The sequence below is a fragment of the Acidovorax sp. 106 genome, from assembly GCF_003663825.1.
Lineage (GTDB): Bacteria > Pseudomonadota > Gammaproteobacteria > Burkholderiales > Burkholderiaceae_C > Acidovorax.
Genome location: NZ_RCCC01000001.1, coordinates 442,501 through 557,843, shown reverse-complemented (window position 1 = coordinate 557,843; position 115,343 = coordinate 442,501). Strand labels below are relative to the sequence as shown.

At 63.6% G+C, this 115,343-nt stretch carries 94 protein-coding genes (1 of these 94 running past the window's edge); 59 read left to right on the top strand and 35 right to left on the bottom strand.

All coding sequences use genetic code 11. The annotated features are described in order from the left end of the window. A protein-coding gene (locus C8C98_RS02435; protein ID WP_158600126.1) for a methyl-accepting chemotaxis protein crosses the window boundary here: on the top strand, positions 1-281 show its 3' end. Its footprint begins 1,285 nt before the window's first position; the window shows 281 of its 1,566 coding nt (coding positions 1,286-1,566); its start codon lies off the left edge, out of view; its stop codon occupies positions 279-281. A 77-nt stretch (positions 282-358) separates the two neighbouring features. On the opposite strand, the gene C8C98_RS02430 is transcribed toward C8C98_RS02435, so the two are convergent. Then, a complete protein-coding gene (locus C8C98_RS02430) occupies positions 359-817 on the bottom strand; it encodes a RidA family protein (RefSeq protein WP_121452986.1) in 459 nt (152 codons plus the stop codon). Positions 818-982: 165 nt separating this feature from the next. Here C8C98_RS02430 and C8C98_RS02425 point away from each other — a divergent pair, with 165 nt between their 5' ends. From C8C98_RS02425 to C8C98_RS02415, 3 genes are all read left to right on the top strand, one after another. Beyond that, a complete protein-coding gene (locus tag C8C98_RS02425; RefSeq protein ID WP_121452985.1) occupies positions 983-3,697 on the top strand; it encodes a DNA internalization-related competence protein ComEC/Rec2 in 2,715 nt (904 codons plus the stop codon). A gap of 143 nt (positions 3,698-3,840) precedes the next feature. After that, positions 3,841-5,304 carry a circularly permuted type 2 ATP-grasp protein gene (locus C8C98_RS02420; RefSeq protein ID WP_121455971.1) on the top strand — a complete coding sequence of 488 codons (1,464 nt, stop codon included), beginning with the start codon at positions 3,841-3,843 and terminating at the stop codon, positions 5,302-5,304. Then, the gene (locus C8C98_RS02415; protein WP_121452984.1) at positions 5,298-6,257 is read left to right on the top strand and encodes an alpha-E domain-containing protein; all 960 of its coding nucleotides are present in this window, start codon (positions 5,298-5,300) and stop codon (positions 6,255-6,257) included. Before C8C98_RS02420 ends, C8C98_RS02415 begins: the two co-directional genes overlap by 7 nt. Before the next feature lie 25 nt (positions 6,258-6,282). Here C8C98_RS02415 and C8C98_RS02410 read toward each other — a convergent pair whose 3' ends face one another. Both C8C98_RS02410 and C8C98_RS02405 read right to left on the bottom strand, forming a co-directional pair. Then, entirely contained in the window at positions 6,283-6,636 is a 354-nt protein-coding gene (locus C8C98_RS02410) for a VF530 family DNA-binding protein (RefSeq protein WP_121452983.1), read from the bottom strand. A gap of 55 nt (positions 6,637-6,691) precedes the next feature. Next, positions 6,692-7,621, bottom strand: coding sequence for a LysR family transcriptional regulator (locus C8C98_RS02405; RefSeq protein ID WP_121452982.1), 930 nt, complete (start codon positions 7,619-7,621; stop codon positions 6,692-6,694). 199 nt (positions 7,622-7,820) lie between these two features. On the opposite strand from C8C98_RS02405, the gene C8C98_RS02400 reads away from it, so the two are divergent. The 9 genes from C8C98_RS02400 (at position 7,821) to C8C98_RS02360 (ending at position 22,399) form a co-directional block, all read left to right on the top strand. After that, positions 7,821-8,693, top strand: a complete 873-nt coding sequence (locus C8C98_RS02400; RefSeq protein ID WP_121452981.1) for an alpha/beta hydrolase — start codon at positions 7,821-7,823, stop codon at positions 8,691-8,693. A 309-nt stretch (positions 8,694-9,002) separates the two neighbouring features. Next, positions 9,003-10,265, top strand: a complete 1,263-nt coding sequence (locus C8C98_RS02395; protein WP_121455970.1) for an efflux RND transporter periplasmic adaptor subunit — start codon at positions 9,003-9,005, stop codon at positions 10,263-10,265. A gap of 45 nt (positions 10,266-10,310) precedes the next feature. Then, positions 10,311-13,562 carry an efflux RND transporter permease subunit gene (locus tag C8C98_RS02390; RefSeq protein ID WP_121452980.1) on the top strand — a complete coding sequence of 1,084 codons (3,252 nt, stop codon included), beginning with the start codon at positions 10,311-10,313 and terminating at the stop codon, positions 13,560-13,562. A gap of 103 nt (positions 13,563-13,665) precedes the next feature. Next, positions 13,666-15,159, top strand: coding sequence for an efflux transporter outer membrane subunit (locus C8C98_RS02385; protein WP_121452979.1), 1,494 nt, complete (start codon positions 13,666-13,668; stop codon positions 15,157-15,159). A gap of 235 nt (positions 15,160-15,394) precedes the next feature. Beyond that, entirely contained in the window at positions 15,395-16,831 is a 1,437-nt protein-coding gene (locus tag C8C98_RS02380) for an NAD-dependent succinate-semialdehyde dehydrogenase (RefSeq protein ID WP_121452978.1), read from the top strand. 380 nt (positions 16,832-17,211) lie between these two features. Further along, positions 17,212-18,009: a DUF2971 domain-containing protein gene (locus C8C98_RS02375; RefSeq protein WP_121452977.1), complete on the top strand. Its 798-nt coding sequence runs from the start codon at positions 17,212-17,214 to the stop codon at positions 18,007-18,009. A 395-nt stretch (positions 18,010-18,404) separates the two neighbouring features. Next, entirely contained in the window at positions 18,405-19,199 is a 795-nt protein-coding gene (locus C8C98_RS02370) for a hypothetical protein (RefSeq protein WP_121452976.1), read from the top strand. Positions 19,200-19,506: 307 nt separating this feature from the next. Beyond that, positions 19,507-20,550 carry a helix-turn-helix transcriptional regulator gene (locus tag C8C98_RS02365; RefSeq protein ID WP_121452975.1) on the top strand — a complete coding sequence of 348 codons (1,044 nt, stop codon included), beginning with the start codon at positions 19,507-19,509 and terminating at the stop codon, positions 20,548-20,550. A 220-nt stretch (positions 20,551-20,770) separates the two neighbouring features. Next, entirely contained in the window at positions 20,771-22,399 is a 1,629-nt protein-coding gene (locus C8C98_RS02360) for a tannase/feruloyl esterase family alpha/beta hydrolase (protein ID WP_233574427.1), read from the top strand. A 38-nt stretch (positions 22,400-22,437) separates the two neighbouring features. On the opposite strand, the gene C8C98_RS02355 is transcribed toward C8C98_RS02360, so the two are convergent. Next, on the bottom strand, positions 22,438-22,881 hold the full coding sequence (locus tag C8C98_RS02355) for a hypothetical protein (RefSeq protein WP_121452973.1): 444 nt from the start codon (positions 22,879-22,881) through the stop codon (positions 22,438-22,440). A 107-nt stretch (positions 22,882-22,988) separates the two neighbouring features. On the opposite strand from C8C98_RS02355, the gene C8C98_RS02350 reads away from it, so the two are divergent. Further along, a complete protein-coding gene (locus C8C98_RS02350) occupies positions 22,989-23,897 on the top strand; it encodes a LysR substrate-binding domain-containing protein (RefSeq protein ID WP_121452972.1) in 909 nt (302 codons plus the stop codon). A 3-nt stretch (positions 23,898-23,900) separates the two neighbouring features. Here the strand turns inward: C8C98_RS02350 and C8C98_RS02345 are convergent, their stop codons facing one another. Next, the gene (locus C8C98_RS02345; protein ID WP_121452971.1) at positions 23,901-24,305 is read right to left on the bottom strand and encodes a TerB family tellurite resistance protein; all 405 of its coding nucleotides are present in this window, start codon (positions 24,303-24,305) and stop codon (positions 23,901-23,903) included. A gap of 44 nt (positions 24,306-24,349) precedes the next feature. Next, positions 24,350-24,571, bottom strand: a complete 222-nt coding sequence (locus C8C98_RS02340; RefSeq protein WP_121452970.1) for a hypothetical protein — start codon at positions 24,569-24,571, stop codon at positions 24,350-24,352. 219 nt (positions 24,572-24,790) lie between these two features. Between C8C98_RS02340 and C8C98_RS02335 the strand changes: the two genes are divergently transcribed. Beyond that, positions 24,791-25,132 carry an HPF/RaiA family ribosome-associated protein gene (locus C8C98_RS02335; protein WP_121452969.1) on the top strand — a complete coding sequence of 114 codons (342 nt, stop codon included), beginning with the start codon at positions 24,791-24,793 and terminating at the stop codon, positions 25,130-25,132. Positions 25,133-25,235: 103 nt separating this feature from the next. Here the strand turns inward: C8C98_RS02335 and C8C98_RS02330 are convergent, their stop codons facing one another. The 14 genes from C8C98_RS02330 to bfr all read right to left on the bottom strand — a co-directional run bounded on the left by C8C98_RS02330 (position 25,236) and on the right by bfr (position 44,308). After that, entirely contained in the window at positions 25,236-27,407 is a 2,172-nt protein-coding gene (locus C8C98_RS02330) for a TonB-dependent siderophore receptor (RefSeq protein WP_121452968.1), read from the bottom strand. Positions 27,408-27,595: 188 nt separating this feature from the next. Next, a complete protein-coding gene (locus tag C8C98_RS02325; protein WP_121452967.1) occupies positions 27,596-29,791 on the bottom strand; it encodes a TonB-dependent siderophore receptor in 2,196 nt (731 codons plus the stop codon). Between the two features lie 144 nt (positions 29,792-29,935). Continuing rightward, a complete protein-coding gene (locus C8C98_RS02320) occupies positions 29,936-30,685 on the bottom strand; it encodes a DUF4198 domain-containing protein (RefSeq protein ID WP_121452966.1) in 750 nt (249 codons plus the stop codon). A 213-nt stretch (positions 30,686-30,898) separates the two neighbouring features. Next, positions 30,899-33,136, bottom strand: a complete 2,238-nt coding sequence (locus tag C8C98_RS02315; RefSeq protein WP_370450304.1) for a TonB-dependent receptor — start codon at positions 33,134-33,136, stop codon at positions 30,899-30,901. Between the two features lie 80 nt (positions 33,137-33,216). Next, positions 33,217-33,423, bottom strand: coding sequence for a hypothetical protein (locus tag C8C98_RS02310; RefSeq protein WP_121452965.1), 207 nt, complete (start codon positions 33,421-33,423; stop codon positions 33,217-33,219). Next, positions 33,420-34,595, bottom strand: coding sequence for a PepSY domain-containing protein (locus C8C98_RS02305; protein WP_121452964.1), 1,176 nt, complete (start codon positions 34,593-34,595; stop codon positions 33,420-33,422). The genes C8C98_RS02310 and C8C98_RS02305 overlap by 4 nt, the downstream gene beginning before the upstream one ends. Before the next feature lie 774 nt (positions 34,596-35,369). Next, positions 35,370-35,693 (bottom strand): barstar family protein, encoded by a 324-nt coding sequence (locus tag C8C98_RS02295; protein WP_121452962.1) that lies wholly within the window; start codon positions 35,691-35,693, stop codon positions 35,370-35,372. 30 nt (positions 35,694-35,723) lie between these two features. Further along, positions 35,724-36,110, bottom strand: coding sequence for a DUF4375 domain-containing protein (locus tag C8C98_RS02290; RefSeq protein WP_121452961.1), 387 nt, complete (start codon positions 36,108-36,110; stop codon positions 35,724-35,726). Between the two features lie 402 nt (positions 36,111-36,512). Then, a complete protein-coding gene (locus tag C8C98_RS02280) occupies positions 36,513-38,633 on the bottom strand; it encodes a TonB-dependent siderophore receptor (protein ID WP_121452960.1) in 2,121 nt (706 codons plus the stop codon). A 136-nt stretch (positions 38,634-38,769) separates the two neighbouring features. Next, complete coding sequence (locus C8C98_RS02275) at positions 38,770-40,959, bottom strand: TonB-dependent siderophore receptor (protein ID WP_233574426.1); 2,190 nt, start codon at positions 40,957-40,959, stop codon at positions 38,770-38,772. A gap of 124 nt (positions 40,960-41,083) precedes the next feature. Next, on the bottom strand, positions 41,084-41,416 hold the full coding sequence (locus C8C98_RS02270; protein ID WP_121452958.1) for a DUF3325 domain-containing protein: 333 nt from the start codon (positions 41,414-41,416) through the stop codon (positions 41,084-41,086). A 4-nt stretch (positions 41,417-41,420) separates the two neighbouring features. Beyond that, positions 41,421-43,193, bottom strand: a complete 1,773-nt coding sequence (locus C8C98_RS02265) for a PepSY-associated TM helix domain-containing protein (RefSeq protein WP_121455968.1) — start codon at positions 43,191-43,193, stop codon at positions 41,421-41,423. Between the two features lie 5 nt (positions 43,194-43,198). Beyond that, positions 43,199-43,507, bottom strand: a complete 309-nt coding sequence (locus C8C98_RS02260; protein WP_121452957.1) for a DUF3649 domain-containing protein — start codon at positions 43,505-43,507, stop codon at positions 43,199-43,201. A 324-nt stretch (positions 43,508-43,831) separates the two neighbouring features. Further along, complete coding sequence (bfr, locus tag C8C98_RS02255; protein ID WP_099656295.1) at positions 43,832-44,308, bottom strand: bacterioferritin; 477 nt, start codon at positions 44,306-44,308, stop codon at positions 43,832-43,834. A gap of 263 nt (positions 44,309-44,571) precedes the next feature. Here bfr and ahpC point away from each other — a divergent pair, with 263 nt between their 5' ends. Both ahpC and ahpF read left to right on the top strand, forming a co-directional pair. Further along, positions 44,572-45,147, top strand: coding sequence for an alkyl hydroperoxide reductase subunit C (gene ahpC, locus C8C98_RS02250; RefSeq protein ID WP_121452956.1), 576 nt, complete (start codon positions 44,572-44,574; stop codon positions 45,145-45,147). A 183-nt stretch (positions 45,148-45,330) separates the two neighbouring features. Further along, positions 45,331-46,899 carry an alkyl hydroperoxide reductase subunit F gene (gene ahpF, locus C8C98_RS02245; RefSeq protein ID WP_121452955.1) on the top strand — a complete coding sequence of 523 codons (1,569 nt, stop codon included), beginning with the start codon at positions 45,331-45,333 and terminating at the stop codon, positions 46,897-46,899. Positions 46,900-47,025: 126 nt separating this feature from the next. Here ahpF and C8C98_RS02240 read toward each other — a convergent pair whose 3' ends face one another. After that, on the bottom strand, positions 47,026-48,513 hold the full coding sequence (locus C8C98_RS02240; protein ID WP_121452954.1) for an alpha/beta hydrolase-fold protein: 1,488 nt from the start codon (positions 48,511-48,513) through the stop codon (positions 47,026-47,028). Beyond that, the gene (locus C8C98_RS02235) at positions 48,500-50,539 is read right to left on the bottom strand and encodes a TonB-dependent receptor domain-containing protein (protein ID WP_233574425.1); all 2,040 of its coding nucleotides are present in this window, start codon (positions 50,537-50,539) and stop codon (positions 48,500-48,502) included. Before C8C98_RS02235 ends, C8C98_RS02240 begins: the two co-directional genes overlap by 14 nt. A 74-nt stretch (positions 50,540-50,613) precedes the next feature. On the opposite strand from C8C98_RS02235, the gene C8C98_RS02230 reads away from it, so the two are divergent. From C8C98_RS02230 to C8C98_RS02200, 7 genes are all read left to right on the top strand, one after another. Next, complete coding sequence (locus C8C98_RS02230; RefSeq protein WP_121452952.1) at positions 50,614-51,642, top strand: AraC family transcriptional regulator; 1,029 nt, start codon at positions 50,614-50,616, stop codon at positions 51,640-51,642. A gap of 150 nt (positions 51,643-51,792) precedes the next feature. After that, on the top strand, positions 51,793-54,039 hold the full coding sequence (locus C8C98_RS02225; RefSeq protein ID WP_121452951.1) for a TonB-dependent hemoglobin/transferrin/lactoferrin family receptor: 2,247 nt from the start codon (positions 51,793-51,795) through the stop codon (positions 54,037-54,039). A gap of 45 nt (positions 54,040-54,084) precedes the next feature. Continuing rightward, entirely contained in the window at positions 54,085-54,429 is a 345-nt protein-coding gene (locus C8C98_RS02220) for a hypothetical protein (protein ID WP_121452950.1), read from the top strand. Further along, a complete protein-coding gene (locus C8C98_RS02215) occupies positions 54,426-55,553 on the top strand; it encodes a hemin-degrading factor (RefSeq protein WP_121452949.1) in 1,128 nt (375 codons plus the stop codon). Before C8C98_RS02220 ends, C8C98_RS02215 begins: the two co-directional genes overlap by 4 nt. 8 nt (positions 55,554-55,561) lie before the next feature. Beyond that, on the top strand, positions 55,562-56,467 hold the full coding sequence (locus C8C98_RS02210; protein ID WP_233574424.1) for a hemin ABC transporter substrate-binding protein: 906 nt from the start codon (positions 55,562-55,564) through the stop codon (positions 56,465-56,467). A gap of 21 nt (positions 56,468-56,488) precedes the next feature. Next, positions 56,489-57,616 carry an iron ABC transporter permease gene (locus tag C8C98_RS02205; protein ID WP_121452947.1) on the top strand — a complete coding sequence of 376 codons (1,128 nt, stop codon included), beginning with the start codon at positions 56,489-56,491 and terminating at the stop codon, positions 57,614-57,616. 17 nt (positions 57,617-57,633) lie between these two features. Continuing rightward, entirely contained in the window at positions 57,634-58,470 is an 837-nt protein-coding gene (locus tag C8C98_RS02200) for a heme ABC transporter ATP-binding protein (RefSeq protein WP_121452946.1), read from the top strand. Positions 58,471-58,690: 220 nt separating this feature from the next. Here C8C98_RS02200 and C8C98_RS02195 read toward each other — a convergent pair whose 3' ends face one another. Next, positions 58,691-59,623: a hypothetical protein gene (locus tag C8C98_RS02195; RefSeq protein WP_121452945.1), complete on the bottom strand. Its 933-nt coding sequence runs from the start codon at positions 59,621-59,623 to the stop codon at positions 58,691-58,693. 145 nt (positions 59,624-59,768) lie between these two features. Further along, positions 59,769-60,590 (bottom strand): pyruvate, water dikinase regulatory protein, encoded by an 822-nt coding sequence (locus C8C98_RS02190; protein WP_121452944.1) that lies wholly within the window; start codon positions 60,588-60,590, stop codon positions 59,769-59,771. A gap of 281 nt (positions 60,591-60,871) precedes the next feature. Here C8C98_RS02190 and ppsA point away from each other — a divergent pair, with 281 nt between their 5' ends. The 4 genes from ppsA to C8C98_RS02170 all read left to right on the top strand — a co-directional run bounded on the left by ppsA (position 60,872) and on the right by C8C98_RS02170 (position 66,477). Beyond that, positions 60,872-63,262, top strand: a complete 2,391-nt coding sequence (ppsA, locus tag C8C98_RS02185) for a phosphoenolpyruvate synthase (RefSeq protein WP_121452943.1) — start codon at positions 60,872-60,874, stop codon at positions 63,260-63,262. A 69-nt stretch (positions 63,263-63,331) separates the two neighbouring features. Continuing rightward, positions 63,332-63,727 carry a DUF4212 domain-containing protein gene (locus tag C8C98_RS02180; protein ID WP_121452942.1) on the top strand — a complete coding sequence of 132 codons (396 nt, stop codon included), beginning with the start codon at positions 63,332-63,334 and terminating at the stop codon, positions 63,725-63,727. A 22-nt stretch (positions 63,728-63,749) separates the two neighbouring features. Further along, positions 63,750-65,813 (top strand): VC_2705 family sodium/solute symporter, encoded by a 2,064-nt coding sequence (locus C8C98_RS02175; RefSeq protein ID WP_121452941.1) that lies wholly within the window; start codon positions 63,750-63,752, stop codon positions 65,811-65,813. Positions 65,814-65,988: 175 nt separating this feature from the next. Then, positions 65,989-66,477: a hypothetical protein gene (locus C8C98_RS02170; RefSeq protein WP_121452940.1), complete on the top strand. Its 489-nt coding sequence runs from the start codon at positions 65,989-65,991 to the stop codon at positions 66,475-66,477. A gap of 100 nt (positions 66,478-66,577) precedes the next feature. Here C8C98_RS02170 and C8C98_RS02165 read toward each other — a convergent pair whose 3' ends face one another. The 3 genes from C8C98_RS02165 to C8C98_RS02155 form a co-directional block, all read right to left on the bottom strand. Continuing rightward, complete coding sequence (locus tag C8C98_RS02165; protein ID WP_099741760.1) at positions 66,578-66,934, bottom strand: FKBP-type peptidyl-prolyl cis-trans isomerase; 357 nt, start codon at positions 66,932-66,934, stop codon at positions 66,578-66,580. 113 nt (positions 66,935-67,047) lie between these two features. Further along, on the bottom strand, positions 67,048-67,359 hold the full coding sequence (locus C8C98_RS02160; protein ID WP_099656283.1) for a helix-turn-helix domain-containing protein: 312 nt from the start codon (positions 67,357-67,359) through the stop codon (positions 67,048-67,050). 281 nt (positions 67,360-67,640) lie between these two features. Next, positions 67,641-68,552, bottom strand: coding sequence for a LysR family transcriptional regulator (locus C8C98_RS02155; protein WP_121452939.1), 912 nt, complete (start codon positions 68,550-68,552; stop codon positions 67,641-67,643). 120 nt (positions 68,553-68,672) lie between these two features. Between C8C98_RS02155 and C8C98_RS02150 the strand changes: the two genes are divergently transcribed. The 3 genes from C8C98_RS02150 to C8C98_RS02140 all read left to right on the top strand — a co-directional run bounded on the left by C8C98_RS02150 (position 68,673) and on the right by C8C98_RS02140 (position 72,041). Beyond that, positions 68,673-69,644 (top strand): hydroxymethylglutaryl-CoA lyase, encoded by a 972-nt coding sequence (locus C8C98_RS02150; protein ID WP_233574423.1) that lies wholly within the window; start codon positions 68,673-68,675, stop codon positions 69,642-69,644. Positions 69,645-69,662: 18 nt separating this feature from the next. After that, entirely contained in the window at positions 69,663-70,898 is a 1,236-nt protein-coding gene (locus C8C98_RS02145; protein WP_121452937.1) for a CaiB/BaiF CoA-transferase family protein, read from the top strand. A gap of 111 nt (positions 70,899-71,009) precedes the next feature. After that, positions 71,010-72,041, top strand: a complete 1,032-nt coding sequence (locus tag C8C98_RS02140) for a tripartite tricarboxylate transporter substrate binding protein (RefSeq protein ID WP_121455967.1) — start codon at positions 71,010-71,012, stop codon at positions 72,039-72,041. Between the two features lie 263 nt (positions 72,042-72,304). Here the strand turns inward: C8C98_RS02140 and C8C98_RS02135 are convergent, their stop codons facing one another. Then, entirely contained in the window at positions 72,305-73,879 is a 1,575-nt protein-coding gene (locus C8C98_RS02135) for a methyl-accepting chemotaxis protein (RefSeq protein WP_121452936.1), read from the bottom strand. A 277-nt stretch (positions 73,880-74,156) separates the two neighbouring features. Beyond that, complete coding sequence (locus C8C98_RS02130; protein WP_370450300.1) at positions 74,157-75,167, bottom strand: Bug family tripartite tricarboxylate transporter substrate binding protein; 1,011 nt, start codon at positions 75,165-75,167, stop codon at positions 74,157-74,159. A 418-nt stretch (positions 75,168-75,585) separates the two neighbouring features. Here C8C98_RS02130 and C8C98_RS02125 point away from each other — a divergent pair, with 418 nt between their 5' ends. The 5 genes from C8C98_RS02125 to C8C98_RS02105 are packed head-to-tail and all read left to right on the top strand — an operon-like array spanning position 75,586 to position 80,260. Then, on the top strand, positions 75,586-76,218 hold the full coding sequence (locus tag C8C98_RS02125) for a PepSY-associated TM helix domain-containing protein (RefSeq protein WP_121452934.1): 633 nt from the start codon (positions 75,586-75,588) through the stop codon (positions 76,216-76,218). Between the two features lie 24 nt (positions 76,219-76,242). Continuing rightward, positions 76,243-76,779, top strand: a complete 537-nt coding sequence (locus C8C98_RS02120) for a DUF2271 domain-containing protein (protein ID WP_121452933.1) — start codon at positions 76,243-76,245, stop codon at positions 76,777-76,779. A gap of 57 nt (positions 76,780-76,836) precedes the next feature. Continuing rightward, complete coding sequence (locus C8C98_RS02115) at positions 76,837-77,661, top strand: DUF4198 domain-containing protein (protein ID WP_121452932.1); 825 nt, start codon at positions 76,837-76,839, stop codon at positions 77,659-77,661. A 50-nt stretch (positions 77,662-77,711) separates the two neighbouring features. Next, the gene (locus C8C98_RS02110) at positions 77,712-78,842 is read left to right on the top strand and encodes an FAD:protein FMN transferase (RefSeq protein ID WP_121455966.1); all 1,131 of its coding nucleotides are present in this window, start codon (positions 77,712-77,714) and stop codon (positions 78,840-78,842) included. 17 nt (positions 78,843-78,859) lie between these two features. After that, positions 78,860-80,260, top strand: a complete 1,401-nt coding sequence (locus C8C98_RS02105) for a sulfite reductase subunit alpha (protein WP_233574422.1) — start codon at positions 78,860-78,862, stop codon at positions 80,258-80,260. A gap of 220 nt (positions 80,261-80,480) precedes the next feature. Here the strand turns inward: C8C98_RS02105 and rpoD are convergent, their stop codons facing one another. After that, the gene (rpoD, locus tag C8C98_RS02100) at positions 80,481-82,835 is read right to left on the bottom strand and encodes an RNA polymerase sigma factor RpoD (RefSeq protein ID WP_121452931.1); all 2,355 of its coding nucleotides are present in this window, start codon (positions 82,833-82,835) and stop codon (positions 80,481-80,483) included. A gap of 403 nt (positions 82,836-83,238) precedes the next feature. Continuing rightward, on the bottom strand, positions 83,239-85,284 hold the full coding sequence (gene dnaG, locus C8C98_RS02095) for a DNA primase (protein WP_121455964.1): 2,046 nt from the start codon (positions 85,282-85,284) through the stop codon (positions 83,239-83,241). Between the two features lie 133 nt (positions 85,285-85,417). On the opposite strand from dnaG, the gene C8C98_RS02090 reads away from it, so the two are divergent. Further along, the gene (locus C8C98_RS02090) at positions 85,418-87,064 is read left to right on the top strand and encodes an acyl-CoA synthetase (RefSeq protein WP_121455963.1); all 1,647 of its coding nucleotides are present in this window, start codon (positions 85,418-85,420) and stop codon (positions 87,062-87,064) included. 10 nt (positions 87,065-87,074) lie between these two features. Here the strand turns inward: C8C98_RS02090 and C8C98_RS02085 are convergent, their stop codons facing one another. From C8C98_RS02085 to C8C98_RS02070, 4 genes are all read right to left on the bottom strand, one after another. Continuing rightward, on the bottom strand, positions 87,075-87,617 hold the full coding sequence (locus tag C8C98_RS02085; RefSeq protein WP_233574420.1) for a DUF5329 domain-containing protein: 543 nt from the start codon (positions 87,615-87,617) through the stop codon (positions 87,075-87,077). 229 nt (positions 87,618-87,846) lie between these two features. Continuing rightward, positions 87,847-89,433 (bottom strand): alkaline phosphatase, encoded by a 1,587-nt coding sequence (locus C8C98_RS02080; protein ID WP_121452929.1) that lies wholly within the window; start codon positions 89,431-89,433, stop codon positions 87,847-87,849. 187 nt (positions 89,434-89,620) lie between these two features. Beyond that, complete coding sequence (locus C8C98_RS02075; protein ID WP_121452928.1) at positions 89,621-91,150, bottom strand: diguanylate cyclase; 1,530 nt, start codon at positions 91,148-91,150, stop codon at positions 89,621-89,623. Positions 91,151-91,285: 135 nt separating this feature from the next. Continuing rightward, complete coding sequence (locus tag C8C98_RS02070) at positions 91,286-92,263, bottom strand: NADPH:quinone oxidoreductase family protein (protein WP_121452927.1); 978 nt, start codon at positions 92,261-92,263, stop codon at positions 91,286-91,288. Positions 92,264-92,506: 243 nt separating this feature from the next. Between C8C98_RS02070 and surE the strand changes: the two genes are divergently transcribed. The 22 genes from surE (at position 92,507) to C8C98_RS01960 (ending at position 115,014) form a co-directional block, all read left to right on the top strand. Next, complete coding sequence (gene surE / locus C8C98_RS02065) at positions 92,507-93,310, top strand: 5'/3'-nucleotidase SurE (protein WP_121455962.1); 804 nt, start codon at positions 92,507-92,509, stop codon at positions 93,308-93,310. Then, positions 93,310-94,086, top strand: coding sequence for a protein-L-isoaspartate(D-aspartate) O-methyltransferase (locus tag C8C98_RS02060; protein WP_121452926.1), 777 nt, complete (start codon positions 93,310-93,312; stop codon positions 94,084-94,086). The genes surE and C8C98_RS02060 overlap by 1 nt, the downstream gene beginning before the upstream one ends. 12 nt (positions 94,087-94,098) lie before the next feature. After that, positions 94,099-95,037 (top strand): peptidoglycan DD-metalloendopeptidase family protein, encoded by a 939-nt coding sequence (locus C8C98_RS02055; protein ID WP_121452925.1) that lies wholly within the window; start codon positions 94,099-94,101, stop codon positions 95,035-95,037. A gap of 191 nt (positions 95,038-95,228) precedes the next feature. Further along, on the top strand, positions 95,229-96,143 hold the full coding sequence (locus C8C98_RS02050; RefSeq protein ID WP_121455961.1) for an RluA family pseudouridine synthase: 915 nt from the start codon (positions 95,229-95,231) through the stop codon (positions 96,141-96,143). Between the two features lie 148 nt (positions 96,144-96,291). Further along, complete coding sequence (gene scpB, locus C8C98_RS02045; RefSeq protein WP_121452924.1) at positions 96,292-97,032, top strand: SMC-Scp complex subunit ScpB; 741 nt, start codon at positions 96,292-96,294, stop codon at positions 97,030-97,032. Then, entirely contained in the window at positions 97,025-98,446 is a 1,422-nt protein-coding gene (locus C8C98_RS02040) for a pseudouridine synthase (protein ID WP_121452923.1), read from the top strand. The genes scpB and C8C98_RS02040 overlap by 8 nt, the downstream gene beginning before the upstream one ends. A 78-nt stretch (positions 98,447-98,524) precedes the next feature. Next, the gene (gene ndk / locus C8C98_RS02035) at positions 98,525-98,950 is read left to right on the top strand and encodes a nucleoside-diphosphate kinase (RefSeq protein ID WP_099656266.1); all 426 of its coding nucleotides are present in this window, start codon (positions 98,525-98,527) and stop codon (positions 98,948-98,950) included. A gap of 87 nt (positions 98,951-99,037) precedes the next feature. Next, complete coding sequence (rlmN, locus tag C8C98_RS02030; RefSeq protein WP_121455960.1) at positions 99,038-100,159, top strand: 23S rRNA (adenine(2503)-C(2))-methyltransferase RlmN; 1,122 nt, start codon at positions 99,038-99,040, stop codon at positions 100,157-100,159. A gap of 26 nt (positions 100,160-100,185) precedes the next feature. Then, positions 100,186-101,019 (top strand): type IV pilus biogenesis/stability protein PilW, encoded by an 834-nt coding sequence (gene pilW, locus C8C98_RS02025; protein ID WP_099741745.1) that lies wholly within the window; start codon positions 100,186-100,188, stop codon positions 101,017-101,019. Next, positions 101,012-101,923 (top strand): RodZ domain-containing protein, encoded by a 912-nt coding sequence (locus C8C98_RS02020; protein WP_121452922.1) that lies wholly within the window; start codon positions 101,012-101,014, stop codon positions 101,921-101,923. The genes pilW and C8C98_RS02020 overlap by 8 nt, the downstream gene beginning before the upstream one ends. After that, complete coding sequence (gene ispG / locus C8C98_RS02015) at positions 101,923-103,200, top strand: flavodoxin-dependent (E)-4-hydroxy-3-methylbut-2-enyl-diphosphate synthase (protein ID WP_121452921.1); 1,278 nt, start codon at positions 101,923-101,925, stop codon at positions 103,198-103,200. The genes C8C98_RS02020 and ispG overlap by 1 nt, the downstream gene beginning before the upstream one ends. Before the next feature lie 127 nt (positions 103,201-103,327). After that, positions 103,328-104,599 carry a histidine--tRNA ligase gene (gene hisS, locus C8C98_RS02010; protein ID WP_233574640.1) on the top strand — a complete coding sequence of 424 codons (1,272 nt, stop codon included), beginning with the start codon at positions 103,328-103,330 and terminating at the stop codon, positions 104,597-104,599. A 17-nt stretch (positions 104,600-104,616) separates the two neighbouring features. Then, positions 104,617-105,303 carry a tetratricopeptide repeat protein gene (locus C8C98_RS02005; RefSeq protein WP_121452919.1) on the top strand — a complete coding sequence of 229 codons (687 nt, stop codon included), beginning with the start codon at positions 104,617-104,619 and terminating at the stop codon, positions 105,301-105,303. A gap of 92 nt (positions 105,304-105,395) precedes the next feature. After that, positions 105,396-106,469, top strand: a complete 1,074-nt coding sequence (gene bamB, locus C8C98_RS02000) for an outer membrane protein assembly factor BamB (RefSeq protein ID WP_233574639.1) — start codon at positions 105,396-105,398, stop codon at positions 106,467-106,469. A 16-nt stretch (positions 106,470-106,485) separates the two neighbouring features. Continuing rightward, positions 106,486-107,832, top strand: a complete 1,347-nt coding sequence (der, locus tag C8C98_RS01995) for a ribosome biogenesis GTPase Der (protein WP_121452917.1) — start codon at positions 106,486-106,488, stop codon at positions 107,830-107,832. A 156-nt stretch (positions 107,833-107,988) separates the two neighbouring features. After that, entirely contained in the window at positions 107,989-108,240 is a 252-nt protein-coding gene (gene hfq / locus C8C98_RS01990; protein ID WP_121455959.1) for an RNA chaperone Hfq, read from the top strand. 76 nt (positions 108,241-108,316) lie between these two features. After that, positions 108,317-109,477, top strand: a complete 1,161-nt coding sequence (gene hflX, locus C8C98_RS01985) for a GTPase HflX (RefSeq protein WP_121452916.1) — start codon at positions 108,317-108,319, stop codon at positions 109,475-109,477. 53 nt (positions 109,478-109,530) lie between these two features. Beyond that, entirely contained in the window at positions 109,531-110,865 is a 1,335-nt protein-coding gene (hflK, locus tag C8C98_RS01980) for an FtsH protease activity modulator HflK (protein ID WP_121455958.1), read from the top strand. A gap of 9 nt (positions 110,866-110,874) precedes the next feature. Further along, on the top strand, positions 110,875-111,780 hold the full coding sequence (gene hflC / locus C8C98_RS01975) for a protease modulator HflC (RefSeq protein ID WP_121452915.1): 906 nt from the start codon (positions 110,875-110,877) through the stop codon (positions 111,778-111,780). Positions 111,781-111,920: 140 nt separating this feature from the next. Beyond that, positions 111,921-113,069 carry an ATP phosphoribosyltransferase regulatory subunit gene (locus C8C98_RS01970; RefSeq protein ID WP_121452914.1) on the top strand — a complete coding sequence of 383 codons (1,149 nt, stop codon included), beginning with the start codon at positions 111,921-111,923 and terminating at the stop codon, positions 113,067-113,069. Positions 113,070-113,096: 27 nt separating this feature from the next. After that, positions 113,097-114,473 carry an adenylosuccinate synthase gene (locus C8C98_RS01965; protein ID WP_121452913.1) on the top strand — a complete coding sequence of 459 codons (1,377 nt, stop codon included), beginning with the start codon at positions 113,097-113,099 and terminating at the stop codon, positions 114,471-114,473. A 16-nt stretch (positions 114,474-114,489) separates the two neighbouring features. Further along, on the top strand, positions 114,490-115,014 hold the full coding sequence (locus C8C98_RS01960) for a phosphoribosyltransferase (protein ID WP_099658737.1): 525 nt from the start codon (positions 114,490-114,492) through the stop codon (positions 115,012-115,014). Positions 115,015-115,343 lie beyond the last annotated feature (329 nt).

The following is a 115,343-nucleotide window of genomic DNA, read 5'->3' as shown; positions in this document are numbered from 1 at the left end:
GTGTGTCTGCTGGCGTGCAAGAGGTGCGCCAGACGGGCGATGCCACCGTGTCCATTCGGGAGTCGGTGGAACATGTGGCCCAGCTGATTGAGGGGATTTCTCGCGACTCTCAAAGCCAGTTCGAGCTGATCACCCAGGTGAACCGCGATGCGCTGGAGTTGGAGAGTTCGGTGCAGCAAAACGCCAGCCTGTCAGAGCAATCGGCTGCTGCCGCGCAGTCGCTCAACGATCAAGCGGCCAGACTGACCCACTTGGTGGAGCGCTTCAAGCTCCAAGGCTAATTTGCACGGGGCTGGCCTCAGCGCCTGACCCCCATGCTGCCGCGCGCTTCTTTCAGGGAAGGGGCGGCCTCTTTGGCTCAGGCCAGCTCAGCAATCAGTTCGATCTCGACACAGGCCCCCAGTGGAATCTGGGCCACGCCAAAGGCGCTGCGGGCGTGCAAGCCCTTGTCGCCAAACACCTGGCCCAGCAGTTCGCTGGCGCCGTTGGTCACCAAGTGCTGCTCGGTGAAATCGCCGGTCGAGTTGACCAGGCTCATCACCTTGACGATGCGCTGAATGCGGTTGAGGTCGCCGCCGGTGGCTGCGTGCAGTGTGCCCATCAGGTCAATCGCCACGGCGCGGGCGGCCAGCTTGCCTTCTTCGGTGGTGATGTTCTTGCCAAACTGCGCGGCCCAGGGCTTGCCGTCCTTGCGGGCGATGTGGCCGGAGAGGAACACCAAGTTGCCCGTTTGCACATAAGGCACGTAGGCGGCGGCGGGGGCCGACACGGGGGGCAGGGTGATGTTGAGTTCGCTCAGTTTGTCGTAAACGCTCATGGTGGACTTCCTTGGTTGATGTGCGCCATCGGCGCGGGAAAACGGTGCGAGAAATAGAGGCCCGGTGCTGGCAATGCCTGCACCGGGCAGCGGCGCCAAGTGTTACACAGCCGGGGCTGTGCACAGTGCGCGCGGGGCTGCTGCAAGGCGCATTAGCATCAGCCCATGTTTGCCATAAGCCCTTCTAATGTCCCGCCGCTGCTGCCCCGTGAGGTGGGCGAGGGCGACGCCGCCGCCACGGGGCAAGGAGCGCACGACGGGCATGGAGGACATGAGGGCCACGATGATTCGCGCCAACCTTGGCGCTTGCCTGCGGTGCTTCTGGGCGTGGTGGTGGGTTCGGCTCTGCAACTGTGGCAACCCATGCTCTGGCCGGTGGCGGTGTATGGCTGGACTTTGTGTGTGACCTTGGGCGTGGGCGCTGCGGTGGTGTGGCGCAAATCGCTGCGCAGGCGCTGGCGTGGCGGGGCTTTGCGCCCAGGGGCGGCACGGGCGCCTAGGTGGCTGGCGGGGTGGTGGGTGGCCGCCCTGGCTTGGGGGCTGGTGGCTGCCTTTGCCCTGTGTGGCTTGCGGGCCAGCTTGTTTGCCGCCCAGGGACTGCCTGCGGCCTTGGAAGGGCAGGACGTGCGTATCACCGCCTTGGTGGCTGCCATGCCCCAGCGCAGCGAGGCAGGTGTGCGCCTGCGGCTGGAAGTGGAGTCGGCCGAATGGGCGGAGGTGCCTGGGATGCCTGGCAAGGTCCGTCCATCCGATGGGCAGGGCGCCGCGCCGCAGGTGCCACGTTTGATCGATGTGTCCTGGTACGGCGGCGCGCTGCGTGACGCGCAGGGCCTGGCCGATTTGCAGCGACAGCCCCCCGAGTTGCGTGCGGGCGAGCGCTGGCGCATGACGGTGCGGCTAAAGGCGCCCCACGGCCTGCGCAACCCGCACGGTTTTGACTACGAGCTGTGGCTGTGGGAGCAGGGCGTGCAGGCCACAGGCTACGTCCGCGCTGGCCCCAAAGACCTGCCCCCCGAGCGGCTGGCCAGCACCTGGCGCCACCCGGTGGAGCAGTGGCGCCAGTCGGTGCGCGACGCCATCTTGCAGCGCCTGGCAGGCAGCCCCGTGGGGGACGAGGATGCCCCGAGTGCGCTGGGTGCGCCTGCGGCATCGCGTGTGTCTGGCGTGGTGGCCGCGCTGGTCACTGGCGACCAGCGGGCCATTGACCGTGCCGATTGGGACATCTTCCGTGCCACGGGCGTGGCCCATTTGATGAGCATCTCTGGGCTGCACATCACCTTGTTTGCCTGGCTGGCGGCGGCCTTGGTGGGCGGGCTGTGGCGGCGTTCGCGGCGCCTGTGCCTGGCCGTGCCTGCCCCCACGGCGGCCCTGGTGTGCGGCGTGGCATTGGCGGCTGGCTACGCCTTGTTCAGTGGCTGGGGTGTGCCCGCGCAGCGCACGGTGACCATGTTGGCCGTAGTGGCAGCCCTGCAGCTCAGTGGCCGCCGCTGGCCCTGGCCGCAGGTGTGGCTGCTGGCCTGCGCTGCCGTGGTGCTGACCGACCCCTGGGCGCTGTGGCAGGCCGGTTTTTGGCTGAGTTTTGTCGCGGTGGGGGTGTTGTTTGCTACTGATTTTGTAGCTTCTAGCGCTTATCCTAAAAGCGCTAGAGGCCATTTTTATGCATTATTGCGAGAGCAGTGGGTGGTGACGCTGGCGCTCACGCCGCTGAGCCTGCTGCTGTTTGGCCAGGTGTCGGTGGTGGGGTTTGCGGCCAATTTGCTGGCCATACCGTGGGTCACGCTGGTGGTCACGCCCCTGGCGCTGGCCGGGGTGGTGTGGGCGCCGCTGTGGACGTTGGCGGCGTGGGCTTTGCAGCCCCTGGCGGCGGGGCTGCAGTGGCTGGCCAGTTGGCCCTGGGCCGTGGTGTTCTTGCCTGCTGCGCCGCTATGGGCTGGCGCTTTGGCTTTGCTGGGCGGCTGTTTGTTGGCCATGCGCCTGCCCTGGCAGTTGCGTCTGTGGGCGCTGCCTTTGTTGGTGCCGCTGCTGTGCTGGCAAGCCCCCCGGCCTGCGCCGGGCCAGTTTGAACTGCTGGCGCCCGACATTGGTCAGGGCAACGCGGTGCTGGTGCGCACGGCCACGCACACCTTGCTGTACGACGCAGGCCCGCGCTTCAGCCGCGAGAGCGATGCGGGCCACCGCGTGCTGGTGCCACTGCTGCGGGCATTGGGCGAGCGGGTGGACGTGCTCATGCTCAGCCACCGCGATGCTGACCACACCGGGGGCGCGGCGGCCGTGCTGGCCCAGCAGCCCGCAGCGGCTTTGACAGGCTCCATCGAAGCCGAGCATGTGCTGCAGGCCCTGCGCCCGGCCACCCCTTGTGTGGCCGGGCAGCGCTGGGAGTGGGATGGCGTGGCGTTGGAGGTGTTGCACCCCACGGGCGCCGAGCTGGAGCACCGCGATCATCGTGACCGCCTCGATCGCCCTGTTCGCCCCAACACCATGAGCTGTGTGCTGCGGGTGGCCAGTGCTGCAGGCATGCCTGGCGCGCAGGCCGTGGCCTTGCTTGTGGGCGACATCGAAGCCCCGCAAGAGCAAGCGCTGCTGGCCCGCGCAGCGCCCTTGAAGGCCGATGTGCTGCTGGTGCCGCACCACGGCAGCAAAACCTCGTCCAGCGGTGCGTTTCTGGACGCCGTCCAGCCTCGCACTGCTTTGGTGCAGTCTGGCTACCGCAACCGCTTTGGCCACCCGGCGCCCGAGGTGCTGCAGCGCTATGTCCAGCGCAATGTGCCGGTGGTGGAGTCGGCCCGCTGCGGGGCGGCGAGCTGGTCGTCTGCGCAGCCTCAGGCCGTGGCCTGCGAGCGCGACACCGGGCGTCGGTACTGGCAGCACGTTGTGCCCTGAGGACAGGTTCTGAGAGACCGCCCAAGGGATTTGGCGCGCAACCGCGCCCGGGCTCGATCCTCGTCAGGGTTTGTGCTGGTTTTGGGGTGTTTGGCCCGGAGGCAGGCGCACAACTTGCTATCCTGGCTGCAGGAGGCCAGTTCATGCAGAAATTTGACGAGATGTACGCCACGCTTCCTTATGCAGGCAGCGATGTGCGCGAACACTACAAGCGCTATGCGCAGTGGTTGTCCCAACAGCCCCCTGACGTGATGCAGGCCCGCCGGGCCGAAGCCGAAATGATCTTCCGGCGCGTGGGCATCACCTTCGCCGTCTATGGCGCCAAGGACGAGGGCGGCGCGGGCAACGAACGGCTCATCCCGTTCGACCTTATCCCCCGCATCATTCCTGCGCACGAATGGAGCAGCATGCAGCAGGGCCTGGTGCAGCGGGTCACGGCGCTCAACCGCTTCATCTATGACGTCTACCACGGGCAAGACATCATCCGCGCAGGCATCGTGCCTGCCGACCTGATCCTCAACAACGCTCAATACCGCCCCGAAATGGCCGGCGTGCAGGTGCCGCAGAACATCTACGCGCATATTGCAGGCATCGACATCGTGCGTGCGCCTGATGCCCAGGGCAAGGGCGAGTACTACGTGCTCGAAGACAACCTGCGCGTGCCCAGCGGCGTGAGCTACATGCTCGAAAACCGCAAGATGATGATGCGGTTGTTCCCCGAGCTGTTCAGCCAGCACAAGGTAGCACCGGTGGCGCACTACCCCGACATGCTGCTGGACACCCTGCGCGCCAGCGCCCCCGCCACGGCGGACGACCCCACCGTAGTGGTGCTCACGCCGGGCATGCACAACAGCGCGTACTTTGAGCACGCCTTCCTGGCCCAGCAAATGGGCGTGGAGCTGGTCGAAGGGCAAGACCTGGTGGTGCGCGACAAGTTCGTCTACATGCGCACTACGCGCGGCCTGCAGCGGGTGGACGTGATTTACCGCCGTGTGGACGACGACTTCCTTGACCCTCAGGTCTTCCGGCCCAAATCCACCCTGGGCTGCTACGGCCTGATGGAGGCCTACCGCGCAGGCAACGTGGCCATCTGCAACGCTGTGGGCACCGGCGTCGCCGACGACAAATCGGTCTACCCCTACGTGCCTGAGATGATTCGCTTCTACCTGGGCCAGGAACCCATCCTGAAGAACGTGCCCACCTGGATGTGCCGCAAGCAGGACGACCTGCAGTACGTGCTGGCCCACCTCAAAGACCTGGTGGTCAAGGAGGTGCATGGCGCGGGTGGCTACGGCATGCTCATCGGCCCCGCAGCCACGCAGGCCGAGATCGAAGCCTTTCGCGGCGCCCTGCTGGCCAACCCGGCGGGCTACATCGCGCAGCCCACGCTCAGCCTGTCGAGCTGCCCTACCTATGTGGACAGCGGCATTGCCCCCCGCCACATCGACCTGCGCCCCTTCGTGCTCAGCGGGCGCGAAGTGCAGATGGTGGCCGGTGGCCTCACGCGCGTGGCCTTGCAAGAGGGCTCGCTGGTTGTCAACTCATCACAGGGCGGCGGCACCAAAGACACCTGGGTGCTGGGAAATGGAGGGACTGAAACATGCTGAGCCGCACCGCTGACCATTTGTTCTGGATGTCTCGCTACACCGAGCGGGCGGAGAATACGGCCCGCATGCTCAATGTGAGCTACGAGACCTCTCTGTTGCCCCAGGCCGCCGAGGCCGCGCAAGAAGGCTGGGAGGGCTTGCTGTCCATCAGCGAACTCATTCCTGCCTACACCACCAAGCATGGCGAGGTGACGCCCGAGCGTGTGCTGGAGTTCATGGTGCGCGATGGCAACAACCCATCGTCCATCGTGTCGTGCCTGCGCGCAGCGCGCGAAAACGCGCGGGCCGTGCGCGGTGCCTTGACCACCGAGGTCTGGGAAACCATCAACCAGACTTGGCTGGAGTTGCACCGCCAGCTGGAAGGCAATGCTTTTGAGCGCGACCCGGGGCAGTTTTTTGAATGGGTCAAATACCGCTCGCATCTCTCGCGCGGCGTGACGCTGGGCACCATGCTGCAAGACGAGGCGTTTCACTTTCTGCGCATGGGTACGTTCCTGGAGCGGGCCGACAACACGGCGCGTTTGCTGGATGTGAAATTCCATGCCGTGCAGAACGACTTCTTTGGCCGCGCCAGCGAGCGCAACCAGGAAAACGACTTCTACCACTGGAGCGCCATCTTGCGCAGCGTCTCGGCGTTTGAGGTGTACCGCAAGGTGTACCGCGACGTGATCACGCCCGGGCGGGTGGCTGACTTGCTGATCTTGCGGCGCGACATGCCTCGCTCGCTGCACGCCAGCCTGCACGAAGTGGTGGAGAACCTGAGCGTGCTCGCCAACGACCACTCGTCAGAAACCCAGCGCCGCGCAGGCCGTCTGCTGGCCGATCTGCAATATGGGCGCATCGACGAGATCCTGTCGCAAGGCCTGCATGCCTTCCTGACCCAGTTCCTGGACAAGGTGAACGAGTTGGGCGCGGGGATCAGCCGCGACTTTTTGGTGGCGGTCAGCGACTGAGGCTGACCACTGCGCCAGGCGCGGTTTACCCGTTGCGCCGTTGCTGGCGCAGCATGAAAAGGTAGAGGCTCTCTACCTTTTCGCGCGCCCACGGGGTCTTGCGCAAAAACTTCAGGCTGGAGCTGACGCTGGGGTCGCTTTGAAAGCAGCGCACCGGCACCAGTTGGCCCAGCTCTGCCCAACCATAGTGTTCCGACAGTGCCACCACGATGGCTTCCAGCGTAACGCCGTGCAAGGGGTTGCGCGCCTGCTTGGCGGGTGGTGCAGGGGCAGCCACAGTGGGCTCTGGTGTGGTGGGGGTGGCGGCCACGGGGCTGGTGTCGGCTGGCGCGTCAGTGCTTTGGGGCTGCGGTCCTTGGGGCGCTTGGGGTGTGTTCATAGGCCCCGAGCATAAAGCGCCTGGATGCTGCGGGCGCAGGCCTTTGAACAGGTTCTTACGCCGAAGGCGACTCGGTGCGCTGCATGTAAGGCTCGCGCTGAAACAGCTCTGCCGCCCAGTCCACAAAGGCGCGCACCTTGGCGCTGAGGTGCCGGTTGGGTGGGTACACCACATAGACCGGCAGCAGGGGCTGGGTCCACTCAGGCAGCAGCTGCACCAGCGCACCGCTTTGCAAATGCCTTTGCGCCTGAAAGCTGGTGATTTGCGCGATGCCCAGGCCTTGCACCGCTGCAGACACATAGGCATTGGCTTCGTTCACGCTGACCTGGTAAGGCCCGTGGATGTCGATGGACTCGGCGCCCTTGCGGAACTCCAGCGGGTAGTGCCGCCCGGACTGGGGCGAGAAATACAGCAGACTGGAGTGTTTTTCTTCGACTTCCAGGGGGTGCGCGGGCGTGCCTTTGCGCGCCAGGTAGTCGGGCGACGCTACGGTGAGGAACTCCAGGTTGCCGATGCGCCGCGCCACCAGGGACTGGTCGCTCAGTGCCCCGCCGCGAATGACGCAGTCCACGTTGTCACCAATCAGGTCCACCGTGCGGTCGCTCACGCCCAGGTCCAGCTGGATGTCGGGGTAGCGGGCCTGGAACTCGGCCAGGTGCGGAATGATGAGCAGCTGCGCCACCGAGGTGCCCACGTCCACCCGCAACCGCCCCAGTGGGTTGGCGCGGGCGTTGGTCATGCTGGCTTCGATGTCGTCCAGGTCGGCCAGCAGGCGCACCGTGCGCTCGTAGTAAGCGGCGCCGTCGGCCGTCACGGTCACGCGGCGGGTGGTGCGGTTGAGTAGCTTCACGCGCAGCCGCTCCTCCAGCGCCTGCACATGCTTGGTGACGGTGGCTTTGGGCAGCGACAAAGAGTCGGCTGCCCGCGTGAATGTGCCTGCTTCTACGACACGGGTGAATATGCGCATGGCCTGAATTTGGTCCATGGCCCCTCCTCGAAACGGGTTGATCAGCCCCCACAGAACTTTGTTCTGCGGGGGCTGAAGAATTCTCACACGCAACCCATGGCTTCATTGTTGAGCTTTTGGAAACACTGCGGTGGTGTTTGCCGGGTTTATCAGGTGCTGCTGTGTCGGTACATTTCAACCATCCCAAGATTTAGGGTCCCCTTTTCGGGGCCATGCCATGCAACCCGACGCCCCCCGTCCCGCCCCGCAGTCCAAGCCAGCCGCCGCACCCAAGGTGCAGCCAGCCGCAGCGCGTTGTGTCGATAGCGCCATCGAACTGGCTGCAGGCCAAAGCGTGGCGGTGCGCATGTACGGCCGCAAGAAGACGGGCCAGACCTCGCCAGTGGTGGTGCACTTCCATGGCGGCGCCTTTGTGTCGGGTGACCTGGACAACGGCTGCACCGTGGGTGGCCTGCTGGAAGGCGCTGGCGCCGTGGTGGTGTCGGTGGCGTATCCACTCACACCGTTTCCGCAGCCCGTGGACACCGGCTACGAGGTACTCAAGTGGGTGCACCGCAACCGCACCAAGCTGGGCGGACAGGGCGCGCTGGTGTACCTGGCGGGCGAAGAGGCTGGCGGCAACCTGGCTGCCGCTGTGGCCCTGATGGCGCGTGACCAATCCCACCCCCCGCTGGCTGGGCAGATTTTGCTGTCGCCCATGCTCGACCCCTGTGTGGGCACAGCCTCGCAGCGGCAGGTGACTGGGGACGCGGTGGACTGCAAGTGGGTGGAGGGCTGGCGCAACTTCCTGCGCTGCCCACGCGATGCCGAGCACCCCTACGCGGTACCGGCCTCTGCGCACCGCTTGGCAGGCTTGCCCCCCACGCTGATTTTGGTGGGTGACACCGACCCCATGCACGACGAGGCTCTGGCCTATGCAGCCCGGCTGCGCGCCGCTGGCTTGATGGTGACGCAGCATGTGTTTGCCAAGGCCGAGAAATGGCCTGAGCCTTTGCTGGAGACTGGCCCGCACGAATGTCCTTGCGCCGGTGCGGCGCAAGAGGAGTTTCGGCGGTTTTTTGACGCCACCCGATGTCAGGCACCGTCCTGACACTGATCGCACCGATGACCTTGACCCCCTGACCGGCAAGTGATTGCCGCTGCGCCAGCCCCCTTGCAGGGCTGGCTGGGCGCAGCTTTGCCCTTGGATTTCGCAACCCATTTTGAATCTGGCCTGAAGTGCCGGAGGGATCTGCTTTGCCTGGATTTTGTGCTTTGCGACGCGCTCTTGTTGGGGCGTTTGAGACAGCCCCCAGTGGCGCTGAGAACCTTTTGAGCCCTGCGGGCCCGCCACCAGCGGCATGCCCGGCAGACCTGGACAGACCTGATGAACCGAATCAATGACACGGAGGAAAACACCATGAACAACGCACTTCTCTCTTCGCCCCGCCGCCGCTGGTGGGCCACGGCAGGCGCCCTTGCGGCGGCTGTGGCTGTGGGGGGCACGGCCCTGGGCCTGCAAGACTCGCACGCTGAATCGCCCACGGCAGGGGCCGCCCCGCAGGGCGTGCCCGTGTCGGTGGCCGCTGTGCTGCAAAAAGACATCGCCCTGTGGGACGAGTTCTCGGGCCGCCTGGAGGCCGTGCAGCGCGTAGAGGTGCGCCCCCGCGTTGCGGGTGCGCTGCAGGCCGTGCACTTCAAGGAGGGGGCCCTCGTCAAGCAGGGCGACCTGCTGGTGACGGTGGACCCCGCCCCCTACGCCGCCGAGATGGACCGCGCCGAAGCCCAGGTGGCCGCCGCGCAGGCCCGCGTTTCGTACACCCGCAGTGAGCTGGACCGCTCCACCCGTCTGCTGCAAGAAAGCGCCATCGCCCAGCGCGAGCACGACGAACGCCAGAACGCCCACCGCGAGGCCGATGCCAACCTGCGCGCTGCGCAGGCCGCATTGCAAACCGCACGCCTGAACCTGTCGTACACCCAGGTGCGCGCGCCGGTGGCGGGCCGCGTGGGCCGCATCGAAGTCACTGTGGGCAACCTGGTGTCCGCCGGTGCGGGCGCGCCGGTGCTGACATCGCTCGTCTCTGTCAGCCCCATCTACGCGAGCTTTGACACCGACGAGCAGATCGTGGTGAAGGCCCTGCAAGACCTGGGCAGCGGCTCCAAGGGGCAAAGTGCGCGCCAGTTGCTGGAGCGCATCCCCGTGCAAATGGGCACGGGCACCAGCACCAGTGGCGGCACGCCGCACGCCGGCCACCTGCAGCTGATTGACAACCAGGTGGACGCCAAGAGCGGCACCGTGCGCGTGCGTGCGGTGTTTGACAACGCCGACGGCGCACTCATCCCCGGCCAGTTTGCACGCATCCGCATGGGCCAGGCGCGCAACACCCAGGCTGTGCTCATCAATGAGCGTGCCGTGGGCACCGATCAGAGCAAGAAGTTTGTGATGGTGGTGGCCGAAGGCAACAAGGCCGAGTACCGCGAGGTGACGCTGGGTGCCCCGGTGGACGGCCTGCGCGTGGTCACCTCGGGCCTGAAGGCGGGCGAGACCATTGTGGTCAACGGCCTGCAGCGCGTGCGCCCTGGTGCTGTGCTGGCACCGCAAGCCGTGCCCATGTCGGCCAAAGCAGAGGTGCCCGGTGAGCGCAAGCAAGCCCAAGGCGCCACCAAATCGCCCGCTGTGTGAACGTTGTGAGCGCAGCGAGTGATTTGAGCTATCAGGAATATTTGTATGAACCTGTCCCGTTTTTTCATTGACCGCCCCATCTTTGCCGGGGTGCTGTCGGTGCTCATCTTTCTGGCGGGCCTGATCGCATTGCGCGGTCTGCCCATCTCTGAGTACCCCGAGGTCGCGCCGCCGTCTGTGGTGGTGCGCGCCCAGTACCCAGGTGCCAACCCCAAGGTGATCGCCGAGACCGTGGCCACGCCGCTGGAGGAATCCATCAACGGCGTGGAAGGCATGCTCTACATGGGCAGCCAGGCCACCACCGATGGCACGATGACGCTGACGGTGACCTTCAAGCTGGGCACCGACCCCGACAAGGCCCAGCAGCTGGTGCAAAACCGCGTCTCGCAGGCAGAGCCACGCTTGCCTGAAGAAGTGCGCCGCTTGGGTGTCACCACCGTCAAGAGCGCGCCGGACCTGACCATGGTGGTGCACCTGGTCTCGCCCAACAACCGCTACGACATCGACTACCTGCGCAACTACGCCGTGCTCAACGTGAAGGACCGGCTCGCCCGCATTGGCGGCGTGGGCCAGGTGCAGATCTTTGGCGGCGGCGACTACTCCATGCGCGTGTGGCTCGACCCCCAAAAGGTCGCGCAGCGCGGCCTCTCGGCCAGCGATGTGGTGTCTGCCATCCGTGGGCAGAACGTGCAGGCGGCTGCTGGTGTGGTGGGCGCATCGCCCGGCCTGCCAGGCGTGGACCTGCAACTGTCCATCAATGCCCAGGGCCGTTTGACGACCGAGGAAGAGTTTGGCGACATCATCGTCAAGACCAGCGCCGACGGCGCGGTGACACGCCTGCGCGACATCGCCCGCCTGGAGCTGGGCGCTGCCGACTATTCGCTGCGCTCGCTGCTCAACAACGACCCTGCCGTGGGCATGGGCGTGTTCCAGGCCCCGGGCTCCAACGCTCTCGACATCTCGGCCAATGTGCGCAAGACCATGGACGAGATCCAGAAGAACATGCCCGAAGGTGTGGAGTACCGCATTGCGTACGACCCCACACAGTTCGTGCGTGCGTCGATCAAATCCGTCATCCAAACGCTGATCGAAGCCATCGCGCTGGTGGTGATCGTGGTGATCCTGTTCCTGCAGACCTGGCGTGCCTCCATCATCCCGCTGCTGGCGGTGCCGGTGTCGGTGGTGGGCACGTTTGCGGTGCTGCACTTGCTGGGCTTCTCCATCAATGCTTTGAGCCTGTTCGGCCTGGTGCTGGCCATCGGCATCGTGGTGGACGACGCCATCGTGGTGGTCGAGAACGTGGAGCGCAACATCGAAGAAGGCCTGACCCCGCGCGAGGCCACCTACCGCGCCATGCGCGAAGTCTCTGGCCCCATCATCGCCATCGCACTGGTGCTGGTGGCGGTGTTCGTGCCACTGGCCTTTATCAGCGGGCTCACGGGCCAGTTCTACCGCCAGTTTGCGGTCACCATTGCCATCTCTACGGTGATCTCTGCCATCAACTCGTTGACCTTGTCACCCGCGCTGAGCGCGCTGCTGCTCAAGGGCCACCACGAACCCAAGGATGCATTGACGCGCGGCATGGACAAAGTGCTGGGCCGCTTCTTCGCTGCCTTCAACCGCGTGTTCCAGCGCGGCTCGGATGCCTATAGCGGTGGCGTCAAGCGCGTCATTGGCCGCAAGGCGCTGATGCTGGTCATTTACCTGGCCTTGGTGGGCGCTACCTGGGGCCTGTTCAAGGTCGTGCCTGGCGGCTTTGTGCCTGCGCAAGACAAGCAGTACCTGGTGGGCTTTGCCCAGCTGCCCGATGGCGCTACGCTGGACCGCACCGAAGATGTGATCCGCCGCATGGGCGAAATCGTCAAGACCAACCCCAATGTGGAAGACGCCATCGCCTTCCCGGGCCTGTCGATCAACGGCTTCACCAACAGCTCCAACTCTGGCATCGTGTTCGTCACGCTCAAGCCCTTTGCCGAGCGCACCCGTGCTGACCAAAGCGGCGGTGCCGTGGCTATGCAGCTGAACCAGGCGTTTGGCAGCATCCAGGAAGCGTTCATCGCCATGTTCCCACCGCCACCCGTGGCGGGCCTGGGCACCACCGGCGGCTTCAAGCTGCAGATCGAAGACCGTGCCTCGCTGGGCTACGAAGCCATGGACGGCGCCGTGAAAGCCTTCATGGCCAAGGCCTACCAGACGCCCGAGCTGGCTGGGCTGTTCACCAGCTGGCAGGTCAACGTGCCGCAGCTGTACGCCAACATCGACCGCACCAAGGCGCGCCAGCTCGGCGTGCCCGTGACGGACATCTTCGACACCCTGCAGATCTACCTGGGCAGCCTGTACGCCAACGACTTCAACCAGTTTGGCCGCACCTACAGCGTACGCGTGCAGGCCGATGCGGCCTACCGTGCGCGGGCTGAAGATGTGGCGGCGCTCAAGGTGCGCTCCAGCACAGGCGAGATGGTGCCTCTGTCTGCGCTGATGAAGATTGAGCCCAGCTTTGGCCCTGAACGTGCCATGCGCTACAACGGCTACCTGGCCGCCGATGTGAACGGTGGCCCTGCTCCCGGCTTCTCGTCGGGCCAGGCCCAGGCCGCTATCGAGCGCATTGCGGCAGAGACACTGCCTCAGGGCATCACGTTTGAATGGACCGAGCTGACCTACCAGGAAATCCTGGCGGGCAACTCTGCCGTGTTGGTGTTCCCGCTGGCCATCTTGCTGGTGTTCCTGGTGCTGGCTGCGCAGTACGAGAGCCTCACGCTGCCCATTGCCATCATCTTGATCGTGCCCATGGGCCTGCTGGCGGCGATGACGGGCGTGTGGCTCACCAAGGGCGACAACAACGTGTTCACGCAGATCGGGCTCATCGTGCTGGTGGGGCTATCGGCCAAGAACGCGATCCTGATCGTGGAGTTTGCGCGCGAGCTGGAGTTTGCGGGCCGCAGCCCGGTGCAGGCCGCCATTGAGGCCAGTCGCCTGCGTCTGCGCCCCATTCTGATGACCTCGCTGGCGTTCGTGATGGGCGTGCTGCCCCTGGTGCTGTCCACCGGTGCGGGCGCAGAAATGCGCAGCGCCATGGGCGTGGCCGTGTTCGCCGGGATGATTGGGGTGACGGCCTTTGGCCTGTTCCTCACGCCCGTGTTCTACGTGCTGCTGCGCAAGCTGGCAGGCAACCGCCCGCTGGTGGAGCATGGCGCGCATGTGGCGCCCATCTCCCATGCTCCGCACGCAACGCCGAGTGCGGGCAGTGCCGCACACCCTGTGCTGGCTGCTCCCCGCCATCCCCATGAAGGTGCCTGAACGCCTTTGAGCCATTGAGCAATTTGCAATGGGCCCAGGCCCTGCGCCTAAAGCCGCCCACAGCCCAGGAAGACCGGGGCTGTGGCCCGGCAGGAGATTCAACATGACAGACAACGCAAATCACCCCGGGGCCGTGCCGTCCCCGGCCGCCCGCAGGCGCAGCCTGCTGGCTCCCTTGGCTGCAGCGCTGGTGCTGGCTGGCTGTATGACGCAGCCCGTGGTGCCCGGGCCGCACGCCGGTGTGCCTGTGCCCGACGCCTTTAGCGCCGGTAGCCAGCAAGCCGCTGTGCCGCCCGCGCCTTGGACGGTGGCGCCCCCCGCTGAAGCGCAGCCGCGCGGCGAGTGGTGGCTGGGGTTCCAAGACCCTGCACTGGCTGAATTGGTACAGCGCGCAGGCAGCGCCAACACCAGCATCCAGCAAGCCGCCGCGCGCTTGGCCGAGGCCCGCTCGCTGCTGCGCTCGGCCGACGCTGCGCGCTCGGTGCAGGTGGGCGCATCGGCCGGTGTCACCCGCCAGGCCGGTGCCGCCACCACGGGCAGTGCCACCCCCGCCACGCTGGGCACGGCCGGGCTCAATGTGTCGTATGAGCTGGACCTGTTTGGCAAGCTGTCGCAAACCAGCGATGCCGCGCGGCTGGACGCTGATGCCCGCGCTGCACTGCTGCAAAGCACGCGCCTGATGGTGCAGGCCGACGTGGCGCAAACCTATTTGCAACTGCGCTCAGCACAGACCGAGCTGCAACTCGTCCATGAGAGCCTGGCCGCGTACCAGGACACCCTGCGCCTGACGCAGCGCCGCCAGCAGGCCGGTGATGTGGCCGAGCTGGATGTGGCCCGTGTGCAGACCGAAGTGGCCGCCACCGAGTCCGAAGCCCTGGCCCTGCAGCGCCAGCAAGCGCTGCTGACCAACGCGCTGGCCGTACTGGTGGGCGATGTGCCGGGCAGCTTTGCGTTGCCCACAGCTGCAGCCGAGGCAACCCTGCCCGTCATCCCCCCTGGCGTGCCCGGCACCGTATTGGCCCGCAGGCCCGATGTGTCGGCTGCGCAGACTGCCGTGATGGCCGCGCAGGCCCGCGTGGGCGTGGCGCAAACGGCCTGGTTCCCGGCCATTACGCTCACGGGCAATGCGGGCCATGCATCGCCCGAGCTGGGCGACCTCTTCAAGTGGTCGGCCCGCGCCTGGGGCGTGAGCGCCTTGCTCTCGCTGCCCTTGTGGGACGGCGGCCAGCGCGACGCGCAAGTGCAGGGCGCCAACGCCCGGCTGGAGCAGGCCCTGGCCAGCCACCGCGAGCAGGTGCTCACCGCCTTCCGCGAGGTGGAAGACCAATTGGCTTCGCTGCGCTGGCTTGCTGGCCAGGCCGAGGCACAAGGCCGCGCAGTGACGGCCGCCCGCCGCGCCACGCAGCTGTCCGACACGCGCTACCTCAACGGCTTGGTCAGCCAACTGGAACTGCTCGACGCCCGCCGCAGCGAGCTGCGCAACCGCCGCCAGGCCCTGCAGGTGCGCACCGCGCAGTACACGGCCACCGTGGGGCTCATCCGCGCCCTGGGTGGCGACTGGGGCGACGCCGCCCCGCGTGTGGCAGCGGCTCCCTGACCTGCAGGCGAGGGCGCAGCGCGACGGCGGGCATGGACAGGGCGCGAAGGGCAGGGAGCAGTACCCCCACCTTCGCCTCGGGTTGTCATACAACCACGGCGGCGCCGCTGGCGCTGCGCCTATAGTGTGGGGCGCGCTTGGGCCCCAACGCCTTGTTGGGGTTGCAAGCCAATTCACCAGGGTGCCCGGCCCGGGGCTGGCCACCGTCTTTTGTTCCATCCACAGGAGTTTTTGCATGAGCTACCCCCACACCCGTCTTTTCATTGCAGGCACATGGCAGGACGCTGCGGACGGCAAGACCATTGCCGTGCACAACCCCGCCACCGGCAAAGAAATCGGCCGGGTGGCCCACGCGGGCAAGGCCGACCTGGACCGTGCCCTGGAAGCCGCCCAAAAGGGCTTTGAAGCCTGGCGCGACATCCCCGCTGTAGACCGCGCCAAGACCATGCGCCGCGCTGCTGCGTTGATTCGCGAACGCGCCGAATCAATAGCCGCCATCATGGTGCAAGAGCAGGGCAAGCCCCTGGCCGAGGCCAAGGTCGAAACCATGTCGGCCGCAGAAATCATCGAATGGTTTGCCGACGAATCCCAGCGCGTGTACGGCCGCATCGTGCCCTCGCGCAACCTCAAGGCCCAGCAACTGGTCATCAAAGACCCCGTGGGCCCCGTCGCCGCCTTCACGCCCTGGAACTTCCCCATCAACCAAGTGGTGCGCAAGCTCGCTGCAGCCCTGGCCGCAGGCTGCTCCATCCTCGTCAAGGCGCCTGAAGAAACCCCCGCCAGCCCCGCTGAGCTGATCCGCGCCTTTGCCGATGCAGGCGTGCCCGCTGGCACCGTGGGCCTGGTCTATGGCGACCCGGCAGAAATCTCCAACTACCTCATCCCACACCCGGTCATCCGCAAGGTCACCTTCACCGGCTCGACCCCCGTGGGCAAGCAACTGGCGGCCCTGGCTGGCAAGCACATGAAGCGCGTGACGATGGAGCTGGGTGGCCACGCCCCCGTCATCGTGGCCGAGGACGCCGACGTCGAGCTGGCCATCCGCGCCGCAGGCGGCGCCAAGTTCCGCAACGCGGGGCAGGTGTGCATCTCGCCCACCCGCTTTTTGGTGCACGAAAGCATCCGTGGTGAATTTGTGGCCGCACTGGCCCGCCACGCGCAGGGCTTGAAGGTGGGCGACGGCCTGGCCGAAGGCACACAGATGGGCCCCCTGGCCAACCCCCGCCGTATCACCGCAATGGCCGACCTGCTGGCCGACGCCGTGCAGCACGGCGCCCAGGTGGCCGCAGGCGGCCAGCGCATTGGGTCGGAAGGCAACTTCTTCCAGCCCACCGTGCTGAACGACGTACCCCTGTCGGCCCGCATCTTCAACGAAGAGCCCTTCGGCCCCGTGGCTGCCGTGCGTGGCTTTGAAAAGATCGAAGACGCCATTGCCGAAGCCAACCGCCTGCCGTTTGGCCTGGCCGGTTACGCCTTCACCACCTCGCTGAAAAACGCCCACCTGCTGGCCCAGCGCCTGGAAGTGGGCATGCTCTGGATCAACCAGGCGGCGGCCCCTGCGGCTGAGCTGCCGTTTGGTGGCCTGAAGGATTCGGGCTACGGATCGGAAGGTGGCCCTGAGGCGATTGAGGCGCACATGAATACGCGTCTCGTGTCGATCATGAACGCTTGATGTCCTGACACGGCAGGCGCTGGTGGGTGGTGCGCGCAAGGCGCGCTGCCCACGGTGCGCTGCCCACGGTGCTTGAGGTCTACATGGATTTCTTTGTTGATGGGGCTAGGGATACAGCGGCCCGTCGTCTTCATCAGAATGGTCAGATGCTATGGGCCATCCGCTGTCATTTTGAGCGAAGCTGTCAAAGGCAGACCCGGGCTCAACGTTGGTATTACAGTTTATGGCGAACCCCAGCCAGGCGTGTCGCTGATGTAGTCGGCAAAGGCTTGGCGGTGTGCGTTGCAAAAACCTTAGCCGCCGGACGACCGGAGTACGTCAGAGAATCGTAAGGGTCTCGCGTCTACGCAAATGCCCGGCGATCCCAACAGAAGGCGACCATGAGCGAGCAAGACGAAGCCCCAGCTAAGTTCTACAAATACCGATCAATGGCCAATGCCGAGGTCATCAAGTGGGTCGAGCGGATCGTCTTGCACAACGAACTGTACTTCGCTGCGGCAAAGACATTCAATGACCCGTTCGACCTCCGCCCGATCTTCTCGCTTGATGCGCCAAAGACCACGCAGATCAAAGAGTTTGAGCGCCTGTCCAGAAAGTTCGAACCAGGCCTGAATCGCGAACAGCGGCGCACCCAGGCCAAGGAGGTCGTCAAGAATTCGCTGGGCCGGAAGACCATCAAGACAACTGAGGAGGGCATCCAGCGCGAGCAAGCACGCTTGATTACAGAGGATGTCGGTGTGTACTGCGTGTCCGCTACGTGCGATGACATCCTGATGTGGTCGCACTACGGCGACTATCACAGAGGTATCTGCTTGGAGTTTGACGGCCACACCAAGCTGATGGCGCACGCGCAAAAGGTGCAGTATTCGCAGAAGCGCATACCGATCAAGACATACTCAGACGGCACCGAGGCGTCTATGACAAAGGCGCTTCTTACCAAGTCGCTGCAGTGGGCGTACGAGGATGAGTGGCGTCTAATCAACTACATAAAAGGACCTGGGACTGTGGAGTTCAGGCCAGAGAACCTGACGGGCATCTTGCTGGGCGCACTCGTCTCACCGGACACAGTGATGAAGATCAAGGAGTGGGTAGCGGCAAGGTCGCACCCGCTGGATATATACCAAGCCTCACTGAGCAAGACCGACTACGCCTTGAGCATCAAGAAGCGCGAGATTTGAGGCAGGATCGCAAACAGGGTGCGCTGGTGTACTTCGGGCACGCAATAGCTGACCTAGGTCGCCCCGACGGCACCTCAACAGCCTTCAACTCGTGTTGCTGGCGATGTTGCCCTTCAGTCCTGCTACCGCAAACCAATGCTTCCACATCTGCGCAGGTCGCAGGTGCTCACCCGGGTACCACGCTTGCCATGCACGAACAGCGTGCTGACTTCATCTGAAATCAGTCAGGAGGTCATACAGCCGTCATGCACTAGCCGGGGCTTCTGACCGAGTGTTCGCAACCGTTGCGCAGCGGCTCTTTAAGTTGGCAACGCCGAAAACCGCAGTGGGCCCTAAGCTGCCATGGTTCCCGCACCCACCGCGTTAGCTTCCAACGTTGTTCACAACACGCTGCCATGACCCTGCCACGTCTGCTCGCCCCCTTCCTGGCCCTCGCCTGCACCTTGCCCGCCTTCGCAGGCATGGAAAAAGAAAGCCACAGCACCCGTAGCGGCCTCTTCTTTGCGATGCTGACGCCCGATGTGGAGCGGGTGCTGGCATCGTTCGACAGCCAGGTACCGCTGCAGCAACTGGCGCAGCACTGCAACACAGGCAAGGCCGTGTTTGCGTTGCAGGCGGGGGCCAAGTACCAGTGCAAGGCCGAGGTGTTCAAGAACGCTTCAGGCGCGGAGCAGTGGGAGTCTGTGGGGGTGACGGTGCAAGGCCCTGCACGCCAGAGTGATCGCCAGAGTGACCGCCGGGAGTACGGCCTTTTTTCACTCACGCCACCGGCCACGCCCCGTTGGGATGTGCGCAAGATCGAGCCTGAGCACCGCGCTGGGCTGCAAGCCTATCTGCAATCCGACACGCGCCGTTTTGGCTGGCTGCAGCCCCAGTTGCGGTGGGAGTCGGCCCTGTCTGTTCGCCCGCCCCAAGCGGCGGCGGATGCGCGCACCACGTTGGTGGTGCCGGGCAAGGTGGTGCGTGATACCAATGCGTTCTACGAAGCCCAACGGCACCATGTGTTTGTGCGCAAGCAGGACGCTTACGTCTACATGGGCGAGGTACCGGGCGCGCCTGCGAGCTATGTCGATATTGACGGCAATGACCTGCCCGGGCTGGTGGTGAGTGAGGGCTGTGACGGCTGGTGCATCAGCCTGTGGGGCCTGACGGGTGGACTGCGGCAGGTGGGGACGTTTGGCGGGCACTAAGAACCTGGGGCGGGGCCAGATGGCTCCTTGTGGCATTGCCAATGATGGGGCAGCTTCGGCCCTGAAGCGCCTGTACGGGCGGAGGCTGTCCGCTTGGAGTCCAACTGCTTTATAGTGATTTGCTACATTTTTGATAGCTGCTAGCGCTTATTGAATAAGCGCTAGAGCCTGATTTGATCTGAAATATGCACTGCGCAGGCGGCGTTTGCACTCCAATCGGCCTCGCGTGTGCGGCAGGGCATGTACGGGTACGCAGCCCCTGGGTGTTTGGGTACATTGGTTATGAAAAATAACCAGGAGACGCCCCATGCCCCCCACCGTTGGCAGCGCACCCCGCCCACAGCGTTGGATGCACGCGCCGCCCCTGCCACCCTTGCAAGCCCTCAGCGCCAGCCTGCTGGATTTGACGGCACTGGCCCATCACACCCCGCCGCAGCAGATGCTGCACGACGCGCTGCACCTGTTGCAGCGGCTGGTGCCGTTTGATTCAGCATGGTGGGGCGAAGTGTCTGCAGGCAGTGCACACGCTGCGCCGCGCAACTGGTTGCATGGCAGCATTGGCCTGAGCCAGCGGTTTGCCCAAGAGTGGAACGCGCTGGCGGCGGGCGACGAGTTTGCGCGCATGTCCATGGAGCGCCTGGGTGAGGTCATTTGCGAGAACGGCCCGGATGCGCCCGGCGCCATTCCCCCGGAGCTGGAAGCCTTCTGCCGCCGCCATGGCCTGTGCCACTGCATGGCCATCACGGTGGAACTGCCGGGCAGCGGGATGATGTTCTTCGTCTCTGTCTACCGTCCACCGCAAGGCCCGCCGTTCTCGGGGCTGGAGGCTGAGTTATTTGGCGAGTTTGTTGCCCACCTGCTGTGCCACTGGCGCCATGCGTTGCAGCGCCTGCAGGCGCTGCCATCGGCCCACCCGTGGGATGGCCATGCGCTGGCCGAGCCAGATGGCAATTTGCTTTATGTGGGTTTGCGCCTGGGGCAGGCGCTGCACCATGCCCACCCGCAGTGGTCCGGCCCCGCGCTGCCTGCCGCCTTGCATGCGGGGCTGTGCAAGCTGCCGGGCACCATGGCGTTGGGCAAGAGCACCCGCCTGCGGTTTGAGGCCTGTGGCCCGTTGGTCCTCATCAGCTTGGTGGTGCGCCAGCCGGGCAGTGCGCAGCCACCGTCGCAGTCGCCTTTGGCTCCGCGTGAGCTGGGTGCGGCCACGCTGTATGCGCACGGGCATTCGTACAAAGACATTGCGCTGGCACTGGGCTTGTCACCCGCCACCGTGCGCACCTATCTGCGCAGTGCCTACGGCCTGCTGGGCGTGCGCAACAAGGTCGAGCTGGTGAGCGCACTGCGCAAATAGGGCCCCTTCCCCCTTCGCTGCACAGGCTGAAGGGGCTCAGAACGCGCGCTCAGGACTTTCCCTTCCCCTCTGCATTTGCAGAGGCTTATTTGTGCCCCTGGCCTCCTATCGTGGTGCCCGGAGCCATTGCAAGGGCAGGCACGCGAGCGCAACAGCCCATCTGCATCGCACGCCGCCAGCAAGGCTCCTAAAACCATCACGACATATGGAGACTTTGCACATGAATTCCCCCACCTTTCACGCGTCTGCGTTGCGCTCGCAGGGCAGGGCCTTGCTGGCCCGCAACGCCGCGGGCACAGCGCTGGCTGTTGTGGCCGCGCTGGCCTTGAGCGCCTGCGGCGGCAGCGACGGCACGCCATCGCCGTCTTCCCGCCCTCTGGCCGAGGCCTGCCCCACCTACCGCCCGGCTGCATTGCCCGGCGGTGCCAAGGTCACGGCGACCGAGGTCCGTAAATCCAACGGCAGCCTGCCAGACGTGTGCATCGTGCGTGGCGAAATCGTCTCGTCGGCCGATTCCACCATCCACTGGGCGGTGGAGCTGCCCAGCGGCAGCCTGTGGAATGGCAAAACGCTCACCATTGGGGGCGGCGGGTTCGATGGCTTCATCCCCACGGACGATGTGTTCTACCAACAGCTCGTGGGCCCATCGGCCAACCCTTACGTCAAGATCAGCTCGGACTCGGGGCATGGGCCAGCAGGCTTCTCATGGGGCTCTAGCGACGCAGCGCTGCGCAACCATGCGTTTGAGGCCAACCATCTGGTGCTGGAAGTGGGCACTGCGATGGCGACCGACTTCTACGGAAAACGGCCTGTGCGCCGCTACCACATGGGGCATTCCAACGGTGGCCGATCGGCCCTGGCCGCTACCCAGCGCTACCCCAAGGATTACGACGGTGTGATCGCCATGGAGCCCGCCATCAGCCAGCAGGCGCACCAGGTCAACCTGGGGCCTACGGTGCTCAAGCACATCTTCTCCAAACCCGAGAACTGGCTGAGCGCTGAGAAGATTGCCCTGTATGCCAAGGCTGAGACGGCAGCCTGTGATGCACTCGATGGCCTCAAGGACGGCATCATTGGCAACGTGCAGGCCTGCAACTATGTGCCCACCGACTTGCTGTGTACCGGTGCTGACAACGACACCTGCCTGACGGCAGGGCAGATCGAATCCATCCGCTTGATCTATGCCAACCACGACACGCCCGTCACGCTGTCGCGCGGCGCACGAGGCTACCCCCGTTATGGGCGGGGTGGTGCCTCCACGTCAGACTGGAAGGACTACATGTTCGGCAACAGCTTTGCTGCGCGGGATTCGTTCAACTTCATGGCAGCGCAAGAGGCCGCGCGCCTGGTGGAGGGCAACCCCAAGCTCAGCCTGCTCGACCATGACCCGACCCGCTTCCCATCGCAGTACCTGCGGCTGGCCGAGATGATCGATTCGACCAACCCCGATATCTCTGCCTTCGCGGACAACGGCGGCAAGCTGCTCATCTGGTACGGCCTGGCCGATGCTTGCGTGTCGGTGTACCGCACAGCCGACTATTTTGAGTCGATGAAGCAACAGGTGGGCGCCACCAAGGCGCGGGGCTTTGCCCGCATGCTGACCTCGCCATCCGTGGGGCACAACCTGGATGGTGCAGGCACCGACCCGCTCTCCATCGACCTGCTGACGGCGCTGGACAACTGGGTGGAAAAGCAGACCGCGCCCGACAAGCTCGTGGCATCCAAGTTTGCTGCAGGTAGCAAAACACCGTTGCTGCAGCGCCCTGTGTGCGAGTTCCCGCAGTTCCCGCGCTACAACGGAACGGGCGACCAGGCCAAGGCAGAGAGCTTTAGCTGCTCTGCCACCTGACGGGACGGCGGCTGAGCCTGCTTGGCTTGCAGGTAGGCTCAGCCTTTGGCCAGTCTGCGCTGCGCAGCCTGTGCGTTGAGCACAGATGCGGTGGTGTTGCGCTGCAGCAGCCTGATCAGCACATGGAGACCCACCGCCAGTGCGATCAGAACCACCGCCCCCAGTCCCCAAATGCCCCAGGCCAGTACCGTGACAGCGCCCGCCAGGGCTGGCACGCTTTCCAGCACCGTCTGCAGCATGGGGCCGGCAGATGTGATCCAACCCTCCAGAGATCGCAACAGCTCCGGCGGTACCCAGCCCTGCAGCCATGCGGGCAAGAGAATCGCTTGGACGGACGCCGCACCTGCTGCCCCTGCCGCACCCGCAGCCAGGGCCCCGGCACTGGACATGGCCCACACCGTGAAGGCATGCACGCCCCAGCACAGCAGCGACCAGAGGGCCAACAGTGACAACGATATAAACCAGCTGATGGCATAGAACATGGGATCACTCCTTTTCAAATACAGACGGGCAGTATGGAGATGGGTGCGAAAAATAGACACCAGTCTGGCTCGAACCTAGTATTCGGCTTTTACGAACCGGAGCATGCATGCTCAACTACCGCCACCTGTACTACTTCTGGATGGTTGCCAAAGAGGGCGGCTTTGCCCGTGCGGCCGACCGGCTGGAAATGGCCGTGCAGACCATCAGTGCCCAGGTGCGTGATCTGGAGAAGTCCCTCGGGCACCAGTTGCTCAAGCCCTCGGGCCGTGGGGTGGTGCTGACCGAGGCAGGGCAGGCAGCCTACGTGCGGGCCGAGGAAATTTTTCAGCTGGGTGAGTGCATCACCGACGAGGTGCGCGAGGCGGCCAGTAGCCCCGTGGTTCGGCTGTCCGTGGGGTTGTCGGACGGCATCTCCAAGCTGGCGGCGCATGCGCTGCTGGAGCCCATTCTCGCCATACCCAACTTGCGGCTGGTGTGCCACGAGGGAGAGTTTGACGAGTTGCTGTCTGAGCTGGCGCTGCACCAGCTCGATGTGGTGCTGGCGGGGCAGGCCGCACCGCGCAACCCCAATCAGCGCCTGTCCAGCGAGCGCATCGCGCGCACTGCTGTGCAGTGGTATGGCCCGTCGTCCTTGGTCAAGAAATCTGCGCGAGACCGGTTCCCGCAATCGCTGCAGGACATCCCGGTGCTTTTGCCCACCGTGCATTCGCCTCTGCGCTCCACGCTTGATGCCTGGTTCCATGACCTGGGCCTGCGGCCCCGCGTGGTGGGGGAGTTTGAAGACAGCGCCTTGCTGGCGGTGTTTGCAGCGCGGGGGCTGGGCGTGTTTCCTGTGAGCCAGCTCGGCGCACAAGACGTTGGCCTGGTGCGGGGCCTGCGCCTGCTGGGCGACAGTGCTGATATCCATGAAGAGGTGCACGCCATATGGTCGCGCCGTGGGCAGCACCACCCCTTGGTGCGCCAACTGTTAGACGCCGCCCATGCAATCCCCAGCGGCCAGCATGGCGCTAAGTAAGCGCTAGCCCTGCGCCGCCACTTCTTCCAGATGCCACTGCTGCAGCGCGGCGCCCATCACCCACGCCTCGGCGGGGGCTACGTGGCGGTCTGCCGTGGCGGCGGCATCGGCAAAGTACAGCACCTTGTGGCGCAGTGGGGCATCGGTCACTTCGGCCAGCAGTGCGGCCAGTGCGGTGTCGTCGATGCTATCGGTGAGCAGGCGCCGGTCGCGCATGCCCATCAGCAAGTCCTCGCACAGGGTGTGCAGCACCTGGGCAAAGTCGCCTGGCGGCAGCCCCAGTTCGCGCTCAATGTCGCGTCCGTACAGCGCATCCATCTCAGCGCGGCTGACGTGGCCGTCGGCAATTAGCAGAAGCGCCACGATGCGGGCGGCTGCCTGGGGACTGTTGTGGGGGTAGCTGCGCATGGGGTCCTCCTAGCAAAGTGTGAAGTGGTGGGGCGATGCCGTGGTCAGTCGGCGTAGGGGCGAAAGCGCTGGCGTTGGCGCGGCGCCGGGCGGTGTGGGGCGTTCCTCTCGTCGCTGATGCGCACAGGCACCAGGGCAGGCCGCTGTGCGCGGCTGCTGCGCTGCGACCACTGCCACAGCCATTGCATGGCCTGGTGCATGACTGTTTCGCGCAAAGCCTGTAGCCGCTGCACAAGTGTGGGACGCAGGGTTCGGTAGGTCTTCATGGGGCATCTCCAAGGTGGTGGACACAGCCTTGAATGTGTGGCCTAGCGCCCATGCAACCAAGCAGCTTTTCTATGCGGCGTGCTGCGGTTTTACCGAAGTGAGCGCTGCAATCCGCTTTGTGTCAGGCCAGGTTTTTTGGATGCTACGTTCTGAAAATTCCTGCTGTAACGCGGGCCTGTGCGGGGCTAAGGTGGGGGCTCCAACCAAGGAGAACGCTGATGCAGATACTTTTCAAGTCCCGTCATCCTGAAGCCGCTTTGATGCGAGAAACCGTGGAGCGCCGTGTACGGTTTGCACTGCGGCGTTTGAATGCCCTGGTGCCCCGGGCGGATGTGCAACTGGTCGATGTGAACGGCCCACGCGGCGGGCTGGACAAACGCTGCCAGATTGCCTTGCGCACCGATGGCGCGGGCGAGGTGGTGGTGTCGTCCGTGGCCGGGGATTGGCGCACCGCGCTGGACGAAGCCCTGGACCGGGCGGTGCGGCATGTGCTCAAGGCGTGGCGCCGTGCAGCGCCAGTGCGTCGGCCACGCACCCGGCCTGTGGCTCTGGAGGGGTGAGCCTGGCTGGGGCTGCGGCAGGTGTTGCACTGTGCAGCGCCCCTTTACCAAGGCCGCAGCCCCCAGCGGATTCAGCGGTGCTTGATACGTGGTTTGATGTGCCTCAGAAGCGGTACGTCGACGTCAGCGTGTACGTCCGCGCCTGCCCATAGAAGCAGTCCCCGCGCGCCAGGCACTGGGTGATTTGCACCTTGTCCGTCAGATTCACCACGTTGAATGCCACGCGCCAGTCGCCTGCGTCGTAGCCCAGCATGGCGTCTGCGATGGTGGCTGCTGGTGTGCCAATCGCATAGCTGCCGCTACTGCTCGACTGCGATCCGGTGTAGCGCACGCCTGCCCCCACCGTCCAGCCGCCACGGCCTTCGGCGGCAAAGCGGTGGCTCAGCCAGGCCGATGCGGTGTGTTTTGGCACGCTCTCCAGCCGCTGGCCCTGATCTCCGTCGTTGCTGCGCGAGATGCGGGCGTCGGTGTACGCGTAGCCCAGACTCACGTCCCAATGACGGGCCAGGCTGGCTTTCACTTCGGCCTCCAGGCCGCGCACCTTGGCTTCGCCCACTTGCAGGCTGTTCATGGGGTTGGCGGGGTCGGTGGTTTTGCGGTTGGTCTCGCGCAGTTGGTATGCGGCTGCGTAGGCGCTGATGCCCTGGCCTGGGGGTTGCCATTTCACGCCCGCCTCCCACTGCTTGCCGCGCGTGGGTTTGTAGGGCTTGCCGTAAAAGTCAACGCCGCCCAGCGGAAGGAACGACTCTGCATAACTCACGTACGGCGCCCAGCCGTTACCCAGCTGGTAGGTGGCACCCGCGCGTTTGCTCCAGGCCTTGTCTTCGGACGCTGCCTCGGGGCTGCCGTCGGTGGCAGAGCGGGCCTTGTCGTGGCGCAGTCCCAGCGTGAAGGTCCAGGCGTTCCAGCGGATCTGGTCTTGGGCATAGAAACCCAGCTGGCGCTCGCTCACACCGGGATGCTGTGTCAGGTCTGCGGCAGTGGGCGGGGTGAAGTTGCCATAGACGGGGTTGTAGAGGTCCAGGTCCGCAGCGTCTGTCTGGTACCAGTCCGACACGCCCGAGCGCACGCGTTGTACGTCCATGCCCATCAGGAGGTTGTGCTCTGTGCTGCCCCACTGCTGCTTGCCTTGCAACTGGGTGTCTACCAGCAGCATGCGCACGTTGCCCAAATGCCAGTTGGCATCGCGCTGGACGGTACGGTTGTCTGCCGTGAACACGGGGCGCGGCGAAAAGCTGGTCCAAAGTGTCCTGTAGTCCACATCGCTGACCGTGCGGCGCAGGTTCTGGCGCAGCGTCCAGGCGTCGCTCAGTTGGTGGCTGAACTGGTAGCCAATGGCGTCGCTGCTGGCGTTGTAGGCATCCCAGCCTGGTTCGCCATTGAAGCGGGACGTCGGAATCTGGCCGTAGGTGTTGGGCAGCACCGTGCCTTGCCATGGAAAGAAGCCGATGAGCGAACCGCTCTTGTCGCGCTGGTGGGTGGCTTGCAACGTGAGCGATGTGGCGGCGTTGGGCTTCCAGGTCAGCGACGGGGCAATCACCACCCGGTCGTCCTTGACATAGTCCACCTGGGTGTCGCTGTCGCGCCCCACCGCCACCAGGCGATAGAGCCACTCACCATCCTTGTCGATGGCTCCTGTCAGGTCGGCCGCGATTTGCTTGCGGCTGTGGCTGCCCAGTTCGATTTGCACCTCGCGTTGCGTTTCAGCCAGAGGTTTTTTGGTGGTCAGCGCTAGCACGCCGCCCACGGTGCCCTTGCCGTACAGCACAGACGATGGCCCGCGCAGCACCTCGACCCGCTCCAGCGTGTAGGGGTCGGGGCGGGTGTCGTTCCAGTAGCCGGTCTGGCGCAGCAGCCCGTCCAGGTATTGCGACAGGTCGTTGCCCCGTGCCGAGAACGTGTCCTGGCGGCTGTCGAAATAGTTGGACACGACCCCGGTGGTGTATGCCGTGGCCTGGCGCAGCGTTTGCGCGCCTTGCGCCTCCATCTCGTCGCGCGTGATCACGCTGATGGCCTGCGGGGTTTCGAGCAGTGGTGTGTCGGTCTTGGTGGCACTCAAGGCGCGCGTGGCCACAAAGCCGGTGACGGGGCCGGTGGCGGTTTCGCCGCTTTCGGGTGTGGCGTTGACGGTGACGGAGGGCAGGGCTTTGTCAGCGGCAGGAGCTGGTGTGCTTTGCGTCTGAGCATGCGCCTGGGCAGTGCAGGCGCACAGCAGCGCCAAGGTGGCTTGCGCCACGGCAGTCAAAGTGGGCCGATGGGTGGTGAATGTGGTCATGGCTTTTTACATGGGTAGAACGTTGAGCAACCGTTGGCGAAAGACGGGAGTGATCGACCGACGGTGCATCGGTCTGGGGATACCGCGTGGTGGCTGATCTGGCTTGACGGAGGGTGTCAGGCTCTGCTGGCGGCCCCAGTGCCAGGGCGATCTCGCCTTGGCATTGGGGAGCGGTGCTTGTTTGCGCTTCAGAACCGATAGGTCGAAGTCAGCGTGTACGTGCGCGCCTGCCCATAGAAGCAGTCACCGCGTGCCAGGCACTGGGTGATTTGCACCTTGTCCGCCAGGTTCACCACATTGAAGGCCACACGCCAGTCGCCAGCGTCGTAAGCAACCATGGCGTCTGCAATGGTGGCTGCCGGGGTACTGACGGCGGTGGTGCCGCTCCACTGCGAGCCGGTGTAGCGCACGCCTGCGCCCACCGTCCAGCCACCGCGACCTTCGGCGGCAAAGCGGTGGCTCAGCCAGGCCGAAGCGGTGTGTTTGGGCACACTGGCCACGGGTTGGCCCTGGTCGCCTGCGTTGCTGCGGCCGATTTTGGCGTCGGTGTAGGCGTAGGCCAGGGTGAAGTCCCACTGGCGTGCCAGGCTGGCCTGCACTTCGGTTTCAAACCCGTTGACCTTCACCTCGCCAATCTGCAGGCTGTTGAGCGGGTTGCTGGGGTCGGTGGTCTTGCGGTTTTTCTCGCGCAGGGTGTACACGGCGGCAAAGGCGCTGATGCCCTGGCCCGGCGGCTGCCACTTCACGCCAGCCTCCCACTGCTCGCCGCGTTGGGGCTTGTAGGCCGTGCCGTACACGTCAACGCCGCCCAGGGGTTGGAAGGATTCGGAGTAGCCCGCATAGGGTGCCCAGCCGCCATCCATCTGGTAGGTAACGCCCGCGCGCTTGGTCCACACCTTGTCGTCCACAGCTGCCGCTGGGCGGCCTTCGGTGTCGGTCTGGGCGCTGTCGTGGCGCAGGCCCAGCGTGGCCGTCCAGCGGCCCCATTGGATCTGGTCTTGCGCGTAAAAGCCCAGCTGCTTTTGAACCACATTGGGTTGATGCCCCAGCTGCGATGCTGTGGGCGGTGTGAAGTTGCCGTACACGGGGTTGTAGACGTCGATGGCGGGGGCTACCGAGCGCCAGGACTGTTGCCCAGTGTGGTTGCGCTGGATGTCGATGCCGGTGAGCAGGTTGTGCTCGGTGCTGCCTGCCTTGAGCTTGCCTTCCAACTGCGTGTCGATCAGCAGCATGCGGCCGGTATTGAACTGCCAGACCGCATCGCGCACCAGGGTGCGACCATCGCTGTTGAAGACGGGACGTGCGGGGCGGCCAGTGGCCGCGTTGGCGGTGAAGCTGGTGTAGATGGTGCGGTAGTCCACTTCGCTCACGGTGCGACGCAGGTTCTGGCGCAGGGTCCAGTCGCTGTTGAACTGGTGGCTGAAGAGGTAGCCCCAGGAGTTGTTGGTGGTGTCGTAAGCGTCCCAGCCCGGTTCGCTGATAAAGGTGTTGGTGGGGATCTGCCCATAGCGGTTGGGCAGTTGCGTACCTTGCCAGGGGAAGAAACCGATCAGCGAGCCACTCTTGTCCTTTTGGTGCAAGCCTTGCAGCGTGAGCGAGGTGGCGGCGTTGGGCTTCCAGGTGAGTGAGGGCATCAGCACCACGCGGTCATCGTCCACATGGTTGACCTGGCTGCCACTGTCGCGGCCGATGGCCACCAGACGGTAGAGCCACTGGCCCTCCTGGTCCAGCGCGCCCGTGAGGTCGGTAGCGATCTGCTTGCGGCTGTAGTTGCCCAGCTGCACTTGCACTTCGCGCAATGGCTCGGCCTGGGGCCGCTTGCTGCTGAGGTTGAGCACCCCGCCCACGCTGCCCTGCCCATACAACACCGAGGTGGGGCCGCGCAAAAACTCCACCCGCTCCAGCGTGTAGGGATCGGGCCGGCTGGTGTTGTAGGTGCCGTAGACGCGCAGCAGCCCGTCCTGGTACTGCGTCACGTCGCTGCCCCGTGCCTTGAAGCTGTCCACCCGGCTATCAAAGTAATTCGACACTGCCCCGGCGGTGTACGCGGTGGCTTGGCGCAAGGTCTGCACGCCCTGGGCTTCCATCTGGTCGCGTGTGATCACGCTGATGGCCTGCGGGGTCTCCAGCAAGGGCGTGTCGGTTTTGGTGGCGCTCAATGCGCGCTTGGCCACAAAGCCGGTGACGGGGCTGGTGGCGGTTTCGCCACCGTCGGGTGCGGCGTTGACGGTGACGGAGGGCAGTGCTTTGTCGGTGGCAATGGCCGATGCGGGGGCAGCCGTGGAGGTTTGTGCTTGTGCGGCACAGGCGCACAGCAGCAAGAAGGTAGCGTGCGCCACGGCCGTGCGTGCAGGCCGCCGTGCGAGATGGGCTGTGTGGTTCATTGGGACTTACATCGGTGTGTAGAGGGATGGGGTGGAGGCTGTATTGCTATTTAATTCATAGCTGCCAGCGCATGTTTTGCTTGCGCCACAGCCATTTTTGATGAATGGGCTGGCCGTGGCAGGTGGTTGCGCCAGCGCCAGCCTTCAGTGCGCGTGCGCCGCAGGCAGCGCGGGCGATGCCATGCCTTCGGCTTGTACAAAGCTCAGCGTGATGAGGTGGCTCACTTCGCCCCACTTCTGGCCTTGGGCCTCGCCAGGGGTTTTGTCGCTGTGCTTGACTTCGGCCACGTACTGGCCCTTCCAGGGCAGGGCGAAGGTGACGGTGCCGTCGTCACCGCTGGTGGCTTCACGCGCCCAGCCTGATGGAGACACCAGCTCGACCTTGGCCTTGGGCAGCGGGGCGCCGTTGAACACGACCTTCAGTTGGCCGGGCTTGCCGGTGGGCACCAGGTCCAGCGCGGCGGTGGGGGCCACGGGCTGGGCCAGGCTGGCCACCCAGCGGGCGGTGGGCTTCCACAGCAGCGGGGGCAGGTTGGCCTTGGTGCGGTCGATCACGGGGTAGGCGGCGTCGGCAAACAGGGTTTCTGCATTGGCTGCGGCGGTGTAGGTAAAGGCTTCTTTGGTGAGCTGGCCTTCCACGCGCTGCTTGGCACCGGCTACCGATTGCTCTAGCACAGGCACGCCCTTGAACTTGTCGAGCAGGCCGGGCGAGGTTTCGCGCACGTTGTCGTTGTATTCACCAAAGTGCAGCTTGGCCTGGCCGCCAGTGTTCTCCAGCCACACCTGGTGGGCCTGCGCAGCCAGGCCGGTGGTGGTCAGCAGGGCGGCGGCCAGCAGGGTACGGGTCAGGCCTGGGGTGCGGGTGTTCAGACGTTGGTTCAAACGGTGGTTCATGGCAGTCAGCTCCTTGCGGTTGGTTAAAACGGGTTTGCAGAAATCACAGGGCGAGCACATCCAGCCCCACGAGGTGGGGATTTAGATGCTCATGTTTTGATAGCTGCCTGCGCTAGTAAATCAAGCGTGGGTGGCTGTTTTGGCTTGAATTGGCACGCGCACCCGGTGCCGGTACCGGTGTGCGCTGCTGCTGCCCGCCACGGGCGGGGGTGTTCAGAAGTCCACGCTGGCGCTCAGGCTCAGGCTGCGCGGTGCGCTCACCGTCAGGTAGCCCGATCCGGGGTAGCCGCCCACCGAGGCCCAGTAGCTCTTGTCGGTCACGTTGTCGATGCGCAGGCGCAGGGTGACGAGCTTGCCCTGCACTTCGGTGAGGTAGCGCACGCCCAGGTCCAGTCGGTTCCAGCCGCCTACCTTCAGCGTGTTGGTGGCGTTGGCGTAGCTCGATCCGGTGTGCACCAGGCGGCCGTCCACAGCCAGGCCGCGCACGCCGGGCACATCCCATTCAGCGCCGATGTTGGCCTGCACTTCGGGCACGCCAATCACGCGCTTGCCATCGGTGGTGGCCGAGCCGGTGGTCTGCTGCTTGGCGTCCAGCCAGGTCAGGCCGCCCAGCAGGCGCAGGCCCTTGGTGGCTTCGCCCTGTACGGCCAGCTCCAGGCCCTGGTGGCGGTCTTTACCGTAGGTGCCGAACACATTGCTGGTGTTCAAAAAGGCGCGAGGCTTGTCGGTGCTGAAGAAGGCCAGGCTGCCCGCCACGCGGCCCGCGTCGTACTTCACGCCCACTTCCTTTTGCTTGGCGACGTAGGGCCTGAGCATCTCGCCCCGGTTGGCGGCGGTGCTGGGCGCGGTTTGGCCTTGGCTCAGCCCTTCCACGTAGTTGGCGTACAGCGACACGCTTTTGTCGAGCTTGTACACGGCAGCCAGCAAGGGGCTGGTGCGGCTTTGCTCGTAGCGGCTGGTCAGCGCGGCCGTGCCGTAGGCATAGTTACCGATGTCGATTTTCTGATGGCGCACGCCTGCGGTCAGCAGCAGGCGTTTGTCCAACAGCGTGAGCGTGTCGCCCACGGCAACGCTGGTCAGGCGCGTGGTGCCGGTGCGCAGTGGGTTGGCCAGGTTGCCGCCGTACAGCGTGCCCGCGCTGAAGGCGGGCAGGTTGGTGGACACGGGGCCATACAGGTTGGTGGCCTGGGTGTTGCCCCAGTCCATGGCGTAGGCGTTCTTCTTTTCAAAGTCGTACACCGATGCGGTGGCGACCCATTCGTGCCCCGCGCTGCCGGTGAGCAGCTTGCCGCGCACGCCCAGCTCGCCGGTGTTGACGCTGTCTTTGCGCGTGTTGTCAAAGCGGTAGGTGGTGGCAGCGCCCGTGGTGCCGTTGTTGACGGTGATGTTGGCCAGCGAGTTGGCCTCGTCGCTGCGGCGTGCGCCAGCAGCGGCCCATGCGGTCATGTCTGGGCTGATGTCCCATTCACCACGGAAGGTGCCGAAGGTGTCGCGCTCGTTCGAGTAGCTCCAGGGCTGGGCGTGGTTGCCCTGGTTGTCGGGCACGGCGGGCACGCTGGTCACATTGGCACCCAGCGTCACGTTGGTGCGGGTGCGCTTGAGCTTGTGGTCTTGCCAGCCTATGTCGCCCGACAGGCGCACATCGCGGCTGCGCCAGTCCAGGCCCACGGCCAGCAGGCCCAGCTTGGCGTCTTCGTCGTTGATGGCGGTGCCGCCGCTGTGCGTGGCTGCATTCAGGCGCACGCCGGTGCTGCCATCCGGCCCAAAGCGGCGGGCAATGTCTGCCGCCAGCTGGGTGCTGCCGCCGCTGCCCACGCCAAAGCTCACACGGTTCAACGGTTCGTTGGGCGCGCGTTTGGGCAGCAGGTTGATGCTGCCGCCAATGCCGCCCCCTGCGGGGCTGGCACCGTTCAAAAAGGCCGATGCGCCGCGCAGCACTTCCACCCGCTCGAACAGTTCGGTGGCGATGTACTGGCGGGGCAGCAGGCTGTACAGGCCATTGAAGGCGGTGTTGTCCGAGTCGAGCAGGAAGCCGCGGATGAAATAGGTTTCCTGGAAGTTGCCAAAGCCGCGCGCCACGCGCACGGTGGGGTCGTTTTGCAGCACGTCTCCCACACTGCGGGCATGGCGATCCAGGATCAATTCGTTGGTGTAGCTGATGGCGGAGAACGGCGTGTCCATCGCATCGCGCGTGCCCAGAATGCCCGCACGCGCACCGCGTGCCACCTGGCCGCCGGGGTAGGCGGGCGAGAGGCCTTGGGCCGATGCGTCGGCACTGGCGTTGACGGTGATGGTGGGCAGGCTCTTGTTGCCCTGGGCACTCGTCCCTGCAGGGGTTGCCGCTGATGTGTCTGACGCTCCTTGAGCGTGGGCAACGGGCCACGCCAGCATGCAAGTCAGGGCGGTGGCAAGTGCCACGGGGCGGATCAGGTGACGGTGTTGGCTGTGCATGAAAAGTTGGCTTAGGTCAGGGGTGGAGAAATCAAGGCAGGAGAGCAGAGACGTACGGGCGGTACCGTGGGTACAGGGCTTCAGCGCGGGTCGTCCTGCGGAGATCGGGCGTGCTTGCGGGGCCAGGCGTGCCAGCCCATCACCAGCGTGGGCAGGCCCAGTGCCCACCAGGCCCACCAGTCGCCCCAGGTGTCCGACACCAGTGCGCTGGCAAGGCCTGTGGCGGTGAGCACGGCCAGGGCGATGGGCCAGCCCCATAGGGCCCAGAAGGGTGATAGCGTCTTCATGCGGAGGCTCCTTGCGCCGAGGCTGCAGGCGTGTTGGACGAGCCCGGCTGGGCGGCGTTGCTGCCCGCCGTAGCGGGGGCCTTGCGGCGCAGCCACAGGTACAGGCCACTGCCCAGCACCACAATGGTGGCAATGTCCAGCAGGGCCCACAGCACCTTCATGGGCATGCCGCCGTAATCGCCAAAGTGCAGGGGTTGCGAGACCAGCAGGGCCGTGAGGTACCACGGCAGTTGCGGCGCGGCGGTGACCTGGGCTGTGCGTGCATCCACCAGCACCGGCTGCAGCAGGCGCGAAGTCAGCGGCGTGTTGCCCCGCAGCAAGAAGGTGTTGTGGTGCGGGCTGGATAACGTGGTGCCCGGGAATGCAATGAACGAGAGCTTCATGCCCGGTGCATGTGCCAGGGCGGCGTCCAGCGCGGGCTGCAGCGCGCTGCGCTCGGCGGCAGGCACCGTGGGCTGGCCCGCATAGGGTGCCAGCAGGGCCGAGAGCTTGTCGTACTGCCAGTACTTGATCATCAGGTCGGCCCAGGTGTTGATCATGCCGGTGCCACCCACCACCAGCGCCCACACCACGGTGACGATGCCCAGCAGGTTGTGCAGGTCCAGCCACTTCAGCCGGGGCGACTTGGTGCGCCGCACCTCACCAAACGCCAGCTTGCGCATGAAGGGGGCATACAGCACCACGCCGGTGACGATGGCCACCAGCAGCAGCAAACCCATCAGCCCCAGGAACAGCTTGCCCGCCAGCCCGGCAAACAGGTCTACATGCAGGCGGGACATCACATACATGAATCCCTGGTCCACCGGTCGCCGCGCCAGGACCTGCGCGGTGCGGCCATCCACGGCGATGGATTTGAAGTCTTCGGTGGGGGCGGGCGTGGGCGTGAGGGTGACGAACCACAGGGCATCGTCTTCATCCGACTGCGAGGCGAACTGCACCACCCGATCGGGGTACTCGGCCCGCGCGGCAGCCAGCACCTGGTCGAGGCTGGCGCGCGGGGTGCCGGCAGGCATGGGGGGCGCTTCCACCTCAGTGCCCAGCAGGTGGCCGATCTCATGGTGAAAGATGAGCGGCAGCCCGGTAATGCACAGCAGCAGCATGAAAAGGGTGCAGATCAGGCTGGACCATTTGTGGGTCCAGGACCAGCGGCGCAGGGCGGTGGGCGAAAGCATGGTGGCGGCAGCTGCACGGTGCGCCGACCTGAGCTCTGTGCCCAGCAGTGGTTGATTGCGCAGCCAAAAGCCGTTGCACCCACGCAGAGCAAGCCAGAGACAAGGCCGAACGTTCCCGGTAAGAGGGGTGTTGGACACAAGGGGTGCTGGCTGCAGTGGGCGTGGCCTGCACTGCTGGCTTGCTGGCTGATGCGTGCAAAGTGCATCAGGCCTTTGCGCAGGCCTTCCATCCCAGCCCCCGCGTCTTGGCCCTGGTGGCGGGGCGGTTGGCAAAGGGGGCAACGGCGTGGCAGCCTATGCGCAAGCTTTTCATTCTAAATGAGAATGGTTCTTTTTATGCTTTCAAGCGGGCAGATCCGCCCGGGTTGCCATGACGTGTGGCGTGCGGCCCACACGGAAGGACGTTGAGAAAACACCCATCACCGTTGGTGCGATAAATCGGGAAGTCGTGGGCTGAAGGGAGATATGAGGAAATGGTCCGTTGCAATGGTGTTTCAACCCTTGCAATTGTCATGAGCCACCTTGCCATGAATGCCAGCCCCGGTTGCCCGCACTGGCAAGTCAATCGGGGAGTGTTTCGTATCTGTTTGCGTAAGGCAGAATTCGGCCAGGAGCAGTCGCTGCGGGGATCGAGAAGCAGACATTCAGCGTTCGAGCTAACCGGCCCGCGACGGCAGGACTCCGAAGGGCCAGAATGAAATGAGGCCCGTAGGCGGCATGCCGTTGTAGGTCAGGTTAAGCAACGGGTTAGCCATGCCTGTCTTTCGCCAGCGACTAGACATTGAATGACACCACAAGAATTGCCGGCTCGCCAATCTCAAGACGCCGCCAATTCACGAACGATGCGCACTCTACAAATGCTTGGAACATCTCCGGGCATTGCGCCTTGAAGTCTGCTGCCCCATCGAGCGCGACGCACACCAGTTCACCTGGCTGAACGCAAACAGCATTGAACTCCTCGTCCAAGTTAGTCATGCAGTCAATCCATGCATCCATGTTTCGGCCGAAAAATGCGGGGAAACCAAACACACGGGCGAACTCGTCAAAGAATGACACCGGGTCTTTAATCTTCGTGCCGTCGATGCGGATGGTTCTCATGGGATGGCGCAGGTCCGCTTGACCAAAAGGTTAAAGCGCATTTGGGTATAGCCCCCTCAACTCTTGGACCACAGCCGACTGATAGGAATACCAAAGATCCTCTGCCGGATCACCTTGCGCTCGGATCACTTCGTACGGGTCTTGCGCTGTGCCAATGATGGCGTTCAGCGCATCGGAAAACGCATGAAACGAACTCAGGCCGACTGCAACGGCCGCAGTTTGGCAAGCGGCCCATTGCTGAAGCCCATGATTGCAAAAGTACTGCGAGACCCCACCGTTGCGTGCCTCTGTATCGAGCAGCCAAATCTCGTACACGGCGGACTCCATGGTCGTGAAATTCGATGCGTTGGCGCAGCGCTTTTCGACGAGGTCGGCGCCCACGTCCGTGATCCAATCTTCGAGGTCCCAAGTGAGCATGGCTGAGCTTTAACGTAGTGTAGACCGCACCAAGCCGCAGGCCATATATGACGCTTGCGTTCTAAACTGGCACGCAGAAAACGCCGCAAGGGGCTTGTAGCCTAGCTTTGTGGCACGTGTGCTGCATGAAAAAGCACTGCTAAATTCAGCCATGAAACCCGCCACCCCTCCTGTGTTGCGCGCCACACGGTTGCTGGATTTGGTCCGTGAGCGAATTCGTTCCGAACACTATAGCTTTGCGCATGGGGCTGTGCCACGCCATGGAGTCGTTCATCGTCGAACGACGGCTTTGTGGCTGTGCACTGACCGACAGCTCAGGGCCCAATCCAGCCTCTCACCTCATCCGTATAGCGGCCGTTCACGGCCGAGGCGTCGCGCTCTGCCCGTGCGTGGGGTCGGGTTCTAGTACCGGGCCTTCAGTGCCACGGTGATGCGGCGGGGCTCCCCATAGAAGTTCTGGCGGCCCAAGCTGCCTACTTTTTCGTAGTACGTCTTGTCCAGCAGGTTGTCCACCGTCAGGCTCACGCCCACGCGGTCATTGATCTGGTAGGCCACCTGGGCGTTGAGCAACGCATAGTCGCCCGACACCAGCCGCAGCGCGCCACTTTGTGCGTAGAACTCGCTGCGATACGACACGCCACCGCCCACACTCCAGCCCTGCAAGCCGGGGCTGCGCAAGGCGTAGCGGGTGGACAGGTTCAGGCTGTGGCGTGGGGTGACAGGGCTGAACACCTGGCCTTGCTGCGCAGCGGGTGCCTGCAGGTACTTGGTGGCCGTGTAGGCGTAGCCCGCCAGCACATCCCAGCCGGGCGCCACCTGGCCGCTCACTTCCATCTCCAGGCCCTGGCTGCGTACCTTGCCGCCCGGGATGGACGCGGTGGTCACCACCGGGTCGGCAATGGCACGGTCGCTGTCAAGGATGCGGAACACCGCGGCATGGGCCTGCAGGCGCTTGTTCAGGAATTCGCCCTTCACCCCCAGCTCGACCTGCGAGCCGGTGCGCGGGGGCAGCAGGCTGCCGGCAGACGTCAGCGCCGACTGCACCACCATCGTCTCGGCATAGCTGGCGTAGGCCGTGGTCTGTGCGTTCAAGTCATACAGTGCCGCCACGGACGGGATGAACTGCCGCCCCGGGTTGGCGGTGGAGGTGATCTTGCCGTCGCTCAGGCGCTCGGTCTCTACCTTGGCCCACGACAGGCGCCCGCCCACCAGCAGGCGTGCGCGGTCGGTCAGGCTCAGCTGGGCCTGGCCGTACATCGCGTTCTCGGTGCGGCGGGTGTCGCTGTCATACCCGGGCAGCGTCAGCACGGGGTAGGGGGCGGTGTAGTTGGGTGCAAAGATGTTGGCGGTGGACGTGGGGCCATACACATAGTTGCCACCCAGGCTGTTGTTCTGGCTGTGGCTGGCGCCCAGCAGCACGCGGTGGGTGCGGCCCATCCACTGTATGGGGGTTGTCAGGTAGGCGTCGTAGTTGCGGTCGGTGTTGTCTTGCAGGTAGTCCACCGTCTGCACCTGATAGTTGCCATTGGCGGCCACGGCCGAGTTGGCGCGTGCAGCGCTGTAGAACGAATCGCGCTGCACCTGGCGTGCCGCCAGCTTCACCAGCCCACCGTTGGTTAGGCGGTGTTCCAGCTCGGCAAAGGTGTCGGTGGTGTCCAGGTTTTGCAGGTTGCGTGCCAGCCCGGCAAAGGTGGAGCGGGGCACGTCGAGCAGGCGGCCGTCGGCATAGGCGGGCAGGCCCTGGTCGATGGTAGCGCGCACGCGCTGGCGGGTGTGGCCCACCGACAGCGTGGTGGCCGCGTTGATGTCCAGCTCCACCGTGCCGTAGCCCGCTTGTTTGTTGTTGGACAGCGTGTCCACAAAGCTGTTGCGCTCATCAGAGACCACCACCAGCCGCCCGCGCAGGCTGCCTGAGGCGTTGAGCGCCCCTGTGATGTCCACATCAGCGCGGCGCATGTCCCACGAGCCTGCGGACAGATTGGCAGACAGGCCCAGCTGGCTGCGTGTACGCTTGCGCACCAGGTTGATGGTGCCGCCCGGTTCGCTCGCGCCTTGCAGCAGGCCCGATGGGCCGCGCAGCACTTCGATGCGGTCGTAGATGGCGGTGTCCAGCGCGGTCGCAAAGTTGGCGCCCTGCGGGATGGCAATGCCGTCGAGCTGGATGGCGCCGATGTCGAACCCACGGGCCTGGATGGTGTTGTAGTTGCCCGCGCCGTCCAGCCGTGTCACGCTCACGCCGGTGGTCTGCTTGACGGCATCTTCGAGTTTGGTGATGTTCAGGTCATCGAGCCGCTGGCGCGTGATGACGCTGATCGACTGCGGCGTTTCGCGCGGCGACTGCACCAGCTTGCCCACGCTCACCTCGCGGGCGGTGTACTGGCCCGAGCCTTCGGTGGCAGCGCTGTCGGCACCGTCGGTCACCTTCACCTCGGGCAGTGCGGTGGTGGTCTGTGCCTGGGTTTGCTGGGCCGTGGCCATGGTGGCCAGCAGCGAGACCGCAAGGGCCAGTGGGTGCATGCGCATGGTGCTTCTCCTCCTCGGTGTTTGAAAATTTGCTATTGAATTTGTAGCTGCTTGCGCTTATTGGTAAAGCGCTGGAGGCCTGTTTCGCTTGAAATGGCGTGCGCGAGCGATGCGCACGCCGGTTTGCGCGCGGTGGTTAGAAGTGCGTGCGCAGCGTGACCTGCAGGGCGCGGGGCGAGCCCGGCAGGATCAGGTTGTCGTTGCTGCCGTGGCTCGATACGTAGTACTTGCGGTTGGCCAGGTTCTTCACGTTCACGTCCAGGTCCCATTGGCCCAGCGTGTACTGCAGGGCCGCATCCACCGTGGTGTAGGCGGGCAGGGTGACCAGGTTGGTGAGCGAGGTGAAGCGTTCACCCACATGGTTCACACCGCCGCCCAGGCGCAGGCCCTGGCCCAGGTCTTTCATCACCCAGGCAAAGGCGCTGTTGCGGGGCGTGAGGGCGGGTACCTTGCCCAGCGCTGGCACGGCGGCGGTGGGCAGCTGCGACGAGGTGGTGGTGGCCAGCGACTTGGTCATGCGGCCGTCCAGGTAGGCGTAGCCCGCGCTCACATCCCAGCGGCCAGGCAGGCGGCCGTTGGCGGTCAGCTCAAAGCCATTGGTGCGCTGCGTGCCCACGTTGATCTGGCGCGATGGGTTGGCGGGGTCGGTGTTCTTGATGTTGGTGCGCTCCAGGTTGAACAGGGCGCCCGTCAGGTTCAGCTTGCCATCGAGCAGGTCCAGCTTCACGCCAATTTCTTTGTTCTGGGTGATTTCTGGCTCGGCCGCCGTGATGTTGGTGGCCAGGGCAAAGGCCTCGGCCGAGGGCTGGAACGACTTGCTGTACGACACGTAGTACGAGACGGTATCGCTGGGCTGCCACACCAGACCGGCGCGGGGGCTGAGCTTTTTGTCGGTGCGCGAGAGCGTGGCGAGCTTGCGGTCAAAACGCGTCTCTTGCCCGTACACGTCGTAGCGTGCACCCACCAGGGCCTTCCACTGGGGGGCCAGGGTGATCTGGTCCTGCCAATACAGCGCGGCGGTGTCCTGCGTGGTGTGGCTGGGGATGGCGCTGTCGGCGTTGAAGTTGGCCGCCGGGATGACTGGGGCTGCGCCACTGGGGTTGAGGATGGACACCCGGTCGGCCCCGCCCGAGACGGATTCCGAGCGCTTCTTTTGCTGGCCCAGCTCCATGCCCATCAGCCACTCTTGCTTGAGCCCGCCGAGCTGGTTGCGCCAGGTCACATCGGTCTGGTTGAACACACCCTTCTCGTCGCGCAGGATGAAGGCTCGGGTGCGGCCCACGGTCATGGCGACGGGGTCGGTGGTGCCACCGGGCAGGGTGTTATAGCGGTCCAGGCTGTAGTCGTAGGCACGGGTCACATTGCGCACCGACCAGTCGTCGTTAAAGCGGTGGTTGAGCGTGGCGGTGAACGACTGCATGGCGCTGGTGGTGGTGTCGTCCTGCGCGGCGTTGCTGGAGCCGTAGTAGGTGCTGGCCGCCACGTTGACCGGGCGCCCGTTCAGCGCCGGGATGCCGAAGTCCGTCAGGCGCTTGTCGCGGGCGTGGGTGTATTGCAGCAGCAAATCGGTTTGCGGCGCGAGCTTGAGGGCCAGCGATGGGGCAAAGTTGTGGCGCTTCACAAACTGCTGGTCGCGGTAGCTGCCAGAGTCTTCCACGGCGGCATTGAGGCGAAAGGCCGCCGCATCGCTGATGCCCACGTTCAGGTCGGCCGTGGCGCGGCGATAGTCAAAACTGCCCACGCCCACCGAGGCTTCGCCAGAGGTCTCGCCAAACTGCGGCTTTTTGGTGACGCGGTTGATGAGGCCGCCCGAAGACCCGCGCCCATACAGCACGGCGGCCGGGCCCTTGAGCACTTCGATGCGCTCGATGTCGGCCAGGTCGCGGAAGTACAGCGCGTCGTCGCGCACCCCGTCCACAAACTGGTCGGCAATGGCGGTGAAGCCGCGAATCACCACCTGGTCGCGCTGACCATCGCCGTGGCTCATGGCCACACTGGGAACGTTGCGCAGCGCGTCTTCCATCGAGCGGGCACCCTGGTCGCGCAGCAACTGGGCAGGCACCACGTTCACGGCCTGTGGCACATCGCGCAAGGGGGCGCTGCCTTTGGTGGCGGTGGAGGTGGCCGTGGGGGCGTAGGTGTCGTCTTGCGGCGCGGCTTTGATGGTGACTTCACCCAGTGCTTTGGGTGCGGCGCTGTCGGCTGGGGTGCTTTGGGCCAGTGCGGTGCCGCAGGCCAGCAGCAGCACGGCGGATGCCAGTGGGCTGAGGGTGTGGGCCAAGGGCGCGGTGTGCCGCATTGCGGGCGACAGGGAGGATGAACGCATACGAGATTCCTGACGGAGAGTGGATGAATCACAGGGGTGCAGCACAGCCGCGCAGGCGGCGGCCTGCGCCAGTGACGCTGCTGGGAATGGGGGAATGCCAGCGGCTGCTGATGCCGCAGGGACGCTAAAACCCGCTGAAGTACGCCAGCAGCCCTGCCGCCAGCGCTGTGGCGCCCAGTGGGGGGGCACGCTGGGGCAACCAGGTCACGGTGGCGGTGGCCGCCACGGCCGCCACCGACAGGGCTGCGGCCCACACCGTGACACCGATGGAGGCTGGCAAGCCCGGTGGCGTGCGGGTGGCCAGCCACAACGAGGCCAGCAAGATCACCCAGCCCACGCGGCGCAGCGTACGCAGGCGTGTGGCGGTGGCCTCTTGGCCCAGCGCGTCTTCGTGGTGTTTGTCCATGCCCAGGGCCATGGCCAGCCAGGCCGCAAAGCAAAACAGGAAGGCAGACATGGGTTCAGGTTCCTGCTGTGATTTCTGAGGCCGCGTTGGGCAGGGCATGCGCCGCCGGTGCGGGGGCTTGGGGTGCTGCCGTGAAGGTGCGGGCGGCCCGTTGGGTGGGAGACGCCTTGGTCGGCTGGCGGCGGTGCAGGTGCCACGCTACCGCGCCCAGCACGGCGCCGGTGGCCAAAAAGGCCAGGTCCAGCCCCGCCCAGGTCCAGTCGCCCGCAGGCAAGGTGATGCCCAGGTGGGTGGATGTGGTCAAGGCATTGAGCAGGGGCAGCAAGGCCCACACCGCAGCGGCCAGGGCCACCACCACGGTCCAGCCCACACGCCGGGGGCACAGCAGGCCCCACACCAAGGCCAGGGCCCAGGTGGCAAAGAAGCAGGCCAGCTCGGTGTCGGCACGCTCGGGCAGGGCCAGCGGCAGCAGCCGGTTGGCGGCCAGGAACACGCCACAGGCCAGCGGCAGGCCCGCCAGGGTGGCAATGTTCAGGCCGGCCACCAAGCGCTCGCCCAGCGGTAGGCGCGGTGTGGTCTGGGCGGCGCTCTTGCGCTGGGCCTGCGCGCTGCGCTTGACGGACCACAGCACCATGCCGGTGGCAATCATCAAACTGCCCAGCAGGCCAAAGCCAAACAGCGTCCAGCGCAGGCCCGTGCCCGCAAAGCGGGCCATGTGCAGCCCATACAGCACGCCGTAGGTGGTGATGCCAGCACTGGTGGGATTGGCCTCGGCAATGGGTTGCGCGGTGGTGGCATCAAACAGCAGGCGGGGCGGGCGGTATTGCAGGCGGTCGCCCTCGTGGCGGGTGACTTCCACCACCGGATTGCCCTTGGTGTCGCGCCGCGCCTGGATGGCTCCAATGCGCCCGCCCTCCCAATGCTTTTGTGCGGCGGCCACGATGGTGGCCACGGGCACCAGCGGCAGGGGCTCGACCTTGGCCCCTGGGTCGCGCCGTGCCCGGCGCTCGGGCTTGTCGCCCTGCAGGTCGGCAAAGTAGGTGTTCGAGTCCACCTTGCCATCGGCCCCGACATATGCCGTGGCGATGCCGCTGGGCAGGTACAGCGAGTGGAAGATCATCAGCCCGCTGAAAGTGATCATCAGGTAAAACGGCAGCACCAGCACGCCCGAGACGTTGTGCGCGTCCAGCCAGGCCCGCTGGCCGCCTTTGGTGGGGCGGAAGGTGAAGAAGTCCTTGAAGATGCGCCGGTGCGTGACGACCCCGGTCAGCAGGGCGATGAACATGAGCAGCGTGGCCACACCCACCACCCAGCGGCCTTCCAGCGTCCAGCGGCCTTTTTGCGCGGTGCGCAGCTCAAAGTGAAAGCGGTAGAAAAAGTCGCCCCCCATGGACTGGCGGATGTCCACCGCCTCGCCCGTTTGGGGGTTCATGCGCAGGGTTTCAAAGCGGCCATTGCCTGTGTCGCGCCACAGCACGTTCACGGCCGGGTCGCGCTCGTCGGGCAGGTGCATGATCCATTGGGTCACATCGGGCACCTTGCGGTGCAGGGCGGCCAGGGCTTTTTCTGCCGTGTTCGTCTCGGTGTCTGCGGCGGTTGCAGGCAGCCCGTGCAGCTCGGGGTGCGTCCACAGGTTCAGCTCGTTTCGGAAGAACGACAACGTTCCTGTGAGAAAGATGGCAAACAGCAGCCAGCCCAGCACCAGCCCGGCCCAGGTGTGCAGCCACGACATGGCTTGGCGAAAGCCCTCGCGGTCGTTCGGTGTCTTGGCTTTGGTCTTGGTTGGGGCTGAAGCGCTTGCGGGCAGGGCGCTCTCGGGGGTTGGCATCGTGCTCATCCGGCCGCCCCCAGCCAGCGCGGCCCCATGGCCACAGCGCCCATCACGGCCGCCGGGGCCAGCGTGCCCAGCCAGGCGCCCCAGCTGGTGCGCGCATAAAACACCCAGGCCACCGCTGCTGCATAGGCCAGCCAGGCCAGCATGGTGGCCGTGAGCACCGCGTCCACCCGGGGCATGGCCTGTGCCAGGGTCAGCGACAGCGCAGCCGCAAACGCCGCAGCCACGGCATAGCCCCCGGCGGCAGCGGCCAGGGTGCGTGAGGCAACGGTGAGGCGGTACCGCCAATCGACTCGGGCGGTTTTCATGGCTGCACCCGTGGGGCAAAACGGTGGGTGCAGAGTGCGCGGCGCGGCATGGCAGGGGCTCCAGTTTGGGGTGGTCCTTAGAACCAATTCAAAGGCTGGCTGCTCACCGGGTTGGCTCCGGTCATGCTGGCTTGCTGGGCCGCGATTCTACTTTTATTGAGAAGTATTCGTATTCATTTTGTAAAGATTTGCTTGTGTTGGCGCAAGATTGCAACGACCTAAGGCGGGTGCGTGGGCCAAGCCTGGGCGAAAAAAAACGGGCCGGGGCCCGTTGAGCGTGCTGCTGCGCAGCAGCCATGGCGCGCTGTGCGCGCCTTGCGGTGGTCAGTCCGCGTCGCCCATTTGCGACTGCAGGTAGTTTTGGATACCGACTTTGTCCAGCAGGTCGATCTGGGTTTCCAGAAAGTCGATGTGCTCTTCGGTGTCGTCCAGGATCTTTTGCAGCAGGTCGCGCGAGACATAGTCGCGCACGCTTTCGCAGTGGGCAATGCCTTCCTTGATGGTGGCTTGTGCGCCTTGTTCTGCGCGCAGGTCGCAGGCCAGGATCTCAGGCACGTCTTCACCCACTTGCAGCTTGGCCAGGTCTTGCAGATTGGGCAGGCCGTCCAGCATGAAGATGCGGTCCATCAGCCAGTCGGCATGCTTCATCTCGCCAATCGACTCTTCGTATTCCTTCTTGGCCAACTTGTCGAAGCCCCAGTGCTTGAGCATGCGGTAGTGCAGGAAGTACTGGTTGATGGCCGTGAGTTCGTTCTTCAGTTGCGCCTGCAGGTGCGCGATGACTTGTGCGTCGCCTTTCATGGGGGACCCCTTCCTTGTTTGTTGTGCGGATGCGCGATTGTGCCGGGCCTGTGAGTGCGCTGACAACACAAGCCCCTGTGGGTTCACATTGGCTGCGTTTGATGCGCAATACCGTTTGCATTCGCAGGCCTTTTGGAGACCGTATCCTCTTTCATAAAATAGTCACAGGCAATTGATTCAATGAAATCAATTAATTGGATGCATGACTCCAATGCGCCTAGACTTCAGTCCTGTTCAGTCAACCAACCCTTAAGGAAACAGCAATGTCCCTGATCAATACGCAAGTCCAGCCTTTCAAGACCGAAGCTTTTGTGAACCGCAATGGCAAGGGCGAATTCATCACCGTGACGGAAGAAAGCCTGAAGGGCAAGTGGTCCGTGCTGATCTTCATGCCTGCCGCTTTCACCTTCAACTGCCCCACAGAAATCGAAGACGCTGCTGACAACTACGCTGCTTTCCAAGCCGCTGGTGCAGAGGTCTACATCGTGACGACCGACACGCACTTCTCGCACAAGGTGTGGCACGAAACCTCCCCCGCCGTGGGCAAGGCCAAGTTCCCTCTGGTGGGCGACCCAACCCACAAGCTGACACGCGCTTTTGGCGTGCACATTGAAGAAGAAGGCCTGGCACTGCGCGGCACCTTCGTGATCAACCCCGATGGCGTGATCAAGACCCTGGAAATCCATTCCAACGAAATCGCCCGCGACGTGTCGGAAACCCTGCGCAAGCTCAAGGCTGCCCAGTTCACCGCCGCCAACCCTGGCCAAGTGTGCCCCGCCAAGTGGAAGGAAGGCGCCAAGACTTTGGCTCCATCCCTGGACCTGGTCGGCAAGATCTAAGCCCTGCATTGCATCGGCTGAGCGCGCGCCACGGCAGCGCGCTCCCCAAAGCCGGACAGCGCCATGGCGTTCGCGCCATGCCGTCCGGCTTTTTTTCGCCCGGAATTTGGCAATCAGGCTTGAAAGCACAGCCGCTTGCCCTTAAACCTACAAGACCACAACTCGAATTTTTAGGAAGCCACCATGCTCGACGACCAACTCAAATCGCAACTCTCGACCTATCTGGAACGCGTGCAACAGCCGTTTGAACTGGTGGCTTCTCTGGACGACAGCGAAACCGCCCGCGAGATGCGCGAGCTGCTCGAAACCATCCAGTCCCTGCGCGCCGACAAGATCACGCTGCGCACCGACGGCAACGACGCCCGCAAGCCCTCGTTCAGCCTGCAGCGCGTGGGCAGCGACAACAGCCTGCGCTTTGCTGGCCTGCCCCTGGGCCATGAATTCACCTCGCTGGTGCTGGCTCTGCTGTGGACGGGCGGCCACCCGCCCAAGGTGGAGCAAGAAGTCATCGACCAGATCAAGGCGCTGGACGGCGACTTCAACTTCGAGATGTACATGAGCCTGACCTGCCACAACTGCCCAGACGTGGTGCAGGCGCTGTCGCTCATGGCCATCTTGAACCCCAAGGTCAAGACCACGGTGATCGAAGGCGGTGCCTTCCAGGCCGAAGTGACCGAGCGCGACATCATGGCCGTGCCCATGGTGTTCTTGAACGGCCAACTGTTTGGATCGGGCCGCATGACGCTGGAAGAAATCGTCGCCAAACTGGACACCGGCTCTGCCGCCCGCGAAGCCGCCAAGCTCAGCGCCAAGGATGCGTACGACATGCTCATCGTCGGCGGTGGCCCTGCCGGTGCAGCAGCAGCGGTATACGCCGCCCGCAAGGGCATCCGCACCGGCGTGGCCGCCGAGCGCTTTGGCGGCCAGGTCAACGACACGCTGGGCATTGAGAACTACATCTCGGTGCTGGAGACCGACGGCCCCAAGTTTGCTGCCGCCCTGGAAGCGCAGACCCGCGCCTATGGCGTGGACATCATGAACCTGCAGCGCGCTGACAAGATCATCCCTGCCGCGCAGCCCGGTGGCCTGATCGAGGTGCAGCTGGCCAACGGCGGCAGCCTGAAGGCCAAGACGGTGATCCTGTCGACCGGCGCGCGCTGGCGCAACGTGAACGTTCCCGGCGAAGCCGAGTACAAGAACAAAGGCGTGGCCTATTGCCCGCACTGCGACGGCCCGCTGTTCAAGGGCAAACACACCGCGGTGATCGGCGGCGGCAACTCGGGTGTCGAGGCCGCCATCGACTTGGCAGGCGTGGTGGCGCACGTCACGCTGATCGAGTTTGCCGACCAGCTCAAGGCTGATGCCGTGCTGGTCAACAAGCTCAAGAGCTTGCCCAACGTCACCATCCACACCAATGCCCAGACCACCGAAATCACCGGTGCCGACGGCAAGGTCAACGGCCTGAAGTACAAAGACCGCGCCACCGGCGTGGAGCACCTGGTGCCGCTGGAAGGCGTGTTCGTGCAGATTGGCCTGGTGCCCAACACCGAATGGCTCAAGGGCACGCTGGAGCTGAGCAAGTTTGGCGAAATCGTGATCGACGCCAAGGGCCACACCAGCATGCCCGGCGTGTTTGCGGCCGGTGACTGCACCACGGTGCCCTACAAGCAGATCGTGATTGCGGCAGGCGCGGGCGCCACCGCAGCCCTGAGCGCGTTTGACCACCTGATCCGCACGCCTGTGGTGGCATGATGTGGGTGATTTTGGCTTCCATCGCTTATAAATAAAGCGCAGGAAGCTATAAAAATAATAGCATCTGCGGTTTGCCTGGTGGCAAAAAATCAAAGCCAGGGGGATTGCCACCCTGGCTTTTTTGTTTCAGCTGGGTTGGGGCGCCGCCGAGCGCTGGCCCAGCAAGGCGATGAGCCCACGTGCCAGCCCATCCCCCCAGGCGTAGCCATCGTGCCCACCCGCAAACTCCTGGTAGAGCACCTCATAGCCCTTGGCCTGCAGCACATTGCGCAGGTGGCGGCTGGTATCGAGGATGCCTCCACCGTCGCCCGTCAGCGTGATCTCCATCAACCCCGCTGTGATGAAGAACCGCACGGGCTTGCGCGGCTCACGTGCGAACTCGCGGGTCAGCCATTCCCCTTCGCCAAAACGCTGAAAGCCGGGCAGGTGTGGCACGTTCGTTGGACCCCACCAGAAAGAGCCGGACAGTGCCAGCACCTGCCCAAACACTTCGGGATGGCGAAAGGCCGCCCACGCCGATGCCAGCCCGCCATAGCTGGAGCCTGCCACCACCCGGTCCTGGGCTTGGGTGGAAAGCGCCGGACACCGCTCGTGTGCCCAGGGCAGCAGCTCTAGCGCAAGGTAGTCGGCAAAGCCTGGGTCGCACGGCAGTTCTGTGGCGCGCAATGCCCTGGTCGGGTTGCCCACGAACAGGGCGGCCAATGCTGGGATGCGTTGTTGGGCAATCAGTGCGTCCAGTGTGGCGGGCAGGTCCACGCGGTCCAGGTATGACTCGCGATCGAACACGATCAGCAGGGGCAGCGTGCCGGGCGCGGCGCCGTCTGCTCCGGCGGGCAGGTACAGACTCACATCGCGCTCGCGCGCAGGGCCTGTCAGGCGCTGGCTGGTGTGGCGGTGGTGCCGCACGTTGCCCTGGGCCGTGGCTGCCGCACCTCCCCTCCATGGCGCAGCGGGCGCGCCGGGCAGGCGCAGTGCAGAGCGCTCCACCCAGGGTTCGGTGCCCACTACGCCGCGCTGGGGCCGGCTCGGCCAACGCAATGGGTTCAGCGGGTCGGTGCGAGCCACGGCGTCTTCAGCGCGGGCGCGCGCCATGCGGTCGGCTCCCGCTGGGAGGTTGGCATTGGGGACCAGTTGGTAGCTAGCGTGCAGGCCCGCTGGTACGCGCAGGGTGAGGAACCACACGTCGCTGTCGGCCAGGCGCTCCATGGCGAACCCGTCGCTCGAACGCATGGCCCAAGACACAGAGATGCTGCGCGTCTCCTCCAACTCTGCCGACGCAGATGGCCCACGCCAAAGGAAGGTGATGAGCTGCTCGCCCCCGTCCGCACCGGGCTCCACCAGTGGCGTACCGCTGGCCGCAGCCTGGTGCCAGAAGCCGCCGCTGCCGTGGCCGGCCGCCCAGTCGGCTTGCAGTTGCCGCATGCGCGGGCTCAAGAGCGTGGGCGTGGAGGCCCCGGTGGTTGTGGAGGTCGCCACAGCCTTGGGTGCAGGTGTCTGTGCCCTGGCGGGCACAGCACGGGCGGCGGTGGCCACCAGCGCGGCACCCAGCAGTGCCCGGCGGCGTGCGGGCTGCACGGGCGTTGTGTGCACCAGGGGCCGCTCAGAACTTCGCATGCAAGGCCAGGTAGTAGCGGCGACCTTCTTCGTTGAAGTCGGCCGAGGTGGTGCGGTCGAAGGTCTTGCCGGTCAGGTTCAGGATGCCTGCACGCAGGGTGAGTGCATCGGTCATGCGCCAGCCCACGGTGAGGTCGGCGATGGCGTAGCCGTCTTTCTCTACCCGGCTTTGGCCGTTGGACGACACGCTGATGTACTGCGCGCTGTGGTAGCGCAGGTTGCCGCTCACAGACACCTGGGCGGTGGGGTTCCAATCGGCGCCCAGGTTCAGCACATGCTTGGGCCGGTAGGTGAGTGGGATGGCTACGCTGCCACTGGTGTTCTGCGCGTCGGTGTAGGTGTAGTTGCTGCGCAGGTTCCACTGCGGTGACACGCGTGCGTTCCAGCTGGCCTCTAGGCCGCGAGAGCGCACACTGGCGATGTTTTGGTAGCGGAAGATGGGACGGCCATCTGGCAGATAACCGACGAAATTGCTGTAGCCCGTGGCCAGCGTGCGGTCGGCTGTGCGGTTGGTGATGTCGATCATGTTCTTCAAATCGGTGTTGAAGAACATCAGCCCGCCGCTGTGGATGCCCTGCGCAAACTGCAGTCCCAACTCTTGGCTGGTGCTGGTTTCGGGCTGGATGTCGCGGCTGCCGACGATGTAGCAACCCACCGTAGCACTGCCGCACGAGACCGATCCCCAGTTGGGGCTGCCCTGTAGCAGGGTGGGGGCGCGGAACGCGCGTGCTACGCCACCTTTGAGGGTGACTGCGTCATTGAGCTGGTAGACCGCATAGGCGCGCGGGCTGTTGTGGCCGCCAAAGTTTTCGTGGTGGTCGAAGCGGTTGCCCAGCGTGACGGCCAGGCGGTCGGTGATGCGGATCTCGTCTTCTGCAAACAGCGCCCATTGGCTGATCGCGGTCTCGGTGCTGGCGTCGTAGCCCGCGGTGCCTGGCTGGCCGCGCAGGTTGGTGGGGTCGTACAGCTTTTCCTCGCGGATGTCGAACCCTGCCGTCACAAATTGGTTGCCCCAGGCCACAGGGATGCTGGCTTTGCCCGCGAGGCTGGTGGTGTTGGCTTTGTTGGGGTTGACCTGCCCAGAGATCATTCCGGTCAGGTTGCGGATCTCGTCGGCGGCAAAGGTCAGCTCGGTGTTGCCAAAGCCCCAGCGGCCTTTGTGCTGCAAGGACAACGCGTCGCGCTCCATCAGGAAGCCGCTGTGGTCCCGGCGGCTGGTGTCCACATCGGCCGTGATGCTCTGGCGGCTGTCGGGTGTCAACGCCAGTTGCGCGCCAAACATGCGATTGCGGATGTTCTGCAAGCCCGTTTGTCGCGTGCCGCCTGCGGGCAGGGAGTTGACTGCGCCGTCTGCATCGCGGTGGACGTAGGCGCCATTGAGCTTGACGCCCAGCACATCGGTCTTGATGGGCCCAGACAAAGAGAAGCCCGCGAGTTGGCTGTCTCCCGCGTTTTTGTCTTGTTGGACGGTGGTTTCTATGCGTGCTGAGCCACGCCACTGCTTGCTGATGGGGCGGGTAATGATGTTCACCACACCACCGATAGCGTCTGACCCGTACAGCGAAGACATCGGGCCGCGCACGATTTCAATGCGCTCGATGTCGTCCGTGGCCACCCAGCCGGTGTCGTAGTCATTGCCGCGGAACATGGCAGAGGTCGCGTTGACGCGTTTGCCGTCGATCAGCATCAGCGTGTAAGCCGACCCCAGTCCGCGCAGCTGCACGCCGGGCACCAAATTGCCACTGCGGTTGAGCGTGACGCCTTCCACGGTGCCCAGCAGCTCGGCCAGCTCTTGCACGGGGCGGCGCTCGATGTCTTCTCGGGTGATGACGGAGACACTCGCCGGTGCCTCGCGCAATTCCTGTTCGTTGCCGGACGCTGTGACCACGACAGCGGACAGGGTGTTGGCTGTTGCAGCAGATTCTCCTGCCGGTGCCTGCGCGAAGGCATTGGCGGTTGCCAGAGCCATACCGATGGCGGAAAGCCGCCAGGGGTGGCGGTGCTGCCTGGTTCGAACGTGATTCACTGGGATTCCTCTTTGTAAATGAGAATGGAACTTATTTGATATTCTCCTAGTGTTCCATGGGAGGCCCGTTAAGCATGTTTGCGAATTCATCAGAATCCTTTGCGCACGCCCCAGAACTGGAGCCTGGCCCCACGATGGATTTGCAGGCGTTGACGCAGGACTTGCACCTGCTGGGTGCGGACTACTCTATGCAGGCTTTGTCGGTCAGCGGTCCCTCTGCGGATGCGCCCCTGTTGCGCGGCACCATGGACACGCGTGAGCTGTCCCCTGGGTTGGTGCTGTACCGAACGGCCGTGCAGGATTTGTGTTCCATGCGGACCAGCAACCTGCTGCACCCCGGTGTCAAGCTGTGTCTTTTGCTCAGTGGCCGTAGCCAGTTGGCCTACGGCAATCGGCACTTTGATTTGGGCCCTGGGTGCGCGCAGGGGCAAGCTGCCCTGGTGAGTTTGGCTGAGACCGATCGCTTTGTCCGCTATTGGCATGCAGGGCGCAGTGAGCGCAAAGTCACCATCACCCTTCGCTCGGAATGGCTGGCCCAGGCTGGTTTGCAGGGGGCTGGCATCGAACGGTTTTGCCAAGAGCATCTCTCTGTAGGCGCTTGGGTGTCATCCGCGCGCGCGCTGGCGATTGCACATCAGTTGTCTGCCCCAGTCCGTCTCGAAGGTGGGCTGCAAAGGTTGTGGCTGGAGAGCCGCTGCCTGGACCTCATTGTGGAAGCGCTATCGTCCTTGGCGGATGCTGCCTCTGCCCGCCGGCGGGATGCGCACGATGGCTTGGATGCGCGCAACCACCGCCGTTTGAGGGAGTTGTGCGATGTTTTGGACAGTGGGTCGGCTGATGTGCTCTCGCTGCAGGACATTGCCCGCCTCGCAGGCATGAGTGCAGCCCACTTGCAGCGTCATTTCCCCAAGGTGGGAGGGATGCCGGTGATGGAATACCTGCGCGTGCGGCGTTTCGAGAAGGCGCGCCATGCGCTGGAGCGGGGCGAGTGCACGGTGGCTGGTGCTGCTGCCATGGCTGGTTACCGCAGTGCAGCCAACTTCGTGACCGCTTTTCGCCGCCGCTACGGGAGTACTCCCGGGCAGCTCCGGCAACGCTTTTGAGATACCCGGTCAAACAAAGTTGTTATTAAGAATCATTCTCATGTAATATATTGCATCTACGCCAGCCAGCACAGCCTCCCCTCGCTCGGGACGGCCCGCACGCGGAGCCAGCTTCTTGTCACACATTTTTGACCCAGGAAGAGGCCCGCCTTGGCGCACGTTCACGCATCCCTTTTTCGTTCTTCGCTCCCCCTCAAGCCGGTCGTGCTGGCGGTGGCCCTCACCGTCGCGTCCTTGTCGGCAGTGCACGGCCAAGAGCTGCTGGCCCAGGCCGGTGGCACGCCGCTGCTCAAAGAGGTGGTCATCAGCAGCACGCGCAGCGAGCAAAACCCTGACGATCTGCCCATGCGCATTGACGTGATCAATGCCCAGGCGCTGGAAGAGGGCCAGGTGCGCGACCTGCGCGACGTGGCGCGCGACCAGCCCAACATCACCGTGCCGCGCTCGCCTGCGCGCTTCACGCTGGCCAGTGGCTCCACGGGGCGTGACCAGAATGCGGGCTTCAACATTCGCGGGCTGGAGGGCAATCGGGTGCTGATGCTGGTGGACGGCATTCGCCTGCCGCGCAGCTACGTGTTCAGCGCCAACGCCTTTGGCCGCGACTATGTGGACGTGGGTCTGCTGCAGCGGATCGAGGTGCTGCGCGGTGCTACGCCGGCCCTGTATGGCTCTGACGGCATGGGCGGGCTGGTCAACTTCATCACGGCCGACCCATCTGCCTTTTTGAAGGATGGCAAAACCCTGGGCGGCCGGGTGAGTGCGGCGTATGACGGCGACGACGATGGCAAGCGCTTGGGTGCCACGCTGGCCGGTCGTGCCAACGACACGGTGCAGTGGCTCATCAGCGCCAACGTGGGGCGCGCCAATGAGCTGGAAAACATGGGCACCAACAGTGCGGCCAATGTGGACCGCACGCTGCCCAACCCGCAAAAGGACAAGCACGCTTCCGTGCTGGGCAAGGTGGTGGTCACCCCCGGTGGCGGCCAGCGCCATGTGTTCACGCTGGAGCATGTGGACAAAAAGGCGGATTACGAGCTGCTGAGCGCCCGCAGCAAGGCGCCGCTCACCAGCACCTCGGTGCTGGGCTCTACCTCGTTCACCGACATGCAGCGCAGCCGCGCGACGTGGGAGGGCAACTGGCGCGTGAACACCGCCTGGGCCGACGATGTGAAGGCGGTGCTCAGCTACCAAGACGCGCAGTCGCGCGAGTACATCACCGAAGACCGCAACACCGCTGCCGACCGTGTGCGCGACGTGACCTATGACGAGCGCACGCTGCAGGCCAACTTGCAGGGCAGCAAGCTGATCCGCATGGGCTCGGGCGCAGACGCTTGGGCGCAAAAGCTTACCTACGGCGTGGATTACACGCGAGCAGAGGTCGAGAACCTGCAGACCGGCGTGACGCCGCCAGCGGGCGAGACCTTCCCGCTCAAGCGCTTCCCGGACACCACCGAGAGCAGCGCTGCGCTGTACGTGCAAGACGAGTTCATCCGTGGGCCTTGGAGCATCACACCCGGCGTGCGCTTTGACAGCTTCCGCATCAAGGCCGACCAGGCAGGCTTTGCTGCCAATGCCGTGTCTCTCTCGGGCCACGCCACATCGCCCAAGCTGGGCGTGCTCTACCGCGCCAACGAGGCATGGAGCCTGTATGGCAACTATGCGGCGGGCTTCCGTGCGCCCAATGCGGGGCAGGTCAATGCATTTTTTGAGAATACGGCCCAGGGATACAAGAGCATTCCCAACCCCAATCTGCGCCCCGAGAAAAGCCAGAACTTTGAGGTGGGTGCGCGTGGGCGTCTGCAGGCCTTGTCCATTGAGGCCGCAGCCTTCACCGGTCGCTACAAGGATTTCATTGAGGACCTGCAGCAGGTCAGCGGCACCGGTGCGCCAGGCAATCCGCTGGTGTTCCAGTCCATCAACCTCGGTCGGGTCAAGATCGACGGCTTTGAAATCAAGGGCAACATGGCCTGGGGCGATTGGCTGGGCGGCCGCGTCAGCACCCCCTTTGCCTACGGCCAGGCGCGCGGGCGCGATACCAACACGGGCCGCGCCGTCAACTCGGTGGAGCCGCAGCGCCTGACGGCTGGCGTGCGCTACGACACCGCCGCCTGGCATGTAAGGCTGGACGCCACCCACAGCGCTGCCAAGAAGGCGGACGACGTCTACACCGCTGCGGGCAGCACGCAATACCTCACGCCCGCCTACACCCTGCTCGACCTGAGCGGCCAGTGGCGCATCCGCAAGGACCTGCGCCTGAATGCTGGCATCTACAACCTCACCGACAAGAAGTACTGGCGCTGGGCCGATGTGCGCGGGCTGGCTGCTGGCAACAGCACCATCGACGCCTACAGCCAGCCAGGGCGCTCGGTGCGTGTGTCGCTGGTGGCGGACTTCTGACGCACGCCACCTCCAACCCCTGTCCACCCCAACCAGGAGACCCCCATGGGCACCATCCCCGGTGACAACACCGCCACCCCAGAGGCCAGCCACGACGAGGAATACAGCATGCCGTGCATGGAGGCCCTGCTGGCGGGCACGCTGGCGCTGATGACGGGCTACGCGCAGGCCTGCTGCGATAGCCACCGCGAGGCCATGGCCCGCAAGATCGTCACCAACCTGGAGGCCTTGGTTCAGGCCCAGGCGTTGAGCCCGCACTTTCGCACCATGCTGTGGAACCTGCAGGCGCGTTGGCAGCAGCAGGGCGTGCAAGAGCACGCCAGCGCAGCCCTGACGGCGGCAGAGCAACGCCGCGCGCTGTGGCTGACTGCACCGGAGGCTGTGCAATGAGTGCCGTGCTGTCTTCGTCTTTGGACTGCGTGCCGCCAGCGGTCTCAGCCCTGGCCCCCGCCATCCGTGAGCAGTTTGCCCAACTGCGCGCCCAGGGCCTGCGCGCCCGCGATGCGGCCGAGCGCATGCAGCAGCCCGAGGGCGCCGTGGTGGCCGCCCATGCGGGTGAGCATGCCTATGCGCTGAAAGCGCTGGCCTTGCGCGGGCCCTGGCTGGAATTGCTGCAAGCCCTGCAGGCCTGCGGCCCGCTGATGGCGCTGACCCGCAACGCATCCACCGTGCACGAGAAGACGGGCGTGTACCAAAACGTCTCGGCCACTGGGCCCGTGGGGCTGGCGCTCGGGCCAGACATTGACCTGCGCCTGTTCTTTGCGCAGTGGCACGCGGGCTTTGCCGTGACCGAGCCCGGCCGCCCTGGCCACTCGAGCGCGCAAAGCCTGCAGTTCTTCAACGCGCAAGGCCATGCGGTGCACAAGATTTATGTGCGCGAGCAGACCGACCTGGCGGTGTGGAATGCCGTGGTGGCGCGCTTTGCCGAGCCCAGTGCGGGCTATGTGTTCCAGCCCGCAGGTCCTAAGCCCGCCGTGCAGGCCGATGGCGACATTGACGCCCCGGGCCTGCGCCAGGCCTGGAGCGACATGCAGGACACGCACGAGTTCTTTGGCCTGCTGCGCCAGTTTGGCGCAGAGCGGCAGCAGAGCTTCCGGCTGGTCGAGGGGCAGTTCACCCAGCGCCTGCAGGCCCAGGCCGTGCCCTGGCTGCTGGAGCGCGCCGCGCGCGATGGCCTGCCCATCATGGTGTTTGTGGGCAGCGGTGGCTGCATCCAGATCCACACCGGTCCGGTGCACACCATTCGCCCCATGGACACGGCCGAGGCCCGCTGGATCAATGTGCTGGACCCGGGATTCAACCTGCACCTGCGCACGGACTGCATCGCTGCCGTGTGGGCGGTGGAGAAGCCCACGGCCGACGGCGTGGTGACCTCGGTAGAGGCCTTTGACCACGACGGTGAGTTGATGTGCATGTTCTTTGGCGAGCGCAAACCCGGCCAAGCAGAGCTGATGGGTTGGCGCGACCTGGTGGCGGGCTTGCCCCGTGTCGATATGCCGGTGCTGCAGCCATGAAGCACGAGATGAAAACCGTCAGCTCTGCAGCCCGCTCATTGCCGCGCAGAGCCGTGCTGGGCGCGATGGGCGTATTGGGTGTGTCGGCATGGACTTTGCCATTGGCCGCGCAGGCGCAGACCACCCCTGCGCGTGCGGCGCAGCGCCTGGTGGTGCTGGGCGGCGCGCTGACCGAAGTGGTGTACCTGCTAGGGGCGCAAGCCCAACTGGTGGGCACGGACACGACCAGCCTGTTCCCCGAAGCCGCGCAGCGCACGCCCAAAGTGGGCTACATGCGGCAGCTCTCGGCCGAAGGGCTGCTCTCGCTGCGGCCCGATTGCTTGCTGGGCACCGAAGAGGCCGGGCCCCGCGTGGTGCTGGACCAGGTGCGCAGCGCCGGTGTGCGCATCGAGTTGGTGCCCGCCAGTCACAACTGGGCCGAGGTGCAGCGCAAGGTGGCCGTGGTGGGCCAGGTGGTGGGGCGCGAGAGCGCCGCCCAGGCCCTGCTGGTGCGGCTGGACGCCGAATGGGCGCGCGTGCAGCAGCAGGTGGCCGCAGCCCCGCGCAAGCCGCGCGCGCTGTTCATCCTGTCGCACGGCGGCAGCCCCATGGTGGCGGGCACGGGCACGGCGGCCGATGCACTCATCCGCTATGCGGGCGGTGTCAATGCCGTCACCGGCTTTGCAGGCTACCGCCCCTGGACAGCCGAAGCCCTGGCCGAAGCTGCGCCCGACGTGCTGCTCAACACCACCCAGGGCATCGAGGCCATGGGCGGCGAGGGCGCCTTCTGGCAGCGGCCCGAGCTGGCGCTGACCCCTGCCTTTGCCCGCAAAGCCCTGGTGGCCATGGAGGCCAACCACCTGCTGGGCTTTGGGCCCCGTCTGCCGGGTGTGGTGCAAGCGCTGCACACGCGCATGCGTGGCTTGGTGGCCTGATCCGCACGGACGGGGACTTCCATGTCATCTACGGCCTTTGCCAGGCCAGCCTCAGACCTCGATGCCCGTCTGCCCTGGTGGCACCGCGCCAGCCGTGCCCTGCAAGCCCTGGGGCGGCGGCGTTTGCCCGCCCGGTGGGTGCTGGGCCTGACCGGGGCTTTGGCGTTGCTTGCCCTTGGCATTGCCAGCACCCAGGGTGCCTACGCACTCAGCACCCGAGAGTTGCTGCAGGTGGTGCAGAGCGCGCTGACCGGTGCGGAGCCAGCGGGCTCGGGCCACCTGGTGTTCATGCACATCCGTCTGCCGCGCCTGGTGCTGGGCGCCGCCGCAGGCGCAGGGCTGGCCTTGGCCGGGGCGTTGATGCAAGGGCTGTTTCGCAACCCTTTGGCCGACCCCGGTCTGGTGGGGGTGAGCAGTGGCGCCGCATTGGCAGCGGCGGCAGCCATCGTGCTGGGCGGCCTGTGGTGGCCCAGCCTGCCGCGCTCTTTGGGCAGTTGGCCGCTGATCGGTATAGCTTTTGCAGGTTGCCTGCTGGTCACGCTCGCCATCTACACGCTGGCCCAGTCGCCCAGTGGAACCCGCGTGGGGCTCATGCTGCTGGCGGGTGTGGCGGTCAATGCGCTGGCCATGGCGGGCCTGGGGTACCTGAGCTTTGTCTCGACCGATGAGCAGTTGCGCAACCTGCAGATGTGGCTGATGGGGAGCCTGGGCGGTGCGCGCTGGGGTACGGCGTCGGTGGTGGCGTTGGCCGTGTGCGTGGCGGCGGTAGGTGCTGGCTGGTTGGCCCGCCCACTCAATGCCCTGGCGCTGGGCGAGGCGCAGGCGCGCCTCTTGGGCGTGCCGGTGGAGTGGACCAAGCGCCTGGCCATTGGCGTGGCGGCGCTGGCGGTGGGTGCTGTCACAGCGGCCACGGGGGTGATCGGTTTCATCGGCCTGGTGGCCCCGCACGGCGTGCGCCTGTTGGCGGGGCCAGACCACCGCGTGGTGTTGCCCGCATCGGCCCTGCTGGGGGCAGCGCTGGTGCTGCTGGCCGACACGGTGGCACGCACGGCGGTCAAACCGGCCGAGCTGCCGCTGGGGGTGCTCACAGCGGCCCTGGGTGCGCCGTTGTTTTTGTTCATGCTGCGGCAATTCAAGGGGCGGGTGTGAGGCGCTACCCCGACGGAATGACAGAGGGAGAAGGAGAGGCGGCCGAGCGGCCACCGCTGGCCCGCGCTGGGCACGGGTTGCAATGCCTGGATGTGGGCGTGGCCCCGCCGGGGCAGCCAGTGCTGGCGCGGGTCAGCGGCGCCTTTGTGCCCGGGCGTGTGGCGGCCATCCTGGGCCCCAACGGTGCGGGCAAGTCCACCCTGCTGGGGCTGCTGGCCGGGCTGGCCGAGCCCGCGCACGGGCAGGTGCTGCTGCAGGGTAAGGCGATGACGGCCCACCCGCCGGAGCACATCGCCCGCTGGCGCGCCGTGATGCCGCAAGACACCGCCGTGGCGTTTGACTTCACGGTGCGCGAGGTGGTGGACATGGGCCGCTACCCGCACCGCCGCCAGCCCAGCGCCAATGAAGCACTGGTGGTGGATGCTGCCATGCAGGCCACGGGCGTGGCGCACCTGGCTGGGCGCAGCGTCACGACCCTCTCAGGCGGCGAACGCGCCCGCACGCACCTGGCGCGCGCTTTGGCGCAAATCTGGGAGCCGTTGCCAGATGTGCCGCACCGCTGGCTGCTGCTGGACGAGCCTACCGCAGCCCTGGACCTGGCCCATCAGCACCAAACCTTGCGCCTGCTGCGCCACTGGGCTGTGCAGCACGGTGTGGGCGTGGTGGTGGTGTTGCACGACCTGAACCTGGCCCTGCGCTACGCGCACGACGCGGTGCTGCTGACTCAGGGCAGCGGGCAGTTCGGCACCGTGGACCAGGTCGTCACGCCCGAAGCCGTGGGCCGTGTGTGGGGCGTGGGCTGCACCGAGGTGCGCTCTGGCGATGGGGTGCGCCAACTGCTTTTGTACAGCTGAATCGACGATATGCGGCGAATGAGCTTTGAGGGCTATTTGGCTGCTAGCGCAATATAGTAAAGTGCTAGGTGCTATATAAAACATAGCAAATGGTCTCTTGGCGGGATTGCCCTTTGTTCTCTGTCCCGGTGGGCTTTGGGGCGCTGCGAAAGAGGGCCGGTGGGCCATCGCCAAGACCTGGCACTGTCTCGGCGATTTTTGGCATCCAGATGCAGCCCTTTCAGCGCGCCGATCGCCCCACTGCCTCCTGCACTGCCGGCAGCACATCTTCGTAGTTGAAGCCATTCTGTGTTTTCTGTGCCGGTATGGCGACCTGCTTGTTGAGCCACTCGCGCAGGCTCTGCCCTTCGCCGGGCCGTACTAGCGGGTCATGGCTGTTGCCGGCGTAGCGAAACTCCGTGAGGTTTTCCGGATGGTCCTTGAACTTTTCCTGAAACCCCACGGCGGGCCGCTGCTTGCTGCCTCCGGCCCAGGGGTCTTCGTCTTCGATGGAAGACCACATGGGCAGCCGCGTGTCCCACTTCCACAGGTGCTCGTACTGTCGGTTCACGCTTTGTTTGTGACAGATACCACCCACGACCTGTGGATCGGCGCGATCCCAGTGGTAGGTGGTGCGGCAGCCTTCGCTGTGGCCGCTCAGCAAGATGGGCAGGTTCGAGTAGGCCTTGAACCAGCGGATGACCTCCGCAATGTCATCGCCCCGAGCATCAAGTCGAGCCGGGTTCACCGCCGTGTACACGCCTTCGCGTGCGCGCTCTCCGCCGCGCTTGAGCATTTCCTCGGGCGTTCCTCCAGGGCATCCCAGCTTGTTGCCTTCGCGGGTCACGAACTCTGGCGTGATGACAGCAAAGCCCTCGCGGTAGTAGAACTGTGCCACTGTGGTTTCCCAGCCCCACATGCCGCCGCAGCCATGGTTGTGAATGACGAGTCCGCGCAGATTGGGGTGGCGCGACAGCAGTGCCGTGAATTTGTCACGGTACACCGCGCCAAACTGCGGCAGATAGAAGACGCTGCGGTCAAGCACCGTTCGGGTCTGGGCTTTGTCGTAGGCCGGCACTTGGCGGCTTTGCTGCGCATGAGCGTGCTGCATGAGCAGCGGCTGGGCAATCAGCAAGCCGATAGCGCCCCACAGCACGTGTTTACAGTTCAGCATGGGTCCGGTTCTCCCCCGTGGTGGTTGGTTCTGCGTTCTTTGATAGATGGTCAGGCCGTCGAGGCCATGACGCCGACACTTCAGGCATCTGCCGTCTTGTGCCAGATCCCCGTGCAGCCATGCAGCCAGATTAAGCGCTGCCGCTTCAATACACCAGCCGCTCAGGCCGCACTTCCTGCAAGATGGTGGTGGCAATCTCTTCGATGGACTTGGTGGTGGTGGACAGCCAGCGGATGCCCGAGCGGCGCATCATGGACTCGGCTTCGGCCACTTCAGAGCGGCAGTTTTCCAGGCTGGCGTATTTGGAGTTGGGGCGGCGCTCGGCGCGGATCTCGGCCAGGCGGTCGGGGCTGATGGTCAGCCCGAAAATTTTGCTGCGAAACGGCACCAGGGCGGGCGGCAACTGGCGGCGCTCAAAGTCTTCGGGGATCAGCGGGTAGTTGGCGGCTTTGAGGCCGCATTGCATGGCCAGGTACAGGCTGGTGGGGGTCTTGCCGCTGCGGCTCACGCCCACCAGGATCACATCGGCGCCCGCCAGGTCGCGGTTGCTCTGGCCGTCGTCGTGCGCCAGGCTGAAGTTGATGGCCTCGATGCGGTCGTTGTATTCCTTGCTGCGGCTCACGTCGGAAAAGCGCCCAATGCGGTGGTTGGACTTGATGCCCAGCTCTTCTTCCAGCGGGTTCACGAAGGTGCCAAACATGTCCAGCAGCATGCCCTTGCAGCCGTCCTGGATGACCCTCAGCACCTCCATATTCACCAGGGTGGTGAAGACCACGGGCTTTTTGCCCTCGACCTCGCCGGTGTGGTTGATTTGCCGCACCGCCTGGTGGGCCTTGTCCACGGTGTCGATGAAGGGCAGGCGCACATGGCGCGGCTTCATCTCGAACTGGGCCAGGATGGCGTTGCCGAAGGTTTCGGCAGTGATGCCAGTGCCGTCAGACACAAAAAATACGGTACGGGTGTGCATGTTGGCCCTTTGATAAAAATGAGTGGCGCCAAACAGGGCGCAGGCAAGCGCTTTGCCCCAAGGCGAGGCTGGCGTTGCATCCCGGTTTGCGTCAGTCGTATGGCAGTGTCAGCCCTTTGCCAGAAGCTCGGGCCTACAATCGCCGCAATTATCCAAATTCTCACCATGCACACCGTCGGTCTACAACCACAACGACAAAGCTGCAGCCTGTGCATGGCCGCTTGCCTGATGCCCGCCGGGGCCAGGCATGCAGACCCGGTTTCAACTTCTGGAGCTTTCCCATGTCTGCACTTTTCAGCCCGACCGCCCTGGTCGTACCGTTTGAAAACCTGAGAATGACCGATGTCGAGTCGGTAGGCGGCAAAAACGCCTCCCTCGGCGAAATGATCTCGCAGCTGCCCCAGGGCGTGCGAGTGCCCACCGGCTTTGCCACCACGGCCCATGCCTTCCGCCAGTTCCTGGCCCACGATGGCCTGGCCGACAAGATCAGCGCCAAACTGGCGAGCCTCGACACCGAAGACGTCCGCGCCCTGGCGCAGGTCGGCGCTGAAATCCGCGCCATGGTCGAGGCCCAGCCGTTCCCGGCCGACCTGCAAAAGGCCATTGCCGACGAATTCGCAAAACTCAGCGCGGGCAACCCCAGCGCATCGTTCGCTGTGCGCTCGTCTGCCACGGCGGAAGACTTGCCCGATGCCTCGTTCGCGGGCCAGCAAGAAACCTTCCTCAACGTGGTGGGTATCGAAGATGTGCTGCACAAGATGAAGGAAGTGTTCGCGTCGCTGTACAACGACCGCGCCATCTCCTACCGCGTGCACAAGGGCTTTGCGCACGATGTGGTGGCCCTGTCCGCAGGCGTGCAGCGCATGGTGCGCTCGGACCTGGGCGCAGCGGGTGTGATGTTCACCATCGACACCGAATCCGGCTTTGAAGACGTGGTGTTCATCACCAGCAGCTTCGGTCTGGGCGAAACCGTGGTGCAAGGTGCCGTGAACCCGGACGAGTTCTACGTGCACAAGCCCATGCTCAAGGCTGGCAAAAAGGCCGTGATCCGCCGCAACCTGGGCAGCAAACTGATCCAGATGGTGTTCTCCTCGCCCGAGGAAAAGGCTGCCACTGGCAAGCTGGTCAAGACCATCGACGTGCCCACTGAGCAGCGCAACCGCTATTCGCTGAGCGACGCCGATGTGCAGCAACTCGCCCACTACGCCCTGGTGATCGAGCAGCACTACGGTCGCCCCATGGACATTGAATGGGGCAAAGACGGCACCGACGGCCAGCTCTACATCTTGCAGGCCCGGCCTGAGACAGTGAAGAGCCAACAAGGCGACAAGGCCGAGTTGCGCTACAAGCTCAAGGGCCAGGGTGCCGTGCTGGCAGAAGGCCGCGCCATTGGCCAGAAGATCGGCACCGGCCCCGTGCGCCTGGTGCACCACATCTCGGAGATGGACAAGGTCCAGCCCGGCGACGTGCTCGTGACCGACATGACCGACCCCAACTGGGAGCCCGTGATGAAGCGCGCCAGCGCCATCGTCACCAACCGTGGCGGCCGCACCTGCCACGCCGCCATCATTGCGCGCGAGCTGGGCATCCCCGCTGTGGTGGGCTGTGGCGATGCGACCGAACGCCTGAAGGACGGCACCCTGGTCACCGTGAGTTGCGCCGAGGGCGATACCGGCCACATTTACGACGGCTTGCTCGAAACCGAAGTGACCGAAGTGCAGCGCGGCGCCATGCCCCCCATCAAGACCAAGATCATGATGAACGTGGGCAACCCCCAGCTGGCGTTTGACTTTGCCCAGCTGCCCAACGAAGGCGTGGGCTTGGCGCGCCTGGAGTTCATCATCAACAACAACATTGGTGTGCACCCCAAGGCCATCCTGGACTACCCCCAGATCGATGCCGACCTGAAGAAGGCCGTCGAATCTGTGGCCCGTGGCCATGCATCGCCCCGTGCTTTCTATGTGGACAAGGTTGCCGAAGGCGTGGCGACCATTGCGGCCGCCTTCTGGCCCAAGCCCGTCATCGTGCGCCTGTCGGACTTCAAGTCCAACGAGTACCGCAAGCTGATCGGCGGCAGCCGCTACGAGCCTGAGGAAGAAAACCCAATGCTGGGTTTCCGGGGGGCAGCGCGTTATATCAGTGCTGACTTTGGCGAAGCCTTTGCCATGGAGTGCGAGGCGCTCAAGCGCGTGCGCAACGACATGGGCCTGACCAACGTGCAGGTGATGGTGCCTTTTGTGCGCACGCTGGGGCAGGCCGAGCGCGTGACCAAGCTGCTGGCCGCCCATGGCCTGCAACGCGGCAAGGACGACCTCAAGGTCATCATGATGTGCGAGGTGCCCAGCAACGCCATCCTGGCCGAGCGCTTCCTGGAGTTCTTCGACGGCTTCTCCATCGGCTCCAACGACCTGACCCAGCTGACCCTGGGCCTGGACCGCGACTCGGGCCTGGAGTTGCTGGCGCACGACTTTGATGAGCGCGACCCTGCGGTGCAGGCGCTGATCCACCAGGCCATCAAGGCCTGTCTGGCGCAGGGCAAGTACATCGGCATCTGCGGCCAGGGCCCCAGCGACCACCCTGACTTTGCGCAGTGGCTGTCAAATGAAGGCATCTCGTCCATCTCGCTGAACCCTGACAGCGTGGTCGCCACCTGGCAGCAACTGGCGGGCTGATCGCCCAGGCCAGAGGCGGGGCACTTGGGGCATGCACGGCTGAAAAGACGCTGACCGATGCGAGCCCCTATGCCCCCACCCCCACACGGGCCCCAACACCCGCCCCGATACTCCCCCCGGCACCTGCCCCGCGAGCCTGAGCTGGCGGGGCCGTTTCCGCCCGACCTGCACGACGTGCGCCACCTGTGGCTCAAGGCCGGGCTGCTGGGCGTGTGGGTGCTGGTGTCTTTTGTGGCCACGTACTTTGCGCGCGACTTGCAGCAAATCACCCTGGGCGACTGGCCCCTGGGTTACTGGATTGCCGCGCAGGGTGCTGTGCTGGTGTTCATTGGCATCGTGGTGGTATATGCCTGGGCCATGAGCCGTTTTGAACGCCAGGATGCGGCGGCACGCGCTGCAGCGGCTTCTCACGCACCGGGCGCCCAGCCGTCCAGCCCATCGGCGGCGGAGCGCCACAGTGTCTGAACGCCGCTCTACGGGTGGGTGGGTGCCTTCCTTTTTGCGCCCCCACCGTTTTTTTCTGCTCTACGTGCTGGGCGTGTTGGGCTTTTTGGCCCTCATGACCTGGGCCGAGAGCCAGGGCCTGTCGCGCCACTGGATCGGGCCGATCTTTCTCTTTCTCACCGTGATGGTGTACGCCGGCATCGGTGTGTATGGGCGCACGTCCGACTCGGAGGAGTACTACGTGGCCGGGCGGCGCATACCGCCCATGTACAACGGCATGGCCGCAGCGGCCGACTGGATGAGCGCGGCCTCGTTCATCAGCCTGTCCGGGGCGCTGTACCTGCAGGGGTTTTCTGGCACCTCGGGGCAGGCTGGCGGGTTGGCTTATTTACTGGGCTGGACGGGCGGCTTTTGCCTGGTCGCGATGCTGATTGCGCCGCACTTGCGGGCCATGGGGCTGTACACCGTGCCCGACTTTTTCCATGTGCGCTTTGGCGGGCGCTGGCCGCGCATCATTGCGGCGCTGGCGGCGGTGCTGTGCTCGTTCACCTACGTGGTGGCACAGATTTACGGTGTGGGGCTCATCGCCTCGCGCCTCACGGGGGTGCAGTTCGAGATCGGCATCATGCTGGGCCTGGGGGGCGTGCTGCTGTGCTCGTTTCTGGGTGGCATGCGCGCCATCACCTGGACGCAGGTGGCGCAGTACGTGGTGCTGCTGCTGGCGTTTTTGATTCCCGTGTCCTGGCTGGCCTACAAACAACTGGGCAACCCGTTGGCGCCCGCCGTGTATGGCGCGCAGATTGGCAAGATTGCGGACCTGGAGGCGCAGCTGCTGGATTCACCGTCCGAGCACCAGGTGGTGCAAGCCTACTTGCGCCGCGCCAAAGACCTGGAAGCACGGCTGCAGGATGTGGAAGGCGCCCTGGAGCGCGAGCGCGAGCTGGGGCGCGAGCGCATCCACCAGCTGCGTGCCCAAAACGCCGATGTGGGCCTGATCGTCTCGGCCAGCCGCGAGCTGGCGGCCTTGCCCCGCGATGTGGCGGGTGCCCGCGAGCGCTGGACCCGCGAAATGCACGAGAACTACGAGCGTGCCAAACCCCTGGGTGGCCTGCCGCTGCACAGCCAGGCCTACGCGGGCGACCCCAACGGCACCCCCGAAGAGCAGCGCGAATACGTCCTGGCGCGCCGCAACTTTCTGGCGCTGATGTTCTGCCTGATGGTGGGCACGGCGGGGCTGCCGCACTTGCTCACCCGCTACTACACCTCGCCCACGGTGGCGGGGGCACGGGCCTCGGTGGCGTGGTCGCTGTTCTTCATTGCCCTGCTGTACTTGAGCGCGCCCGCCTTGGCGGTGTTGGTGAAGTTCGAGGTCATGCAAAACTTAGTGGGCAGCAGCTTTGAGGCCCTGCCCAACTGGATGGCCCAGTGGGCGCGGGTGGACAGCTCGCTGCTGTCGATCGAGGACGTTAGCGGCGACGGCATCGTGCAGTTTGGCGAAATCCGCCTGGGGGCGGACCTCATCATGCTGGCCACACCAGAGCTGGGGGGCTTGCCCTATGTGGTGTCGGGCTTGGTGGCGGCGGGCGGGTTGGCGGCGGCGCTGTCCACCGCCGATGGACTGCTGCTCACCATCAGCAATGCACTGGTGCGCGACCTCTACTTCCGGGGCACCAAACGCGATGCATCGCCCGAGCAGCGGGTGATTCTCACCAAGTTCACGCTGCTGGCGGTGGCGCTGTCGGCCGCCTTTGTGGCGGCGCTCAAGCCCTCCGAAATTCTGACCATGGTCTCTGCATCGTTTTCGCTGGCGGCGTCGGCCTTTGTGCCGGTGATGGTGCTGGGCATTTTCTGGCGCGGTACCACCCGCAAGGGAGCGGTGGCGGGCATGCTGTTTGGTTTGGGGGTGGCGGTGTATTACCTGCTCTCGCATGTGCCCGCTGTGCGCGGTGCGCTGCCCGGATGGCTGCTGGCAAACGGCCTGTGGTTTGGCATCCAGCCCATCTCGGCCGGTGTGTTTGGGGTGCCGGCGGGGTTTGTTGCGGCGGCGGTGGTCAGTCGCATCACGCGCCCGGCGCCCGTGCCCACCGGGGTGCGGCTCGAAATCTAAGAACCTGTCTCAGCACCTGCGGTAGCGATGCGGCTTCTGTTCAGACGCTGCACGGCGTTCGGCAAATGGGAACAGATTCTTATGGATAAACCCCATACCCAATTGTCACCAAATGTGCCACGCTGTGCCCCAGGTTGTGCTCAGCGGTGCAGCCTGATTTAAACCCAGGAGGCACATGGTTCTCGTCAAAACGCAGGCAGGTCAGGATGCAATGAAGGATCGGCACGGTGGGCTGACGTCCAGACAGCGCTCGGCGTTCATCCTGTTTGATGGCAAGCGGACTTTGGGCGAGGTGCTGGCCGCCACGGCCGCCATGGGCATTACGCAGGACGATGTGCAAGCCATGATCGAGCAAGGCCTGCTGGCCCCCGTGGGGGGTGGGGCCCTGCCCGCCGCAGCGGTTGCAGCCTCTGCTGCGGCGCCATCGGCAGCCCCTGCGGAGGGCGGGTCGGGCGAGACCGCCAGGCCGTCACAGCAACGTTACAAAGATGCTTACCCCGTAGCCACGGCCATGACGGCCGCTCTGGGGCTGCGCGGTTTTCGGTTGAACCTGGCGGTGGAGTCGGCTTCGAGCTTTGAAGACCTTGCCGCACTGGCCCCCAAGATCAAGGAAGCGGTGGGGGAGGCCAAGTACGAGCCTCTGCGCAAAGCCTTGTTTGGGTGAGGGGGTTGCGTCGTTTCAACCCAGCGGGTTCCCCATGAAAAAAGCCAACCGATCTGGTTGGCTTTTTATTTGTGGGGAGTGAGGCGGTTGCCGTCTGCGCTCAGCGCACCTTCAGCAGTTCCACATCAAACTTCAGTGTGGCGTTCGGGGGGATCACGCCGCCTGCGCCGCGTGCACCGTAGCCCAGGGCTGCGGGGATGATCAGCGTGCGTTGGCCGCCGATCTTCATGCCTTGCACGCCTTCGTCCCAGCCCTTGATGACCATGCCAGCGCCCAGCGAGAACTCGAAGGGGTCATTGCGGTCACGGCTGGAGTCGAACTTGGCGCCTTGCTCGCCATCCTTGTACAGCCAGCCGGTGTAGTGCACCGAAACGCTGGCGCCCTTGGTGGCTTCGGCGCCTTCGCCCACGGTGGTGTCTTCGTATTGCAGGCCAGAGGCGGTGGTGGTGAGGGCCATGGAATGTCCTTTTGCTATTAAAAATATAGCTTGTAGCGCTTGTCTATCAAGCCTTAGGGGATGTTTTTGCTTGATGTTGGCGCCGCCGGGGCGCTGCCATCAGCGGGCCGGGTTCAGGCCTGCTTCTTGGCGCGGCCTGCCACCCAGCGTGTGGCAAAGGCTTGCACATCGTTCAGACGCTTGAGCAGGTCGGCACCCGAGGCGGTGACGGTGTAGCCGTCGTTGCCGTGGTCCAGCAGGCCGGCTTCGCGCAGCTCTTTGATGCGGGTGTTCAAGGTGTTGGGGGTGATGCCGCCCACGCTGTCTTGCAGCAGGCGGAAGGTTTGGGGGTGCCCGTCCCGCAGGGCCCACAGCACGCGCAGCGCGTAACGGCATTCGAGCCGCTCAAACAGCTGGTGGATGGCGGCGTTTTCTTTGGAGCTCATGGATGCTTCTCCTTGCGCGAGTGTTGGGTCGGTTATTTGGGAGCAGGGTGCGTGTGCACCTGCCAATGCGCTGCGACTATAGCGCGGAACCTATTTTGCTACAAGTTTGGTAGCTCAAAAGGCAATCTGCATATGCGATAGACCCTTGATTTTGGGCCTTGTTTTTATGCCTGCCCAGCGGGGTTTTGTCAGGGGTTTTCGCCCGTGCAGCAACGGCTTTTTGGCACGCGCTGTTGCTGGGGCAAAGCGGTCGCGGCGGCCTTTCAAGTGTGGCACGCAGGCTACGCAGTCATGGCTTGTGTCTGGGCGGCCAGGTGCTGCACCAGTAACTGTGCGGCGGGAGACAAGGCCACCTCATCGCGGAAGCAAATCGCAAAGCGGCGTTGGGCCCAGGCATCGCTCAGCGGCACGATGCGCACTGGAGCCGTGCTGGCAAAGGGCGCAGCCACCTCGCGGGGCACCACGCTGATGGCCAAGTTGGCCCGCACCACGCGCAAGGCCGCGTCAAAGTTGGACACCAGCACCCGGTGGGCCAAGGTCTTGCCTTCCACCGCCGCTGCGCGGGCCAGCAGCACCTGCACCGCGCTCAGCGCGGGCATGCTCACAAACTCGTAGCCCAGCACATCGGCAAAGCGCACCGTGGGCAGTTGTGCCACAGGGTGCGATGCATGGGCCACGATGGCCAGGTGGTCGCTGCGGTAGCTGCGCGTTTGCAGGCCGCTCAGGTCGGCCGCGTCCCAGCAGATGCCGATGGACGCGCTGCCCTCGCGAATGCCCTGCACCACGTCCGGGCTCACCCGCTCTTCCATGCTGATCTGGATGTCGCGGTGGGCAGGGTCTTGCAAAAACGCAGCCACATCATCGGCCAGCGATTCCGCCATGACCGAGGCCGTGACCAGCATGCGCACATGGCCCCGGGTGCCGGTGGCATACGCGGCCATGTCACGCTCGATCTGCCCCACGCTGGCCAGCATGGTGCGGGCGTGCTCCAGCAGCGTTTCGCCCGCTGGGGTGGGCACCACACCCCGGCGCTTGCGCAGCAGCAGGGGCGTGCCCACCGTGTCTTCCAGCTGGGCCAGCCGCTTGCTGATGGCCGATCCCACGATGGATTCCTGCTCGGCCACCCGCGCAATGCTGCGCTGGTCGCACACGGCGGCAAACAGGCGCAGGGTTTGCAAATCAAGATCGCGCATGGCAAGTCTCCAGGGTAGCGTGATGTTCCGTTTGGGAATGTTATGGCTTCCGAGATGTATTTTCTGATTCTTTTTGGAATTTTTAGAATCATCCCCAAACTCATTCCAAAGAGACACCCCGTGAGCACTTTCCCGATCCCGTCAGACCTGCCGCCCCCCGCAGCCCGCGCCATCGTTCGCGAAGTGGGGCTGCGTGACGGCCTGCAAAGCATTGCCCGCGTGCTGCCCACGGCGCAGAAGATCGAGTGGGTGAACGCTGCCTACACCGTCGGGCAGCGCGAGATCGAGGTGGGCTCCTTCGTCCCCGCCCGCCTGTTGCCCCAGTTGGCCGACACGGCCGAGGTGTTGGCCCATGCGCAAACGCTGCCGGGCCTGCGCGCCTCGGTGCTGGTGCCCAACCTGAAAGGGGCCGAGCGCGCGCTGGAATGTGGCGCACACCTGATGGTCGTGCCCCTGTCGGCCAGCCACGCGCACAGCCTGGCCAATCTGCGCAAGACGCCCGACGAGGTAGTGGCCGAGGTGGCCCGCATCCGCGCTGCCCGCGATGCAGCAGGCAGCGCCACGCTGATCGAAGGCGGCGTGGGCACGGCGTTTGGCTGCACGCTGCAGGGCGAGGTGGCCGAGAGCGAAGTGCTGCGCCTGATGCAGGCCCTGCTCGATGCGGGCGCTGACCGCGTGAGCCTGGCGGACACCGTGGGCTTTGCCGACCCTGCCAGCGTGCAGCGCCTGTTTGCCAAGGCCCGCTCCCTGGTGGGCGACCGGCTGGCCTGCGCGCATTTTCACGACACGCGCGGCATGGGCCTAGCCAATGCCTACGCCGCCTGGCAAACCGGCATCACCCGCTTTGATGCCTGCCTGGCGGGCATTGGCGGCTGCCCTCACGCGCCCGGCGCCAGTGGCAACGTCACCACCGAAGACCTGGAATACATGCTGCAGCGCATGGGCGTGGCCACTGGTGTGGATGTGCCTGCGCTGCTGGCGCTGCGCCAGCAGGTGGCGGGCTGGCTGGCGGGCGAGGTGCTGCACGGTGCGCTGTGGCAGGCGGGCCTGCCCCGCCACGCACTGCCCACACTGGCCGCCGCAGCGGCTTGATTTCTGTATCGTTCGCCCATGACAAGTACCACCTCTTCTTCCCCGTCCGAATCGTCCAACTCGTCCACGCGCCCCTTGCCCTTGGCGGGTCTGCGGGTCGTTGAGTTCACCCACATGGTCATGGGCCCCACCTGCGGCATGGTGCTGGGCGATCTGGGGGCCGAGGTCATCAAGGTCGAGCCGGTGGAGGGCGACCGCACCCGCCACCTGCTCGGTGCCGGGGCAGGCTTCTTTCCCATGTTCAACCGCAACAAGAAAAGCATCGCGCTGGACCTGCGCAACCCCGACGGGCTGGAGGTAGCGCGCAAGCTGGCGGCATCGGCCGACGTGGTGGCGCAAAACTTCAAGCCCGGCGTGATGACCAAGTACGGCCTGGATTACGCAGCGCTGTCGCAGCTCAACTCCCGGCTCATCTACGTGAACCACACCGGCTTTCTGGCCGGGCCTTACGAGCACCGCACCGCGCTGGATGAAGTGGTGCAGATGATGGGCGGCCTGGCCTACATGACGGGCCGCCCCGGCGACCCGCTGCGCGCAGGCAGCAGCGTCAACGACATCATGGGCGGCATGTTTGGCGCGATTGGCGCCATGGCGGCGCTGATGCAGCGCGGCATCACCGGGCGCGGGCAAGAGGTGGACTCGGCCTTGTTCGAGAACAACGTGTTCCTGGTCGGCCAGCACATGATGCAGTACGCCGTGACCGGCAAGCCCGCCGCCCCCATGCCCGACCGCATCTCTTCGTGGGCGCTGTACGACGTGTTCACGGTCAAAGAGGGCGAGCAGATCTTTCTGGCCGCCGTGAGCGACGCGCAGTGGCTCACCTTCTGCGACGCCATGGGCTATGCCGACCTGAAGGCCCACCCGCAACTCGCCACCAACAACGACCGCGTGCGCGCCCGCCCCACGCTGATGCCCGACCTGCGCCAGCGCCTGGCCGCCCACAGCGCGGCGGAATTGGCCGCCATTTTTGAAAAGCACGGCCTGCCGTTTGCCCCCATTTCGCGGCCCGAGCAGTTGCTGGACGACCCGCACCTCAACGCCACTGGCGGCCTGGCCGATATCACCTTGCCCGACGGCGAGCGCGCCGGGCAAACCGCCCGCACCACGCTGCTCCCGTTGGCCATGGACGGCCAGCGCCTGGGCGTGCGCCTGCAGCCCCCGGTGCTGGGCCAGCACACAGTGGCCTTGATGCAAGAGCTGGGCTACACGGCAGAGCAGGTGCAGGCCTTGCAGCAGGCAGGGGCGGTGGCCTGACGGGCCTTGGACTTTTCCCGGCTCGGACCAGCCCAGCGGCAGACTGCGCGGCCCGAGGTGATCAAGCACAACAACGGAGACAACACCATGAAAACACAGCTCCCCGACGCCATGGCCGCAGGTCTGAGCGACCGCTTTGCAACCTCCGGTGCCCTGGCGTTCCCCACACGCCGCCAAGCACTGTGGCTTGGGGCGAGTGCCTTCGGGGCAGGGGCACTCACGTTGCCGGGCCTGGTGCGGGCGCAAAGCCTGGGTGACAAACCATTGCGCATCATCCTGCCGCTGTCTGCAGGCTCGGGGGCCGATGGCGCCATCCGCGCCATCAGTAGCAGCCTGGCCAAGGCGTTGGGCCAGCCGGTGGTGATTGAAAACCTGCCCGGCGCGGGCGGCATCACCGGCACCACGCAGATCGTGCGGGCGCCCAAGGACGGCTCGGTGATTGGGGTGGTATCGAACAACCATGTGGTCAACCCCAGCGTGTACAAGAACATCCCGTTCGATTCGCTGGCCGACATTGCGCCCATCACCATCCTGGGCGCTACGCCGTTTGTGCTGGTGGCCCACCCGTCGGTGCCCGCCAAAAATGTGCAGGAGCTGATCGCCTACGCCAAGTCCAAGCCTGGGGTGCTCAACTACGGCTCGTCGGGCAACGGCACCATCCTGCACCTGGGGGCGGCCATGTTCGTGGACCAGGCCAAGGTCGCCATCCAGCACATTCCCTACAAGGGCATGGGCCCGCTAATGAACGATGTGCTGGGTGGCCAGGTGCAGTTGGCGGTGGTGGCCGTGGCGCCTGCGGCCGCGCACATCAAGTCGGGATCACTGCGCGCCTTGGGCGTGACCACGGCCACGCGCCTGGCCTCGCTGCCCGGCGTGCCCACCATTGCAGAGCAAGGTTTGCCTGCGTATGAGCTGGACGGCTGGATCGCCCCCGTGGCGCCCACCGGCCTGCCCAAGGCGGAGCTTGCCCGCCTGTTCAACGGCTTCAAGGCCGCCATGGACATGCCCGAGGCGCGCGATGCCCTCATCGCCCAGGGCTACGACATCAAGCTCACCCCGCCCGATGCCGCTGCCGCCTTCTTCCGCACCGAAGCGGCGCGCATGGCGCAGGTGGTCAAGGCCGCCAACGTGAAGGTGGATTGAGGCGGGGTTACAACGTTTTTGCCCGCTAGCGCTTGATAGTAAAGCGCCGGCAGCTATGAATATGTGAGCGAGTGGCGCAGTGCTTTGGCGTGGCGCTTTGAACATGTTCCTGATGGGCGACCTGCCTCAGACGCTTTCTCGTCCCTACCCGTTCGGGCTGCCTGTCGAAGCTTTGCACGCACGCGGCAAGCCCTGGCTTCGACGGGCTCAGCCCGAACGGATGGAGTGGTATCTGAGGCAAGTAGCTAATCAAGAGCAGGTTCTCAACGCAACAAGGCCGGTGCGTGCGAGCCCTGGTGGCGCACGCGGAACACCGCCACGGCCTGCACCAGCTCGCTGGCCTGGCCGCTCAGGCTGCCAGCGGCGGCCGCGCTTTCTTCTACCAGCGCGGCGTTTTGCTGGGTGGCTTCGTCCATGCGCACGATGGCCTGGGTCACGCGCAGCATGTCGCTGGTCTGGTCGCTGCTGGCGTGGCTGATTTCCTGCATCAGCTCACTGACCCCGCGAATGGAGGCGACCACCTCGGCCATGGTGCCCCCGGCGTTCTGGGCCAGGTCTGAGCCTGCCTGCACGCGTTCCACGCTGGCCTGGATCAGGGTCTTGATCTCTTGTGCCGCGCTGGCGCTGCGGGTGGCCAGGTTGCGCACCTCGCTGGCCACCACCGCAAAGCCCCGGCCTTGTTCGCCTGCTCGGGCGGCTTCCACGGCAGCGTTCAGCGCCAGGATGTTGGTCTGAAAAGCAATCGAGTCGATCACACCAATGATGTCGGCAATGCGGCGCGAGCTTTCCTGGATGCCTTGCACCACCTGCACCATCTGCTCCACCACGGCGCCGCCGCGCTCGGCCACGGCCGAGCCGTTGCGCGCCAGTTCGCTGGCGCGCTGGGCGTTGGCGGCGTTTTGCTGCACGGTTTGCTGCAGCTGCTGCATGGACGAAGCGGTCTCGTCCAGGGACGAGGCTTGCTCTTCCGTGCGCATGCTCAGGTCGGCGTTGCCCTGGGCAATTTCGGCGCTGGCGCTGGCCACGCTCTCGGCGCTGCTGCGCACGCCAGACACCACGTTCTCCAGGTTCTCTTGCATGGCCTTGAGGGCCTGCAGCAGCCGGGCGGGCTCGTCCTGGCCCTCCAGTGCAATGGTCGACGTCAGGTCGCCCGCAGCCACCTTGTGCGCCACAGCCACCGCCTCGCGCAGCGGCCGCACCACCGAGCGGGTGAGCACCAGCCCGGCCACCACGCCCAGCCCCGTGACCAGCGCCAGCGCCACCAGGCTGCTGACGAGCGCGCGGCGTGCGTCCTGCGCGGCTTCTTGTGCAATGGCTGCGCTGCTGCTGGCCACTTGCTCGCTCAGTGCAGTGAGCAGCTTGGCCGGGCCCTGGTCGATGTCGGCCACATCGGCATCGCCTGCGGAAGGCACAAACCCGAGGGACTGGAAGACGTCAAACCCCTTGCGGTAGCCCTGGGCCATCTGCGTGTGTGCTTCGGTGAACTTCTGCAGCGCGGCCTTTTCTTGCGGGTCGCTCAGCTGGGGCTCCAGCGCACGGGCGGCCTCGGCCACGCGTTTCTCGCTGGCCTGGAAGGCGCCCCAGTGCAACTCGCGCTTGCGGGCATCTTCGCCGCGCAGCAGGGTGTTCTTCCACTCCAGCACCTGGGTTTTGAACTCGCTTTCCATGCGGCTCACGGCGCGCTCTTGCGCCACGCGTTGCAGCACGGTGCTGTCGTAGGTGCCCAGGGTTTTGTACAGCGCGGCAATGCCAAAGAGTGCGGCACCAATCAACAGCGCCAGCACCAGCCCAAGCGCTCCGGCCATGCGCGCACCAATGGAGAAGTGGGACATTTTCATAAAAAGCCTCGCAGGTCAGGGCGGATTCAAAAATGGGATGCACTGTGGCTCCAGGCCCCCTCTGGCATGGGCGGCGCTTGCTGCCTGGCTGCGCAACGATCCAAAAGTGCGCCCAGAGTGGCACCCAGGGTGAATCCAGTGTGCCGATGGCGGCGGCGCCCCGCAAGCGGGGCTGTGCGGGGGGCGTGGTGGGTGAGGGGGGCTTACAACACCGGCCGGGTGGGCTGTGCTGACCCAGGCCCCGCAGGGGGCTGAGTCAGGGGGCTGGGGAGTGGGCTCAGGCCTTGAGCTTGAGCAGGTACACCATCACGCGTGCGGTGGTCAGGTCCAGTTCCATGAACTCGGTCAGGTCCTTGCCAGCCAGCCAGGAGGCTTCCCAGCGGTTTTGCTTGAGCGTTTGCAGCCAGCTTTCGTGGTGGGTGGCTTGCTCCACCGCTGCCAGCAGTTCGGCCGTGCGGGCGGGGCTCACGCCCTTGCCGGTGAACACGCCGCGCCAGTTGGCCATCACGGCGTCAATGCCCTGGTCTTTGAAGGCCGGGATGCCAAACGCACTGCGCCGCGCCGATACGCCGATGGCCCGCAGTTTGCCCGCTGCCAGGGCATCGCTGAACTCGCTGTAGCCCGAGATGCCCACGGCAGCATCGCCTTTGAGCAGGGACTCCACCACCTCGGTGCCGCTGGCAAAGGGGCGGTACACCAAGGCTTCAGGTTTTGCCTTGGCCGCGCGCGCCAGCACGCCAGCGTAGATGTGGTCTACGCCACCGGCGGAGCCACCGGCCACGGGCAGGGCAGGCAGGTCACCGCGCATGGCGTCGGCCAGGTCCTTGCCGCTCTTGATGGGGGAGGATGCCGGCACCGCTGTGACCAGGTAGTCGCTGGTCAGTCGGGCAATGGGCTGGATGTGCCCCATGTCCACGGCGGGCTTTTGCAGGGCCACAGCGCCCACCATCACCATGCCGCCCATCAGCAGGGTGTTGGCGTCGTTGCCGTACTTCTCAGCGTATTTGGCCAGGCCGATGGTGCCGCCCTTGCCGCCAATGTTCTCAAACTCCACCTGGTCTGCAGCGCCCACGGCCTTGAGGGCGGCGCCCAGGGCGCGGCCCGTCTGGTCCCAGCCGCCGCCGGGGTTGGCCGGGATGACGATGCGCAGCGTGCCCGCCACCTTGGCAGCCTTGGGGGCGGGCGCGCCGGGGCGCGGTGTGGTGGCCTGGGCCAGGGCGGCAGGTGCCAGCGGGGTCAGTAGGGCGGCCATTGCGGCGCTGCGCGCCAGGATCTGTCTGCGTTGCATGGTCATGGAACCTTGGGTAGTGGGCTGAAGCAGGTGCGGGCTCCCAGCCTGCACCCAGACAACAAACGATGGAACAACGAACGGTTGGGTGTCCGTGGGCCCTGCTTTTTTGTGCCCCTTGCCTCAGGGTGGGGATGCGGTGGGCTCCACTCCAGGTCATGCAGCCCGAAAAGCGGGCACGCGTCTGGAAGTTTTTGTAATGGATGTAATCGTGACTTGCAAAGCTGTCAAATTGCTGTCTGGGTTGTAGGGGTTATCCCTGTTGCGGTGGCGGCGGATGGATTGGAGATACCGCAATTCGTTTATGTAAAGTTCATGCAAACGAGAATGATTGTCATTTTGAAAATTACAATGCCGGGTTCGGGTGGCGCATTCTCAGGGTGGGTTTGGGTGGCCCGGCGCTCTTTTCCCCCCAGGCATGACCAAGTTACAAGACCACCGGCGGCGCTCCTTCTGGCTCAAAACCCTGCACGAGTGGCACTGGGTTAGCTCGGCCCTGTGCCTGCTGGGCATGCTGTTGTTTGCGGTGACGGGCATCACGCTCAACCATGCCGGGCAGATCGAATCCAAGCCCCGCGTGGTGCGGGCCCAGGCGCAGGCCCCGCAGGCGTTGCAGCAGGTGCTGTCAGAGCGGGCCCAGAGTGCGGGTAAGCGCTCTGCCGTGCCGCCCGAGCTGGCGCAATGGGCCCACGTGCAGTGGGGTGTCTCGCTGGCCGGGCGCGAGGCCGAGTGGGCCGACGACGAGGTCTATGTCTCCTTACCGCGCCCCGGCGGAGATGCCTGGCTGCGCCTGGGGCTGCAAGACGGCGAGGCCGAGTACGAAAACACCGACCGGGGCTGGATTGCCTACCTCAATGACCTGCACAAGGGCCGCAACACCGGCGCAGCCTGGAACTGGTTCATCGACCTATTTGCCGTGGCCTGCCTGGTGTTCTCTTTCACGGGCCTGTTCATTTTGAAGATGCACGCGGGCAACCGCCCCTGGACTTGGCCCATGGTGGGGCTGGGCCTGGTGCTGCCTGCGCTGCTGGCGCTCTTGTTTATCCACTGAACTTTCACGAAAGAAAGCCTGCCTATGCTGAAACCCTCGCCATCCAAACTGCGCTACACCGTGGCCCTGGGCGCGTGCCTTGGGGCCCCTGCCTTTGCAGCCGGGCTGAATGTGGGGGTGGAAATCCCCCGCCTGGACGTGGCCGAGTACCACCGCCCCTATGTGGCCGTGTGGCTCGAGCGCGCGGACAACACCGTGGCGTCCACCCTGTCGGTCTGGTACGACGTCAAGCTCAAGAACGCCGAGGGCACAGGCACCAAGTGGCTCAAGGATATGCGCCAGTGGTGGCGCCGCGCCGGGCGCGATCTGGAGATGCCCATCGACGGCGTGACCAGCCCCACACGCCCCGCAGGCAAGCACCAGCTGCAATTTACTGAAGGCAAGAACCCGCTGGCCGCCTTGCCCGCAGGCAACTACAAGCTGGTGGTGGAAGCCGCCCGCGAGGTGGGCGGGCGCGAGGTGGTGTCGGTGCCCTTCACCTGGCCTGCGGCCAAGGCGCAGCAACTGCGCGCAGCAGGCAGCAGCGAGCTCGGCGAGATCACCCTAGAGCTGAAGCCCTGAGCCGCTCCGGCACATCCCCTTTTTTGATTCGTTCTCTTCGCTCAACTGGAGTCATTGATGAAATTTCCTGTTCCTGCACGCGCCCGGTTGGCGCATTTGGCCGCTGGTGTGGCGTTGTTGCTGGGTGCCGCGTCGGCCGCCCAGGCCCATAACGTGTGGTTGCTGCCTTCGAGCACCGTGTTGTCCAAAGCGGAATGGATCACCGTGGACGCTGCGGTGTCCAACGACCTGTTCTTCTTCAACCACGTGCCGCTGGGTTTGGACAACCTGGTGGTGACGGCGCCCGACGGTTCCACGCTGGCCCCTGAAAACGCCCACAAAGGCAAGTTGCGCAGCGTGTTTGACCTGAACCTGACCCAGCCCGGCACCTACCGCCTGGCGGTGCTCAACGGCGGCCTGATGGCCACCTACAAGGACAAGGCCGGGCAGCCCAAGCGCTGGCGTGGCACCCCCGAAAAGTTTGCTGCCGAAGTGCCTGCCGATGCGCAAGACTTGAAGGTCATCCAATCCGCCGGGCGGGTGGAAACCTATGTGACCGTGGGCAAACCCAGCGCCGTCAAGGCCAGCGGTAAGGGGCTGGAGCTGGTGCCCGTGACGCACCCCAACGACCTGGCCCAGGGCGAAAAAGCCACCTTTGCCTTCCATGTGGATGGCAAGCCCGCAGTCGGCGTGGAGGTGGCCTTGGTAGCGGGCAGCTCGCGCTACCGCGACAAGCTCGGCGAGATCAAGGCCACGACCGATGCGAAAGGCCAGTTCAGCATCACCTGGCCAGCGGCTGGCATGTACTGGGTGGATGCCGATGTGAAGGACGACAAGACCTCGGTGCCCCAGGCCAAGGAGCGCCGCCTGTCGTACGTCGGCACCCTGGAAGTGTTGCCCTGAGCGCGACGCACACCTTGTACGCCCAGCACACCACGCCCCAGACCCCGCGCATCCGCGTGCGCTATGGGGCCGGTTGCCAGCCCGGTGGTTTGCCCGCCGCGCCTTTGGCCCCTGCAGCCGCTGGCTACGCCACCGGCCCGGCCCCAGTGCTGCGCGCGCGCGATCCGGCCGCGCTGCACACCCTGGCGGGCGCCACCATGGGCACCACCTGGTCGGTGCGCCTGGGCAACCCGGGGTTTGCGCCGCTACAGCCCGTGCAGACTGCGGTGCAGCAGGCGCTGGACACCGTGGTGCAGCAGATGAGCCACTGGGAGGCTGACTCGGAAATCAGCCGCTTCAACCGCGCGGAGGCGGGCGTGTGGCAGGTGATATCGCCCGAGTTCATGGAAGTGATGGCGTGTGCGCTGCACTGGTCGCGTGCCAGCCAGGGCGCGTGGGACCCCACCGTGGGCCCGCTGGTGGATGCCTGGGGCTTTGGCCCGCGTGCCAACCCTTTGGCAGACCACCGTGCCCAGTTGCCCCACCCGCAGCGGTTGCAGGCTGCCCGGGCCCGTGTGGGCTTTGAGCGGCTGCAACTGAGCGCGGCCGAGCGCCGCGTGCTGCAGCCCGGCGGTGCGCAGCTGGATTTGAGCGGCATTGCCAAAGGCTTTGGGGTGGACCTGGTGGCGCGCACCCTGCAGCGCCTGGGGTTTACCGATTTTTTGGTGGAGGTGGGCGGCGAGCTGCGCGCCAGCGGCCTGCGCCCCGATGGCCTGCCCTGGCGGGTGCAGATCGCAGGCGTGATCGATGGCGTGGGCGGGGCCTATGCGGCCAGCTCACGCCAGCGCACCCCTGCCTCCCGTGCGCCCCGCGTACTTCCGCTGCGCGACATGGCCGTGGCCACCTCGGGGGACCACTGGCACGCGTTTGACCTGGGCGGGCGCCGCTACTCGCACACGCTGGACCCGCGCACCGGCGAGCCGGTGCTGCACCGGCTCAGCAGCGTCACGGTGCTGCATGCTGAATGCATGCAGGCCGATGCCCTGGCCACCGTGCTCACGGTGCTGGGGCCGCACGAGGGGCTGGCCTTTGCACAGCACCATGGCATTGCCGCACTGCTGTGCGAGCACACGGATGCGGGGCTGGTGGTGCACACCAGTGCCGCTTTGGAACAGCTGGACCTGCCCGCTCGGGTGGGTTGATTTTTTGGGAAAACCCCATGGGGCTCTTGGGTGAAATGGCGATGGTGGGCGCTGCGCGCTGGATGGCCGCCGCAGGCCTGGTGGCCCTGTATGCCGTCCTGTGCGCAGCCGTTTGGTGGCGCGAGCGCCGCAAGCTGCGGGCAGCCCAGGCACAAGCCGCGTCACTGGCTGCTGCACGCGAGGGGCTCCATGCCCTGCTGGTGGTGTACGCCAGCCAGACTGGCCAGGCCCAAGAGCTGGCAGAGGAAACCGCCCGGCTGCTGCACGCTGCCGGAGAGCCCGTGCAACTGTGCCCCGTGGACCAGCTCACCCCCGAGGCGCTGGCCCAGGCCCAGTTCGCGCTGTGGGTGGTCAGCACTTGCGGCGAGGGCGACCCGCCCGACCACGCCGCCGCCTTTGCCAGCCACATCCTGGCCAGCGCACCGCAGCTGGCGCACTTGCGCTACGGCCTGCTGGCGCTGGGCGACCGGCAGTACACCCACTTTTGCGGCTTTGGGCGCCAGGTAGATGCCTGGCTGCAACGCTGCGGCGCTACCCGCCTGTTTGACACCGTGGAGATGGACAACGGCGATGTAGAGGCGCTGCAGCAGTGGCAGCACCACCTGGGGCAGGTGGCCCATGTCAGCGATATGCCCGCCTGGCAGGCGCCCGAGTTTGCCAACTGGGTGCTGGCCCGGCGCACGCACCTGAACCCCGGCAGCGCAGGCGGGGCGGTGTTTCACCTTGAACTAGCGCCCCCCTCAGGCCTGGCAGGCACGGCCGGGGTGTGGGAGTCGGGCGACCTGGTGCAGGTGCGCACCCCGCAAGACCCCGATCACCCACGCGAGTATTCGGTGGCCTCTATCGCCAGCGACGGCAGCATCCATCTGCTGGTGCGCCAGGCGGTGCGTGGCGATGGCTCGCTCGGCGTGGCCTCGGGCTGGCTCACGCAGGGTGCTGCTGTGGGCGCGGCCATACCCCTGCGGCTGCGTGCGCACAGCAACTTCCGGCTGGAGGGCAATGCCCGGCGCCCCTTGATTTTGATTGGCAACGGCACCGGCCTGGCCGGGCTGCGCGCCCACCTGCGCGCCCGGGCGGCCGTGGGGGCCGGGCCCAACTGGCTGCTGTTTGGCGAGCGCAATGCCGCGTACGACTTTCACCACCAGGCCGAGCTGGAAGGCTGGCGCCGGCAAGGCACCCTGCAGCGGCTGGATGTGGCCTTCTCGCGCGACCAGCCCACCCGCGTGTACGTGCAGCACCTGCTGGCGGCCGAGGCCGAGACCGTGCGCGCCTGGGTGGCGCAAGGCGCGGCGGTGTACGTGTGCGGCAGCCTGCAGGGCATGGCCCAGGCAGTGGACAGCGCACTGCGCCAGATTTTGGGGGCAGACGCACTGGACCACTTACTGCGCGAAGGGCGCTACCGGCGCGACGTGTATTAAGGGGGTTGAGCAGGCCCTCAGCGCAGGCGCAGTGGCCTCATATGGCAATTTGCTATTAAAAATATAGCTTCTAGCGCTTATCTGGATTGCGCTAGGGGCTATTTCTCTCATCAATCGCCCCTCCAATGAAAAAGCCCGCCAGCCTGTTCAAAGGCGGCGGGCTTGAGCCCAGGGACTGGGGCAGGGCCACCCGGCTGGCGGACGGTCCCTGTGCAGCGCTTTACAGCGAGTCGATAAAGCTGCGCAGCTTGTCCGAACGCGAAGGGTGCTTGAGCTTGCGCAGTGCCTTGGCTTCTATTTGGCGAATGCGCTCGCGGGTCACGTCAAACTGCTTGCCCACTTCTTCCAGCGTGTGGTCGCTGGTCATTTCGATACCGAAGCGCATACGCAGCACCTTGGCTTCGCGGGGGGTCAGGCCATCGAGGATGTCTTTGACCACATCGCGCAGGCCGGCCTGCATGGCGGCTTCGATAGGCGCGGTGTTGGCACCGTCCTCGATGAAATCGCCCAGGTGGCTGTCGTCGTCGTCCCCGATCGGCGTTTCCATGGAGATCGGCTCTTTGGCGATCTTCATGATCTTGCGGATTTTGTCCTCGGGGATTTCCATCTTGGCCGCCAGGATGGACGCATCGGGCTCAAAGCCAAACTCTTGCAAGTGCTGGCGGCTGATGCGGTTCATCTTGTTGATCGTCTCGATCATGTGCACCGGGATACGGATGGTGCGCGCCTGGTCGGCGATCGAGCGGGTGATGGCCTGGCGAATCCACCACGTGGCGTACGTCGAGAACTTGTAGCCCCGGCGGTATTCGAACTTGTCCACCGCCTTCATCAGGCCGATGTTGCCTTCCTGGATCAAATCGAGGAACTGCAGGCCACGGTTCGTGTACTTCTTGGCAATCGAGATCACAAGGCGCAGGTTGGCCTCGATCATTTCCTTCTTGGCATCGCGCGAGGTGGCTTCACCTTCGTTCATGCGCTTGTTGATGCCTTTGAGCTCGGTCAGCGGCACCACCACGCGCGACTGCAGGTCCATCAGCTTTTGCTGCAGGTCCTGGATGGGCGGGATGTTGCGCGCAATGACGGCCGACCAGGGCTTGCCTGCGGCGGCTTGCTTTTCCACCCACTGCAGGTTCAGCAGGTTGGGCGGGAAGTCCTTGACGAACGTCTCTTGGGGCATGCCGCACTTGTCCACGATGATGCGGCGCAGCTCGCGCTCCTTCTTGCGCACATCGTCCACCTGGCCGCGCACCATGTCGCACAGCTTCTCGATGGTCTTGGCGGTGAAGCGGATGGTCATCAGCTCTTCCGACAAAGAGGCCTGGGCCTTTGTGTAGGCCGGGGTGCCGTAGCCTTCCTTGTCATAGATCTTGTGGATCTTCTCGAACAGCTCGCGCAGCTTGTCAAAGCGCTCCAGCGCCTGCTTCTTCAGCTCTTCGAGCTTCTTGGTCAGTGCCTTGGAGCCGCCCTTGCCGTCGTCATCGTCGGCTTCGTCGAACTCGTCAAAGTCTTCTTCGGCCACATAGTCGTCGGCCTCATTGGGGTTGGAGAAACCGTCCACGATGGTCGAGATGACGACCTTGCCTTCGCGGATTTCTTCGCCCATGTTCAGGATCTCGGCGATGGTGGCGGGCGATGCGCTGATCGCCTCCATCATGGCCATCAGGCCGCCCTCGATGCGCTTGGCGATTTCGATTTCGCCTTCGCGGGTCAGCAGCTCCACGGTGCCCATTTCGCGCATGTACATGCGAACCGGGTCGGTAGTGCGGCCGAATTCCGAGTCCACGGTGGACAGCGCGGCTTCAGCGGCTTCTTCGGCTTCTTCTTCGGTGGCGCCAGCGGGGGCGTTGTCCGTGATGATCAGAGCTTCGGCGTCAGGCGTTTGCTCGTACACAGCCACGCCCAGGTCGTTCAGCGTGGTGATGACGGCTTCGAGGGTTTCGGCATCGACCAGCTTGTCGGGCAAGTGGTCGTTGATTTCCACGTGCGTGAGGTAGCCGCGTGTCTTGCCCAGCTTGATCAGCGTCTTCAGGCGCGAGCGGCGCTTTTGCAGGTCTTCTTCGGACAGAACGGTCTCGTCCAGGCCGAATTCCTTCATCAAGGCGCGTTCCTTGGCCTTGCTGATCTTCATGCGCAGAGGCTTGACCTTCTCGACCGTAGCGGCCGTCTCGGTCGTTTCCTCGACTTCGCCTTCCAAGTCTGCTTCGATGTCCGACAGGTCGGTGTCGTCACCGCTGTCATCGCCCGCTGCGGCTGCCTTGGGCTTGCGGCCGCGCTTGGCGGGCACCTTGGCTTCGGCGGAGGCTGCCGCCTTGGCAGGGCGGCCTGGCTTCTTCTTGGGGGCTTCGGCAGCAGCAGCTTCATCTTCCTCGGCGACCGGCGCGGCTTTGGCGCGGGTGGGCTTCTTCTTCAGCAGTTCATCGGCGGCTTTTTTCAGCTCGGCTGGGCTTTTGTACACGGTCTGGACTTTCTTGGTCGCTGCAGCCTTGGCAGGCGCTTTGGCAGCGGTTTTGGAGACAGCCTTGGCGGCGGTGTCTGGAGCAGTCTTGGGCGGCTTCGCGGACTTTTGAGCGGGCATGAAAAACCTCAGAATCAAAAACGGACACAAAGAAAACGCAAACGCCACAGATCCCGGCGCGGGTGGCAACGCATGAGCGCAAAAGCTCAGGCGCTTGGAGGGGAGGCCCTCATTGGCAAGATGTCTGGGCGAACATTTGGTGTGCAGTCCTTGCGATAAGTGGGCTGATCTGCGCTGATGTGCGCGCGTGTCACGGTGGCCCGGCTCGGAGGTGCTGCTGTCGCTCTTGCCGAAAAACCCTACATTATACCAGCGGGCCCCTTTTTCAAGGACTTACGCTGAAATTCTCAACCGTTGGGGCCCGCAGTGTGGCTTTTGTGGCTTTTTGGTTTTGGCGCGCGGACGGTGGCTTGCGCGCTGCCACGCCGCTGGGCCCTGGCGCCAATTGGGCGTGACTTGAGCGTTATTTGGGCGCCGCAGGCTCCAGCGCGGCTTTGAGCGTGCGCGAGCGCGCATCCAGCTCGCGCCACAGGGCCAGGTCGCCGCTGGCGCTGGCCGCGCTCAGCTGTTCCTTGATCTGCTCCAGCTGAATGCGCGTCAGCAGATCGCTCAGCTCGGCCCGCAGCTCGGCCACGTCGCCTTCGGTTTGGGCATGGGCGCCGGTCATCACTTTCACGGCCAGCGTTTCGCATTCGTGGCCACGCAGGCTCTCGCGCAGCACCGCCCAGGCCAGGGGGCCGTGCTCCATGAATTGCGCCTCCAGCCAGGCAAACAGCGGGCCGTGGGGCGCGGGAAGGGCGCACAGGGCCGTGTGGTCGTCTGGCGCCAGGTGCTCCAAAAACGCCATGTGCGACAGCAGCAGCCGCGCCGCATGGTCCACCCGGCTGGCCATGGGGGTGTTGGGCAGGCGGGGCTGGGGCGGCCAGGGGCTGTCGTCGCGCTTCTTCCAGTTGCCTTTGCCTTTCCAGTCGCCCTTGCCCTTCCAATCCCCGCTTTTGCGAAACGGAGGCTTGGCGCCGCCGCCCTGGCCTTGGGGTGCGCCATAGCTTGCCTCATAGCCCGCATCCGGGGCGCCATGCCAAGGTTCGGCGCCATCGGGTGGCCCGCCCCAGGGCGGCTCGTCGGGCGAGTGGTACGGCAAATGGGCTGGTGCGCTGTGCCCTTGCGCGCCCGCGCTGGGGCCTTGGCGGCGGTGGTGGTCTTGCGCCGATGCCTGGCTCCACAGGTCGGCCAGGTCGTTGGCGGGCAACTGGGTGAGCTGGGCCAGCTCGCTGAGCAACTGGCGGCGCAGCACGCCGTCGGGCAGGCTGGCCCACAGGGGGCGGGCGTTGCTGGCCATGTGGGCGCGGCCCTCGGCCGTGGCCAGGTCGCAGCCATCGCTGGCGGCTTCGACCAGAAAGCGGCTCAGCGGCATGGCCTCGGCAATGCAGCGGGCAAAGGCGTCTGTGCCGTGCTCCCGCACGTAGCTGTCGGGGTCGTGCTCGGCAGGCAAAAACAAGAACTTGATGCTGCGCGTATCGGTGGCGTGGGGCAGGGCACCATCGAGCGCCTTGCGCGCGGCGCGGCGCCCGGCGGCGTCGCCGTCAAAGCTGAAGACCACCGCGTCGGTAAAGCGCAGCAGCTTTTGCACATGCTCGGGCGTGCAGGCCGTGCCCAGCGTGGCCACGGCGTTCGGAAAGCCCAGCTGCGCCAGCGCCACCACGTCCATGTAGCCTTCGGTCACTAGCGCGTAGCCCGCCTCGCGGATGGGCGTGCGGGCCTCAAACAGGCCGTACAGCTCGCGCCCTTTGTGGAAGACCGGGGTTTCGGGCGAGTTCAGGTACTTGGGTTTGTCGTCGCCCAGCACCCGCCCGCCAAAACCAATGCACTCGCCTTTGACGTTGCGGATCGGGAACATCACCCGGTCGCGGAAGCGGTCGTAGCGTTTGCCGCCGTCTTCATCGTTGACGATGACCAGGCCACTTTCTTCGAGCAGCGGGTCGTCGTACGCCGGGAACACGCTGGCCAGGCTGCGCCAGCCCTCGGGCGCGTAGCCCAGGCCATATTGCTTGGCCACATGGCCCGACACGCCCCGGCCCTTGAAGTAGCCAATGGCGCGCTGCGACTCGCGCAGGTGGCGGCGGTAGGCGTCGGCGGCTTTTTCCAGCACATCGGTCAGCGTGGCCTGCTTTTGCCGGGCGGCAGCGGCGCGCTCGCGCTCCTGGGGGGAGATGTCGTCGTCAGGCACCTGCAGGCCCACGCTTTGGGCGAGGTCGTTTACTGCCTCGATGAAGCCCATGCCCGCATGGTCCATCAAGAAGCTGATGGCGTTGCCGTTCTTGCCGCAGCCAAAGCAGTGGTAGAACTGCTTGGAGGGGCTGACACTGAACGAGGGCGATTTTTCCCCGTGAAAGGGGCACAGCCCCATGAAGTTGGCGCCGCCTTTTTTGAGCTGCACGTAGCGGCCCACGATATCGACCACGTCGACGCGCGAGAGCAACTCTTGGATGAACGACTGGGGGATGGACACGGGGGTATTTTCGCCCATGCGTGGTGCTTCCCGGGCGGGTCGCCGTAAATTGCGGCCAGGGCGCTTTCAGCGCGCTGTCAGCCCGGGGGGCTGTAATGGGAAATTACCTGTTTTTTGCCCAAGGATGGATGTGATGACCTCTGCGTACGACCAGCACCTGCCGCGCAACCCGGCCAACTTTGCGCCCCTGTCCCCGTTGGGCTTTCTGGAGCGGGCGGCTGAGGTCTACCCCGACCGCCTGGCCATCGTGCACGGTGCGCAGCGCCAGACCTGGGGGCAGACCTACGCCCGCTGCCGCCAGCTGGCCAGCGCCTTGCAGCGCAGCGGCATCGGCAAAAACGACACCGTGGCGGTGATGCTGCCCAACACCCCGCCCATGGTCGAGGCCCACTTTGGCGTGCCGATGGCCGGGGCCGTGCTCAATGCCCTGAACACCCGGCTGGACCCCGAGACCATCGCCTTCATGCTGGACCACGGCGAGGCCCGGGCCGTGATCGTGGACCCGGAGTTCACCGCCACCCTGGCCAAGGCCCTGGCGCTGCGCCAGTCCACCGCCCCGCTGCTGGTGGTGCAGGTGCATGACGACCTGTACGGCGCGCCAGCCCAGACCTTGCCGGGCCCAGACTACGAAGCCTTTGTGGCCAGTGGTGACGCGCAGTTTGCCTGGGAGCTGCCCGGCGACGAGTGGGATGCCATTGCCCTGAACTACACCAGCGGCACCACCGGCAACCCCAAAGGCGTGGTCTACCACCACCGGGGCGCGGCCACCAATGCCATCAGCAATGTGCTGGAGTGGGACATGCCCAAGCACGCCGTGTACTTGTGGACGCTGCCCATGTTCCACTGCAACGGCTGGTGCTTTCCGTGGACGATTGCGGCGCGCGCGGGCGTCAATGTGTGCCTGCGCCGCGTGGAAGCACAGGCGATCTTTGACGCCATTCGCCACCACGGCGTTACGCACTACTGTGGCGCGCCCATCGTGCACGGCTTGCTGGTCAACGCCCCCGATGCGATGAAGGTGGGCGTGCCCGCAGGCGTCAAGGCCATGGTGGCGGGCGCTGCCCCTCCGGCCTCGATGATCGAGGGCATGGAGAAGATGGGGTTCGATTTGACCCACGTGTACGGCCTGACCGAGGTGTATGGCCCGGCCACCGTGTGCGCCAAGCACGAGGCGTGGGATGCTTTGGATATTGGCGAGCGCGCCCGCCTCAACGCCCGCCAGGGCGTGCGCTACCACCTGCAGCGCGATGTGCGCGTGCTGGACCCTGAAACCCTGCAGCCCGTGCCGCACGACGGCGAGACCATGGGCGAGATCATGTTCCGGGGCAACATCGCCATGAAGGGCTACCTGAAGAACCTCAAGGCCACCGAAGACGCCTTTCGCGGCGGCTGGTTCCATAGCGGCGACCTGGCCGTGCAGTATCCCGATGGCTACATCAAGATCAAGGACCGCAGCAAAGACATCATCATCTCGGGCGGCGAGAACATCTCGTCCATCGAGGTCGAAGATGTGCTCTACCGCCACCCCGACGTGCTGGCCGCCGCCGTGGTGGCCAAGCCCGACGCCAAGTGGGGCGAAACCCCCTGCGCCTTTGTGGAGCTGAAGGCTGGGGCCACCGCCACCCCCGAAGACATCGTGGCCCACTGCAAGAAGCACCTGGCTGGCTTCAAGGTGCCCCGCGCCGTGGTGTTTGGCGAGCTGCCCAAGACCAGCACGGGCAAGATTCAGAAGTTTGAGCTGCGCAAGCAGGCTGGGTCGGCCAGCGCGATTGATGTGTGAGGGGCGGGGCTTACTTGGCCGCAGGCGCCGCAGCGCCTGAGCGCAAGGCTTTGAGCTCGCCCTTGAGCCAGGGCCCGGCGTCCACCGCCGCCGCCCCGGCGCAGCGCACCTGGTAGGCCTTGCCGCTGGCGCTGCTGGACGAGGCCCCCAGCTCAATGAACTGCTCGGTGGTTTGCACCGCGTTCTTGCCGTCCAGGTAATCCAGCTTTTTGAGCAAATGCGCCTTGGCCTCGGCCCCTGTGTACCAAGAGCCATTGCGGTTGAATTCGCAGCCAGACGTTTGCAGCCGGGTGAGCAGGGTGTTGACCTCGGCCTTGGCGGCTGCTGGCAGGCTGCCTGCTGCGCTGTAGCCCGCCAGCGCCCACAGCGTGGCCGCCAGGCAGGCGGTGCGCAATGCAGGGCGGGAAGGTAGGGACAGGGTCGGACAGCGGCGGGGCGTGGTGTGCATGGTGGTGCGGGGCAACAGGGTGGAGGGGCCGCAAGGCGGCAAGAACCGGGTCACGACCTCTTGCGAGATCGTTGGCAGGTTCTCCAGAGCGGGCAATCTTGCCATGATTGCTCATTTTTTGATAGCTGCTCGCGCTTATTTGATGGGCGCTAAACCCTCTTTTTGTTAAAAATTGCGCAGCAGCGCCTTGCTGAAGCGTCGCAATCGTCTGGCACCAGCGTTGGGGCAGGCTGAGAGGGGCTGAGGTTTCAATGATTTTGGCCCCTAGCGCTTGATTGATAAGCGCTAGAAGCTATTCATTTGATAGCATTTGCAGCCATCTGGCACCGCAGGCCTACGCCGCCACAGGCCCCGGCTTGCGGTCTTCCACCACAAAGCGGGCCTGGGTGCTGGCGGTGCTGGCCGCGTCCATCGGGTTGTCCAGCACGCGCAAGGTGGTGGTCCAGCGCGTGGGGGTGATGTCGGCCAGGCCGTAGCCACGTTGTTCGCAACGGGCCAGCAGCACATGGGGGTTGTGGCGGGCGATGGCGTCCACCTTGTCTTGCGTGGTGCCAGAGCGTGAGCTGATGGAGGTGCCGCAGAACTCGCTGGCCAGCACCGGCAGGCTGCCACCGCTGGCGCCCGCGCCAGGGGCATGCACATTGCACACATAGTTCTGGTGGATGTCGCCGCCCAGCAGCACGGTGTTGCGCGGCCGGTGGCGTTGCACCGATTGCAGCAGGCGCTCGCGCGCTGCGGGGTAGCCGTCCCACCCATCGGTGGCGACCTGGCCGCTGGGGTAGTGGCGCGGCGAGAACAGGGTTTGCTGGGCCAGCACGCTCCAGCGGGTGCGGTCGCTTTGGGCGTCTGCGGCCAGGCCGGTGTCCAGCCATTGCTCTTGCGCAGGGCCTAGCAGGCTGCGAGCGGGGTTGGCCAGCTCGGCGCAGTCGCCTGGGCGCACGGTGCCTGCGTTGCTGGCACCCGGTTTGCGGCAGGCTTGCAGGGCGCGGTATTGGCGGTCGTCCAGCAGGTGCAGCTGGGCCAGTCGCCCCCAGCGCAGGCGGCGGTACACCTGCAGTTGTCCAAACTGCCCAAACTGCGCATCGACCAGGCTGCTGGCGCGCAAGGGCATGTTTTCGTAGAACGCCTGCCATGCGGCGGAACGCTGCACCAGGAAGGCTCTGGCATCACCCTCATCGCCCTGGCCGTTGCGGCCGCCCGCGTAGTCGTTTTGCACCTCGTGGTCGTCCCAGGTCACGGCCCAGGGGCAGGCGGCGTGGGCGGCTTGCAGGGCCGGGTCGCTTTTGTGCAGTGCGTAACGGTCGCGGTAGTCGGTCAGCGTGGTGGCGTGGCGCAGGCTGTGGGTGCGTGCCAGCCCATCGGTGTTTTTGGGCGTGGCGTATTCGTAGATGTAGTCGCCCAAAAAGAGCACCAGCTCCGGCTGATCGGCGCACAGGTGGCGCCAGGCGGCGTAGTGGCCATGCTCCCACCGCTGGCACGAGGCAAAGGCCACGCGCAGCCTGGCCACCAGGGCGTCAGCCGCCGGTGCGGTGCGGGTGCGCCCGGTGGCGCTGGTGGCCTGCCCCAGCAAAAAACGGTAGTGGTACCACCGGGCGGGCTCCAGTCCTTGCACCTCCACATGCACGCTGTGGCCCCGCTCAGGGCTGGCGGTGGCCTGGCCTTTTTGCACGAGGCGTTGAAAGCCCTCGTCGTGGGCGACTTCCCAGTGCACCGTTTGCTCGGGCAGGGGCTGGCCGGGCGGGGCGATGAGGCGCGTCCACAGCACCACGCCATCAGGGGTCGGGTCGCCACTGGCCACCCCTAGGGCAAAGGGGTCGTCCGCCAGGTGCGCGGTTTGCACCCAGGCCCAGCGGGGCAGGGTGGTGGCGGCTGCGGCGAGGGCGGCGCGCTGCAAAAAGAGTCGTCTCTGCTTGGGGGGCATGGCAGGCTCCGGGGCTGTGTTGTTCCCTTGCTGACTCCGTTTGCAGCTTCAGGGCGGTGGTTGCAGTCCGCGGCGCTTCAAAATCGCGCGGCCGAGGCGCGCAGCCGCCGCGCAAGGGCCGCCCCGCCGCGCTGGCGGCGTCCCCCGGTGGGGGAAGGCGCCGCAGGCGACTCAGGGGGCCTTGGGGTCACGCGGCCATCACCCGGTTTTTGCCCGAGCGCTTGGCCAGGTACATGCTCTGGTCGGCCCGCTTGAGGGCGTCCACGCTGGTTTCACTGTCGTGCAGTTGTGCCACGCCCGCGCTGAAGGTGATGAGGATCTTTTCGCTGCCCTGCAAGAAAAAGCGCGTGGTCAGCTCGCGTTGCAGCCGCGTCATGGCGGCCACGCCGCTGTCCACGTTGGTGTCGGGCAGCAGCAGCACGAATTCCTCGCCGCCGTAGCGGGCCAGCAGATCCTGGGGGCGCATCACTTCGCGGGTGACTTGCGCCAGGTGCACCAAAGCCGCGTCGCCCACGGTGTGGCCCAGTCGGTCGTTGATGTTCTTGAAGTTGTCGATGTCCAGCAGCGCCACACACAGGGGGTTGCCCATGCGGCGGGCACGTGCCACCTCGCGCTCCATGGCCTCGTCCAGCCCTTTGCGGTTGAGGGTGCCGGTCAGCGGGTCGTGCCGTGCCTGGGCGCTGGCGCGGTCCAGCTCTTGCTGCAGCTTGGCTACTTCGGCGTGCTTGGCGTCGGTGCGCTCGCGCAGTTCTTGCAGCTCGGTGTGGGTGAGTTTGGTGTCCAGGGCCATGGCGCGGGTGGCGGTCATGACCTCTTCGAGCACCGGAGCGATTTCCTGGAGGTTGTTGGCCTTGCCGATCAAGTCGGCGCAGCGCTCCATGGTGTCGTGGTAGGTGGTGCTGGAGGCCGTCATCTGCGCGAGGCGCTCGATGAAGGTGGCCAGCAGGTCCTTCATCTGCTCCTGAGCCTCGGCCGTGCGGGCCTTGGCTTCGGTTTGCTTGAAGATCACGTCCTTCAGGCGCAGTTGCACGTCGTCCAGGCGGCGCAGCGTGAGCGGCGGAGTCGAGGCCGCCATCAGCGCCTCGGCCTGCCCTCGCAGCCAGCGGTCGTCCACGCTGAGCACGGCAATGTTCTCAAACACCATGTGCAGCAATTGCAGCAGGCTGGCGCGGATGGCGGCTTGGTCTTCGGTGGCGAACGACAGGCGGTAGGTGAAGTTGCCCAGCATGAGTTGCACGGTGGACAGTGGCGGCGCAGGCTCGCGCAAAAAGCCGGTGAGCTGCCCGGCCATGTCGTGCACGCGTGCATCGTCTTCGCCCAGGGCGGGCAGGGTGTTGTCGATGAGGCGGGCCAGCAGCTCGGCAAAGTCGGGGGGCAGCACGCCGCTGGCTGCTCCCTCTGGCGCGGCGACGGGTGCCGCAGCCACGGGGCTCAGCCCCAGGTTGGCGTAGCCCACCAGCACGCTTTGCAGGGCCGACCAGTCTTTGGTGGCGATGGCCCTCTCAAATTGGGTGAGCAGCCGCTTTTGGGGCGGTGTTTGGGCCGGCAGCAGGCGCTGGATGCTGCTCAACTGGGCATCAGGAAAGGGCTGGCTGCTGCGGGTGCCTGCAATCTCGTCGTAAATGGCCAAGTAGTTGTCTGGCGTGGGAGCCAGCCGGCGGGTGGCCAGTTGTTTGAGCGTTTCGCGCGCGATTTCGTAAGGTTGACGGTCTGCCATGTGCGAACACCAGTATCAAGGACAGCGAGGGTGCCTGAGTGTGACACAGCCCTGCTGCGGCGCGGTGGCCTTTTGGTGGCCTTTGGGGCGTCTGCACGCCCCTGGCTGGGGCGTGGCCGCCGGCACCACGGGCGGTCAGTCGTTCACCATGACCAGCTTGCCCATGACGCCCCGCGAGCCCATGTGGGCGTAAGCCTGGGGCAACTCGGCCATGGGCATGGTGCGGTCAATCACGGGTTTGATCTTGCCCTGCCCATACCACTGGGCCAGCTCGGCCATCATGGCGGCATTGGCCTGGGGCTCCCGCTTGGCAAAGTCGCCCCAGAACACACCCACGATGGAGGCCCCTTTGAGCAGGGCCAGGTTGAACGGCAGTGCCGGGATGGGGCCCGAGGCAAACCCCACCACCAGGTAGCGGCCCCGCCAAGCGATGGAGCGGAAGGCGGGCTCGGCAAAGTCGCCCCCCACGGGGTCATAGATCACGTCGGGGCCTTTGCCATCGGTCAGCGCTTTGATGGCATCGCGCAGGTTCTCTTTGCTGTAGTTGATGGTGGCGTCTGCTCCGATGGAGGTGCACAGCGCGCACTTTTCATCGCTGGAGGCGGCCGCAATCACCCGGGCGCCCATGGCTTTGGCAATCTGGATGGCAGCGGTGCCCACGCCCCCGGCGGCGCCCAGCACCAGTACGGTTTCGCCTGCCTTGAGCTGGGCTCGGTCTACCAAGGCGTGGTGCGAGGTGGCGTAAATCATGATGAAGGCCGCAGCGTCCACCGCCGGAAATCCTGCGGGCAGCGGCATGCACAGCGCCGCAGGCGCCAGGGTGTGGGTGCCAAAGCCCCCGGTGCCTGAGAGGCAGGCCACGCTTTGCCCCACCTGCAGGTGCTTGACGCCATCGCCCACGGCCACTACGGTGCCCGCGTACTCAGAGCCCGGTACAAACGGCAGCGGTGGCTTCATCTGGTATTTGTTCTGCACAATCAGCAGGTCGGGGAAGTTCAGGCTGGCTGCCTTGATCTCGATGAGCACCTCGCCCGCTTTGGGGGTGGGCGTGGGCAGTTCTGTCCAGGCCAGCGCGTCTACGCCAGTGGGGTTGGTGCAAAGCCAGGCGTGCATGGATGTCTCCTTGGGTCGTTATGGGCGCGGATGATAGGTGGGGCCGGGGTGGGTCGATGTCCCACGAGCGACCCCCGGGAGCCGGTCGCAAAGACCCTCGGCAGGCGCTGGCATGGGTCTGGGTCGCTTCGTGGCCAGGATGGTTGGGCCCAGGTTGATCTGTATCGCCAAAGCAGCGAATGTCCACTTGGGGCATTCTTGGGCACCCCTCCTACAATGCGCTGCAATCAGCACCCGTACCCCATGAAAATTCTCATCTCCAACGACGACGGTTACCAGGCGCCCGGAATTGTGGCGTTGTACGAGGCGCTCAAGTCTCTGGCAGACGTTGAGGTGGTGGCCCCGGAGCACAACAACAGTGCCAAGTCGAACGCGCTGACCCTGCATTCCCCCCTGTACGTGCACCAGGCGGCCAACGGGTTCCGCTACGTGAATGGCACCCCCGCAGATTGCGTGCACATCGCGCTCACGGGGTTGCTGGGTTATCGGCCCGATCTGGTGGTGTCGGGCATCAACAACGGCGCCAACATGGGCGACGACACCATTTACTCGGGCACCGTGGGGGCGGCGATGGAGGGCTATCTGTTCGGTATTCCGGCCATCGCTTTTTCACAGGTGGACAAGGGTTGGGGCGAGATTGACGCCGCAGCCGCCAAGGCGCGTGAGATCGTGGCGCAGTTGCTGCACAGCAATTTGGTGGCCCCTGTGGCGTCTTCGGCGGCATCGCCTTGGCTGCTGAATGTCAATATTCCCAACATGCCGCTGCAAGCGCTCAAGCCTCTGAAGCTGTGCCGCCTGGGGCGTCGCCATGCTGCAGAGCGGGTCATCACGCAGGAAAGCCCTAGGGGCGAGGTGATGTACTGGATCGGCGGCGCGGGGCCGGCCAAGGACGATGCCGAGGGCACGGACTTCCATGCCACGGCGCAGGGCCATGTGTCGATGACGCCCCTGAAGGTTGACCTGACAGACCACGATTATCTGGGGTATTGGGCGCAAACCGCCGCCCGTATGCAGGCTGTCGGTGCTGCTGGCGGAGGCGGGCACTGATGCAGCGGCGCCCAGGTTTTCCCGCCAAATTACCGGGGGCGTCCAATGCCCCGGCGGCCAAGCCCCCGGCCCCGGCTTTGCCCGTGGTGGGCCGGGTGGCGGTGCCGACGGCCGTGGGCACGGGGCTGGATTCTGCGGCGGTGCGTGCCCGCATGGTGCAAAAGCTCGCAGCCGCAGGTGTCTCTTCCCCCCAGGTTCTGCAGGCCATGGGGGCTGTGGAGCGCCATCGCTTTGTCGACAGCGCCCTGGGTAACCAAGCCTACGAAGACACCAGTTTGCCCATCGGCATGGGGCAGACCATCTCCAAGCCCAGCATCGTCGCCCGCATGTGCGAGTTGCTTCTGGGTGCTGAGGGTGCGCGTGCGGGTGGGATGGGGCGTGTTCTGGAAATTGGCACGGGCTGTGGCTACCAGGCGGCGGTGCTGAGCCTGCTGGCCCGCGAGGTCTACACGCTGGAGCGCGTGCGCAATCTGCATGAAAAAGCCCGTGACAATTTGCGCCCCTTTCGCTTGCCTAATGTGCATTTGCTGTTTGGCGATGGAATGCTTGGATATGCCAAGGGCGCCCCTTACGCCGCCATCATTGCGGCGGCGGGTGGCGACTCGGTACCGCAGGCCTGGTGCGACCAATTGGCCGTGGGGGGGCGCTTGGTGGCCCCTATGGCGGTGGCCGGTGGTCAGCAAATGTTGCTCGTAATCGACAAAACGGTGCACGGTTTGAAACAAAACGTGCTCGAACCGGTTCATTTTGTCCCTCTAAAATCGGGGATTGCCTGAAGGGAATTGCTTATGTTCGTATCGCGTGGTCTTGTCGTTGGGTTTTCTGTGGCGATGGCGGGGGTTCTGCTGTCCGGCTGCGGCACCCGGCTGAGCAAGGCCCCAGTGGAAGATCGGGGGACGTCTTCTAACAACGCGTCTGTCTCCAGCTCTCAGCCTGGTGTGGTGGTGGCAACCCCCATCAAGCCGTTGCCTGGCGCTGAAAATGCCGGCAAACCGGGCTACTACACCGTCAAGCCTGGGGATACCCTGATCCGCATCGGCTTGGAAAACGGCCAGGGCTGGAAAGACATTGCCCGCTGGAACAATCTGGAGAACCCCAACCTGATCGAGGTCGGGCAGGTGTTGCGAGTGAGTGCCTCAGTGCCTGCTCCCGCGCCAGCCGCCTCTGCGGCCGTCTCGTCCGACACCGGCGTGGTGACGCGCCCCGTCACATCGTCGTCTGTGACGCCAGCCGCTGCGGCCAGTGCATCCAGTGCTCCCAAGACGCCTGCCTCTGGGGCAGCGCCCGTTGTGGCCGTTGCAACGCCAACGCCTGCTGCAGCCCCTGCACCGGCAGCACCTCCTGCGGGTGCGGTCGAGGACGATGTGGCTTTCATCTGGCCCGCATCCGGCGCTTTGTTGGCGGGGTTTGACGAAGCCCGCAACAAGGGCTATGACATCGCAGGCAAGGCTGGAGATGCTGTGCTGGCTGCAGCAGACGGCCGCGTGGTGTATTCGGGGGCTGGTTTGCGTGGCTATGGCAACCTGATCATCCTTAAGCACAACAACACGTTCTTGACAGCGTACGCCCACAACCAGACCTTGCTCGTCAAGGAGGACCAGGCGGTGCGGCGCGGTCAGAAGATTGCCGAGATGGGCAACACGGATGCAGACCGGGTGAAGTTGCATTTTGAAATTCGCCGTCAGGGCAAGCCGGTAGACCCGGCGCGCTACTTGGCGGCCCGTTGAGCGTGGCCAAGTCTGTGGCATTCAAAGGGGCGAAAGCCCCTTTGAGCGTTTTGGAGGGCGCAAACGCAGCATCGCCCCTCGCGCAGCCTGAATCCGAAGATGGGGCCCAGGGCTTGATCCAGGCCGTGGCAGAGGATGGTTTGGAGGGCGAGCTGGCCGATGGCATTGCCGCAGAGTCTGAGTTGCGGACCATGTCTGTGCCTGTGTCGCAGCACGGTGAGCGCCTGGATCGCGCTCTGGCAGAGTTGGTGCCTGAGTTTTCACGCAGCTATTTGCAGCAACTGCTGGGGCAGGGGTTGGTGGCGGTCAATGGCCGGGTGGTGCCCAAGCCGTCAACCCGCGTCAAGGCCGGTGATGCGGTGGTGCTGGAAATGCGCCCTACGCTGCAAAGCCAGGCGTTTCGTCCAGAGTCCATGCCCATTGATGTGGTGTACGAGGACCCCCATCTGCTGGTGATCAACAAGCCTTCGGGTTTGGTGGTGCACCCGGCGCCTGGCAATTGGAGTGGTACCTTGCTCAATGGCCTTTTGGGGCGTGATGAGCGGGCTGCTTTGGTGCCCCGTGCGGGCATTGTGCACAGACTCGACAAGGACACGAGTGGCCTGATGGTGGTGGCGCGTGATCGGTCAACGATGGATGCGCTGGTGACCATGATTGCGGCCCGCGACGTCAGCCGCAAGTACCTTGCCTTGGCGCACAAGCCCTGGGCCGGGAATGCTCAGCGTGCGGTGAATGCACCAATAGGGCGTGATCCTCGCAATCGGCTGCGCATGGCGGTGGTGGATCTCTCTACCCATGCAGGCAAGGCGGCGCGCACTGATATTCGCCTGCTGCAGTCTTGTGGGCAGGGGTGCTGGGTTGAATGCACCTTGCACACGGGGCGCACGCACCAGATTCGCGTTCACATGGCCTCGCTGGGGCATGCGCTGGTGGGGGACTCGTTGTATGGCGGCTCTCCCGTGGGGGCAATACAAAGGCAGGCGTTGCATGCCTACCGTCTGGCCTTCAGGCATCCAGTCACAGGTGATGACTTGGTGCTTGAGGCGCCCGTGCCTGCGGATATGCGCTTGGCGCTGTCCGATTGGGGGCTGAGCTACAATCCGTAGCAATGGGCCGTGAGGCCTGAGAATGCCCGAAGACGGAATCCCGCCGGGCCCTGTCGTATACCGACCGCGCTTTCAGCGCCCTTTGACCAATCCCTGCTATCGGTGAGCCCTTCCTGTTGCGAGGGCCATTTTCCGGAATCGCTGAACCATGAATACGGTGGATGCCAAGCGGGTCCTAGAGACTGCCCTGATCTGTGCTCCTCAGCCCGTGCCTTTGCGTGAGCTGAGGGTATTGTTCAATGATGCCCTGGGCTCAGACACGCTGAAAATGCTGCTGCAAGACCTGCAGCGGGATTGGGAACCTCGTGGTGTGGAACTGGTGCAAGTGGCGACAGGTTGGCGCTTTCAGAGCAAGCCTGAGATGCGCGAGTATCTGGACCGCCTGCACCCTGAAAAGCCGCCCCGGTATACCCGCGCCACGCTGGAAACTTTGGCCATCATTGCGTACCGCCAGCCGGTCACCCGGGGGGATATTGAAGACATTCGCGGGGTGACCGTGAACAGTCTGATCATCAAGCAACTGGAAGACCGAGGGTGGGTGGAGGTGATTGGTCACCGGGAAACGGTGGGTCGTCCTGCATTGTTTGCAACGACCCGGCAGTTTTTGGATGACCTGGGGCTTTCATCGCTGGACCAACTGCCGGTGTTGGACGATCCTTCGTCCCACGCCAATGTGCTGGAGGCGATGGCAGCGGCCCAGTCCACAGGTGTACAAGAAGGTGGCGGGAGCGACTTGACTCCGCTAGAGGCTGCAGCCGATGTGCCGTCAGCACAGGCTGGGGGGGCGGGTGGTGCTTTGGGCGGTGATTTGTTTGAAATGGCGGAGGACACGCTCCGCAATGACCAGGTAGATGCCAGTGATGGCATTACAGGAACCCCACATGAATGATTCGACTCCAGTGAATGCGGAAGACCTTCCGCGCGAGCCACTTGTCCAAGACGATGCTGCACCTGCAGCACGGGCTCCACGCAAGCGTGCCGCAACCAAAAAACCAGCATCCTCTGCGGCGGACTTGGCAGATGATGTTGGCGCTGCTGTGGAGCCACTAGTGGTTGACGCTGTGCCAGAAAATTCCGCACCCGAGTCTCCGTCCGTTAAGTCCCGTGGGGGGCGTCCCGGTGCCAAGCCTCAGTCCTCTGCAGGTGCTGCGCAGGGTTATCAGTTCTCTGATGTGGTGTCGGGCCGGTTTGACGATGAGGATGCCGAAGGCGATGCCCTGCCAGCCAAGCGGGTGCTGTTGCCGCAGGTGGAAACCCCCAAGTTGCACAAGGTCTTGGCCCAGGCGGGTTTGGGGTCGCGCCTTGAGATGGAGCAATTGATTCTGGAGGGGCGGATCTCTGTCAACAACGAGCCCGCCCACGTGGGTCAGCGCATCCAGTACGGCGACCAAGTCAAGGTCAACGGCAAACCCATTCGCTATCGCATTGACCCGCCGCCACCCAGGGTGATCGCGTACCACAAGCCCGTCGGCGAGGTGGTGACCCACGACGATCCGCAAAACCGGCCCACGGTGTTTCGCAAATTACCCCGACTCCAAAATGGCAAGTGGCAGTCTGTGGGGCGCTTGGATTTGAACACCGAGGGCTTGTTGCTGTTTACCAGCTCCGGAGAGTTGGCCAACAAGTTGATGCACCCCCGGTTCGGGCTGGAGCGCGAGTACGCTGTGCGTGTCTTGGGGGCGCTCAGCAACGAAGAGAAGCAACGGCTGCTCGATGGCGTGCGCCTAGACGATGGCATGGCCTCCTTCGGCTCCATTGAAGACGGTGGCGGTGAGGGATCAAACTGCTGGTATCGGGTCACGATCTCTGAGGGGCGCAATCGGGAAGTGCGCCGCATGCTTGAGTCGGTCGGGCATGCCGTCAGTCGTCTGATTCGCATCCGATATGGCGCCATGATGTTGCCCCGAGGGCTCAAGCGCGGTGCCTGGATGGAGTTGGATGATTCCGATATCCGCTCGCTGTTGCGCGCCGCAGGCGAGGGCAGCGATGCAGCGCCTGACCGTGATGGTGATGCGGGTGCGCAGCGGCGTGCAGGAGCGAACCCCCGTGGCAAAAGTGGTAGCCCGGGTGCGCCAGCCCGCCGCAACGACCGAGGTGCTGTGGGTGCCTTTGGCGGGCAACGTTCGCGCCGTCGTGATGATGGTGGTGCGGGCTCGGCAGGTGATCGCCAGCGTGGCGGAGCCCAGCCCGACCCGATGAAAACGTCGGTGGGATACATCGGGTCCGACAGCCTCTCCCGTCAACGCCAGGCGCAACGCGCCCCGGGTGGGGGGGGCGCTCGACGCGGCCGTGGTCGCTCTTGATCGCGCAGCACGGTTAGAATCGAGGGTTTTGTCTGCTAGGCAAAAGAATTTCAGTAACATTTATTCAGGAATATCAACATGGCTATCGAACGCACTCTCTCCATCATCAAGCCTGACGCAGTGGCCAAGAACGTGATCGGCCAGATCTACGCCCGTTTTGAGGCTGCCGGCCTCAAGGTGGTGGCTGCCCGTATGGCCCACCTGTCGCGCCTGGAAGCCGAGCAGTTCTATGCTGTGCACAAGGCACGTCCTTTCTTCAAAGATCTGGTGGACTTCATGATTTCCGGTCCTGTGATGATCCAGGCTCTGGAAGGTGAAAACGCCATCCTGAAGAACCGCGAGCTGATGGGCGCTACCGATCCTAAGAAGGCTGACGCTGGCACGATCCGCGCTGACTTTGCAGACAGCATCGATGCCAACGCCGTGCACGGTTCTGATGCTCCTGAAACAGCGCAAGTGGAAGTTGCCTTCTTCTTCCCTGGCCTGAACATTTACTCCCGCTGAGATGGCGGTCCCCATGACTTGTCCCACCTGTGTGGGGTGTATGTGCCATGGGGACAGCTGCGAGCGGTCTCGCGCAAGGCTGCCGCAATGACCACCAACCTCCTTGAATTTGACCTGGATGCGCTGATCGCTTTCTGTGAGCGATTGGGCGAAAAGCGTTTTCGCGCGACCCAGTTATTTCGTTGGATTCACCAGCGCGGGGCCAGCGATTTCGATGCCATGAGCGATTTGGCCAAGGCATTGAGAGAAAAGCTCAAAGGCTGCGCGCACATCGAAGCGTTACCCGTCATCAGTGAGCATGTGTCTGCGGATGGCACCGTCAAATGGCTTTTTGACGTGGGCGATGGAAACGCGGTGGAGTCGGTCTTTATCCCCGAGGATGATCGAGGCACCTTGTGCATTTCATCCCAGGCAGGTTGTGCCGTGGGGTGTCGCTTTTGCTCCACGGGTCACCAAGGTTTCAGTCGCAATCTCACTTCGGGTGAGATCGTTGCGCAACTGTGGTTTGCCGAGCATGCGCTGCGTGCCCGGTTGAATACCTCTGACCGGGTGATTTCCAATGTTGTGATGATGGGCATGGGTGAGCCCTTGCAGAACTACTCTGCGTTGGTTCCGGCTTTGCGCGTCATGCTGGACGACCATGGGTATGGGCTGTCCAGGCGGCGGGTGACGGTTTCTACATCAGGCGTTGTTCCGATGATGGATCGGTTGGCCCAAGACTGCCCTGTGGCGCTGGCGGTTTCGCTGCATGCCCCGAATGATGCCCTGCGTGACAACTTGGTCCCGCTCAATCGCAAATATCCCATCCATGAATTGCTGGATGCCTGTCAGCGTTATTTGGAGCATGCTCCACGTGATTTCATCACCTTCGAATATTGCATGCTGGATGGCGTCAATGACCAAGCTGAGCATGCACGGCAGTTGATTGAGCTGGTTCAACCCGCGCGTGGTCGCGGTGTTCGATGCAAGTTCAATCTGATTCCATTTAATCCATTTCCGGCATCGGGTTTGATGCGATCGCCGCAGAATCAGGTGCTCGCTTTTGCCAAATTGCTCAGCGATGCGGGTATTGTCACGACAGTTCGCAAAACGCGCGGTGATGATATCGATGCGGCTTGCGGGCAGTTGGCTGGAGATGTTAAGGACAGAACGCGCGCCGCAGAGCGCATGGCTAAACAACGCACCATTGTGCTGAAGCCGATAGCTTGATTCACTGACACAAAGAGGGGCGTTGTATGGTGAGATTGGTTGGGCGTATTCGAATCTATTGCCGTGGGGCGCTTTGGGTATTGGGTGTAGCAAGCACGGGTTTTCTGCTTCCTGGTTGCGCGACAAATGGTGGTGTGCAGGCCTCTGACACCAATTCCAGTGTGGTGACGCCTTCTGACGAGTCAGAGGTGCGTCGGCGTGCCCGCATCCGGCTTGAGTTGGCGGCCAAGTATTTTGAGAACGGACAGGCCAGCGTCGCGTTGGATGAGGTCAAGCAGGCACTCGCAACCGATCCCACCTATGTAGATGCCCTCAATATGCGTGGGTTGATTTACATGCAGTTGAATGATGTAGCCCAAGCGGAGGACAGCTTCCGTCGTGCGATTTCCATGCGTTCTACGGACTCGAATCTGCTGCACAACTATGGCTGGTTGCTTTGTCAGCAAAGAAAGTATGCAGAAGCAGATCAGCAGTTCGATAGAGCGTTGGCGAACCCTGCTTACGTAGCCAGAAGCAAAACCTTGATGGGCAAGGGGCTGTGCCAGTCGAGTTCTGGAAAGTTAGAGGATGCCGAGCAGTCCTTGCTCAAGTCATACCAACTGGATGCCGCTAATCCGGTGGTGAGTTATCACCTTGCTTCGCTGCTGTTTCGCCGCCAAGAACTGACGCGTGCGCAGTTTTACATTCGGCGATTGAACAACAGCGGCATGGCCAACTCCGAGTCCCTTTGGTTGGGAATTAAGGTCGAGAAGGCGCTGGGCGACAACGTAGCAATGCTTCAGTTGGCTGACCAACTGCGTAAGCGCTTTCCAGAGTCTGCTGAAATGGGTGCGTACCAGCGTGGAGCCTTCAATGAGTGAGTCCACGGTTGCCCTGGCATCGGCTCAAGACGGTGCAACTCAGCCCACTGCGGGTGAAATTTTGCGCAGTGCCCGTGAAGCTGCGGGTGTCCACATTGAGGCGTTGGCAGTGGCTCTGAAGGTGCCTGTCAGTAAGCTGGAAGCGTTGGAGTCCAATCGGCTTGAGTTGCTCCCCGATACCGTATTTATGCGGGCTTTGGCTTCCAGTGTATGCCGGACACTCAAGCTGGATCCTGCGCAAGTCTTGTCTCTTCTGCCTCAGTCAAAAAATCCGCGCTTGATTCCTGAGCGATCCGATATCAACACACCCGTGAAAAGTGTGGCAGGCAAGACTTTTGTTTCCAACGGTGGTTCGAGGCATTCGTCGTGGTTGATGTTCGGTGTGTTCGTGCTTTTGATTGGAGCTGCTGCCGTTTTTTATTGGCCTGCTGGCTTTCAGCCTTGGAATTCCAGACCACTCTCCTTGGTGGGGAGCGCAGCTGTTCCCACCTCGGGCCAAGAGGCGTCGGCTTCAAAGACTGAGGAGATCGTTGCCGTTGTTCAGCCGCCGGTGGCTGCAGAGCCAGCGCCTGCTGCCAGCAGTACGGCTGCCTTAGTGCCCGTAGCCCCTTCTCCTGCCGTCGCTCAACCCGCTTCTGCTGCGTTGCCTGCGATCGCTGATACGTCTGCTGCATTGTTGATGTTGCGCGCGCGTGGGGACTCTTGGGTTCAAGTGCGTGATGCAACAGGGCGCGTGGTTTTCGAGAAAAAGTTAGCGTCAGGCGACGCCGCACCAGTGTCGGGGGTTTTGCCCTTGAGCGTGGTTGTGGGGCGTGCCGATGTGACCGACGTCTTTGTTCGTGGCAAGCCCCTGGAGCTGAATGCTGTGTCGCGTGAGAACGTCGCGCGCTTCGAGGTGAAATAGTGAGCAACTTCACAAACGTTTCTGGCCCCATTCCGTTGGTATCTCCTGCGGTGCGTAAATCTCGCCAAGCGCGAGTTGTTTGGGGTGATCGTGTCGTCACGGTGGGTGGTGGCGCTTTGGTACGCGTCCAGTCGATGACCAACACTGATACCGTCGACGCTATCGGCACCGCGATTCAAGTCAAAGAGCTTGCCCAGGCTGGCTCTGAGTTTGTACGTATCACGGTCAACACGCCCGAAGCCGCAGCGGCCGTTCCGTACATTCGTGAGCAACTGGATCGTATGGGTGAGAACGTTCCGCTTGTTGGTGATTTTCACTACAACGGGCACACACTCCTCACGCAGTTTCCTGCTTGCGCAGAGGCTTTGTCTAAGTACCGGATCAACCCTGGAAATGTAGGCAAGGGTGAGAAGCGTGATCGCCAGTTTGGTCAGATGATTGAAGCTGCGATGCGTTGGAATAAGCCTATTCGCATCGGCGTCAACTGGGGGAGTCTGGATCAGGAGCTACTGGCGAGTTTGATGGATGTGAATAGCCGCCGTAGCCAGCCTTGGGATGCCCGTCAAGTTATGTACGAGGCGCTCATTTCCTCGGCCATTGAATCTGCGCACCGCGCAGAGGAAATGGGGATGGACGGCAACCAGATCATTTTGTCGTGCAAGGTGAGCGGTGTGCAGGACCTCATCGGTGTGTACCGTGAGTTGGCTCGCCGGTGTGACTACGCATTGCACCTGGGGCTGACAGAGGCAGGTATGGGAACCAAAGGCACTGTGGCGTCTGCTGCAGCTCTTTCGGTGCTTTTGCAAGAAGGGATAGGCGACACGATTCGCGTGTCCCTGACGCCCCAGCCTGGTGAGTCTCGGAATCAGGAAGTCGTGGTTGCTTCCGAGATTTTGCAGGCCCTGGGTTTGCGCGTATTTGTCCCTAGTGTGACGGCTTGCCCTGGCTGTGGGAGAACCACCAGCACGACCTTTCAAGAGCTTGCCAAGCAGATTGATGACTTCTTGCGCTCACAGATGCCGGTGTGGCGTGTCAAGTACCCCGGCGTTGAGGGACTGCGTGTAGCTGTCATGGGCTGCATCGTGAATGGGCCTGGGGAGAGCAAGCACGCGGATATCGGTATCAGTTTGCCTGGCACGGGTGAGTCGCCTGCGGCCCCTGTGTTTATCGATGGAGAAAAGGCCCTGACTTTGCGTGGCGAGAACATTGCCGCCGAATTCCACCAGATCGTTGAAAGCTACATTGAACGCCGATTCGGCGGCGTGGGTGCTGCCTAGTCATCTCTCGATGAGGTGAGCGTTTTTTCGCACCCTTGGAATTTCAGATTTTTAGAAAAGCAAAGCTGTGAGCACAGACAAAGTCGTAACCGCTTCAAAGGCGGAAAAAGTGACCTCGGTGAAGGGGATGAACGATATCTTGCCCCCAGACTCCGCCCGTTGGGAGTGGCTGGAGGGTAAGGTTCGCGCGCTGATGGATCGCTACTCCTACCGCAATATTCGCACTCCCATTGTGGAGCCGACGGCGTTATTTGTGCGCGGCTTGGGCGAGGTGACGGATATCGTGGAAAAAGAGATGTATTCGTTTGAAGATCGTCTCAACGGTGAGCATTTGAGCTTGCGCCCAGAAGCCACTGCTGGCGTTGTTCGGGCTGTCTCTGAAAATTCAATGCTCTACGACGGTGGGAAACGGCTTTATTACATGGGGCCTATGTTTCGCCACGAACGGCCGCAGCGCGGAAGGTATCGCCAGTTTCACCAGATCGGTGCCGAAGCGCTTGGCTTTCCAGGGGCAGAGGTGGATGCGGAGCTGATACTTCTGGCCAATTCTTTGTGGCGCGAGCTGGGGCTGCAAGGCGTGCGTCTGGAGTTGAATAGCTTGGGTCAGCCTCAGGAGCGGCAAGCCCACCGGGCCGCGTTGATTGCGTACTTGGAGCAACACCGCGAATCCCTTGACGAAGAGGCCCGTCGCCGACTCCATAGCAATCCGCTGCGCATCCTGGACACTAAGAACCCAGGGCTGCAGGCCATTGTGAATGCGGCGCCGAGATTGATCGATTTCTTGGGTCCAGAGTCACTGGCCCACTTTGACAGGGTCAAGGCGATTTTGGATGCGAATGGTGTGGCATGGACCCTCAATCCGAGGCTGGTCCGTGGCATGGACTATTACAACCTCACTGTTTTTGAGTTTGTGACGGACCAGCTTGGGTCTCAGGGCACTATCTGTGGTGGCGGGCGCTATGACTATTTGATGGAGCAAGTGGGCGGGAAGGCCGCACCAGCCGTAGGCTGGGCTTTAGGGGTTGAGCGTGTGTTGGAGTTGTTGAAAGAGCAGGAAAAGGCCTTTATTTCACTAGCTCCCGATGTGTATGCCGTGGTTCCCAGTATCTCGTCCCTCCCTGTGGCAATGAGGACGATAGAGCAACTCCGTGCTTTGGGTCTCTCTATTCAGATGCACGCATCGGCATCTGCTGATGGCTCGATGGGTAGCATGAAATCGCAATTCAAGCGGGCCGATGGCAGTGGCGCTGCGTATGCGCTCGTTTTTGGTGATGAAGAGCTAACGCGTGGCGTCGTATCCATCAAGTCACTTCGCGATGGGGTGGGGGCCCAGGTCGAGCAATCATTGGAAACCGTTTCTCTTTGGGCTGGCAACCTACAATCGCGCCCAACCAACTGAACTGACGTAAAGCATTCATGGCAAATCACTTAGATCTGGAAGAACAAGAACAGCTTGATCAGCTCAAGCATTTCTGGAATACCTGGGGTACACCTATTTCGGCAGTCTTGCTGGTGGTGATGGGGGGGCTGGCGGCGTGGAATGGGTACCAATATTGGCAAAATCGACAAGCCTCTCAAGCGGCTGCTTTGTTGGATGCCGTGGAGGTTGCCGCTCAAGCAAAAGATCAATCACGCGTGGAGCAGGCGTTTACCGATATCAAGGCGAAGTACTCTGGTACGCCACAGGCCGATATGGCGGGTTTTGCTTTGGCAAAGACGATGCAGGAAGCTGGCGACCTGGATGCTGCTAAATCCGCGCTTGGCTGGGTGGCCGAGCAATCTACGGACGCAGGGTACAAGGCCATTGCCAAGCTGCGGTTGTCCAGTGTGCTGATGGAGCAAAAGCAGTTTGATGCGGCTTTGCAGCAATTGCAGGGTAGTTTTCCACCTGAGTTTGAGGGCATCGCAGCCGACCGCAAAGGTGATGTTCTGATGTTGCTTGATCGGCGGTCAGATGCTGTGGTTGAGTACGGTCGGGCCTACAAGGCACTGGATGAAACCATTGAATACCGGCGCATGGTTGAAGTCAAACTGAATGGGCTGGGTGTCGATCCTCAAAGCACGTCCTCTGGTGCGGTTGCTTCGCCGGATGTAAAGAAATGAAATCAATAGCTTCCATATCTTCACTTCGTCCGTCCAGATGGTGTACGCGAGTTGCTCCTCTGGTGATCGCAATCGCTTTGAGCGGCTGCTCCATGTGGGGTGGAAGCAAAGCTGTCGCCCCTGATTTAGGGGAAAACATCCCGGTTCTGGGTGTCCGTCAGGCTTGGAGTTCCAAGGTTGGCGCTTCGTCAGGCGCAGCGTTGGATGTCCGTGTTCAGGACTATCGGGTGACGATTGCTTCGTCCGAAGGGGGGCTGGTTGCGATTGATGCCCGAACCGGTGGTGATTTGTGGCGTGCAAGTCTTGGGGAGCCTTTGTCGGCAGGCGTTGGTAGTGACGCTCGATATACGGCTGTGGTCTCTCGATCCAACGCTCTGATCGTGCTGGACCAGGGTAAAGAGGCGTGGCGTCAAAGTCTTGCTTCGCAGGTATTTACGGCACCTTTGGTTGCTGGTGGCCGCGTATTCGTCTTGGCCGCAGATCGTTCGGTTTCCGCGTTTGATTTGAATACGGGGCGAAAGCTCTGGAACCAGGCACGGTCCGGAGGCGAAGCCTTGGTCTTACGGCAAGGTGGCGTGATAGCTGCTGTGGGTGATACCTTGGTAGTTGGTATGTCAGGTCGGCTGGTCGGATTGAACCCTGACACCGGGACGGTCCGTTGGGAGGTTCCCTTGGCCAGTCCACGTGGAATCAATGACGTTGAGCGTTTGGTAGAGTTGGTGGGGCGCGTCAGCCGTGTGGGGGATTCGGTTTGTGTACGTGCATTCCAAGCCTCTGTGGGCTGTGTGAATGTGGTCCGAGATCGGGCCAATGTTGTTTGGTCTCTGCAGGCCAGTGGCTCTGAAGGTGTTCACGGGGACTCTGAAGCCATCTATGGGACTGAGAGCAATGGACATGTGATTGCTTGGCGCCGCGATGATGGAACACGCTTGTGGTCTTCTGATCGACTCAGGTTGCGAAAGTTGACAGCACCCTTGGTCTTGGGGCGGTCTGTGGTCTTGGGTGATGAGTCCGGCTGGATCCACTTTTTGTCGCGCGCCGATGGTGCTCCTTTGAATCGCGTCATGACTGATTCCTCAGGCATGGTTGCGGCCCCAGTGGTTGCTGCAGATACTTTGGTTGTTGTAACGCGAAGTGGCGGCGTGTACGGCTTCCGTCCAGATTGATAGTGATAGGTATTGAATGAAGCCAGTTATTGCCCTTGTCGGGCGCCCAAATGTTGGGAAGTCAACACTTTTCAACCGTTTAACCAAATCGCGGGACGCCATCGTTGCTGATTTTGCGGGTCTCACGCGTGATCGTCACTATGGCAATGGGCGGCAGGGCAAGCACGAGTACATCGTGGTGGACACTGGTGGATTCGAGCCAGATGCTTCTGCGGGAATTTACCGCGAGATGGCCAAACAGACCCAGCAAGCGGTTGCCGAAGCTGATGTGGTTTTGTTCATCGTGGATGCTCGCGCTGGTGTTTCCGCACAAGACCATGACATTGCCAAATACCTGCGACGCCTGAGTAAGCCCTGCCTGCTTGTGGCTAACAAGGCCGAAGGTATGGTGGAGGGGGTTCAGCTTGCAGAGTTCTATGAGTTGGGTTTGGGGGCTGTGGTCCCTGCATCTGCGGCCCATGGCCAAGGGATTCGCGGCATCTTCGATGCCGCGTTTGCTCTTCTCAACATTCCCGACCTTGATGATGAGGCAGTTTCGGAAACTCCCTCTGATGTCATCAAGCTGGCGGTAGCAGGGCGGCCTAATGTCGGGAAATCGACGCTGATCAATACTTGGCTGGGTGAGGAGCGCTTGGTCGCTTTTGACATGCCGGGCACCACGCGAGACGCGATTTCTGTGCCGTTTGAGAAAAATGGTCAAAAATTTGAGTTGATTGATACGGCGGGCTTGCGACGCAAGGGGCAGGTCTTTGAGGCGATCGAAAAATTTTCAGTGGTCAAGACCCTGCAGGCGATTGAGTCCTCCAACGTCGTCTTGCTGCTCTTGGATGCGACCCAGGGAGTGACAGATCAAGATGCTCACATCGCTGGGTACATTCTTGAGAGTGGGCGGGCTGTTGTGATAGCCGTGAACAAATGGGATGCTGTGGATGATTACCAGCGTCAACTGCTTGAGCGTTCTATCGAGTCTCGGCTGTCATTTTTGAAATTTGCATCTTTGCACTACATCTCTGCGAAGAAGAGGCAGGGCCTTGGTCCGTTGTGGACATCCATTGCGCAGGCCCACAAGGCAGCAAACTGCAAAATGCCTACGCCTGTCTTGACGAGGTTGCTGTTGGAGGCCGTGCAGTTTCAAAGCCCTCAGCGATCAGGCATGTTCAGGCCCAAGCTGCGTTATGCCCACCAGGGTGGTATGAACCCACCGGTGATCGTGATCCACGGTAACTCACTGGAACATGTGACGGCGGCGTATAAGCGGTTTCTGGAAGGTCGTTTTCGCAAAGAGTTTGAACTGGTCGGTACGCCACTGAGAATCGAGATGAAAACGTCTCACAATCCCTTCAAGGACGGCGAGAGCTCGTAGCTTGGCGGCTTAGTTGGTTTGAAAAGCGCTTGAACCAATGGTTCGGCGGGTTGACTATCCGTCGAGCCCAAAGGGCAATGCATCATTTCACCTGGCAGCTATCCTTGGTGTGGTATGGTGCTGCTTTACAACAACATTTTGAACACGGAGCATATCGTGAGCAATAAAGGTCAACTTCTTCAAGATCCATTCCTGAATGCACTGCGGCGTGAACACGTTCCAGTGTCCATTTACTTGGTGAATGGAATCAAGTTACAAGGTCAAATTGAGTCTTTTGATCAGTACGTCGTTTTGCTGCGTAACACTGTCACCCAGATGGTCTACAAGCACGCTATCTCCACGATCGTTCCTGGGCGTGCTGTGAGTTTTTCGACCGCAGAGTCATCGGACACGGACGCTGGTGCTTAGGCCTCACACTCATCACTGCGCTAAACTCTCTTTTGCTTGTGGCATATCTCATTAAGAGCGTGCCGAGGTCTGCACAATGAAGCCCCAAACGACACCCCCAGTCATCTTGGTTGGTGTTGATATGGGGCTTCCTCATTTTGATGCTGCGCTGGAAGAGTTAGGTTTGCTTGCTCAAACGGCGGGGTTGAACCCTGTTGCGCGCGTGACCTGCAAGCGCAGGGCTCCGGATGCCGCCTTGTTCGTTGGTAGTGGCAAGGCTGATGAGATCAGAATGCTGGCGCAAATGCACGGCGCCGTCGAGGTACTCTTTGACCAGTCTCTAAGTCCTGCGCAGCAGCGCAACCTTGAGCGGCACCTGGAGCTTCCTGTCAACGACCGTACTCTGCTCATTCTGGAGATTTTTGCGCAACGTGCCCGCAGTCACGAAGGCAAGTTGCAGGTGGAACTTGCCAAACTGCAGTATTTGAGTACGCGTTTAGTGCGCAGGTGGTCCCACTTGGAGCGGCAGCGCGGTGGTATCGGTACGCGTGGAGGCCCTGGGGAAACGCAGATTGAACTCGACCGGCGCATGATTGGTGATGCTATCAAGCGGACCAAGGAGCGGTTGCTCAAGGTCAAGCGCCAGCGTTCTACGCAGCGCAAGCAGCGTGAGCGGCGTGACGCGTTCACTATCTCACTGGTTGGTTACACGAATGCAGGCAAATCGACTTTGTTCAATGCCTTGGTCAAGGCGCGTGCCTATGCTGCTGATCAGCTGTTTGCGACCTTGGACACCACAACGCGGCAGCTGTACCTTGCTGACGCTGGCCGCTCAATCTCTTTGTCTGATACGGTTGGATTCATTCGTGATCTTCCGCACGGACTTGTCGATGCGTTTCAGGCTACCTTGCAAGAGGCTGTGGATGCTGATTTGTTGCTCCATGTTGTGGATGCGGCCAACCCTGCTTTTCCAGAGCAAATTCAGCAAGTGCAGCGTGTGTTGACCGAAATTGGCGCGGACCGAATTCCTCAGATTTTAGTATTCAACAAGTCTGATGCTTTGGCTGAGCCGTCTCATCCTCTTGTGTCAAAAGATACTTACGACTTGAATGGCATTTTGTGCACGCGGGTTTTTGTAAGTGCCTTGACGGGGATGGGTGTCGGTGCGCTGAGGGAAATACTCTCTGAGATCGTTTCGCGTGAAGCCGCAGAGATGTCCCCAGCTGATGGGGCTGAATTTTCAGAGCTTTCGGCTTGATTGGGCACAATGCTGTTCTGATCGTTACCTATAGAGACCAAGAGATTTTGCGCATGAATTTTCAAAATCGCGATTCGCGCTTAGCTGCGTTGCAGAGGTTGGCATCAGGGGTTTTTAATTTGAACGACCCTCGATGGGGGCGGGGCGAAGATAAGCCAGATGAAGTTCGCCAACCCGGGGACAAGACACCCAGTCCAAGAGACCGTGGCCAGGCGGCAGGCGGCGGGCATTCCTCCGACCTGGATGAACTCTGGCGAGATCTCAACCGCAAGTTGAGTGGCCTCTTTGGTGGAGGCTCCGGTGGCGGGGCTCCTAAAGGTGGGCAGCCTGACATGCGCAATGCGGGTGTTGGCATCGCCCTGATTGGGGGGATTGCCTTGGCGGTGTGGATGGCCTCGGGGTTTTTTATCGTTAAAGAAGGTCAGCAGGCCGTCATCACCCAGTTTGGAAAGTACAAATCAACTGTAGGGGCTGGTTTCAACTGGCGATTGCCCTATCCAATCGAGCGCCATGAGCTGGTGTTCGTGACTCAAATTCGTTCTGCGGATGTCGGCAGGGATTCGATTGTCAAGAGTACTGGGCTTCGTGAATCAGCGATGTTGACCGAGGATGAAAACATCGTCGAAATCAAGTTCGCTGTGCAGTACCGATTGAGCGATGCCAGAGCTTGGTTGTTTGAGAGCAAAAATCCCTCTGACGCTGTAGTCCAGGCTGCAGAAACTGCGGTGCGTGAGGTTGTTGGCAAGATGCGAATGGATACGGCGTTATCTGAGGAGCGAGACCAGATCGCTCCTCGGGTGCGTCAACTTATGCAGACCATCCTGGATCGGTATAAGGTGGGTGTTGAGGTTGTCGGCATCAATTTGCAACAGGGTGGGGTTCGGCCTCCTGAACAGGTACAAGCCTCGTTCGATGATGTCTTGAAGGCGGGGCAAGAGCGTGAACGCGCAAAAAATGAAGCGCAGGCCTATGCCAATGACGTTATTCCGCGAGCGGTTGGTGCGGCGTCTCGGCTTGCTGAAGAGTCTTCTGCATACAAGGCAAGAATCGTTGCCCAAGCCCAAGGTGATGCGCAGCGGTTTTCTTCGATTTTGACGGAGTACCAAAAGGCGCCTCAGATCACCCGGGATCGCATGTATCTTGATGCGATGCAGCAAATTTATGGAAGTGTGACCAAGGTGATTGTGGAGTCTCGCCAAGGTTCAAACCTGTTGTATATGCCCTTGGACAAAATCATGCAAAGTGCTGCTGGGGCTCCGGGAGCTGCTTTGGTTGAGTCTGCTTCCGGCGCTTCGGGGAACGTTGTTCCGCAAGCCTCTTCAAACTCGGCGCCTGTTGACGTCAGGGGGCGTGACAGTGGTCGTAGCCGTGAGCGCGAAGTTCGCTAGGAGAGTTTTGTGAATCGAATTGGATTTATTGCTACAACTTTTTTGGTTGTGCTTGCCTTGATGAGTTCTATGTTCTTTGTGGTCGATCAGCGCCAGTTTGGCGTCGTTTACGCGCTAGGACAAATCAAAGAGGTCATCACCGAACCCGGTTTGAACTTCAAGTTACCGCCGCCTTTTCAGAATGTTTCTTACATTGACAAGCGGCTTCTGACGCTGGACAGCAAAGACACGGAGCCTATGCTTACGGCCGAAAAGCAGCGGGTCGTGATTGATTGGTATGTGCGCTGGCGCATTTCGGAACCTGCCCAATACATCCGCAATGTCGGTCTTGATGAGGAGGCTGGCGCCGCTCAACTGAATCGCGTTGTTCGGAATGCTTTCCAGGAAGAAATCAATAAACGCACGGTCAAGGAGCTCCTCTCTCTGAAGCGAGAAGCCGTCATGGAAGACGTCAAGCGAGAGGTGTTGGGTGCCGTGCGTGGCGCAAAGCCTTGGGGTGTCGATGTCGTTGATGTCCGCATCACTCGGGTCGATTATGTGGAAGCTATCACAGAATCTGTGTACCGTCGCATGGAGGCGGAGCGTAAGCGGGTTGCCAACGAGTTGCGCTCAACAGGTGCTGCTGAAGGTGAAAAAATTCGCGCCGATGCGGATCGTCAGCGCGAGGTTGCGATTGCAAATGCAAATCGAGATGCTCAAAGAGCCAAGGGTGAGGGGGATGCCGAGGCTGCTCGCATCTATGCTGAAGCTTTTGGTCGCGATGCGCAGTTTGCACATTTTTATCGTAGCTTGGAGGCCTATAAGGCGACTTTGAGCAAGAAATCTGATCTGGTTGTTGTGGATCCATCGACATCAGATTTTTTCAGGGTCTTTCGCGATGGGCAGGGTGCTGGCAGTACCTCGGCTCGTCGCTAGTTGCTTGCGTGACCGCATGATTCTTCCGAGTCGATCTGTTTGAAGTTTTTGCATGTTGATTGGCATGAACCTGTAGGGATTGCTGGCCGTTGTTCGCTCACCCGGTAGAATTGCGGTTTTAACAGCATCCCTCTTTCTACATGTCCGCTTGGATCCTCCCGGATCACGTTGCCGATGTTCTGCCCTCAGAGGCTCGACACATCGAAGAGTTGCGCCGAGGCATGCTCGATACTGCGCGCAGCTATGGGTACGAATTGGTCATTCCGCCCATGTTGGAACACTTGGATTCTTTGTTAACGGGTGCGGGTGAAGCATTGAGTTTGCAAACGTTCAAGTTGGTCGATCAGTTGTCTGGCCGCTCTATGGGTTTGCGTGCTGACACCACACAACAGGTGGCACGGATTGACGCCCATCTGCTCAATCGCCCAGGCGTGACTCGGCTTTGTTACTGCGGGCCCGTTTTGCATACGCGACCCGATAAGCCGCATGCGACGAGAGAGCCGCTCCAGTTTGGAGCTGAAATTTATGGCCATGCAGGGCTGGAGGCTGATATTGAGGCTTTGACTCTGGCTGTTGAGTGCTTGCATCGGGCTGGCATTGCCAAAATGACGATTGATCTTGCAGATGTTCGTATCGTTCGTTGTCTGCTTGCAGGCTTGCCAGTAAGTCCGTCTGTATTGCGAGATTTGCATGGAGCATTGGCTCGCAAGGACTTGACGGAAATTGACCATCTTTCGGAATCCTTTCCAAAGGCAAGCCGGGATGGGCTCATGGCCCTGCCGGGACTTTTTGGCGATGCGTCGGTTTTAGATAAGGCCCAGCGCGTGTTGGGTTGCTTCCCGGGGGTTGCTGACTTGGTTGATGAGTTGAAGCGTTTGGCTTCGGCATTCAGCGATCAGACCGTTACCTTCGACTTGGCGGACTTGCGTGGATATTCGTATTACAGCGGCGTTCGTTTCGCTGTGTTCGCTCCAGGCGCCCCTGACGCTATGGCCCGCGGTGGCCGATATGACGAGGTCGGTGCTGCGTTTGGGCGTAACCGACCTGCTGCGGGCTTCAGTCTGGATATCAAGCAGATTGTGGGCGTCGTTCCTGCTAGATCTCTTCAGACAGCAATACGCGCTCCTTGGGTGGATTGTGTGGCCGTCAAACAGGCGGTTATCGCATTGCGCAGTCAGGGTGAAACTGTTGTCTGTGTACTACCAGGGCATGAGAGTGATGCTGATGAATTCAACTTTGACCGAGAGTTGGTTGAAATTTCCGGTCGTTGGACTGTTCGTGCAATCTAAGATTTTGAAAATTGAATTGGGTTTGAGATGAAAGCAACCAAAGGTCGTAACGTCGTCGTAGTTGGTACCCAATGGGGTGACGAGGGCAAGGGCAAGCTCGTTGATTGGCTTACCGAGAGTGCTCAAGGTGTGGTCCGCTTTCAAGGTGGACACAATGCTGGTCATACATTGGTGATCAACGGAGTGAAGACGGCTTTGCACCTTATCCCCAGCGGCATCATGCGGCCTGGGGTCAGGTGTTACGTCGGCAATGGTGTAGTGGTGTCAGCTGCCAAATTGTTTGAGGAAATTGAAGGTCTTGAACGTGCAGGTGTTGAAGTCCGCTCTCGTTTGCGTGTGAGTGAAGCGTGTCCTCTGATTCTCCCTTTTCATGCTGCATTGGATGTGGCTCGTGAGGCAGTACGTGAGCAGGGTGGGGTGGAAAAAATTGGAACGACTGGTCGCGGTATCGGCCCTGCATACGAGGACAAGATTGCCCGTCGTGCCTTGCGTGTCCAAGATCTGAAGTACCCAGATCGTTTTGCCGCGAAGCTCAAGGAATTGTTGGCCCTCCACAACCATGTGCTAACGACCTATCTGGGCTCTGTCAAGTTCGTGTTCGGGGAGTCACTTGCTCCGTATCTCAAGAATGGAGAAGTCCAATTTGATCCGGTCTACTCAGAAGCAATGCGGCATGCCGAGTTGTTGCGTCCCATGATGGCGGACGTGTCGTGCGAGTTGAATGCTGCGCATGGTCAGGGGAGCAATCTGTTGTTCGAAGGTGCGCAGGGTACGTTGCTTGATGTTGATCACGGTACCTATCCCTATGTGACTTCTAGCAACTGTGTTGCTGGCAATGCTGCTGCGGGTGCAGGGGTTGGACCGGGAATGCTTCACTACATTTTGGGGATTACCAAGGCTTATTGCACGCGTGTCGGCGGCGGCCCTTTCCCCACGGAGTTGGATTGGGAGGTTCCAGGAACTCCTGGATATCACATGAGCACGATTGGCGCTGAAAAGGGCGTGACGACTGGTCGAAGCCGCCGTTGCGGTTGGTTTGATGCGGCGTTGCTGAAGCGCAGTGCCCAAGTGAATGGTTTGAGTGGTTTGTGCATTACAAAGCTAGACGTCTTGGATGGCTTGACCGAGTTGCAGCTGTGTGTCGGTTACGAGCTTGATGGCGAGCGTGTTGATCTGCTCCCCATGGGTGCAGATGATATTGCCCGCTGCGTTCCTATCTACGAAAGCGTCCCCGGTTGGACTGACTCAACAGTGGGCGTGACGGAGTATGCAAAGTTGCCAGCGAATGCGCGGCGCTATTTGGAGCGCATAGAGGAGGTTACTGGCGTCCCGATTGCGATGATTTCGACCAGTCCGGACCGTGATCACACGATCCTGATGCGTCACCCCTATGCAATGAACTGACGCTTGGAGCAAGATGATGCTGACAGAAGATGGCAAGCACCTATACGTAAGCTACGATGAGTACCATAGTCTGATTGAAAAATTGGCACTCAAGGTGCATCAATCTGGCTGGGAATTTGACACGATTCTTTGTTTGGCACGAGGTGGTTTGAGGCCTGGAGACATTCTCAGTCGAATTTTCTCGAAGCCGCTGGCGATCATGTCCACGAGTTCATACCGAGCTGAAGCGGGCACTGTTCAAGGTCATTTGGACATCGCGCGCTTCATCACGACACCCAAAGGTGAAATTGCTGGGCGAGTGCTGTTGGTGGATGACTTGGCCGATTCGGGTCACACGCTCAGGGCGGTGCTTGATATGTTGAGAACAAACTATGCGCCAATCACAGAGCTTCGTAGTGCTGTGATTTGGACAAAGGGAGTGTCTTCTTTCACTCCTGACTATTCGGTTGAGTTCTTGCCCTCAAACCCCTGGATACATCAGCCTTTTGAGGGCTACGACAGTTTGGGACCCGATAGACTGTTGGAAAAGTGGAAGCTTTGAGGTTTGGGGGGCCAAAGTAGTGCTATGATCGAGGGCTTCGCTACTGAGACGGTTTAGATTGTTGGGGTAGCGAAGGGGTTGCAGAAAGTTAGGTTTTTGTTGTCGGCGGGTTAAAAACTGTTGTACAATTTAAGGCTGCGCTAAATGCAGTAGTTGTTCTGAAAAGAGTAATTGCTGCAAACTGCAAAGACCCCAAAGTTTGACAGGACTTTAAAAACTGTGCTAGAATTCGAGGCTCAGCTGATTGCAGCTAAGTCGGGAAAGCAAAGAAAACTTCGGTTGATTTGTGATCCGGTTCATTAAAAATATACAGCCGATAAGCGTGGGCG

Bases quoted from the DNA above. Each gene is read 5' to 3' on its own strand.
- C8C98_RS02430 (WP_121452986.1), bottom strand. From the start codon at position 817: ATGAGCGTTTACGACAAACTGAGCGAACTCAACATCACCCTGCCCCCC.
- C8C98_RS02425 (WP_121452985.1), top strand. From the start codon at position 983: ATGTTTGCCATAAGCCCTTCTAATGTCCCGCCGCTGCTGCCCCGTGAG.
- C8C98_RS02420 (WP_121455971.1), top strand. From the start codon at position 3,841: ATGCAGAAATTTGACGAGATGTACGCCACGCTTCCTTATGCAGGCAGC.
- C8C98_RS02415 (WP_121452984.1), top strand. From the start codon at position 5,298: ATGCTGAGCCGCACCGCTGACCATTTGTTCTGGATGTCTCGCTACACC.
- C8C98_RS02410 (WP_121452983.1), bottom strand. From the start codon at position 6,636: ATGAACACACCCCAAGCGCCCCAAGGACCGCAGCCCCAAAGCACTGAC.
- C8C98_RS02405 (WP_121452982.1), bottom strand. From the start codon at position 7,621: ATGGACCAAATTCAGGCCATGCGCATATTCACCCGTGTCGTAGAAGCA.
- C8C98_RS02400 (WP_121452981.1), top strand. From the start codon at position 7,821: ATGCAACCCGACGCCCCCCGTCCCGCCCCGCAGTCCAAGCCAGCCGCC.
- C8C98_RS02395 (WP_121455970.1), top strand. From the start codon at position 9,003: ATGAACAACGCACTTCTCTCTTCGCCCCGCCGCCGCTGGTGGGCCACG.
- C8C98_RS02390 (WP_121452980.1), top strand. From the start codon at position 10,311: ATGAACCTGTCCCGTTTTTTCATTGACCGCCCCATCTTTGCCGGGGTG.
- C8C98_RS02385 (WP_121452979.1), top strand. From the start codon at position 13,666: ATGACAGACAACGCAAATCACCCCGGGGCCGTGCCGTCCCCGGCCGCC.
- C8C98_RS02380 (WP_121452978.1), top strand. From the start codon at position 15,395: ATGAGCTACCCCCACACCCGTCTTTTCATTGCAGGCACATGGCAGGAC.
- C8C98_RS02375 (WP_121452977.1), top strand. From the start codon at position 17,212: ATGAGCGAGCAAGACGAAGCCCCAGCTAAGTTCTACAAATACCGATCA.
- C8C98_RS02370 (WP_121452976.1), top strand. From the start codon at position 18,405: ATGACCCTGCCACGTCTGCTCGCCCCCTTCCTGGCCCTCGCCTGCACC.
- C8C98_RS02365 (WP_121452975.1), top strand. From the start codon at position 19,507: ATGCCCCCCACCGTTGGCAGCGCACCCCGCCCACAGCGTTGGATGCAC.
- C8C98_RS02360 (WP_233574427.1), top strand. From the start codon at position 20,771: ATGAATTCCCCCACCTTTCACGCGTCTGCGTTGCGCTCGCAGGGCAGG.
- C8C98_RS02355 (WP_121452973.1), bottom strand. From the start codon at position 22,881: ATGTTCTATGCCATCAGCTGGTTTATATCGTTGTCACTGTTGGCCCTC.
- C8C98_RS02350 (WP_121452972.1), top strand. From the start codon at position 22,989: ATGCTCAACTACCGCCACCTGTACTACTTCTGGATGGTTGCCAAAGAG.
- C8C98_RS02345 (WP_121452971.1), bottom strand. From the start codon at position 24,305: ATGCGCAGCTACCCCCACAACAGTCCCCAGGCAGCCGCCCGCATCGTG.
- C8C98_RS02340 (WP_121452970.1), bottom strand. From the start codon at position 24,571: ATGAAGACCTACCGAACCCTGCGTCCCACACTTGTGCAGCGGCTACAG.
- C8C98_RS02335 (WP_121452969.1), top strand. From the start codon at position 24,791: ATGCAGATACTTTTCAAGTCCCGTCATCCTGAAGCCGCTTTGATGCGA.
- C8C98_RS02330 (WP_121452968.1), bottom strand. From the start codon at position 27,407: ATGACCACATTCACCACCCATCGGCCCACTTTGACTGCCGTGGCGCAA.
- C8C98_RS02325 (WP_121452967.1), bottom strand. From the start codon at position 29,791: ATGAACCACACAGCCCATCTCGCACGGCGGCCTGCACGCACGGCCGTG.
- C8C98_RS02320 (WP_121452966.1), bottom strand. From the start codon at position 30,685: ATGAACCACCGTTTGAACCAACGTCTGAACACCCGCACCCCAGGCCTG.
- C8C98_RS02315 (WP_370450304.1), bottom strand. From the start codon at position 33,136: ATGCACAGCCAACACCGTCACCTGATCCGCCCCGTGGCACTTGCCACC.
- C8C98_RS02310 (WP_121452965.1), bottom strand. From the start codon at position 33,423: ATGAAGACGCTATCACCCTTCTGGGCCCTATGGGGCTGGCCCATCGCC.
- C8C98_RS02305 (WP_121452964.1), bottom strand. From the start codon at position 34,595: ATGCTTTCGCCCACCGCCCTGCGCCGCTGGTCCTGGACCCACAAATGG.
- C8C98_RS02295 (WP_121452962.1), bottom strand. From the start codon at position 35,693: ATGAGAACCATCCGCATCGACGGCACGAAGATTAAAGACCCGGTGTCA.
- C8C98_RS02290 (WP_121452961.1), bottom strand. From the start codon at position 36,110: ATGCTCACTTGGGACCTCGAAGATTGGATCACGGACGTGGGCGCCGAC.
- C8C98_RS02280 (WP_121452960.1), bottom strand. From the start codon at position 38,633: ATGCGCATGCACCCACTGGCCCTTGCGGTCTCGCTGCTGGCCACCATG.
- C8C98_RS02275 (WP_233574426.1), bottom strand. From the start codon at position 40,959: ATGCGTTCATCCTCCCTGTCGCCCGCAATGCGGCACACCGCGCCCTTG.
- C8C98_RS02270 (WP_121452958.1), bottom strand. From the start codon at position 41,416: ATGTCTGCCTTCCTGTTTTGCTTTGCGGCCTGGCTGGCCATGGCCCTG.
- C8C98_RS02265 (WP_121455968.1), bottom strand. From the start codon at position 43,193: ATGCCAACCCCCGAGAGCGCCCTGCCCGCAAGCGCTTCAGCCCCAACC.
- C8C98_RS02260 (WP_121452957.1), bottom strand. From the start codon at position 43,507: ATGAAAACCGCCCGAGTCGATTGGCGGTACCGCCTCACCGTTGCCTCA.
- bfr (WP_099656295.1), bottom strand. From the start codon at position 44,308: ATGAAAGGCGACGCACAAGTCATCGCGCACCTGCAGGCGCAACTGAAG.
- ahpC (WP_121452956.1), top strand. From the start codon at position 44,572: ATGTCCCTGATCAATACGCAAGTCCAGCCTTTCAAGACCGAAGCTTTT.
- ahpF (WP_121452955.1), top strand. From the start codon at position 45,331: ATGCTCGACGACCAACTCAAATCGCAACTCTCGACCTATCTGGAACGC.
- C8C98_RS02240 (WP_121452954.1), bottom strand. From the start codon at position 48,513: ATGCGAAGTTCTGAGCGGCCCCTGGTGCACACAACGCCCGTGCAGCCC.
- C8C98_RS02230 (WP_121452952.1), top strand. From the start codon at position 50,614: ATGTTTGCGAATTCATCAGAATCCTTTGCGCACGCCCCAGAACTGGAG.
- C8C98_RS02220 (WP_121452950.1), top strand. From the start codon at position 54,085: ATGGGCACCATCCCCGGTGACAACACCGCCACCCCAGAGGCCAGCCAC.
- C8C98_RS02215 (WP_121452949.1), top strand. From the start codon at position 54,426: ATGAGTGCCGTGCTGTCTTCGTCTTTGGACTGCGTGCCGCCAGCGGTC.
- C8C98_RS02210 (WP_233574424.1), top strand. From the start codon at position 55,562: ATGAAAACCGTCAGCTCTGCAGCCCGCTCATTGCCGCGCAGAGCCGTG.
- C8C98_RS02205 (WP_121452947.1), top strand. From the start codon at position 56,489: ATGTCATCTACGGCCTTTGCCAGGCCAGCCTCAGACCTCGATGCCCGT.
- C8C98_RS02200 (WP_121452946.1), top strand. From the start codon at position 57,634: ATGACAGAGGGAGAAGGAGAGGCGGCCGAGCGGCCACCGCTGGCCCGC.
- C8C98_RS02195 (WP_121452945.1), bottom strand. From the start codon at position 59,623: ATGCTGAACTGTAAACACGTGCTGTGGGGCGCTATCGGCTTGCTGATT.
- C8C98_RS02190 (WP_121452944.1), bottom strand. From the start codon at position 60,590: ATGCACACCCGTACCGTATTTTTTGTGTCTGACGGCACTGGCATCACT.
- ppsA (WP_121452943.1), top strand. From the start codon at position 60,872: ATGTCTGCACTTTTCAGCCCGACCGCCCTGGTCGTACCGTTTGAAAAC.
- C8C98_RS02180 (WP_121452942.1), top strand. From the start codon at position 63,332: ATGCCCCCACCCCCACACGGGCCCCAACACCCGCCCCGATACTCCCCC.
- C8C98_RS02170 (WP_121452940.1), top strand. From the start codon at position 65,989: ATGGTTCTCGTCAAAACGCAGGCAGGTCAGGATGCAATGAAGGATCGG.
- C8C98_RS02165 (WP_099741760.1), bottom strand. From the start codon at position 66,934: ATGGCCCTCACCACCACCGCCTCTGGCCTGCAATACGAAGACACCACC.
- C8C98_RS02160 (WP_099656283.1), bottom strand. From the start codon at position 67,359: ATGAGCTCCAAAGAAAACGCCGCCATCCACCAGCTGTTTGAGCGGCTC.
- C8C98_RS02155 (WP_121452939.1), bottom strand. From the start codon at position 68,552: ATGCGCGATCTTGATTTGCAAACCCTGCGCCTGTTTGCCGCCGTGTGC.
- C8C98_RS02145 (WP_121452937.1), top strand. From the start codon at position 69,663: ATGACAAGTACCACCTCTTCTTCCCCGTCCGAATCGTCCAACTCGTCC.
- C8C98_RS02140 (WP_121455967.1), top strand. From the start codon at position 71,010: ATGGCCGCAGGTCTGAGCGACCGCTTTGCAACCTCCGGTGCCCTGGCG.
- C8C98_RS02135 (WP_121452936.1), bottom strand. From the start codon at position 73,879: ATGAAAATGTCCCACTTCTCCATTGGTGCGCGCATGGCCGGAGCGCTT.
- C8C98_RS02130 (WP_370450300.1), bottom strand. From the start codon at position 75,167: ATGCAACGCAGACAGATCCTGGCGCGCAGCGCCGCAATGGCCGCCCTA.
- C8C98_RS02125 (WP_121452934.1), top strand. From the start codon at position 75,586: ATGACCAAGTTACAAGACCACCGGCGGCGCTCCTTCTGGCTCAAAACC.
- C8C98_RS02120 (WP_121452933.1), top strand. From the start codon at position 76,243: ATGCTGAAACCCTCGCCATCCAAACTGCGCTACACCGTGGCCCTGGGC.
- C8C98_RS02115 (WP_121452932.1), top strand. From the start codon at position 76,837: ATGAAATTTCCTGTTCCTGCACGCGCCCGGTTGGCGCATTTGGCCGCT.
- C8C98_RS02105 (WP_233574422.1), top strand. From the start codon at position 78,860: ATGGGGCTCTTGGGTGAAATGGCGATGGTGGGCGCTGCGCGCTGGATG.
- rpoD (WP_121452931.1), bottom strand. From the start codon at position 82,835: ATGCCCGCTCAAAAGTCCGCGAAGCCGCCCAAGACTGCTCCAGACACC.
- C8C98_RS02090 (WP_121455963.1), top strand. From the start codon at position 85,418: ATGACCTCTGCGTACGACCAGCACCTGCCGCGCAACCCGGCCAACTTT.
- C8C98_RS02085 (WP_233574420.1), bottom strand. From the start codon at position 87,617: ATGGCAAGATTGCCCGCTCTGGAGAACCTGCCAACGATCTCGCAAGAG.
- C8C98_RS02080 (WP_121452929.1), bottom strand. From the start codon at position 89,433: ATGCCCCCCAAGCAGAGACGACTCTTTTTGCAGCGCGCCGCCCTCGCC.
- C8C98_RS02075 (WP_121452928.1), bottom strand. From the start codon at position 91,150: ATGGCAGACCGTCAACCTTACGAAATCGCGCGCGAAACGCTCAAACAA.
- C8C98_RS02070 (WP_121452927.1), bottom strand. From the start codon at position 92,263: ATGCACGCCTGGCTTTGCACCAACCCCACTGGCGTAGACGCGCTGGCC.
- surE (WP_121455962.1), top strand. From the start codon at position 92,507: ATGAAAATTCTCATCTCCAACGACGACGGTTACCAGGCGCCCGGAATT.
- C8C98_RS02060 (WP_121452926.1), top strand. From the start codon at position 93,310: ATGCAGCGGCGCCCAGGTTTTCCCGCCAAATTACCGGGGGCGTCCAAT.
- C8C98_RS02055 (WP_121452925.1), top strand. From the start codon at position 94,099: ATGTTCGTATCGCGTGGTCTTGTCGTTGGGTTTTCTGTGGCGATGGCG.
- C8C98_RS02050 (WP_121455961.1), top strand. From the start codon at position 95,229: ATGTCTGTGCCTGTGTCGCAGCACGGTGAGCGCCTGGATCGCGCTCTG.
- scpB (WP_121452924.1), top strand. From the start codon at position 96,292: ATGAATACGGTGGATGCCAAGCGGGTCCTAGAGACTGCCCTGATCTGT.
- C8C98_RS02040 (WP_121452923.1), top strand. From the start codon at position 97,025: ATGAATGATTCGACTCCAGTGAATGCGGAAGACCTTCCGCGCGAGCCA.
- ndk (WP_099656266.1), top strand. From the start codon at position 98,525: ATGGCTATCGAACGCACTCTCTCCATCATCAAGCCTGACGCAGTGGCC.
- rlmN (WP_121455960.1), top strand. From the start codon at position 99,038: ATGACCACCAACCTCCTTGAATTTGACCTGGATGCGCTGATCGCTTTC.
- pilW (WP_099741745.1), top strand. From the start codon at position 100,186: ATGGTGAGATTGGTTGGGCGTATTCGAATCTATTGCCGTGGGGCGCTT.
- C8C98_RS02020 (WP_121452922.1), top strand. From the start codon at position 101,012: ATGAGTGAGTCCACGGTTGCCCTGGCATCGGCTCAAGACGGTGCAACT.
- hisS (WP_233574640.1), top strand. From the start codon at position 103,328: ATGAACGATATCTTGCCCCCAGACTCCGCCCGTTGGGAGTGGCTGGAG.
- C8C98_RS02005 (WP_121452919.1), top strand. From the start codon at position 104,617: ATGGCAAATCACTTAGATCTGGAAGAACAAGAACAGCTTGATCAGCTC.
- bamB (WP_233574639.1), top strand. From the start codon at position 105,396: ATGTGGGGTGGAAGCAAAGCTGTCGCCCCTGATTTAGGGGAAAACATC.
- der (WP_121452917.1), top strand. From the start codon at position 106,486: ATGAAGCCAGTTATTGCCCTTGTCGGGCGCCCAAATGTTGGGAAGTCA.
- hflX (WP_121452916.1), top strand. From the start codon at position 108,317: ATGAAGCCCCAAACGACACCCCCAGTCATCTTGGTTGGTGTTGATATG.
- hflK (WP_121455958.1), top strand. From the start codon at position 109,531: ATGAATTTTCAAAATCGCGATTCGCGCTTAGCTGCGTTGCAGAGGTTG.
- C8C98_RS01970 (WP_121452914.1), top strand. From the start codon at position 111,921: ATGTCCGCTTGGATCCTCCCGGATCACGTTGCCGATGTTCTGCCCTCA.
- C8C98_RS01965 (WP_121452913.1), top strand. From the start codon at position 113,097: ATGAAAGCAACCAAAGGTCGTAACGTCGTCGTAGTTGGTACCCAATGG.
- C8C98_RS01960 (WP_099658737.1), top strand. From the start codon at position 114,490: ATGCTGACAGAAGATGGCAAGCACCTATACGTAAGCTACGATGAGTAC.